The following is a 115,343-nucleotide window of genomic DNA, read 5'->3' as shown; positions in this document are numbered from 1 at the left end:
AGTTTCATAATACATGGTTGCCAACCCAAAATATTCTTCGTCTCTTTTTTCTTTTCCTCTAGTAGTTGCAACTCTATAATAAAATTGAGCGCCTGTATATTTTTTCTCTTTCATAGCAATATGACCTAAATAAGTGTAAGCTTTATAGTTTTTGCGATCTAAAATAGATAATTTTTTAAAATATTTTTTAGCTTTTTCTAAACTATCTAAATTATAATAAGTTCTACCTAACATAGAAATACTGTACGTATCTTTTTTATCGATTGTATCTAAATTTAAAAGCAGTGGAATGCTTTCTTTGTATTTCTCTTCTCGATATAATTGGTTTATTTTCAATTTATTTAAATTGATGTGATTCTTATCCAATTCTAATCCTTTTTCGACAAATAACTTTGTAGAATCTAAATCTTTCAATTTTTGAAAACTCGATGCTAAATGAGCAATTGCTTTTAAATGAGTTGTGTCTTTTTCGAAAGTATCTATAAAACTATTTATCATTCGATCTCTATCGTTTCTTTTTGCATACGCTAAAGCTAACTGATAAGAATAATGTGCATTTGAAGGATCTTTTTTTATTAAGTTTTTAAATAATGAAACCGCTTTTGTGGCATTGTTTGTAATTAAATACAATTTTCCTAATTGGTATTTTAATACCAAGTTTAACGAATCTTTTATCGTAATTTTTTCGTAAATTTTAATAGATTTACTAGGCTTATTAAGTCTTTGATATGCTTTAGCCAATTTTAATTTGGCTCGCTTATCGTCTTGAAACTCCAAGGCTTTTTCTAAAAATTCGGCAGTTTTCTTGTAATTATCTATCGATTTGTAAATTATTGCCCTTTTATAATTAGATGTAAATGAGGCATCTATTTTTGTTAATTCTTTTAAAGCCAATTGATATCTTCCTTTCTCGAACAAACTATCTACCACAGAAAAAGTTGAAGACTGAGCTTCAACTTTTAAAATGGTAAAAAACAATAATACTAGTATAACTTTCTTGTTCATTTAATTTTTAATTGTTTATTCTACTTCTATGGCAAAAGGTATCGAATATTTAACAGCCACTGGCTTTCCATCTTGCGCTCCTGGAACCATTTGTGGTAAAGACTCCATAACTCTTAGTACTTCTTCTTTAATTTTTGGGTGTGGTGCTCTTGCCTTAACATCTACTACATTACCCTTTTTATCTATTTTAAACATAATAGAAATTCTTTTTCTTCCTGAGCTTAAATTTAGTTTACTAAGCAATTTTGAATCGAAATTCTTCAAAAAGTGTTTTTGCACCATTTTAGAAAAACAATCTTTATCTCCAGAATCGCATCCAGGAAAAGTAGGCGTTTTCTCTATTGTCATAAAAGAAACTTCTTCTGTTTCAACTTTTTCTTCGAAACGTTCTTTTACTAAATTTTTCATCTGTGAAAGGTCAAAAATCAATGCAGTCATATTTCTATCTTTTTCACCTTTAAACAATTTAAGATTAATATATTTAGCCCTTTCTGGCCTCTTTAAAGCTCTTTCGTTAAATTTTCTCTTAATTACATCAAATTCTGCTCTTTCTTCATCAGATAAATCTGCATAAGATATTTCTTCCTTATTTATTGGATTTTCTATACCAATATAAGAATCTAAATAGGTTTTATTTTTACCTTCTTCGCTCGTAAGAACTCCCTGCTTATTTCTATACCTTTTCTCAATTTCTTTTTTAGAAACTTTTATATTATTCGCTTCATTCTCCGAACACGAAATATAAAACAGCATGCTCACTAATGCAGGAATCAATAATAAATATTTAAGTTGATTCATTTTTTTGGATTGTTTTTTGGTCATCATAATAATTCTTTTTTTAATGAATGTTTGTTTGTAAAATTGGTTGATAAATGCAATGTTTTCAACTTGAAAAAAATTTGATAATAAATGGTTGATATAATTTTCTTTTGGATTCTTTTTTGTGGCAACTTGATCTGAAATATATTCATGTAATAGCGTTATTCTTTTTTGATATAAAAAAATAATTGGGTTGAACCACATTACAATTTTTAAAAATTCGAAAAACAATAAATCTAAAGAGTGTTTTTGTTTACTGTGTACCAATTCGTGCTCTATAATTTGTGCTCTCTGTGTACCTGAAATTTCTTTTCCTAAAAATATATAGTTAAAAAACGAAAATGCTTTGGTTTGGTTCGGTATTAAAACCAAGGTAAAACCGTCTTTTTTAATGAGTTTATGCGACCTTATTAAATTGATAATCTGTAGTAATTTAGCGACAAAAAGAATGCTAAAAATAAGAACTCCAATACCAAACAAAACATCGATATAATTAATGTTTTGGTACCAAGAAGTTTCCTGAATTACTTTCTGTGGAGATAAAACAATTTCTGGCAAATAGATAATATATTCTTGTGGAACCGCTTTTTGAAACGTGGGTATTTTTATAAAGGGTAATAAAAATGATAAAATAGGTGTGCTTAACAAATACCACCTATTTTTGGTAAAGAAGGTTTCTTTACTTAAAATAAAATCATACAAAGCCAAGAATAGTACTTGGAATAAAATAACTTGAATTATATAATTTATCATTGTTTTTGTTTTTAAATTTTTCTCGTAAAGCTTTTATTTTTTTTTACTTCTATTACTGTTTCTGCCACTGAATACTGAGACTGAAAATTTTTATAATTACCAAATAGAAACATAGAAAACATAGAAATGTGTGGACTAAGACTGAAATCTGCGACTGCCAACTAAACACTGCCAACTGAACACTACTTCCCTTTATTCACTTCTTTTAAGATAGATTCTAGTTCTGTAACATCCATTTTGTTTTCTTTTACAAAAAAGGATACCATACTTTTAAACGATCCATTAAAATAACCGTTCATTAATTTGTGTAAACTTTGGTTGCTGTAGGTTTCTTTATCGATTATTGGATAATAGATAAAACCTCTACCCACTGCTTTATGAGCCACAAATTCTTTATTTTCTAAAATTCTAATAATTGTAGAAACAGTATTGTATGCAGGTTTTGGTTTGGGTAATTTATCAATTACTTCTTTTACAGAAGCTTCTTCTAAATCCCATAAAACGTGCATTATCTGCTCCTCTGCTTTTGTTAATTGTTTGTTCATAATTTTAACTAAACTTTTAGTTCAACACGACAAATATAACTAAAAAATTAGTTTAAACTAATTTTTTAGTTATAAAATATTGTAACAAAGGTTTTGTATTTTCGTCTTATTATTAAAATAACCTTCTTGGTTGAGCGCAGTCGAAACCTAATTATTATGGATATACTTCTTCTTTTTATTGGATTTCTATTGGTCTTATTAGGAATTATTGGTTCTTTTCTACCTATTTTACCTGGACCTTTAACAGGTTGGATTGGCTTATTAGTTTTGCATCTTACCTCTGTAATTCCAATGAATTGTAACTTTTTGGGAATTACTTTAGGTATTGCAGTTCTTATTTGGGTGCTCGATTATATAATTCCTGCAATTGGAACCAAACGTTTTGGCGGTAGTAAATATGGGGTTTATGGAACTACAATTGGTTTAATTGTTGGCTTGTTTACTCCTATTCCTTTTGGAATTTTAATTGGTGCTTTTTTCGGAGCTTTAATTGGCGAACTTTTTTATAACAGTAAAGACACCAACAGAGCCATAAAAGCTTCTTTTGGTTCTTTTATAGGTTTGTTAGCATCTGCAACGATTAAATTTTCTGTTGCTGTAGTTTTTGTCGTTTTATTTTTAATAAAATTTTGGGAGTATAAAGGAGAGTTCTTTTAACTGAGATTGTCTTTTAATTTCAAAGAAATATACAAAACATAGACTTGCTGTTATCTAAAAACTGAAGAATGAAGACTGAAAAAAAAGTTAGCAAACAAATCTAGCCTAGGTTAAATCTCTCAACCGAGCTCAAGACAGGCTAATTGTTTGAGCTTTTTTTATGCTGAACTCGATTCAATATCTGTTACTTTAATTCACTTACTTTTTAAAAATGAAAGATGTTGAAATAAATTCAGCATAAAAAAAGCGAGTAGTAAAAGCTAGAAATAGCTCCAAAAAAAAAAGAAATAAAAACGCTTATAAACAAAAAAAGCGTCCCATTTAAGGGAAGCTTTCCATTGGTTAACAAAACCAAGACACTTTTTCGAAAGTGCCAAACAACACAACTAAATACTACTTCAACAAAAAGTAGCGTGCAAATATACAACGATTTCGTATTTCCGCAAATAATAAACCACATTTTATTAATTCTGCTAATTGTCTAATTCTTTTATAGATTGTATCTTTGCTGTCTTTATAAAAATAGAACCTAACACAATACAGAATGCAATTATCAGAACAAGAAGTTGTACGTAGAGAAAAACTTGCAAAATTAAGAGATTTGGGCATAAACCCATATCCTGCAGATTTGTTTCCAGTAAATTCTAACTCAAAAGAAATTAAACAGAATTACGAGGAAGGTAAAGAGGTAATTATTGCTGGACGTTTAATGGTAATTAACATTCAAGGAAAAGCTTCTTTTGGGCAATTACAAGATGGTGAAGGTAGAATACAATTGTATTTTAATCGTGATGAAATTTGTACTGGAGAAGATAAATCTTTATACAACAATATCTTTAAAAAATTATTAGATTTAGGAGATTTTGTGGGTATTGAAGGAACGTTATTTACCACAAAAGTAGGTGAAAAAACAGTAATGGTTAAGAATTTTAAAATACTTTCTAAAGCCTTAAAACCTTTACCAATTCCTAAAGTAAAAGATGGCGTAACTTACGATGCTTTTACGGATCCAGAAATGCGTTACAGACAGCGTTATGCAGATTTGGTGGTAAACCCAAATGTAAAAGAGGTTTTTATAAAACGTACAAAATTGTTTAATGCCATGCGTTCTTTCTTTAACGACGCTGGTTATTTTGAAGTAGAAACTCCAGTTTTACAACCAATTCCTGGTGGTGCAGCTGCAAGGCCTTTTATAACACATCATAACTCGTTAGACATTCCATTATATATGAGAATTGCCAACGAATTGTATTTAAAACGTTTAATTGTTGGTGGTTTTGATGGTGTATATGAATTCTCGAAAAACTTTAGAAATGAAGGAATGGACAGAACGCACAATCCTGAATTTACTGCCATGGAAATTTACGTTTCGTACAAAGATTACAATTGGATGATGGATTTTTGTGAGCAATTATTAGAACATTGTGCAATTGCAGTAAATGGAACTTCGAAAGCCACTTTTGGAGAACACAAAATTGATTTTAAAGCACCTTATGCCAGAGTAACAATGGCAGATTCTATAAAGCATTTTACGGGTTTCGACATCAATGGAAAAACAGAAGACGAAATTAGAACTGCCGCAAAATCTTTAGGGATTGATGTGGATGAAACCATGGGAAAAGGAAAATTAATTGATGAGATTTTTGGTGAGAAATGTGAAGGAAACTACATTCAGCCTACTTTTATTACAGATTACCCAAAAGAAATGTCGCCACTTTGTAAAGAACACAGAGACAATCCAGAGCTAACAGAACGTTTCGAATTAATGGTTTGTGGTAAAGAAATTGCCAATGCATATTCCGAATTAAACGACCCAATTGACCAACGTGAACGCTTTGAACATCAACTTAAATTAGCGGCTAAAGGAGATGATGAAGCAACAGAATTTATAGACCACGATTTTTTACGTGCCTTAGAGTATGGAATGCCTCCAACATCTGGAATGGGAATTGGAATGGACAGATTAATTATGTTTTTAACCAATAATCAATCAATTCAAGAAGTGCTATTTTTCCCTCAAATGCGACCAGAGCAGCGAATCGCTGCAGATGTAGAACTCACTGTTGAGGAGAAAGATTTACTTGCTATTATTACAAAATCAGAAAAAATAGAATTAGTCGATTTAAAAACACAATCTGGTTTGTCGAACAAAAAATGGGACAAAACCATAAAAGGTTTAACTAAAAAAGAAGTTGCCAAAGTTTCTAAAACAGACGAAGGTTTGTTTGTGGAAGCTTTGTAGAATTAAAAATAACATTCTTAACCAATTAGGAATTGACCAAATAATATATAAATTCCTGTTTTATTAAGAACGATATCAAAAAGGAATTACAGAAATGTAGTTCCTTTTTTTAGTTATATTTGATTTATGAATTGTAAAAACTGCCAAGATCCATTAGAGGAAAATGCTCTATTTTGCGACAATTGTGGCGCAAAAGTAGTTACTAGTAGAATTACCTTTAAACATCTAGTTACAGAATTAGCTATAGATGTTTTTGGCATTGATAGTAAGTTTTTCTTAACCTTAAGGAAAATGGTTACTAATCCTGAAGAGGTTATTGGAGAATATCTTTCTGGTGTTCGTAAAAAGTATGTAAATCCTTTTGCGTTTTTAGCAGTTGGTGCAGCTTTATCTGTTATTATTTTTAACTATTTTTCTGATGATTTTATAAATATTCAAAATGCTATGAATTCAGAAAATCTTACAGAAATTAGAGAAAAAGCAACTGTAGATATTTCTGCTTTTCCTAACCTTAATGAAAAAGAACTTGAGAAATTAAAAATTGAAAAGAAAGTAGCTGAATTTCAATTAAGTACCATGGATAAAATTTGGTACTTTATGCTTCGTTATTTTAACTTACTAGCTTTTCTTTTTTTAGTAATTTATGCTGTTTTAAGCAAATGGACGTATCGAAAACCTCACAATTTTGGTGAACACATCGTTATAAACGCATACATCTATGGTTTTGCTACCTATTTTACTCTAATTGCTTTCTTGGCAGCAATCGTAATTCATCCATCTATATACCTTTATAGCACGCTTACATATATCTTATACTATTTATATGCATTTGGTAAATTATATAAGCTTTCTTTTGGTAAAAATATTCTAAAATTACTTCGCTTTCTAATTGGATTAATTTTATTGTTTGTTATCTCACTTATTTTAGCTGGTTTAATTGGCTATGTATTAGGCAAACTTGGCTTTTTTAATCTTTAAATAGTAAATAATTAAAGTAATTTGTATTTCTTTTACCACTTTCAATAAAATTGAAGAACTTTCTACATTGCATTATAAAAACAAAACATAATTACAGGTAATATGTAGTTAAATACTGTTGCTTTATCAAATCCAATTAGTGATATATAGTGTTAATTTGGAAGAAAATATTTAGCGTAAAAAATTAACATTCATTAACACTTATTAACCATCGTTCTTCAAGAAAATATTTTTCTTTGTAAAAAAACTTTTAATAATGAAAACAATATCTTTTATGGCTATTTTCTTAATAGTCTTTTGCTCTTGTGAAACACAAAAAAATAGTGGCGAAATAGTATATTCTTTAATTAATGATAATCATACATTAATAAAAAATCAGTTACAAGGCGTACCTGAAAACAAAAAAGATTCACTTTACTCTCATTATACATCGTTATTTCCAAAATATGACACTCTTAAAGTAAAAGTTTTTTTCGATATTAAAAAAAGAATAACAAAAGAAATAATACTCTCATCAACAAGTAAAAAAATGTCTGATTATTATGAGAAAGCTAAAGTAGTAAAATACCGAAAAAATAACACCAGTTTAATATGGATGGAGACTTTTAACGGGCACAGGTATAAGATAAAAGAAACTTTAGACCCAAAAAACCATATGATTCCATATTACGATGGTTTACCTAAAAATTTAAAAGAATCGAATCCCATTCATAAAATTTCAACTCAAAATGGCAAAATAACCTTTGCTGGAAACTATCCACAACAAACTTCTGGAGAGTTTGATGTTTGGTTTGCTGAAGGGCAAAAATTATCTGTTGGACCTCAAGAACTTTTTATTAAAGATCTCTTTGTTCTTAAAGCCATATCTAAAGATAAATCTTTAATAATTAATGCTGATAGTATTAAATTTAAAAAGTTAGAAAAAAATTTATTTGATATTCCGAACGATTTTTACAAAGAAGTAAGCATGGAGGAATATCACAAAATTATGGGCATATAATATAATTGTTATATGCCAAATCTAAAAAAAGAAGTACTTATTGCTATTTAAAGTTACATAAAGATGAACAATTAGTCCCAAAAATTCGGGACGAGAATTATTCTTAACCAGTTTTCTACTATATTTGAAGACAGGATTAAACTATAAAAAATTTAATCCTGTAATTTTTAACTTACATACTTTGTAGAAAAATGTCTTTATTTTTCTAATTATATGAAGAAAAAAATGGCTTATTTATTTAACGTTCCCTGCAAAATCAGCCCTTAAACTTCATCCCTAAATGCACCACTTTTTTAGTTTCAAAAAACGATTCATCAAAATAATTGGGTAAATCGTAAATTGTGGCAGAAGTATATAGTTTTAATTCTTCAGTTAAATCGCCACCTTTTAAATACAAAATTCCGTTTTTTAAATCGTGGTTTTGTTTCTTGTTTATTTTTCCTCTTGTCCACCCCACAAAAGTTTCCATTTGTGCTACTGCTCTACTTACAATAAAATCGTAAGTATCTTTTACTTGCTCTACTCTTCCATTGGTGGTTTTTACGTTTTCTAAACCCAAGCCAGCTACAACTTCATCAACAACTTTAATTTTTTTTCCGATAGAATCTACCAAATGAAATTGCGTTTCTGGAAATAAAATTGCCAAAGGAATTCCAGGAAAACCTCCTCCTGTACCAACATCCATTACTTTAGAACCCGCTTTAAAACTTACAATTTTAGCGATTCCTAAAGAATGTAAAACATGACGTAGGTATAATTCGTCGATATCTTTTCTCGAAACCACATTTATTTTCAAATTCCAATCTTGGTACAACTCTTGTAACTTGCTAAATTGTTGAATTTGCGTTTCTGATAAATTTTTAAAATATTTGTGAATAATATCCATCTATATAAGGTTTGAAGTGCAAAAATAGTTATACTTAACAAACAATTAGCAACAAAAGCTGACGTTTATCATATAAAGCAAATTCAAAAAGATTATTTTTGTAACTTATTTATTAAAACAATTAATGAAAACAATAAATTTTTCCAGAGTAGATAAAGCAAAATTCTTTAGAACTCTAAATAAAAGAGTAAACACTTATTTTAAAGACAACAATCTAAAGAGAACAGGAAACTGGAAATTGTACAGTAAAGCAATTATTATGTTTTCACTTTTCTTAATTCCATTTATCCTAATCTTAACAGTTTCAATGCCTCAATGGGTTATGATTTTGTTAATGGTTGTTACAGGAATTGGTATGGCTGGTGTTGGTATGAATGTAATGCACGATGCAAACCACGAATCTTTTTCTAAAAGAAAATGGGTAAATAAATTAATGGGAAGTAGTATTTACATCCTTGCAGGAAACGTGTATAATTGGAAAGTACAACACAATGTTTTACACCACACATTTACCAATGTAGAAGGCCATGATGAAGATATAGATGCAGGAAGAGTTATTCGTTTTTCTGAACACTCTAAATGGTTCCCTATTCATAAAATTCAAAAATATTATTCGATATTTTTATATGGATTGTTAACTATAAACTGGGCAATTACTACAGATATCAAGCAAATGCACAGATATTTAAAACGTAAATTATCTTATGGTAAATTTCCAAACCCAAAAGTAGAATGGACAAAATTGGTCATTTCTAAAGTGGTGTATTATGCACTTTGGATTGTGTTACCTTTATTGGTTTTAGACATTGCTTGGTGGAAAGTTTTATTAGGTTTCTTTGTAATGCATTACACAGCTGGTATGATTTTAAGTTTAGTTTTTCAATTGGCACACATTGTACCCAATACAGAAATGCCACTTCCAGACAAAGATGGCAATTTAGAACACACTTGGGCAGTCCACCAATTATATACAACATCTAACTTTGCACCTACGAATTGGTTGGTAAACTTCTATACAGGAGGTTTAAATCATCAAGTTGAACATCATATTTTTCCACATATTTCTCATGTACATTACAATAAATTGGCTAAAATTGTAAAAGAAACAGCGCAAGAATTTAATTTGCCTTACAACGAATACAAAACAATGCGTAAAGCAATTATAGAGCACTTTAGGCACTTGGGCGTTTTAGGTAAAAAGCCAGAATTGGCATAACTTTTACAACTATATAGTTAAACAATTACACGATTACACAATGAAACATCCATTATCGGACAGAATTAACAGTTTACCAGTTTCTCAAACTTTAGCAATGGCTGCAAAAGCAAGAGAATTAAGAGCAGAAGGAAAAGATATTATTGGCTTAAGTTTGGGAGAACCCGATTTTAATACGCCAGATTTTATTAAAGACGCTGCTATTGAAGCCATCAATCAAAATTACAATTCGTACTCTCCAGTAGATGGATATGTAGAGTTGAAAGAAGCGATTTGCGTAAAGTTTAAACGCGATAATAATTTAGACTATAAACCAAATCAGGTTGTGGTTTCTACAGGTGCAAAACAATCTATTGCAAACGTAGCACAGGTTTTATTAAACCCAGGAGACGAAGTTTTATTGCCTGCTCCTTATTGGGTAAGTTATTCTGCGATTGCAATTTTATGTGAAGCAAAATATGTAGAAATTCCTTCTTCCATCGAGAACGATTTTAAAATTACACCAGCACAATTAGAAGCTGCAATTACACCAAAAACAAAAATGGTGTTTTTCAATTCGCCAAATAACCCAAGTGGAACTATTTATTCTGAAGCAGAATATAGAGCTTTAGCAGCTGTTTTAGAAAAGCATCCACAGATATATGTTTTGTCGGACGAGATTTACGAGCACGTAAATTACGATTCAAAACCATTTAGTTTTGCTGCAATCGAAAGTATGTATAACAGAACAATTACTGTAAATGGTTTGGCAAAAGGTTTTGCGATGACTGGTTGGAGAATTGGTTTTATTGGAGCACCAGAATGGATTGCAAAAGCATGTACAAAAATGCAAGGGCAAATTACATCTGGTACAAACTGTATCGCTCAAAGAGCTGCAATTACTGCTGTTTTAGCACCGGTTGAAAAAATTCAATATATGGTAGACGAGTTTAAAACTCGTAGAGATATTGTAATTGGTTTGCTTAGAGAAATCGAGGGTTTTAAAGTAAATGTTCCTGAAGGAGCTTTTTACGTTTTCCCAGACATTTCTGCTTTCTTTGGTAAAACCATCAATGGAACAAAAATTAATAACGCAAGCGATTTTTCTTTGTTTATCTTAGAAAATGCCAATGTTGCCACAGTAACAGGAGATGCTTTTGGTACACCAAACTGTATCAGAATTTCTTATGCAGCATCCGAATTACAAATTCGTGAAGCCATTAAAAGAATTAAAAAAGCGTTGAGTTAAAATCTCAAACTTTATTATATAAAAATCCATCTTTTTAAAGGTGGATTTTTTTTGTTTTGGGCGTGTCCTTTCAGGTCAGGCTTTTCGCACTCGCTTTTTTTCTGAAAAAGAAAAAAGAGCTCAAACAATTGCTACAATCCTTCACGCAAGCTTGTTTGCTAACGAATTATTTAATCGAGATATTTTATTTCTTATTGAAAAGCCATCATAGGAAAAAGACCTGACAGGTTTTAAAAACCTGTCAGGTCTAACATTCTATTTATTTTTTAACCCCTAAAGGGTTTGAAACCCTTTAGAGGTTGTAGTTGTAAATTTTTAAAAAACAGTACCTATTTAATAATTCTAAAATAAAAACCCTCACAGGTTTTAAAAACTGTGAGGTTTAAATTACAATTTATTTAGTCCAGAAAGAGAACAAACTCAAACTGACTTATGAAATGTTTTTTTTAAGTTGATTACATACTACTTAGAAAAAAATCATAATAATAGCAATTGTAAAAAGAGAAACTCTTAAAACAACACCTATTTGACTTTCAATACATTCTTGGTTGAAAATAGCATATTTTACATTCGATAAAGATTCTGTTTTTGCTGTTGCAAATCCGCTCTTAATATCTTGTTTATAAACGGATGTTAAAATTCCTCTTTCTAATTGTGCTGGTGTAGTTGATGCTTTCATAATAGTATATATTAAAATATTTTTGTTTTGTTAATTACACTTAGAAGACGACAGAAAAAACAAAACGTTACACTTTTAATTTCTTAATAAAATGCCAAAATTTAATTTTTGTAGCATTCATGGTTTACGACAATCGGAAAAAATAGTGAAAATAATTTTATAAAAACAACAAAACCACATCGTTTTAAAGATGTGGTTTTGCTTTTTGAAAGATTTTATAAAGAATCTAATCTACATTATCATGTAAAAAAGAATTGTTAGATTTAAAATCTATTTGGTCTTCTTCTTTTTTAATTGCTGTTTTAGATTGACTAATTGGAGCATCTACATTTAAATCTACACCTTGTCTTTTATAGGCTGGCTGACGCTCAATTTCGTCTATATTCTTATTTAACTGATCGTTAAATTTATAGTTGAAACCTTTCATTTTTCTACGCCTTTCCTCGGCTCTTTGTTGTAATTCCGAAATTGTTAAATCTAAAGGAGAAACTTCTTCACTTTTCGTTTCAATTTGGTTTATTTCCGATTGTGGAGTTGCTGTTTTTAATTCAAAACGAATCTCCTCTTCTTCTGCAACTGCCTTCTTCTCTATAATATGGGAGCTTTTTCCAATGGTTGGTTTTGCATCAAAATCTTCTAAAACGTATCTTTTTTCGACTTTTACTTCTTCTGGTTGCGAAACTTCAATTTCGTTTACCACCTTTTCTTCATTTAAATCGAACTTAATTTCGTCGTCTTCTTTTACTTCAGTATAAGAATTTAAAGGCAAATCGAATAATAAATCTGCTTGCAGTTGTTGTGGCTCTTCCTCCACTTCTTCTTCAACTACTGGAGTAACATCTGTAATGATAAAATCGTCATCAGAAACGCTTTCTAAAGAAATTTCATCATAAGAAACAGGCATATTTGCAATAATTTCTGAAGTTGGTACTAATTCCATTTCTGGAGAATTTGGCTTTGTAACTGTATCTACATCCTCTTCTAAAGTGTGTATAATTTTTTGTTCTGAAGTATTAGAAATCGGCTGGTCTAATGTTGGCGATTTTGTGATTGTTTTCTCACCAAAATCGTACGTTGCTCGTTGCTCGTCTTCTAGCGTGTGTACAATTTTCTTAACTTCTGTATTTGTAATAGTACTTTGTTGATCGGCTGCAAAACCAGTTGCAACAATTGTTACAGAAATTGCATCTCCTAATTCTTCATCTTCTCCAATACCCATAATAATGTTGGCATCGTAACCGGCTTCGTCTTGAATAAAGTCATTTATTTCTCCTATTTCATCTAAAGTAACTTCATTAGAACCAGAAACAATTAATAGCAATACGTTTTTAGCGCCAGTAATTTTATTGTCATTTAATAAAGGAGAATCCAATGCTTTTACAATTGCAGTTTTTGCTCTTTCTTGCCCTTCTTCTTTTGCAGAACCCATAATTGCAGTTCCGCTGTTAGAAAGAACGGTTTTTGCATCATGCAAGTCGATATTTTGCTTGTAATGATGTGTAATAACTTCTGCAATTCCACGAGAAGCTGTCGATAAAACCTCATCTGCTTTCGAGAAACCAGCTTTAAAACCAAGGTTTCCGTAAACTTCACGTAATTTATTATTGTTAATTACAATTAAAGAATCTACATTTTGTCGCAGTTGGTCGATTCCTAATTGCGCTTGTTTTAAACGTCTTCTACCTTCGAAAGCAAATGGCATTGTTACGATACCAACCGTAAGAATGTCCATATCTTTTGCAATTTTTGCAATTATTGGAGCTGCTCCTGTTCCTGTTCCACCACCCATTCCTGCAGTAATAAATACCATTTTTGTTTGGGTATTTAACATTTGCTGAATTTCTTGTAAACTTTCTTTGGCTGCTTGTGCTCCAATTTCTGGATTTGCTCCTGCTCCTAAACCAGAAGTTAAGTTGGCTCCTAACTGAATTTTGTTAGGAACTGGACTATTTTCCAAAGCCTGTGCATCTGTATTGCAAATTACAAAGTCTACACCTCTAATTTGTTGTGTGTACATGTGATTTACTGCATTGCTTCCTCCACCACCAACACCAATTACTTTAATGGTGTTCGATTGCGTTTTAGGCATGTCAAATGAAATGTTATCGAATTCTGCGCTCATAATAACGTATTTTTTATATTTTTTCTTTTTACTCTTTTCTTATAAAATTTGTTTCAGATTTCAAACTTCCAACTGAAAACTGCTACTGAATACTGTCTACTTTTCTTACTCTGCGTTATCCAAAAAATCTTTTAATCCTTCTGTAAATTTTTCGAAAAACGATTTTTTCTTTTTCTTTTTTGGTTTTGGTACTTCTTCAACAATTGGCGGTGTTTCTTCTTCTAAATCTTTTGTACTCTCAACCTCCATAATTTGCTCAATGGTTTCTTCTACTTCGTCTTCCTCTTTGGTGTGCCTATTTAGTCCTTCCATTAATAAGCCAACTGCTGTTGCGTACGCTGGACTTGATAAAACATCGTCTGAATCTCCTGCCAAATGCTCGTTTGGAAAACCAATTCTTGCATCCATTCCAGTAATATATTCTACTAACTGTCGTAAGTGTTTTACTTGAGAACCTCCACCTGTTAACACAATTCCTGCAATTAATTTTCCTTTTTGGGTTTCGTGTCCGTAATTTTTTATTTCTAAATACACATGTTCGATAATTTCTTGAACTCTGGCGTGTATAATTTTTGATAAATTCTTTAATGTAATTTCTTTTGGTTCTCTTCCTCTTAACCCTGGAATAGAAACGATTTCCGTTTCTTTATTTTCTCCTGGCCAAGCAGAACCAAACTTAATTTTCAATAATTCAGCTTGTTTTTCGATTATTGAACAACCTTCTTTAATATCGTCTGTTATTACATTTCCTCCAAAAGGAATTACTGCTGTATGACGAATAATTCCGTCTTTAAAAATCGCTAAATCTGTGGTTCCACCTCCAATATCTATCAATGCAACTCCTGCTTCTTTTTCTTCCTGACTTAAAACTGCATCTGCAGAAGCCAAAGGTTCTAAAGTAATATCACTTAAACCCAAACCAGAGCTTTTTACACAGCGTCCAATATTTCTAATGGAAGAAACCTGACCAACAACTACATGGAAATTCGCTTCTAAACGACCTCCATACATTCCTATTGGTTCTTTAATATCTGCCTGAGAATCTACCTTAAATTCTTGTGGCAATACATGAATAATTTCTTCTCCAGGCAACATGACTAATTTATGAACCTGATTGACCAAATTCTCGATATCTGTCTCGTCTATAACCTCGTCTGCATTGTTTCTTGTAATATAATCCGAATGATGTAAACTTCTAATATGTTGCCCAGCAATACCAACCACAACATCTTCTATTTTAACTCCAGACACACTTTCTGCTTCGTCTACTGCTTGCTGAATCGATTGAATCGTTTGCGTAATATTACTTACAACTCCGCGTTTTACACCTAAACTTTTCGCTTTACCAATACCAACAACTTCAATTTTGTTGTATTCGTTTTTACGACCAATCATGGCAACAATTTTGGTTGTACCAATGTCTAAACCAACAGCTATTTTATTGTTTTCCATTTTGATTTATTTTGTGCACACAACTTGGTTGTGATATTTTACATTAATGGTTTTATATTCTTGAATCGTTTTGTCTTTAAATGTGGTGTTGTAAAATGCTTTTAACTTCTTAAACTTCACCTCAACATCTCTTAATTTTCCAAAATCGATTTTATAATCGCCGCTTCTTACGGAAAATTCAAACTCATTCGTGTCAGATTTTTGAATTCCAACCACTTCTTTCTGCAGAAAATTATCTGCTAAAATATAGCGAACCAAAGGCAAAATTTCTTTTACATCTTCTTCGCTTTTTACACCAGAAACAAGCAAAACTCTTGCAGAGTGATTACTCGATAATGGTACTTTTACCCCTTGTTTATCAACATAATAAGAATCGTTTTCTGCAACAATTCTTACAATTGGCGTACGTTGTTTTATGGTAGACTTTAACACTCCATTTATGCTTAAAAACACTGCTGCTTTTTCCACATAAGGATTTTTGGATACGTTCTTCTCTAATTTGTATAAATCTATCACAGATTTTGCTTGGTTTTTCACTGTCGTGTTATTTTGTATTAACAATTTATTAACCATAGCATGTGTTAGAAAATTATTGTCTCCAGCCTCAAATTCAACTTCAATTTTAGTTACTTTTTTTCGTTTATTTCTCTTTGAAGAAAAACTATACAAAAACGTTAAACATATTATTAACACTACAAACAACAGATATTTTAGCAATCTTTTAAACTTCATTTTTTGGAAGATTTAAAAGTTCGTTTGTTACCTCATTTACCAACACTCCAATATCGCCTGCACCCAACATAACCACTATTTTTGCGGACGAATTTTTAATATCTTTTACTAAATTATTTTTTTGAGTCATTTTTTTATGCGCGCCATCAATTTTTTCCAACAACCAATTGGAAGTAACTCCCAAAATTGGTTCTTCTCTTGCTGGATAAATATCTAACAATAAAACTGCATCAAATTTTGATAAAGCAGTTACGAAATCGTCGACAAAATCTCTCGTTCTTGAAAATAAATGTGGTTGAAAAACCACCAAAATTTCTTCTTTCGGATACATTTCTCTCACAGCATTTTCTACTGCATTTATCTCTGTTGGATGATGTGCGTAATCATCTATCAACACAAAATCTGCTGATTTAATTTTATATGAAAACCTACGTTTTACACCTTTAAAACTCCCTAATCGTTGTTTTATTACTGTTGATGAAACACCATAAACATCTGCCATTGCTAATGCCGCTAAAGCATTCATAACATTATGATTTCCTGGTAAATGGAATTCAATATTTTTTATAATTTCTGATGGTGTTTGCACATCAAAAACATATTTTCCTTCTTCAATTTTTAAATTGAAGGCTTTATAATCTGCATTTTCTTCAATTGCATAAGTCAAACCGCTTAAAGGCAGTCCTTTTGCAACAATTAAAGTGTCTGAAACTTTATTTGCAAATTCTACAAACGATTCTGTTAACGTTTCTGGCTTTTCGTAAATATCTAAATGATCTGCATCCATAGAAGTTACGCAAGCAATATTGGGACTCAACTTCAAGAAAGACCTATCAAATTCATCTGCCTCTACAACGCTTATTTTATCTTCTCCTAAGATTAAGTTCGAATTGTAATTTTCTGAGATTCCGCCTAAAAAAGAAGTGGCTTTTACTTCTTCCATAATATGTCCTAAAATACTAGATGTGGTTGTTTTTCCATGTGTACCAGCAATAGCCAAGCAAAATGTAGTTTTAGTAATTAAACCTAACACTTCTGCTCTTTTTAAAATCGTGAAATTATTATTTTGAAAATAATTCAATTCAGCATGATTTTTTGAAACTGCTGGTGTGTAAACCACCAATGTTTTCTTTTGATCTAAAAACGAAATCGGAATATTTTTTACAGCATCTTCAAAATGAATTTCCACACCCAAATCTCCCAAATCTTTTGTGATTTGCGAAGGTGTTTTATCGTAACCAGCAACTTGCTTTCCATTCATAGCAAAGAAACGTGCAATTGCACTCATTCCTATACCACCAATTCCGATGAAGAAAATAAAATCCCATCCTAAATCCTTTCCTAAAGGAAGGACCTTTTGGCTATTGATTGTATTTAAACTATTTTCTTTCATTAAAGATTTTTACCTTTTTTTTCTTTCTCAATTTCCCACAATCGTGTTTCTTCCCTTTGGGAAGACTAAAGATGGGATACTAATTTTTCTACCTCGTCTACAATATCTTTTGTGGCACTGGGTAATGCCAATTCATTTATATTTTCTGATAAACTTTGTTGTTTACCAATGTCTTTTAACAAGCTTTCGAAAACCACAGAAAATGTATTTAATTCACTTTCTTTTACCATTAAAGCTGCATGCCTATCTACAATAAACTTTGCATTTTTTGTTTGATGATCTTCTGCCACATTTGGCGATGGCACAAAAATTACTGGCTTGCCAACAATACATAATTCTGAAACCGAACTTGCACCTGCTCTGGAAACTATAAAATCTGCAGTTGCATAAGCTAAATCCATCTTGTTTAAAAACGAATGCACTTGCACATTTTTATGGTCGTTGTATTTTTTATATTCATCGAAATACAGTTTTCCACATTGCCAAATGACTTCAATATTTTGCTTTTCAAAAAAAACTAAATTATTTTCTACTAATTGATTTATTTTACGCGCCCCCAAACTTCCTCCTAAAACCAATAATGTTTTTTTACTTTTATCCAATTGATAAAAATCGGTTGCTACTTGTAATTTAGAATGAATCGTTAATAAATCTTGCCTTACTGGATTTCCTGTTTTTATAATTTTATTTCCTGGAAAAAAGCGCTCTAAATTATCATACGCAACACATATTTTCTGCACTCTTTTTCCTAATAATCGGTTTGTAATTCCTGGAAAAGAATTTTGTTCTTGTATTAACGTTGGTATTTTTCTTCTGTTTGCCATAATTAAAGTTGGTCCACTTGCAAAACCACCAGTTCCTATTGCAACATCTGGTTTAAATCTTCTAATAATTCTTCTTGCTTTCCATAAACTATTAACGAGTTTAAAAGGAAAACTTGCATTTTTTCTGGTGATTTTTCGCTGAATTCCAGAAATCCATAAGCCTTCTATTTTATATCCTGCTTGCGGAACTTTTTCCATTTCCATTTTATCTTTTGCGCCTACAAACAAAATATTTGCATTTGGATAACGCAATTTTATCTCATTTGCAATCGCAATTGCAGGATAAATATGCCCTCCTGTACCACCTCCAGAAATTAATATATTAATCGATTGTTTCATGCAAAATATCTAAAGGGTTATCGTCTAAAATATCTTCTTCTGTTTCTTCTTTGGAAGCGCTTACACTTAAAATCATTCCTAAGGCAAAACACGTCATCCAAATAGAAGTTCCTCCACTACTAATTAGTGGCAATGTTTGTCCTGTAACTGGAAATAAATTCGTGGCAACTGCCATATTAATTGCTGCTTGAAAAACAATAGGGCAGCCAACACCAATAACTAATAATGTTCCAAAAATTGTTGTCGTCTTTTTTAAAACTACAAAAATCCTAAAGAGTAATAAAAAATAAACTGCGACCAACAAAATGGCTCCAACCAAACCATATTCTTCTACAATAATTGCATAAATAAAATCGGATGAAGATTGTGGTAAAAAGTTTTTCTGAACACTTTTACCTGGTCCAACACCTATTGCACCTCCAGTTGCTATTGCTATTTTAGCTTTTTCGACTTGATAAGCATCTTTACCTCCTTGTTCTGAAAAATTTTCGATTCTATTTTGCCAAGTTTGCACTCTATTTGGCATTGCATCTGGAAATGCTTTCGCTATTAAAACAAAAAATGCCAATGCTAAAATTCCTGCTCCAACAATAATTCCTATATATTTTAGTGGATAACCTCCAATAAATGCAACTACCAGTATCATAAAAAAGATAATTGCTGTTGTAGAAAAGTTGGCTGGCAATATTAAAATTAGCAATAGACTTACTGGCAACCATAATTGCAATAAGCTTTCTTTAAGTTTTATTTTTTTTTCTTTGTTTTTAGCCAAATACCTTGCTACATATACCATTAAAACCAACCCTGCTAAAGTGGATGTTTGGAAACCAATACCTCCAATACGAATCCACCTACTGGCATTTGCACCTTCAATTGTGGTTCCTTGAGATAACGTAAAAATTAGCAATACAAATACAACTGGCAACATTAACACAGAACCTCCAGAAAAATATCGATAAGGAATTTTATGAACTCCATAAATAATTAAAAAACCGAAAATTAATAAAGCCGCATGTTTTGCTAAATGGCCCAAAGTAGACCCATTACCAACTACATATACCAAGTTTGTACTTGCGCTATACACAGGCATAAATGAGAATATTGCCAAAGCAGCAACAATTGCCCAAATGGTTTTATCTCCTTTTATATGTTGAAAAATGGTTTTCATAATCCTCTCTTAATCTCTCCAAAGGAGAGAAACACTCTTGTGTTTATCTGTATGTTTTATTTTTATCTTTTTTTTAATTTACCTCAAACTCACTAACCTCTTCCCTTTGGGAATCCCGAAATTTTGGGAGGAATGAGTTTCTTTTTACAAACTCCTAACAGCCTTTTTAAATTGGCGACCTCTATCTTCATAATTCTCAAACAAATCGAAACTTGCACAAGCTGGAGATAATAAAACTGCATCTCCTTTTTCTGACAATTTATAAGCCACCTTAACTGCTTCTTCTGCACCAGCTGTTTCCACAACAATATCAACCACATTGCCAAACGTCGCTAATATTTTTTCATTATCTAAGCCTAAACACACTATTGCCTTTACTTTTTCTCTTACCAATGGTAATAAATCGCTATAATCGTTTCCTTTATCTACACCTCCAACAATCCAAACTGTTTGCTTATCCATACATTCTAGAGCATAAAAAGTTGCATTGATATTTGTTGCTTTAGAATCGTTTATATATTCTACTCCATAGACTTTTGCAACGTTTTCTAAACGATGTTCTGCCCCCTCAAAGTCCTCTAAGCTTTCCTTAATAGTTTGCTTTCTTACTTTTAATAATTGTGCAGCCATAGCTGCAGCCATAGCGTTTTTTGTATTGTGTTTTCCTTTTAGTATTAAAGCTGATGTTGGCATATTAATTTTATCTTTGTTAAGGTTGATAATTATATTCTTATTTTTTATAAATGCTCCATATTCTAACTCTTTTTCGAGTGAAAACGGAACTAATTTTGCTTCTGTTTTATTTTTTGACAACCAACTATTTATTACTTCGTCATCTGCATCGTAAATTAAATAATCGGTTGCTTTTTGATTTTTTGTTATTCTAAATTTTGACTCGATATATTTATTAAAATCATACTCATACCTATCTAAATGATCTGGTGTAATGTTTGTAATTATGGCAATATGTGGACGAAATTTCTCAATTCCATCTAACTGAAAACTACTTAATTCTAACACATAATTTTCATACGATTTTTCTGCCACTTGTTGCGCAAAACTATCTCCAATATTTCCTGCTACTCCAACATTTAAACCTCCATTTTTTAATATATGATGTGTTAACAATGTTGTTGTTGTTTTTCCATTTGAGCCTGTAATTCCAACGATTGTAGCATCTGTAAATTCAGCTACAAATTCAATTTCTGAAATTACTGGAATTGATTTTTCTTTCAACTTTAAAATCAACTCCACTTTGTCTGGAATTCCAGGACTCTTCATAACCACATCTGCATTTAAAATTTTACTTTCTGTATGATTTTTTTCTTCAAAATCTATTTTATGACGTAAAAGAACTTCTTTATATTTTTTTGATATTTCACCTTTATCAGATACAAAAACATCAAATCCTTTTTGCTTCCCTAAGATTGCGGTTCCAACGCCACTTTCTCCTCCACCAAGAATTACTAAAACCCCTCTTTCTCCCAAAGGATAGAACTTTTTTGGTTTATGTGGTTCTTTACTTTTCAATTCTTTCTTTGTAATTTTTTTTTCTTTCTACTTTTTAATCTTATTCTTTTTACTTGTCCAGCATATTCTCCTTGCTCAACCCAGAAAGGGTTTCAAACCCTTTCTGGGTTACTACTTCACCCAATCCACTTCCACAATTAAATTAACACAACAATATCTCTTCCCTTTGGGAAGATTAAGAGGGAATTTTACCTCAATTTTAAAGTAACTATTGTTAGTGCTGCCAACATAATTCCTACAATCCAAAATCGTACTACAATTTTACTTTCGTGATAACTTAATTTTTGATAATGATGATGTAATGGCGACATTCTAAAAATTCTTCTTCCTTCTCCAAATTTCTTTCGAGTGTATTTAAACCACGAAACTTGTAGGATTACTGATAAGTTTTCAACCACAAAAATTCCTGCTAAAATTGGAAGCAATAATTCTTTTCGAATAGAAATTGCAATTACAGCTATAATTCCTCCAATGGTTAAACTTCCTGTATCTCCCATAAAAACTTGTGCTGGATAGGTATTATACCACAGAAAACCAATTAATGCTCCTGCAAAAGCAAGGATAAAAACCGTCATTTCTCCAGAATTCGGAATGTACATAACATCTAAATAATCCGCGAAAACAATGTTTCCAGAAACCCAAGCAAAAACCGCCAATGTAACGACCATAATTGCGGATGAACCTGCTGCCAAACCATCAATTCCGTCTGTTAGATTTGCTCCATTTGAAATTCCTGTTACAATAAAAACGACGATAAATATGAAAACAATCCACCCATATTTTTCGTAATCTTCTCCTAAAAAACTCAATGCTTTTGAATATTCTAATTCGTTATTTTTGAAAAAAGGAACGGTTGTTTTTGTGGATTTATGTGCTTCTCCAAATACTTTTTTCTTTCCATTTTCTTGGACAGTTTGCTGTTTTACTGGTAATTGCTCTTTAATAACAACATCATCATTAAAATAAAGCATCGAACCCACTATAACTCCTAAACCAACCTGTCCTAAAATCTTGAACTTACCACTTAAACCTCCTTTGTCTTTTTTGAATACTTTAATATAATCATCTAAAAAACCGATTAAACCCATCCAAACTGTAGTAATTAGCAGAATTATTACATAGACATTATCTAATTTCGCCAATAAAAGCGCTGGAATTAAAGTGGCAAAAATAATAATTAACCCACCCATTGTTGGTGTTCCTGCTTTTTGAACCTGCCCTTCTAAACCCAAGTCTCTAATCGATTCTCCAACTTGTTGTTTGCTTAAATAGTTGATAATTCTTTTTCCATAAATTGCACTAATTAATAGTGACAATAGGAAAGCTGCTGTTGCCCTAAATGTGATAAACTGAAACAAACTTGCTCCAGGAAAATTAAATTGACTTTCTAAATATTCGAATAAATTATACAGCATTCTATTTCCTTTTTAGTTGATTGAAACATTTTTCTATTTCCTCTAAATCATCAAAATGAGTTCGAATACCATTTATTTCTTGATAATTTTCATGTCCTTTTCCTGCAATCAAAATAATATCTCCTGTTTCAGAAAATTTACAAGCTGTTTTTATTGCTTGTTTTCTATCTAAAACCGTAATTGTTTTTTTGTAGTTTTCTGGAGAAACTCCAGCTTCCATTTCATCTAAAATCGTTTGTGGGTTTTCCGTTCTTGGATTATCCGAAGTAAAAATTACCTGATTACTTAACTGCGAAGCAATGTGAGCCATTTTAGGTCTTTTCGTTTTATCTCTATCTCCTCCACAACCCACAACTGTATACAGTTTTTCGTTTCCTGTTCTAATATCGTTAATGGTTTCTAACACATTTTTTAAAGCATCTGGAGTATGTGCATAATCTACAATTGCAGTAATTCCGTCTTCTGAAACAATGTATTGGAAACGTCCGCTTACGCTTTCTAACTTACTAATAATGGTTAAAACTTCTAATTTTTCTAATCCTAATAATGCTGCAGTTGCAATAATTGCTGTTAAATTGTAAATATTAAAAACACCTATTAACTTTGTCCAGACTTCTGTATTATCCACAGAAATTAAAGTTCCAGAAAGTTGCTTTTCTAAAACCTTTGTTTTAAAATCTGCCAACGTTTTTAAAGCATAGGTTACTTTTTTTGCGTTGGTGTTTTGTAACATAAAATCACCATTTTTATCATCGATATTTGTTATTGCAAATGCCGATTTTGGTAAAGCATCGAAAAATGACTTTTTTACGTCTCTATACTCTGCAAAAGTTTCGTGATAATCTAAATGATCGTGAGAGAGGTTTGTGAAAATTCCTCCTGAAAAAGTTAAGCCAGCTGTTCTTTTTTGATGAATTCCATGAGAACTCACTTCCATAAAACAGAATTCTACTCCAGCATCAATCATTTGATCTAAATAACTGTTTATGGTCACAGAATCTGGTGTGGTGTGTGTTGCCTTAAATTCAGCTTCATCTACCAAAATTTTCACTGTAGAAAGTAAACCAGCTTTGTAACCTGCTTTTTTAAATAATTGATATAAAAGTGAAGCTACAGTTGTTTTTCCGTTTGTTCCTGTAATTCCAATTAATTGGATGTTTTCTGAAGGATTATTATAAAAGTTAGAAGCCATAATTGCCAAAGCTTCATTTGCATCTGCAACTTGAATGTAGGTGATGCCTTCTTTTTTATCAGCAGGAAAATCTTCACAAATAATTGCAATTGCACCTAAAGAAATCGCTTTTTCAATAAACAAATGTCCATCTACAGAAACTCCTTTTTGCGCTATAAAAACGTCATTTACTTCAACTTTTCTTGAATCGAAAATAAGACTTTTTATCGCAATATTTGTATCACCAAATACTTGATTTATAGAAACTTTATATAATATGTCTTTTAAATTTTTCAGACTATGATAATTTTAAACGGATTGTTTTTCCTTTTTCTAATTTCTCTCCTTTTCTTAAAGATTGAGATTCTACTTTTCCAACGCCAGATATCTTCACTTTTAATCCCATATTTTCTAAAAGTGAAACTGCATCCATTCCAGGCATTCCTTTTACATTAGGAACTTCTGTATAATTTTTATTTAATTTTGTATTGTATGTTGCAAATTCTTTGTCAATTTCTACAAACTGAACTTTATCATTTACAGATTGATTGTCGATTGGTGTGGTTGTAAAAATTTTCTGTGCAATTTCTTTGAATACAGGACCAGCAACTGTTGCACCATAATATCCTTTTTTCTTTTTTGGATCGTGTATTACCACAATACAAGAATATTTAGGTTTATCTGCTGGAAAAAAGCCCGCAAAAGAAGCTACATAATGCTTGTTTGAATAGCCTGCATTTATTGTTTTTCCATTTTTATCTATATGCTTTGGCAAAAACTTTTTAGCAGTTCCTGTTTTTCCTGCCATTGAAAAATTTGGAGAGTAAATATTTTTTGCAGTTCCTTTAATAACTACATTTTCCATTACTTTTCTAATTTTTTTTAATGTTTCTTTTGATGCTATTTGAGGATTTACAATTTCTGTTTTAAAAACTTTTTCTGTTTTTTCTTGTCTTCTTAATTCTTTAACAAAACGTGGTTTTACCATTACTCCGTTATTCGCAACAGCATTGTAAAACATTAATATTTGCATTGGTGTTACCGAAATTCCATAGCCCCAAGACATCCACTCTAAAGAAATTTTATTCCATCTTTTGTCTGATGGTTTTGGGACCACAGGCATTCCTTCTCCTTTAATTTGAAAACCAATGGGTTTTGTAAAACCATAAGAAGCTATTTTCTTAATAAATTTTTCTGGCTGGCGATCGTAATATTTTTGAATTAATTTTACAATACCAACATTCGATGAAACTTCGAAAACTCTCGCTGCAGAAATTTTTCCATACCCACCTCTGTGAGAATCTTCTACTTTAGAACCATGAATAAAAATCTTCCCTTTTTCTGTATCTACAACTGTAGAGGTATCTATTTTTTTATCGTCTAAAGCCGCCATTAAACTTGCCAACTTAAACGTGGAACCTGGCTCGTGACTTTCCCAAACTGCATAGTTTCTTTTTTCGAAATATTTTCCTTTGGAAGTTCTTCCCAGATTAGAAATCGCTTTAATTTCGCCAGTTGCAGTTTCCATAACTACTGCACAACCATGGTCTGCTTCGTAATTTTCTAACTGAGCCAACAAAGCATGGTGTGTAATATCTTGAATGTTCACATCTAATGTTGTAATTACATCTTGGCCGTCAGTTGGCTCTTTTTCGTTGTAATCGCTAATTGGCTTCCATTGATTTTTCGCAATTTTCTGCACCCATCTTAGTCCATTTTCTCCTTGCATATAATCTGCAAAAGCTCCTTCTATACCTGCTTCTCCTCTAAAATCGTGATATCCAATTGTTCTTTCTGCAATTTTACCAATTGGATGTGCACGCTCTGTTCTTTGCTTTGCTATAAAACCTCCTTTATACACTCCCAATTTAAAAATTGGGAATTGTTTCATTTTTAAATAATCTGTGTAACCAATGTCTCTTGCAATTAAAAAGTAGCGTTTTTTTCTATTTTTAGCACTTCGCAACCTCGATTGATGGTAATTTACAGAATGACCTAACATCTTAGAAAGTTCTTTAGATAAGTCTGCAATATTTTCTTCAAAAACCTTACTATCTACAGTTACCAAATCCATATAAATATTAAATTTAGACATCGAAGTCGCTAGAAGATTTCCATCTGCAGCATACACATTTCCTCTATTTGCATAAATAGTATCTGCTCTACTTGTAAGTTCGGATGCCAGCTTCCTATACTTATCTCCATGCACATATTGTAGATTTACAACACGAAATATAATCGCCAACAATAAAAGCGTCATAAAACTAGCTACCAAGTAGAATTTTGTAAGTATGCTTTTTTTATGAGTTGCCAATTTGTTTATTTTTTATAGATTACTTTTATTTTTTTTGGTGGGGTTTGTGAAGGTTTTAAACCTCTAACTTTCGCTTTTTCTCTGATATTCGATTCCATTTTCATTCTCATTAAAATGGTTCCAACATCTACATGCTCTGCCCTCAACTCTCTTTTTAACTTATTTAGTTTAGAAATTTTGTATACTTTTTTTTCTGCACTATGCCCCATAGAAATCATAATTAACAAGAGCGTAACAACAAAAATGATGATTCGCCAATTTTTAAAAGCAGATTCATCCGTAAGAAAACTGCCTCGTAAAAAATCGTAAATTCCTTTTCTAACTTTAGACATTTTTCTTTAAAATTACTTTTCAACTCTTAAAGTTGCAATTCTTAATTTAGCGCTTCGAGCCCTGTTGTTTGTTTTAATTTCCTGTGAGGTAGGCACTATTAACTTTCCAACTTTCTGTAATGGTTCACTCGTGTTTCCAAAAACATCTTTTTCGAGCTCGCCACTAAACATTCCTGTTCTTATAAATCTTTTTACCAAACGATCTTCTAAAGAATGGTAAGAAATTACACTCAACCTACCATCTTCTTTTAATAAATTTGGTATTTGCTCTAAAAATTCTTTTAAAACATCTAATTCTTCATTTACCTCTATTCTAATCGCCTGAAAAATTTGAGCCAATATTTTATGCTCTTTTGCGTTTGGTAAATAGCGTTTTAAAATTTGCTTTAACTGAAAACTCGTTTCAATTTTTTCTTTCTCTCTTTCCTCTACAATGGTTTTTGCCAAGTTTCTCGAATTTCTCAATTCGCCATACATAAACAGAATATTTGCCAATTTCTCTTCCGAATATGTATTGATAATTTCTTGTGCAGAAACTTTTGATTTCTGATTCATTCTCATATCCAAATCACCATTAAAACGAGTTGAAAACCCTCTTTCTGCTTCATTAAATTGATGAGAAGAAACCCCTAAATCTGCTAAAACTCCATCTACTTTACGAACTCTATGAAACCTTAAAAATCTTGATATGTACCTAAAATTCTCTGGAATTAAAGTAAAACGCGCATCATCAATTACATTTTCTAAAGCATCTGAATCTTGATCGAAACCAAACAACCTTCCTTGCTCTCCTAATCTTTTTAAAATTTCTTTAGAATGACCTCCACCACCAAATGTAACATCTACATACACACCATCTTCTTTGATAGCCAATGCATCTACGCTTTCTTGTAATAAAACTGGATTATGATAATTCATCGAAATCTGTATTTCCCATTACTTCCTCTGCTAAATCTGCGAAATCTACTGCTGCATCGTCAATCGCTTTTTCGTAGTTGTCTTTGTCCCAAATCTCAATAATATTTACTGCAGAAGACAAAACCACTTGTTTTTTTATCGAAGCGAACTCACACAAATCTTTCGGAATTAAAATTCTTCCAGTCGCATCGAATTCCACCATTTTTACGCCAGCTGTAAATCTTCTAATAAAATCGTTGTTCTTTTTTATGAAACGGTTTAGTTTGTTTATTTTTTCCATCATCAAGTTCCATTCTTTTATCGAATACAACTCTAAACATGGTTGAAAAACAGCTCTTTTAATTACAAAACCCTCATTTAAAACTGGTTGCAACTGCTTCTTTAGAGCCGATGAAAACATCACCCTACCTTTTGCATCTGCCTTACATTCATATGTACCAATTAAATGAATCACTTAAAAACTTAGGTTTTAATTAAGAATCAAAAATATACAAAATTTACCACTTTTTACCACTTTTTACCACATTGTTAATAAATATTTTCTTTTTTGAAGAAAAGACGCTATTTTCAGCTTTAAAAAATGAGTTTCAGCGTTTTATAAAAAAGGAAATTATCTAATAAAAAAGAATTACATTTGCGTTTAAGTGAAATGAAAAAAAAATCAATGACGGACCAGTTAAAAACCGAAGGAAAATATACGTATGCAGAAGCTGGAGAGGGACCTGCAATCATTGTTTTACACGGATTAATGGGTGCTTTAAGCAATTTTGGTGCTACTTTTAATCACTTTTCCAACAATGGATATCATGTTTTAATTCCAGAATTACCTTTATATTCTTTACCACTCTTAAAAACAAACGTAAAGAACATGGCTAAATTTTTATACGAATTTATTGAGTACAAAAACCTGAAGAATGTTATTCTCTTAGGAAATTCTTTAGGAGGACATATTGGGTTATACTTTACAAAACATTACCCAGAAAAAGTGGGTGCACTGGTATTAACAGGAAGTTCTGGCTTGTATGAAAAAGCAATGGGAGACAGCTTTCCAAAGAGAGGAAACTACGAATATATCGAAAAAAAAGCCAAAGGTGTTTTTTACGACCCAAAAATTGCAACCAAAGAATTGGTAGACGATGTTTTTAAAATTGTAAACGATAGAAGTGCTGTAATTAGAACTTTGTCGATTGCAAAAAGTGCAATTAGACACAATATGGCTAACGATTTACCAGATATGAAACAACCAACCTGCCTTATTTGGGGAAAACAAGACACAGTTACGCCTCCAGAAGTTGCTACAGATTTCGATAAATTATTACCAAATTCCGATTTATTTTGGATTGATAAATGTGGACACGCAGCAATGATGGAAAGACCAGAAGAATTTAATAAAATTCTAATGGACTGGCTTACTGCAAGAAAATTATAATTCTCCTCAAGAAAAGTTTTCAAAAAAAAAAAAAAAAAAAAAAAAATGAATTTAGTAGGATGAAAATTAAATCTGCAGATTTTGTAATGAGTAACAGCAATGTTACAAAAGCTCCAAAAGACAGAAAACCAGAATACGCTTTTATTGGGCGCTCTAATGTTGGTAAATCTTCTCTTATTAATATGTTAATGGAGCGTAAAGACTTAGCAAAAATCTCTGGAAAACCTGGTAAAACACAATTGATTAATCATTTTTTAATAAATGATGAATGGTTTTTAGTAGATTTACCTGGTTATGGTTACGCACAAGTTTCTAAAAAGAAAAGAGTAATTTTTCAATATTTTATAGAAAACTATTTTAAAGAGCGAGAACAATTGGTTTGCACGTTTGTTTTAATTGATTCTAGACACGACCCGCAAAAAATCGATTTAGAGTTTATGCAGTTTTTGGGAGAAAACCAAATTCCGTTTTGTATCGTTTTTACAAAAGCAGATAAGTTAGGAAGCTCTAAATTAAATAAGCAAATTACTTCCTACAAGAAAAAATTACTTCAATATTGGGAAACATTACCAATGACATTTTTAACCTCATCTTCAACTGCGCTAGGTAGAAAAGAATTCTTAGATTTTATAGATGACGTAAATAAAGATGTTAAAGACAATTTTAAATAATTTCTCGGCGGCTCTTGAAGCAAAAAAATGCAATCAACAAAAAACAATTTACAGGTTCTATTTGAAGACAACCATCTTATAATTGTAAATAAGAAAGCTGGCGATATTACGCAAGGCGACAAAACTGGCGACAAACCTTTAAGTGACGTTGTTAAAGAATATATTAAAGACAAATACAACAAACCTGGCAATGTGTTTTTAGGAACTGTTCATAGGTTAGACAGACCCACTTCTGGAATTATTATTTTCGCAAGAACTTCTAAAGCGCTCGAACGTTTAAATAAAATGTTGCGTGAGAAAACCATTAAAAAAACATATTGGGCTATTGTAAAAAATACACCAAAAAAGGAAAGTGATACGCTAATTAACTTCTTAAAAAAGAATTCTAAAAACAATAAATCGTTTGTTCATAAAAAAGAAACAGAAGGCTGTAAAAAAGCCATTTTACATTACAAAATTATTAAAACATTAGAAAATTATTCTTTGTTGGAAATTGATTTAGAAACAGGAAGACATCACCAAATAAGAACGCAATTGGCACATATTGGCAGCCCTATAAAAGGCGATTTAAAATATGGTTTTGATAGGAGCAACAAAGATGGAAGCATTTCTTTACACGCCAGAAAAATTAATTTTATACACCCAGTAACCAAAGAAGAAATTAATGTTTTAGCACCTACTCCAAATGATGTTATTTGGGTTGCTTGTTCGAGATAGTTCTCTAATTTTTTAAGAAATTTATTTTGTTAAAAAAAAATTATATTTCTAAAAAAAATTAATACTTTTGTGGTAGAATTTTTTTATGAAAAAAACTCCTAATCCATCTTTTTTTACTATTTAGTATTACCTTATTTTCCCAAAACTACACCATTCATGGTGTTGTAACAGATACTAATAATGGGGAAAGATTAATAGGTGCTACCATATTTATTCCAAATACTAATTTATATGCCATATCAAATTCTTATGGATTCTATTCTTTAGAAGTACCTAAGGGTAAAAATGGGTTGAAAGTATCTTATTTAGGATATAAAACCTATACAAAAAATCTCGACATTGCTGGGAATACTCTACTAAATATAAGTTTAATCGAAGATTCGAATATACTAAATGAAGTTTTGATTAAAGCTAAAGGTAAAAATGATATTACAAATTCAGAACCAGGAAGTCATATTTTAAATTTAGATAGAATAAAAAAAATGCCGGCTGTAGCAGGTGAAGTTGATATTTTGAAGGGACTTCAATTATTACCAGGAATTCAAACCTCTCAGGAAGGTACTACTAATTTATCTATAAGAGGTGGGTCTCATGACCAAAACTTATTCTTGTTAGATGATGCACCTATATATAATCCTTCTCATGCTTTAGGTTTTTTCTCTGTTTTTAATCCTGATGCTATAAAAAATGTAAAAGTATATAAATCATTTATCCCTTCTCAATTTGGAGGGAGATTATCTTCTGTTGTTGATGTAAGAATGAAAGAAGGAAATAATAACGAGCAAAAAATAAGTGGAGGCATAGGGCTTATTGCTAGTAGGTTTACCATTGAATCTCCCATTGTAAAAGAAAAATCATCTTTTATCATTTCAAGTAGATATAGTTATGCAGGATTTGTTGTAAATACTCTTGGAAGTGGACTTTCAGAGCTTGGTGTAAAAAGTTTTAGAGATTTTAACCCAAATAAAGAGATTAACTTTTTTGATATTAATGCCAAGGTAAATGTAGAACTAAATGAAAATAATCATCTTTATTTTTCTACCTATGTAGGTAGAGATCATTTCTTCTACAGTGAAATCGATGATAGTAGCAGTATGGATTGGGGCAATATAACAGGTAATTTACGTTGGAATTATATTGTTAATACTCGACTATTTGTTAATACGATGTTGGTTTATAGCAAATATGATTATTCTTATATTTTAAGAGATGATATTCGAGAATTCAAATGGCTTGCTGAAATGCAAGAATTTGATTTAAAATCCGATTTTGATTTTTATTTGAATCCATCAAATCATCTAAAATTTGGGTTTTCTATTGAAAACCACTTTTATGAACCAGGAAAATTAATTCCCAGAAATACAGAATCGATTACAAAAAGATTTGAATTAGAGGGTAAAAAAACTATTGAAGGAAATATTTATATCAACAATACCCAAAAAATAGGCAATCATTTAAAAGTAAATTATGGATTTAGATACTCTAGCTTTTTCTTATTAGGTAATGCTTCTGTGAATCAATATGATGAAGATTTTAATATCATAGCTACAAAGAAATATAAAAATGGAGAGTTAGTAAAATTTTACCAAGGTCTAGAACCGCGTATTTCAGCAAATTACATCTTAAATAATGGACATGCAATTAAAGCAGCTTTCACCAGAACTAAGCAATATCAGCATTTAATTAGTAACTCAACTTTAGGATTACCTACAGATGTTTGGTTACCCTCAGATACATATATAAAACCACAAACTGCTAACCAATATTCTTTAGGCTATTATGGGAGTACTAAAGACAAAAATTTTGATTTTTTTACAGAAATCTATTATAAAAGCATGAATAATGTAATAGACTATATAGACAATGCTGATTTATTTTTAAACCCTAATATTGAAACCCAAGTACTTTCAGGTACTGGAGAAGCTTATGGAATAGAGTTTTTACTTGAAAAAAAGAAAGGGAAGTTTAATGGATGGTTAAGTTATACTTGGTCAAATACAGAAAGGAGTATTGAGGGTATTAATAACAATCTAACTTATCCCACTACTTATAATAAGCAGCATAATTTTTCAACAACATTATCTTACAAATTCTCCGAAAGATTTAATATATCATCTATTTTTAAATATACAAGTGGCGGGTTTATAACAGTTCCAGTGGGTACATTTAATCATTATGGTGCTTCTTTTAGCTATTATTCAAGTAGAAATGGCTACAAATTACCCTCATATCATAGAATGGATATTTCAGCTAACTTAAAATCAAAGAAAAACACCAATAGAAGATGGCAAGGAGAATGGTCTTTTGGAGTTTATAATTTATATAATAGGAAGAATATATTTTCTTTATTTGTAAAGCAAAACCCAGAATATTTAGCTCAAAGTAAAGCATATAAAATGTATTTATATGGGGCTACTCCATATATCAGTTACTATTTTAAATTTTAATCAAAAATGAGAAAAGTTTTCTATTTTATATTAATTATTACCTTATACGGATGTGTTGAAGAATTTGATTTAAAGATTGATGATGCTAAGTCAAAAATTGTAATAGAAGGACTGATAGAAAACACTTCTGGACCACATTATATTAGGTTGACAAAAAGCAATGCAGGAGTTTTTTCTACTCCTTCAGAAATATATCCAAACTTAGTAACATTGAAGCCTATTTCAAACGCTTTAGTCATAATTTCTGACAATACTGGACAAATAGACACACTAAAACCTATAAAATCTGATAGAGATCAATATATTTTTGATGAATCTTTAAATGCTACAGTAAAGTACATTAAAGACGATAATGGAAACATTATAGATACAATTTACTTGAATGACGTTCTTAATTATCATATTGGAGGGTTTTACAAAACCTCTCACTTAATAGGAGTTCCCGAAAGGACATATACATTAAAAGTTGTTACTAAAGAGAAAGAAACTTTTATAGCAACTGATTATATGTATCCTACAGCAAAAATAGACTCTATAGGTTTTGAAAAAAAAGTTTCTGAGAAAGATGGACAAGAAGGACTCGTACCATTACTTTATTTTAAAGACCCTCAAAAAGATGTTTTAAACCAATATTTATTTCAATTACAAAATGAGGAATATTTTAAAACTGGCTCTAGCGATATATGGGAGATTTCAATTTTTTCTGATAAAAATACTGAACCAACAGTAAGTGGATTGAATTTAGATGATGGGGCTGAATTAAAAGGCTTTAATTTTTTTATTTATAGTTATAGAGATGAACTATATTTTAAAATGAATAGTCTTTCACCAAAAGCCTATAAATATTATGATGCTCTTTTAAACCAATTTGACCAAGATGGTGGTGTTTATCATCCTTCACCTTCATCTCCTCCTACAAATATTAGTAATGGAGGGCTGGGTTTCTTTAGAGCATCTGCAATTACAGAAATAACAGTTCCAATTAATAGAAGAGCAAACTAAAAAATATGCCTATGTAATGATTTTTTTAATCTAAATTTAATTGGTTACTTTAAAATAATTCTGCTAAGTAACTTTTACGATTATCTTATCAAAGGAATTAAATAATATATTTAAAACAAATATTATGAAAAAAATAATTTTAAAAATTACTTCTATACTAACTTTAGTAATTTTATTTAACAGCTGTAATACAGAAGAAAGAATAATGAAATTGATTTAACCACAGAATTAGAAAAAATTGAAACATTTTTTAATAAAGGTGATGTTAAAATCGAAAATGATTTTAGTACTGAAAAAATTGAAACAGATGCTTCACTTCATATTAGACAAAAGGTTGAAGCTGAACTTTTGAAGAGCTATACAAAGCAAAAAATATATTCTAAATCAAGTGGAATTAATTTTGTTGGTGTTTTTAAAGACCTTACTTGTGCTGGCAATGAAGAGTTAAAAATTTTTATGGACTGTGAGGATAGTAGACCGACAACCAAAACCGAAGATTGGACTGGTGATAGTTATGCTGATAGAAATAAAAACCTTACACTTAAATTTTGTATTGTGCCAAATAATTTTGTAAAAACTAATTACGATTACGCGATTTTAAATTTAACTTCAAATGTACCGAACTCCACCATAAGAATCGATAGGTATTTTGATAATCAAGACAGAAAAAATGCAAATAATTCCACTATTAATGGTAGTTTGACACAAGGTTGGAAAGGATACACTTTATTATCTGGTGGAAATTACCAACTATCTTGGATAATGTATCAAAAAACTAATTCTTCACAAGCTTTACCTTCTTTTAATATGAGCTATGGCGTTTTAGGTAGATTTGGAACAAATAAGTACAATAAAGGTTATATTTTATCTGATGATGAAGATAGTAGAAATGCAAATAGATGTGATGTATATAACTATAGTAGCTCTGGTATAAAAACCTTACTACCTATTGGTTCTCAAAGATCTTCAATATTGAGAAATATGATGACTGAAGGTAGAAATACTAAACTGTATTTAAGTAAAGTAAATTGAATAATATAATAAGGGCATTCTAAAAATTTTCCCTTTTATTTTTAAATAATCATGACTAAACTTGCTATCATATTATTTTTATTTATGACATTGACATCGTGTTTGTCAGAAAAAAAAAGAACTAAAAATCTATCCTCAGCAAAAAATGCGATTGAAATAGACTCTATCAAAATTAGCTACAGCGAATTAGATTTTAAAATTAGACAAGAATTATTTGATGAATTGAACCGAATTTATACTATTCGAAAAGTTGCTTCTGAAGAAATTGTAGAAGATAAAATATTAGAACTTGAAGCAAAGAAAAAAAAAATTAAAGTTTCTAAATTAATTCAAAACCTCTATCTATCAAAAATAAATAAAACTTCATTAAATTTATTTATAAAAAGAAACCAGTATGGCACTAAAATAAACGTATTGGAAAGAGGTCTCACAACTTACGATTCAAAATCAAAAAAAGGGAAAGAGCTAATTTTACAACGCTTTAAATATTATATATTAAAGCAATACGTAGATTCTTTGAAAACAAAATATAATGTAAAAATACTATTAAAACCTCCAAATCCCCCTGCAATTAAAATTAATGATTTAATGACCTATTATAAAGGTAATTTAGATTCTAAAGTGACATTTTTACAAATTTCAGATTTAGAATGTGAAATGTGCAGAGAGTATGCTCCAATATTTAATGAACTTTACCAGAAGTATAAAAATAGTGTCAGGTTTGGATTTACCCAATTTGGGTCATACACTTCTCTTTCTGCAATAGCTTTGGAAAGTGCAGGGAAACAAGGTAAATTTTGGGAAATGTATGATTCAATCGCTTTTACTAAATATCTACCTGAGAAAATAGATCTTTTAAAAATTGCAAAAAATATAGATCTTAATTTGGAACAGTTTAAGTCTGATTTAGAAAGTGAAAACATTAAAACAGCTTTAAAAGATAATTTTTCTAAACTTAATGCTGCTGGAATTTATGGTACACCTACAATAATGATTAATAATAAATTAATTTATAATTCTTCTTCTATAGCCGATATTGAAAAAATGCTAATTGAAGAGATTAATATGAAAAAATAGTATTTGAACCATTTTCAAAAAACCAAAATACAAGTACAATGAATACATTTTTGGAATCAAAAATTCCAAAAATCATTTTGATATTCATGGACATCAATTCAATAATTTAATAATTACTGTTGTATTTGTTGCAATAATCGTAACTATTCTTTCTTAGGCTTTAAAATTAAAACATTCTTACTTTCTCTAATTTCTGAAAGATTCAACTTCATCTTCACAAATTCTCCATTTAAGTATTTTATAGCTTGGTCTTTATAATGTTTGCTAAAAACGCGCCCTGATTGTCCTGTGGGAATAATCGCCAAACTATTATCTACATCAGAAAAATCGACAATTCTTCTTGTGGAAGGTCCAGCAACCACTTTATAAACTCCTGTAGAATCGATATTATAAATTTGATTGTTAATTACTTGATCTCCTCCAGCAGTTACAAAAGGCCCAACATTAAAAAAACTTCTTAAAGCAGCAACTTCTCCAACTGCATGTTTGTATTCTACAGAAATTACTCTTTCCCATTTCCAACGCTCTACATTCGTTCCTAATTGGTTTTTTAAAAATAAGAAAGCATTTTTAAAGGAATTTGTAACAATTTCTTGCTTGGTTTCTACTTTATCTTTTGTGGAAACATTATCCCACCAAACCGAATTTTCTCTTTTCGCCTGAACTGGTAAAACCTTTTCTACAAAAGGCGTATTTACAAATTGACTGTATCCCTCTCCCATTTCATCTGCAAATGTGTTTTTTTGAAATTCGTAAATAAAACGATTGTAAATTACAGGTGCAACTTCATTTTTATCGAAATTTCCTTTCCAGTTTTTTAGAATTTCTATCGCAGTTTTTTCGCTTGCAGATAAATTACTTTTATCTAAAGATTCCAATAAATTTTTTGCAACATTTGGAGCTGTTAGAGAAGTGTTGTCCAACAACATTTTGGCAACGTCGTTTTTAGTCCAATCGTTTTTTGGAGCCAATAAATCTACAATTCTTTTTGCTCTGTCTTCCGATAAATAATAACCAGGGTACAACATGTTTGCAATAGAATCTGGTTGGTTATTCGCAGAGTACACATAATTATTACTTGGGTTTATCGCTTGCGGGTTTTCTTCAAAATCTAAATATTCTAAAATTTCATCTTTCCCAGAAGCGCCATTTAAAAACGTTTTTGTGTATAAAGAATCTCTATATTTATATAATTTCCCAGAAGCAAACCACGCAATATTATTTTTAGAATCTCCATACATCATATTTAAACCTGGCGCATGCAATTTACTAGCTCCGTTTTTAAAATCTGTTAAGTTTTTCGCATGAGAAATCTCGTAAGCCACATCTAAAATTTTATTCTCTAATTTCGTGTAAATCCACTGCATTGCAATTGGTCGCTTATCTTTTAATTGATCTATAATTCCATTCATTAAAGAACCATGTTTGCTTATTTTAATTGTATAAATCGAGTCTTTTTTATCTTTTATTTTTAAGCGCTTTTCAACTACATTGTACTTTAAAAAAGAATCTTTAAATTTATATTGATTGTTGTTTTCAGGATTATTCTCTTCAACATAAAAATCAACATCGTCATTTTCGAACATGGTTAAACCATAAGCATAGTTTTTATTATGACCCAACAGTGGAAAAGGAACTAACGCCAAATGAAAACCATACATTTCGTAATCTGGTGTTTTTACATGTGCTTGATACCAAACTGAAGGTTGTGAAAACCCAATATGAGGATCGTTTACAAAAATTACTTTTCCGTTTTTGGTTTTATTTGCACCAATAACCCAAGAATTACTTCCAATAAATGGCGAAATTGGTAAAACTTCCATTAAACTATTTATTGCTTGGGAAAAAGTACCTGTAATTTCTGGATTTTTCTCGTTTTTTATCAACGTTAAATTCTCTTTTTCAACCCCAATTAATTCATTAAAATAAGCATCGCCTAATTTTTCTTTTACTTCATTTAACATTGGATCGGTTTTATGAGCAACTGCAAAACTAAAAGCCATATAACCAAAAACATTGTACATATCTTTTAATGTATATTTCTCTTTTTCTACGCCAACCAAAGTAAATTCAATAGGAGTTTTTCCTTGTTCTATATAATTATTTACGCCTTCTAAATAAGCCATTGCCAATTTATAAGGTGCCGAGTTTTTGTCTAAATTTTCGATGGTTTTTGCAGAAGCTTCTTCGATTCCTAAACCAGAAAAAAGCTTATCTGTTCTTATTAATTTTTCTCCAAAAATTTCAGATAATCTTCCTGCAGCAATTCTTCTTATTAACTCCATTTGCCACAATCGATCTTGCGCATGTACATACCCTAAAGCTATATAAGCATCTTGTTGATTGTTTGCATTTATATGAGGAACACCAATTTCATCAAAATAAATAGTTACTGCTTCTTTTAAACTTTTAATTTTTAATTCTCCAGTATATTTTGGCTCTAAAGTGGTTTTATAATACCATCCAAAAGCAACGATTCCTAAAATTAGAACTGCAAGTATTTTTAATATATTCCTTAAAATCTTCATAAATATTGATTTTCACCAAAGATAAATCATTTATTATTTTCTTATTCATACAAAAACAATGAAAGTTTGTTCGTATTTTTGAAGCTCAAAATTCTTTTTATGAAAAAAATTCAAATGGTTGACTTGCAAAGTCAATATGAACAAATAAAAGAAACCGTAAATACTTCCATTCAAGAAGTTTTAAACACATCTTCCTATATAAATGGCCCTCTAGTTCACGAATTTCAAGCAGATTTAGAGAACTATTTAGACGTAAAACATGTAATTCCTTGTGCCAATGGAACAGATGCTTTGCAAATTGCAATGATGGGTTTAGGTTTAGAACAAGGAGATGAAGTTATTACTGCCGATTTTACTTTTGCTGCAACTGTAGAAGTGATTGCCCTTTTAAAATTAACGCCAGTTTTAGTAGATGTAGAAAAGGACACTTTTAATATAGATATTGAAGCCTTAAAAAAAGCAATTACACCAAAAACAAAAGCAATTGTACCTGTGCATTTATTTGGACAAGTGGCAAATATGGATGCTGTTTTAGAAATTGCTAAAGAACATAACCTTTTTGTAATTGAAGACAATGCACAAGCAATTGGCGCAAATTACACGTTTAAAAATGGTAAAAAACAAAAAGCTGGAACGATTGGAAACGTAGGCACAACCTCTTTTTTTCCTTCGAAAAACTTAGGATGTTATGGAGATGGAGGTGCCATTTTTACTAATAATGATGAATTGGCTCACACATTAAGAGGTATTGTAAATCATGGAATGTACACGCGTTATTACCACGATGTTGTAGGAGTAAATTCTAGATTAGATTCTATACAAGCTGGAGTTCTAAAAGCGAAATTACCACTTTTAGATTCTTATTGTAACGCTCGTAGAAATGCAGCTCGTTTTTATAACAATGCATTTAAAAACAATCCAAACATCATTACACCAACTGCAAAATCGCACGCAACAAATAATTCAGGCGAAATTTGTGATACTTGCGATTGCCACGTTTTTCATCAATATACATTGCAAATTACCAATGGAAAAAGAGACGAATTGCACAAACATTTATTAGACAAAGGAATTCCGAATGCAATTTATTATCCAGTTGCATTGCATGCTCAAAAAGCTTATAAAGATACTCGTTACAAGGAAAGTGATTTCCCAGTAACCAACGAATTGATAAAAACAGTAATTTCTTTACCTATGCATACAGAATTAGATAAAGAACAATTAGAATTTATTACAGATACAATTAATCAATTTATAAAATAGTATGAAAAGAATATTAGTAACAGGAGGTTTAGGTTTCATTGGCTCTCATACTGTTGTAGAATTACAAAACGCAGGTTTTAATGTTGTAATTATTGATGATTTATCCAACACAACACTAAAAGTTTTAGATAGTATTACAGAAATTACTGGTAAAAAGCCAGATTTTTATAAAATTGATTTACGTGTTAAAGATGATGTAAAAAACTTCTTTGAAAACAATAAAGTGGATGGAATTATACATTTCGCAGCCTTTAAAGCCGTTGGAGAAAGCATGCAAAAACCTTTAGATTATTATGAAAATAATTTAAGTGCCTTGGTATATCTTTTACAAGAAATGAGGGATCGAAATATAGATAATTTTATTTTCTCTTCTTCCTGTACAGTTTATGGACAAGCAGATGAATTACCAATTACAGAAAAAGCGCCTGTTAAAAAAGCAGAATCTGTTTATGGAAACACCAAACAAATTGGCGAAGAAATTATTGAAGATGCAAGTAAAGCACATGGAATTAATGCAATTGCTTTGCGTTACTTTAACCCAATTGGAGCACATGAAAGTATAAAAATTGGAGAATTACCTTTGGGAGTTCCTCAAAATTTAATTCCTTTTGTAACACAAACTGCAGCTGGAATTCGTAAAGAATTATCTGTTTTTGGTGATGATTACCCAACTTCCGATGGAACAGCAGTAAGAGATTATATTCACGTTGTAGATTTAGCAAAAGCACATATTGCTGCATTACAGCGTTTAATTAATAAAAATAATAAAGAAAGTTTCGAGTTTTTTAATGTGGGTACAGGAACAGGAAGCTCTGTTTTACAAGTTATAAAAGCATTCGAAAAAGCATCTGGAAAACCTTTAAATTATAAAATTGTTGGCAGACGTAAAGGAGATATTACAGCTGCATATGCAGATACAACAATCGCAAATAAAGAACTAAACTGGAAAACAGAAAAAAGTTTAGATGAAGCTTTAGCCTCTGCTTGGCAATGGCAATTGAAACAGTAAGTCAGTTGGCAGTGCTTCGTATTTAGTTAGCAGTCGTTGTTTTCGATTTTATTTAAATTGAACTCCATTTAGTCATAAGTCATTTCAGTCTTACGTCTTACGTCAATTTTCAATCTCACATCATAAAACATCTTTATAGAATTTTATTAATTTTACGCAGAAATCACTCAATTTTGACTCGTTTTTAGTTAATTTTGAGTAGTTTTTTGTGTTTTTTGTCAAAAAAAGAGGTTTTTTTATTTTTGATATGACAATTATTGTCCAATTGAATTATCATATCCTTAAACATATCCCAACATAATTTTCAGTATTGTATTTCTAAGCTCATTATTAGGGTTTTAACAATTATAAATTGACTTCAACATATATCATCCTTAACTTTGTAGCTAATATTATTAATGATAAAAGATAACCAATGAAACTGATTAACATTAAAAGAAAAACACAATTAGAACAACGTCACACAAGAGAAATGGGCGTTCTAACAACCAATGTAACCTACATAAAAAAAATGCTCTTCAATCTTATTCCGTTAGCAACATTGCACAAATACAGAGAAACGTATTATGGAGAAATTAAAGATTGCGAAGAATGCGTTTTAGCAAAATAATTTAACAAAAATCCTAAACTTTAAAGTTTGGGATTTTTTTTTTCGACTTTATTTAACAATATATCAATCTATTATCCGTTTCATTTTAGTAATTTTATTTATTTAATCAATCATTAAGAATGAAAAAAATAACTTTCCTATTTGCAAGTATTTTATTATTTATTGCTTGTAACAATTCAACCAAAGAAACTTCTTCTGAAGAAAAAGAACTAAGTATTAACTATGAAAAAATTGAGCTGGATAATGGACTTGATGTTATTTTTCATGTAGATAAATCAGATCCAGTGGTCGCTGTAGAACTAATGGTTCATGTAGGTTCTGCTAGAGAAATTGAGGGCAGAACTGGTTTTGCACATTTATTTGAACATTTACTGTTTTTAGAATCGGAAAATTTAGGAAAAGGAGGTTTAGATAAAATGAGTGCAAGAATTGGTGGTTCTGGCGCAAATGGCTCTACTTCCAGAGACAGAACAAATTATTTACAAACGGTGCCAAAAGACGCCTTAGAAAAAATGATATGGGCAGAAGCAGACAAATTAGGCTGGTTTATAAATACAGTTACAGATCCTGTTTTAGCAAAAGAAAAGCAAGTGGTTAAAAATGAGAAAAGACAAAGAGTAGATAACACACCTTATGGGCATAACCAATATGTAATTTGCAAAAACTTGTACCCAAAAGACCATCCTTATAACTGGCAAGTAATTGGCTCTTTAGAAGATTTACAAAATGCGACTTTAGAGGATGTAAAAACGTTTTTTAAAAAATGGTATGTACCAAATAATGCAACTTTGGTCTTGTCTGGAGACATAGATGCTGCACAGGCAAAAAAATGGGTTCACAAATATTTTGATGAAATTCCAAGAGGTGAAGATATTCCTGCTTTAAATAAAAGACCAGGTGTTGTAAAAGAAACGAAACTTTTATATTATGAAGATAATTTTGCAAGAGTACCACAATTAACAATGGTTTGGCCAAGTGTAGAATCTTATCATCCAGATTCTTATGCTTTAGAAGTATTAACGCAATATTTATCGGGTGGTAAATCTGCTCCTTTAAATCAAGTTTTGGTAGACGATTTAAAACTAACTTCCTACACTTCTATGTATAATTACACTTCAGAATTAGCAGGTTCTACGCAACTTTCTATTCGTGCTTTTAATGATGTAAATTTAGATGATGTAAAAGCTGGAGTCGAAAAAGCATTTGCAAAATTTGAAGAAGAGGGAATTTCGGAAAAAGATTTAAAAAGGATAAAAGCAGGTCAAGAAACACAATTTTACGGAAGTTTATCTAGTGTTTTAGGCAAAGGAACCAATTTAGCATCTTACAACACATATACAGGAAACCCAGGTTTTGTAACAGAAGACATAAAAAGAATTCTAGCAGTTACTACTGATGATGTAATGAGAGTTTATAACAAATACATTAAAAACAAAAATTACATTGCAACTAGTTTTGTGCCAAAAAACAGTGCTGAATTAGCTTTAAAAGGTTCTAAATTAGCTGAAGTTGTCGAGGAAAAAATTATACAAGGTGCAGAAGAAAAATTCGACCCAAAAATTGCTGCAACTTACGAAAAAACACCTTCTTCTTTCGATAGAAGTATTGAGCCACCTTATGGAAAAACACCTTCTTTAGCGGTTCCAGAAGTATATGAAAGTAGTTTAGATAATGGTTTAAAAATTTACGGGATAGAAAACAACGAAGTTCCTTTAGTAAGATTCAGTATTTCTATAGATGGTGGACAGTTATTAGAGTCCATGGATAAATTAGGAGTTGCCAATTTAACTGCGAATTTATTAAATAAAGGAACAAAAAATAAAACTGTAAAAGAATTGGAAGAGGCAATTCAAGAATTGGGAGCTTCCATTTATGTGTATTCTGGAAAAGAAGAAATAACAATCAGTGGAACAACACTGTCTAAAAACTACAACAAAACTTTAGCATTAGTAGAAGAAATGTTATTAGAACCAAGGTTCGATACAGAAGAATTTGAGTTATTAAGGAAAGCTACGATTGCAAGTTTAAATCAGCAAGAAGCAAACCCAAATTCTGTGGCAAGAAATACTTATAACGAATTAATTTACGGGAAAGACAACATCCGTTCTAAAAACACCTTAGGAACTGTTTCTTCTGTAGAATCTATTACTTTAGAAGATATTAAGTCTTTTTACAACAATTATATTTCGCCTTCTGTTGCTAAAATGTTAGTTGTTGGAGATATTTCAGAAAAAGAAATGATTGCCTCTTTAGATAATTTAAATTCGAAATGGAAAAGCAAAGAAGTAACAATTCCTGAATATAAAACGCCAGATGCTCCAACAAAACCTGCAGTTTACTTTTATGACATTCCAAATGCAAAACAATCTGTTTTACAATTTGGTACACCAGCATTGGCAGCTACTGATAAAGATTTTTACCCAGCAACTGTAATGAACTATATTCTTGGAGGAGGAGGATTTGCCTCTCGTTTAACACAAGAATTACGTGAAGGAAAAGGCTATACTTATGGAATTGGTTCTGGATTTTCTGGTACAAAAGCAAAAGGTGCTTTTACAATTTCAAGCGGTGTAAGATCTAATGTAACCTTAGAATCTGCACAATTGGTAAAGAAAATTTTAAAAGAGTATCCAGATACATTTTCAAACAAAGATTTAGAAACCACAAAAAGTTTCTTAATTAAAAGTAACGCAAGAGCTTTTGAAACTGCTGGCGCAAAATTACAAATGTTATCTAATATTAGTAATTATGGCTGGAAAGCAGATTATGTAAAAGACAGAGAAGCAATTGTAAATAACATGACTAAAGAACAAATTAAAGAGTTGGCAAACAAATATGTGAACCCAGATAAAATGATTTGGTTGGTGGTTGGTGATGCAGAAACACAATTAAAAAGAATGAAACAATTAGGGTATGGAAAACCTATTCTATTGAATAGAACACAGAAACCGATTAAGAATTAAGAATTAAGAATTAAGAATTAAGAATTAAGAATTAAGAAAAAATCTTAAAAAAATCCCATTTTCTAAAGTAGAAAATGGGATTTTTTTTTACTGAAGACTGCCAACTAAAACAAAGCTCCATTTGCAGCCACACTTCTATCAATTTTACGCATTAAACCTTGTAGTACTTTCCCTGGTCCAACTTCTATAAATTCAGTTCCACCATCAGCAACCATGGCTTGGATCGATTGTGTCCATTTTACAGGCGCAGTTAACTGAATCATTAAATTTTTCTTAATCTCATCTGCACTCGTAACAGCGCCTGCAGTAACATTCTGGTAAACTGGGCAAGTTGGTTCGCTAAATTCAGTCGTCTCAATTGCTGCTGCTAATTCTTCTCTTGCAGGCTCCATCATTGGTGAGTGAAATGCACCACCAACAGGTAATAATATCGCTCTTTTTGCTCCTTTTTCTGTTAAAACTGCACATGCTTTTTCAACTGCTTCAATTTCTCCTGAAATTACCAATTGTCCAGGGCAATTGTAATTTGCAGCAACTACTACTCCATCAATTTCTGCACAAGTTTCTTCAACAATCTGATCTTCTAAACCTAAAACTGCAGCCATTGTAGAAGGTGCAGCTTCACACGCTTTTTGCATTGCCAAAGCACGTTTAGAGACCAAAGTTAACCCGTCTTCAAAAGATAAAACTCCATTTGCAACCAAAGCAGATAATTCTCCCAAAGAATGTCCTGCCACCATTTCTGGTTGAAAAGAATCTCCTAAAACTTTCGCTAAAATTACAGAATGTAAGAAAATTGCAGGCTGGGTAACTTTTGTTTGTTTCAATTGCTCTGCAGTTCCTTCGAACATAATATCTGTGATAGAGAATCCTAAAATATCGTTCGCTTTCTCGAAATATTCTTGCGCTAAAGGCGATTTTTCGTACAAATCTAATCCCATTCCAGTAAATTGCGCTCCTTGACCCGGAAATATATATGCTTTCATTTTTATGTATATGTATTTGGTTGTTTAACTATATAATTGTCGGCAAAAATAATCATTTTTATTTGAAGCTATTTCCAACTTTCACTACTCGCTTTTTTTATCCTAAATTTATTTCAGCATCTCATCAGTTTAAAAGTAATTTCATGATTATAACAGATACTGAATCTAGTTCAGCATAAAAATAGATCTCGAATAATTGGACTGTTTTGAACGAAGTCGAAAAATTCAATCCGAATCAAATTTTCTAAAAAATAAATAGAAAATCTTAAAAAAACGATATTTTTAAAAACTTTGGAACTATTATTGTAATCAATATAAAAAACCTTCGTCTAAAAAATCAAGTAACAAATAAAACATACCATGAAAAAAATAATTTTAGCACTTATAACAATTCTTACTTTTAGTCAAGTAAACGCACAAACATCTATATTTAACGATTTACTTCAAAAACATGTTACAAAAGACGGAGTTGTAGATTACAAAGCTTTTAAAGAAGACAAAACAAAATTAGACAGTTATATTTCTTATTTAGAAAAAACTTCTCCAGACAAATCTTGGTCTAAAAATAAGCAGAAAGCTTTTTGGATAAATGCTTACAATGCATATACCATAAAAATAATTTTAGAAAATTATCCATTAAAAAGTATTACAGATATTAAAGAAAAAGGCAAAACTGCTTGGAAAATTCCTTTTGCGAAAGTTGGTGGAAAAACCTATACTTTAGATCATATAGAACACGAAATATTACGTAAAAATTTGTTCGACCCAAGAATTCACGTTGGTGTGAATTGTGCTTCTGGTTCTTGTCCTAAATTATTAAACATGGCTTTTACAGAAGAAAATATAGATGCTTCGTTAGAAAAATTAATGAAAGAATTCGTAAACGATTCATCAAGAAATAAAATATCAAATAAGAGAGTTCAAATTTCTTCAATTTTCGATTGGTTTAAAAAAGATTTTACTAAAAATGGTTCTGTAATCGATTATTTAAACAAATATTCTGATACAGAAATCAAAAAAAACGCAAGAATCTCTTATTTAAAATACGATTGGAGTTTAAACGGAAAATAAATTATTATCTTTCACTTTTTAATTTTCAAAAAAAAGATAAATGTCTAAAACATATTACGATTCCGCAGATTTAAGAAAATTCGGAAAAATAACAGAATGGAGCGAAGAACTTGGAAACAAGTTCTTCGATTATTATGGGAAAGTTTTCGAGGAAGGAGCTTTAACGGCTCGTGAAAAATCTTTAATTGCCTTGGCAGTTGCACATACAGAACAATGCCCATATTGTATAGATGCCTACACAAAAGACACGTTACAAAGAGGTGTTACCAAAGAAGAAATGATGGAAGCAATTCATGTAGGTGCTGCTATTAAAAGTGGCGCAACTTTGGTGCATGGAGTTCAAATGATGAATAAAGTGAATAAGTTAGAAATGTAAGCAGAGAACCATTTTTTGCTTTTCGCAAAAAATGTGTGAATCGCTTATCCTGAGTTTTTACGAAGGATCTTTAATTAAAAATTGACAAAACTAATCGGATATTAAAGAGATTAATTGAAAAATCGTAAGATTGTGAAGTTGATAAAAAAACACTTCGACAAGCTCAGTGTGACATTCGTTTTCAAAATTGAATTCCAGAAAAAAACAACATAGGTCAAAAATAAATCGAAACCCATCAAAAACCAAAACACAATTTTCTTCGTAAATACCATAAACACTTTTTATTTTTAATAAAAAGAATAATTATTTTAAAAAAAAGCAAACAGTTTACATACCCAGTTTCCACAAACCAACGAACTGAAAACTGAGATGGAATACTGCTTTACTGAAATACTGAATACTGATAAAAAATGGCTACAAAATCATTAAAAGCAAGAAATAACGATATTGCAAATACTTCTCGTCAAATGGAAATTCTTTCTAATGGCATTTTCGCAAACGGAGAATTGCCAACATTTGCAGCAAAAATTAAAGAAACTGGTCATTTTCCACTTCGCCCTAAAAAATTAGAAATTCTACAAATAAACTTAGGGTATATGTGTAACCAAGTTTGCGAACATTGTCATGTAGATGCTGGTCCAGACAGGAAAGAAATTATGACTGTAGAGACTATGAAACAGTGTTTAGAAGTCATTCAAAAAACAGATGCACACACGTTAGATTTAACTGGTGGTGCTCCAGAGATGAATCCTAATTTTAGATGGTTTGTAGAAGAAGCAAGTAAAGCAGGGATTAAAGATTTTATTGTACGTTCTAACCTAACAATTATTAGAGCCAATAAAAAATATTACGACTTACCCCAATTTTTCAAAAAGCATAATGTACATGTAGTTTCGTCAATGCCACATTGGACTCGTGGAAAAACCGATAAACAGCGTGGAAAAGGTGTTTTCGATTTATCGATCAAAGCATTGCAAGAATTAAACGCAGTTGGTTATGGAATGCCAGGCTCTGATTTAAAATTAGATTTGGTGTATAACCCCTCAGGAGCATTTTTACCTGGAGACCAAATGGCTTTAGAAAATGATTTCAAAAAAGCGCTAAAAGAAGATTTTGACATCGATTTCCACAGTCTTTTTGCCATTACCAATTTACCAATTAGTCGTTTTTTAGATTATTTAATTGCTTCAGATAATTACGAAGATTATATGCATTCTTTATTAGATGCATACAATCCTGCAGCTGTAGAAAACGTAATGTGTACAAACACACTTTCTATTAGTTGGGATGGTTGGTTATTCGATTGCGATTTTAACCAAATGCTGAATTTAAAAGTAGCAAGTAAGGTAAAACACATTAAAGATTACAACGAAGATTTATTACAAGATAGAAATATAATTATCAATCAACATTGTTATGGTTGCACTGCTGGTGCAGGAAGTAGCTGCCAAGGTGTTGTTGCATAAATCCCCTTTGTCCTTTGGACATTTCCCCAAAGGGGAAAGTTGAGTTATTTTGAAAACAAAAATTTTAATAGATACAAAGGATTAATCACTTGCATAAATAAATGATTAAAAAAACTGCCATATTAATTTTTGCAAATTCTGCTGAAAAAGAAGCGGAAAGAAAATCGTTTCTTTCTTCTGAAGTTTTTTCTGCGTTGAATAATCAAACTTTAAAAACGGTAGAAAAATCTGGAATTGAACATTTTCTTTTTTCTGAAAAAGAACAAATAGGAAACAATTTTGGTGAACGTTTTTCAAATGCCATAGAAACCCTGTTTAATAGAGGATTCGATACTATAATTACTATTGGTAATGACACACCTCACCTAAAAGTACGTCATTTATTAGAAACTGAAACCAATTTATCTTCTAAAGATTTGGTTTTAGGTCCTTCTAAAGATGGTGGTTTTTATTTAATGGGAATTAAAAAAGAACATTTTAATAAAAAAACGTTTTTAAAATTACCTTGGCAAACCAGTCGATTACAGAAATGTATTGCCACAATTTCAAAATCTAAAAATTTAGAAATTACTTTTTTAGAAATCTTAAATGATATTGATCAATTAGAAGATATTCAATTGATTATCAATAGTTTTAAAAAGCTTTCAGCTTCAATTTTACATCTTTTAAAAAGATGCATCAATCCTCTAAAATCATTTGTTTTTGCTCCTTTTTTCAACATAAAAAAGGTTTTTTATTCCCCAAACTTCAACAAAGGTTCGCCTGTTATTTTTGCATAAATAGCCATTCACCTTTTTATTTTAAATATATTGTGTCTCCTTGAGCGCAGTCGAAAGGCTATAGATATTAAAAATAGTACTCGACTTGAGTTTATCTTGGGCGGAGTCGAAAGGCTCTAACAGACAATCTCTTAAAAATTAAATTTTACACAAAAATTACTAAATGAAACATATTTTTATGTGGATTTTTATGCTATTCGTGAGCATAAATTTTGCACAAACTAAAATTACAGGAACAGTTACCGATAAAAATTCTGGAGAAAAACTACCAGTCGTAAGTGTTTCCAATGAACAAGGAAATGGAACAACTACAGACGAAAATGGAAATTATTCTATAAATGTAGCTTCAACTTCAGATATTTTAACTTTTTCTTACTTAGGTTATAAAACTCAAAAAATTACGGTTGGTAATCGAATTAACATCAATATTTCTTTAGAGGAAGACGAAACCGATTTGAATGAAATCGTAGTGACAGCTTTGGGTTTAAACAGAAAAACCAAAGAATTAGGATATGTAGTTCAAGAATTAAAATCAGCAGAATTAGCAGAAGTTAAAACAGCCAATTTTTTAGATAATTTATCCGGAAAATTAGCAGGTGTAACGATTTCACAAGGTGCAACTGGCGTTGGTTCTTCATCTAAAATTACCATTCGTGGAGAAGCTTCTTTTTCGAATAATAATCCACTTTTTATTGTAGATGGAACACCAATTAACAATAATACAGTTTTTAACTTTACAGATGAATCTGCTACAGGTTTTCAAGAAATAGATTTTGGAAACGGCGCTATGGAAGTAAATCCAGATGATATAGCATCTGTAACTGTTTTAAAAGGGCCAAGTGCTGCTGCTTTGTATGGAACAAGAGCTTCTAACGGCGTTATTGTAATTAATACAAAAGATGGAAGCAAGAAAAAAGGCTTGGGAATTAGCATTAATTCTTCTGTAACTTTAGATTCAGCATTTCGTTTACCAGAATTTCAAAATGAATATGGACAGGGAAATGGTGGTAAATTCGCTTATGGAAATGGACTTGGAGGAGGAATTAACGATGTAATTTCGTATTCTTGGGGACCAAAATTAGATGCTGGAATTTTAGTTCCTCAATTCGATTCTCCTGTAACTTTACCCAATGGAACTATAGTTCGAGGTGGAGATACTTCTTTATATAGTGGCAATGCAATTACGCCAACTTTATTCAAATCGAACCCAGATAATTTAAAAGATTTTTATAGAACTGGAGTTACAACCATTAATAATATTTCTATAAATGATAATTTCGAGAGAGGTTCTTACAGGTTGTCTTTTACAGATTTAGATAGCGAATCTATTATTCCTGGAGTTAATTTAAAACGTAAAACTGTGGCTTTAAAAGCGAATTTTAATCCGACAGAAAAAACACGAATTACATCTACCATAAATTATGTAAATTCAAGTAGCGATAATAGACCTTCAAATGGTTATGGAAGTGAAAATGTAAATTATTCTTTAGTAGCTTGGGGACCAAGATCTTTAAACATCGATAGTTTAAGAGATTATTGGCAACCTGGTTTGGAAGGAGTGCAGCAATATAATTTCAACTATAGGTATTTCGACAATCCTTTTTTCATTTTAAATGAAAACACCAACTCTTTTAATAGAGATCGTGTTTTTGGAAATATTGCTGTACATCATAAATTTACCGATAAATTAAGTGTTTCTTTTCGCTCTGGAATGGATTATTCCTCCGAAAAAAGACAATTTAATCGTAATTTTAGCTCAAACCGTTTCGCAAACGGAGCCTATGCAGAACACGATGTTTTTTACAGAGAAATAAACACAGATTTTTTACTAAATTATACAGATAATTTTGGCGATTTTTCTTTTGATGTTTCTTTTGGAGGAAATAGATTAGACCAAACTGCATCCACAAAACAAGCACAAACGACTAATTTAGCACAACCTGGTATTTTTAGTTTAAACAATGCTGCTTCACCTGTTGAGTTTTTTCAATTTAATTCTAAAAAACGAATCAACTCTTTATACGGAATTGCAAAATTTGGGTACAAAGATTATTTATATGTAGATATTACTGGAAGAAACGATTGGTCGAGTGCCTTGGCGACTCCTTTTTCTGTGGATGGTGTTTCTTTCTTTTATCCATCTGTTTCTACAAGTTTTATTTTATCGAACGCAACAGAATTGCCTAAATATATTTCTTTTGCGAAATTAAGAGCAAGTGTTGCACAGGTTGGTAATGATACAAATCCATATCAAACCTCTGGAGCTTTTGTATCGAAAACTGCATTTAATGGACAACCAACATTTAGTAATCAAGATTTTATTCCGAATGCCAATTTAAAACCAGAAACTACCACTTCTTATGAAGTTGGAGCAGATTTACGCTTCTTTAAAGATCGTTTGAATGTAGATTTTACGTATTATAATTCCACAACTAAAGATCAAATTATTTCTTTGCCAATTGCCATTTCATCAGGATTTAATCAGCAAGTTGTAAATGGTGGAGAAGTAAATACAACTGGTTTCGAAGTTATTTTAGGAGGAACTCCAATTAGAAATGAAAATTTTAGATGGAACACTACTTTCAATTTTGCAACAAACAGGTCTGTTATTAGAAATTTACCACAAAAAGATGGTCGTTTAACTTTGGCATATAGTAGAATTTACGACAGCGCAAACCAAACTGTATATTTTCAAGTAGAAGAAGGTGGCAGAATTGGTGATATGTATGGAACTGGCTATCGAAAAAACGAAAATGGTGATTTTTTAATAAATGATGATGGAACTTATATTGCTGATAACACTTTAAAGAAAATTGGAAATTACAATCCAGATTTTACGTTGGGATGGAACAATAATTTCCGATATAAAAATTGGAATGCAAGTTTTTTATTCGATTGGAGACAAGGTGGAGAAATTGTATCTAGAACGCGTGCTTTAGGAAATGTTGGTGGCCAATTAGCAGAAACCGCTTTTAGACCAGATGCAGGAATTGTAGCCCAAGGTGTGAATGTAAATACTGGGCAACCCAATACAGTAGCTATTGGAGCAGAAAGTTATTACAGACAATTTTACGACAGAAATCATGAAGAAAACAATGTATATGACGCTTCTTATTTAAAATTACGTCAGTTTTCAATTGGTTATAAATTAGACTTAAAAGAAGGCTTTTTAGGCTTGAAAGAAGCTTCCTCTTTAAACCTTTCAATTATTGGAAATAATTTATTTGTAATTACAGAAAACCCTCATTTCGACCCAGAACAATTGGCGGTTCAAGGAAATGGTTTTGTAAGTGGTGTAGAAGATATGAGTTACGCTACCAGTAGAAGTTTAGGATTTAAATTAGGTTTTAATTTTTAACCTGCAAGGTATTTTCGATTCCCCTTGTACGTTTGAAAGATAAAACAGATACCTACAAGGTTTAAAAACCTTGCAGGAGAAGAAAGACAGTAACAACTACAAGTTTTTTAATACTGAACTAAATTCAGCACGAAAACCTTGCAGGAAAACATAAAAAAATGAAAAAAATTATATATACCATCGCAATTTTTGCAAGTATGTTTGCAAGTTGCACCAAAGGTTTTGAGGAAATTAATACAAACCAAGACTCACCAGTTTCTGTACAACCAAGTCTTCTTTTAAGACAGGTTATCTACGATTATGGCGAACAAATGAGTTACGAAGGATTTGCTGCAGGAAACTTACTTTCGCAACATTATGCACTTTTAGATTTCAACTTATTTGACAGACACGATTTAAAAAGTCCGCAATTGGGTGGAAATCCTTGGCCGATATTTTTTACGAATTTACGTGATAATGAAATTCTATTAAAAAAATCTCGAGAAACACCTGCTTTCGCTGTTTATGAAGGCCCAGCTTTAATTTTAAAAGCATATATGGCTGCAGCATTGACAGATATTTTTGGCGATGTTCCTTATTTTGAAGCTTTTAATGGTGTGGATGGAACTGTAACTCCTAAATACGATTTACAGTCGGCCATTTATCAAAAAGAAAAAGGAATTTTAGATAATTTAGATAAAGGAATCGCTGCTGTAAATGCATATACTGCTACAATTCCTTTGGAAGGAGATATTTTATTTAATGGAGATTTAGAGGCTTGGATACGTTTTGCAAATTCTTTAAAAATTAAATATTTAATGCGTATTTCTGGTAAAGTTGATGTTTCCAATCAGTTACAAACTATTTTTACAGCAGGAAATTACATCAAAAATAATAGCGAAAACGCGACTTTCGATTTTACAAATACGGCTCCAAATAGTTTTAGGTTTGCACAATTAAGAAATGGAGACTTTACCAATTTTGTCATGTCTAAAACTGCTGAAGAAATTTTTACTGATTTAGATGACAATAGAGTTGGTGCTTTTTATCAACCATTTAAAAACTCTAATTCTAACGAATTTAACGGTTTAATTAACGGAATTAACGCCTCTACCACTACTCCATCTCCAAATGACTATTCCTTAGTTGGTAAAATATTTAGAGAAGACACCTCTACTTTAGACGCAAATTTTATGACAGCTTGGGAAACGAGTTTCTTATTAGCAGAAGCTGCGCAAAAAGGATTGATTACCACAAATGTGGAAACTTTATATAATAATGGAGTTACTTTGGCTTTTGAATATTGGAACACAGATTTACCTGCCACTTATTTGGCTGAAAATGCCAATTTAAACGCTGTAGGAAAAACTCCTTTAGAGCAAATTATCACGCAAAAATGGATTGCAAATACAATTAACGGTTACGAAAGTTGGATTGAATATAGAAGAACAGGATTTCCTGCTTTAAAAAATGTTGCTGCAAGTTTAAATAATGGATTAATTCCTGTAAGAATGCCTTATCCTGCAGATGCAAGCGCATTAAATGCTGAAAATTACAAAGTTGCAGAAGCTGCAACAAATGGAAATAGTTTGGATGTAAAAGTTTGGTGGAACGATTAGAGAAACAGACCCTTCAAGGTTTAAAAACTTGAAAGGTCTTTCATAAAAAATATGGAAGTAATAAATTATCAGTGGATTTTAGTTATAACATCAAGTTTGATACTATTTTTTCTATCTCCACTTGCAAAAACAACGGATCAGTTTTTTAAAGCTGTAAACCAAAAAAAAGCACCCAATACTTTGGTATTAACTGGGAGTTTAATCATTTCTTGGATTTTTGCAAAAAGCATTACAAACGCTGCCAATTTAGGGTTGTCTTTTGGTATTGTTGGTGGAGTTGCTTACGCTGGTTATTACCTTTCATTTGCGGTTGCTGGTATTATTATTTATCAATTAAGAGTTAAAGGTGGTTTTACGAGTATTCATCAATTTTTAACTTCCAGATTTGGAAAAAAAGCAATGGCTGTTTTCTCTATTTTAATTGCTTTTCGGCTTTTTAATGAAGTTTGGAGCAACACCATGGTTATTGGAAGTTATTTTGGTGAACAAGAAAGTGCTTCCTATTACTGGTCTATTCTTGTGTTTACAATTTTAACTTTAGGCTATGCTTTAAAGGGTGGTTTAAGTAGTTCTATTTTTACAGATGTAATTCAAATGGTTTTATTTTCTGTTTTGTTAATTATTATTTTATCGACTATTTTTTCTGCGGAAGAATTTACGACAAAAGAAATAATTACCTCTGGAACTTGGAGTTTTGAGCTGGGTTTAAACCTCTTTTTTGCTGCCATTATTCAATCCTTTAGTTACCCTTTTCACGATCCTGTTTTAACAGACAGAGGTTTTATAAGTTCTCCAAAAGTAACGCGTAAAAGTTTTTTATGGGCAAGTATTTTGGGGGCAATTTGTATTATTTTATTCAGTATAATTGGTGTGTATGCACAATCTCAAGGAATGGAAGGACAGGCAGCTGTAGAAGTTGGTAAAGCCTTGGGAGTTGTAATTTTATTAGTAATTAATTTTATTATGATTACCTCTGCAGCATCCACATTAGATTCTACATTCTCTTCATTTTCGAAATTATTATCTGTGGATTTAGGTTTAGGAAAAACAGTTTCCTTTGGAAGAATTTCGATGATAATCGTAGCTGTTATAGGAACTTTACCCGTGTTTTTCGGCGCAGAAATTTTATCGGCAACCACCATTTCTGGAACAATGGTTATTGGATTAACTCCCGTTTTTATCTTTTGGAATGTAAAAGTACCTAAAATTAGTTTTTATGCAAGTGTAGTTTGTGGTTTGGTTTTTGGAATGGTATTAGTTTTTAACGTATTTCCAGAATCGTTAATTTTCACAAAAGGAAAATATGCAGATTTACTTTGGGTAAATCTTTGGGGAATTTTAAGTTGTATCATTTTATATTTTATTCCAAAATGGATCAAGAAATAAAACATTTAGGCAAACTCTCTGGTAAAACACTTGTTTTCGGTGGAGTTTACAGTAATTTACAAGCGCTAGAAGCTTTAAAACAAGTTGCTGAAAAGGAACATATTCCGCCAGAAAACTGCATTTGTACTGGCGATATTGTAGGTTATTGTGCACAACCAGAAGAAACTGTACAATTATTAAAATTATGGGGTGTACATAGCATTGTTGGAAATGTAGAAATTCAGTTACGAGAAAATGCAGCAGACTGTGGTTGCGATTTTAGAGAAGGCTCTAGATGTGATGGTTTTTCTCAACTTTGGTATCCTTATGCGCAAAGTAAATTATCTGAAAATTCGTTGGATTTTTTAAAAACAATTCCCAATCATATTACATTTGAATATGCAAAAAAACGAGTAACTGTTGTGCATGGTTCTTATTTTAATGTATCCGAATTTATTTTTAAATCTACAGATTGGGCAATAAAAGAACCCAATTTTAAAGCAACAAAAAGTAATGTTATTATTGGCGGACATTGTGGTTTGCCTTTCAATCATCAAGAAAAAAAGAAACTTTGGTTGAATGCTGGAGTTATTGGAATGCCAGCAAATGATGGAAACCCAACTGTTTGGTATGTAATTTTAGACGATTCCAATAATAGTTTTAACTTTACACATAAAACATTAGCATACAATTACAAATTAGCCAGTAAATTAATGCAAAATGGTTTGCTTCCTGAAGAATATTCGAGAACAATTGTTACAGGAATTTGGGATAATACAGAAATTTTACCACCTATAGAAACTGGTTTGCAAGGTTTTGGTATTCAGTTGTAAGAATAATAATTATATTAAAATGTCTGGTCGAGCGCAGTCGAGACCTTTATAAACAAATCAAAATGAAAAAAATACTCATTCTTTTTTTAGTAGTTACCTCCACTGTTTCTGCACAAAAAAAATTAGATAAATTATTGAATAAATGGAACAAAAGAAATGTTCCTTATATGTCTGTAGAAACGTTGGCTTTACCAAAAACAAAAGCTATTTTATTAGATGCAAGAGAAGAAAAAGAGTTTAACGTTAGTCATTTAAAAGACGCAATTCGTGTTGGTTATAACGATTTTAGTCTAAAAGAAACCTTACCCAAATTACCAAAAGACAAAGATGCTAAAATAGTAGTGTATTGTTCTTTAGGAATTCGCTCGGAAACTGTTGCGCATAAATTAATTAAAGAAGGTTATACCAACGTTTACAATTTATATGGTGGAATTTTTGAATGGAAAAACGCCAATTTTCAAGTCGTAGATACTTTAGGAAAGCCCACTGAAAAAGTACATGCTTTTAGTAAGAATTGGAGTAAATGGCTTAAAAAAGGCGAGAAGGTTTATGAATAAGTCTTCAGTTGGCAGTATTCAGTCTTCAGTTGGCAGTCGCAGTTTTCAGTGCTTACTTTTACGAATAATAAGTCCCAAAGAAAAACTCTTAAACTCTGAAACTCTGAAACTTTGATACTTTGCAACTTTGATACTTTGATACTTTGATACTTTGATACTTTGATACTTTGATACTTTGATACTTTAAAAAAAACATGAATAAAAACCTACTATTAATCTTTACAAGAAACCCAGAATTAGGGAAAGCAAAAACACGTTTGGCAAAAAAAGTTGGAGACGAAACTGCTTTAGAAATTTATAAATTTTTATTAGAAAGAACCAGAAATATTTCTTCGGAAGTAAAAACTGCAGATAAAGCTGTTTACTATTCTGTAAAAATTCGAGAAAATGATATTTGGAATCCTGATATTTATCAAAAACACCAACAATTTGGGGAAGATTTAGGTGTTCGAATGAAAAACGCTTTTAAAAACGGATTTGATGCTGGTTACAAAAAAGTGCTAATTATTGGGAGTGATTTATACGATTTATCATCAAAAAATATAGAAATAGCTTTTAATGAATTAGATACTAACGATGTGGTTATTGGCCCTGCAGAAGATGGTGGTTACTATTTATTGGGTATGAATTCTTTGGAAGAAAACGTCTTCAAAAATAAAAAATGGGGCACAGAAACTGTTAGAAAAGATACTTTAACAGATTTAAAAGATAAAAAAGTGAAATTATTGGAGTTTAAAAACGACATAGATGTATATGAGGATATTGAAAACATCCCAGAAATTATGAATACGTTTATCAACTCTAAATAATTTTACATGAAAACAACACTACTTTCACTATTTTTTTCACTTATTTTTTCGCAAGTAAATGGGCAGTGTTCCAAAAACGCAACTAACTTTGGTAATAACACCTCAACAAATTCTTACAACATTTCTGGAGATGTTTCTGTTACTTTAAATTCAAATAATACAGTTGCTATTAACTTTGGCAGTAATTTTAGCACAGCTTCTGGCCCAGATGTAAGGTTATATTTAATAAAATCTGAAGGCAAATCTATTTCTGAATTAAAAAGTATCAATCCAGAAAATGTACAAAATATTTCTTTTGGTTTAATCGGTTTTTCTGGAGCTCAAAGTTTTACAAAAATAATTCCTAACGGAGTTGATATTTCTGAATATGATACTGTTTTCTTTTTCTGTCTTCAGTTTACTGCTTTTTGGGATTTAGGAAAAATAACTCCATTTAGCAGTGCAAATTGTTCTGTATTGTCTGCGGAAAGTACTATTTTAAATAAAGTAAAAATCTATCCAAATCCTGCAAAAAAAGAAATTCAGATTGGAAATATAGAGGCAAATTCTGCAGAAATTCGTATTTTTAATGTTTTAGGAAAAAAAGTTTTCTATCAACAAAAAAACACAGGAAAAACTTTAGATATTTCTTTCTTACAATCAGGAATTTATATGGTTAAAGTTTCTGTTGAAAATGCATCTAAAACTCAAAAATTAGTGATTCAGTAATTGAATTATCTTGTTATTTTGAGTTAAATTTAATGAAGTCGAAAAATCTATTCTTCAAAATAGAATAAAAGATTTCTCCACAAGGTTGAAATGACATTATTATATAAAACAAAATGAACAAACAACAACAATTACAAGAAACAATCGATTTTTTAAAATCAAATGGAATTACAAAACCAGAAATAGGTATTGTTTTAGGAACCGGTTTGGGAAAATTGGTTGATGAGATTTCCGTTGAACTAGAAATTACGTATGCAGATATTCCACATTTTCCACAAGCAACTGTAGAGTTTCATTCGGGAAAATTAATTTATGGAGAATTATCGGGCAAAAAAGTACTGGTAATGTCTGGTCGTTTTCATTTATATGAAGGGTATAATGCGTGGGAAGTTACTTACGGAATACGAACCATGCATGGTTTAGGAATTAAAAACTTATTAATTTCGAATGCAGCTGGTGCCATAAATCTCGATTATAAAAAAGGCGATTTAATGTTGATTAATGACCATATTAATTTGCAAGGAACTTCTCCATTGGCATTTAACGGAGCAAACAATTTTGGAAATATTTTCGCAGACATGCTAGAACCTTATGCTAAAGAAATAAACACAAAATTAAACTTAATTGCTACTGAGCAAAAAATTCAATTACATGAAGGTGTCTATGCAAGTGTTTTAGGGCCACAATTAGAAACCAGAGCAGAATACAGAATGCTACAAATCTTAGAAGCAGATGCTGTTGGAATGAGCACTGTACCCGAAGTTATTGTTGCCAAACAATTAAACTTGCCTTGTGCTGCGATTTCTGTTTTAACAGACGAATGTGATCCTAAAAATTTACAGCCTGTAGATATTGCTGAAATTATTGCAGTTGCTGGGGAAGCAGAACCAAAAATGATTGCACTTTTTAAGGAAGTAATTAAGGTATTATAAAATACTGAAAAGCCCCTTCAGATTTTAGAAATGTGAAGAAGCTTTAGAACACAGTAACTAAATGAACAAATACATAGACCTCATAAAAAACTCGTATTCCGATTATTGGAATTATCTTAGAAATTCTGTTTTAATGGAATTGAACTGGGAGAATTATTTTTATGGTTTATTAATTATTTCTTTAGTTGTTTGGGGCTTAGAAGCTATTTTTCCTTGGCGTAAAAACCAATCTTTGTTCCGAAAAGATTTTTGGTTAGACACATTTTATATGTTTTTTAATTTCTTTTTATTGAACTTAATTGTATTGATTGCCTTATCTAATTCTGCTGCCGAAATTTTTAATGATGTTTTAGCATTTGTTGGTTTATCTGTTACCGATTTTCAATTGTTAGAAATTAATAAACTCCCTTTTTTCGCAAGGATTTTTATCTTTTTTATTGTGGTAGATTTTGTACAATGGTGGACACACAGATTATTGCACAGGTCTGAATTTCTTTGGAATTTCCACAAAGTGCATCATTCTGTAAAAGAAATGGGGTTTGCTGCACATTTGCGTTATCATTGGATGGAACCTGTAGTTTACAATTCTTTACGATACATTCCTTTGGCGATTATTGGAGGTTTTTCTGCACAAGACGTGGCTTTTGTCCATTTTTTTAACATAACCATTGGGCATTTAAATCACGCAAATATTAATTGGGATTATGGTTGGCTAAAATACATTCTAAACAACCCGAAAATGCACATTTGGCATCATTCTAAAGAATTGCCAGAAGAAAGAAAATATGGCGTAAACTTTGGGCTTACATTAAGTCTTTGGGATTATATTTTTAAAACGGATTATATTCCACATTCTGGAAAAGATATCGAATTGGGTTTTAATGGTGATGAGGATTTTCCAAAAGGTTTTTTAAAGCAAGAATTGTATCCTTTGAGCAAAAAGTAAACCTGTGATTTCAAGCGAAACGCAGTGGAGCCGAGAAAAATTTAAATGTAATTTAGATCCTATATTAAAGATTTCTGTACAAGGTCGAAAAGATATTCCAGTAAAAACTTTACTTATTCCTCCCTTTTTCATTAGGATACAAATCTGGTAAATTATCGCTTTGTACAAATTCTTTGGTATCGATATTCATTGCAGTAATTTTCCCTTTAAAAGCGGCACCAGTATCGATATTCCAAATATTTAATGCATTTATGGGTTTGGTTTTACCAAAATTTGTGGTTGGTGTGTGTCCAATAAATATTTCTTTATAATGTTGAATTCTTTTTGGATAAAATGGAGAATCTTCATCTATTTTATGGTTCGCAACTAGAGCCATTTCCCATAAAGTTCTATCGAAATAAAAATTCTCCTTAAAAATTTCTTTTTCAACTCCATACATAGATGTATAACCTGCATGCAGAAACAATCGGTTTTGTTCATCTAAATGATACAAAGGCATATTCTCGAAAAAGAGTAAATGTTGCTTTTTTTCTTCCATAGAAAAACCATCGTAACTATCAATCGTTTCTTTTCCTCCATGCATATACCAAGTGGGGTTTACATCTTCTTCTCTGAGCCAATTCTCACACCAAACATCGTGATTTCCTTTGATAAAAATACAGTTTATTTTTTCTGATAAGCTCAATAAAAACTCAATAACTTGCGCAGATTCGCTCCAACCATCTACATAATCACCCACAAAAATTAAGGTATCTTTATCTGTTACTTCAATTTTATTTAAAACTTGAAGCAAGGCTCTTAAACCCCCATGAATATCGCCAATTGCAAATGTTCTCATGTCTAAATTCTTTAATCAAAATCTAACTTATTGATAATTCTCGAATAAAACTCAAAAGTTTCTAAATTCTTTTTAAATTTCTTTTTACTATATCGATTTCGTAACTTATCTTTAGAGAAAATTAATTCAAACCAAAATATTTTATAGATGAAAATTAAAAAAGTACTTGTAGCAAATAGAGGTGAGATTGCCATAAGAATTTTTAGAGCTTGTACAGAAATTAGCTTAAAAACTGTAGGTATTTATACTTTTGAAGACAGGTATTCTTTGCACAGATATAAGGCAGACGAATCGTACCAAATTGGAGAAGATAACGAACCCTTAAAACCTTATTTAAATAGTGATGAAATTATTAGAGTCGCTTTAGAATGTGGTGCAGATGCAATTCACCCTGGTTATGGTTTTCTTTCAGAAAATGCAGAATTTGCCAGAAAATGTAATGAAAATAACATCATTTTTGTGGGACCAAAAGTATCTGTTTTAAAATCTCTGGGAGACAAAATTACTGCTAAAAAAGTTGCTTTAGATAACAACATTCCTATTATTAACAGCAATAAAAAAGTGTTAGATTCTATTGAAACAGCTTTAAGTGAAGCTAAAGTAATTGGCTACCCTGTTATGCTGAAAGCGGCTTCTGGAGGTGGTGGAAGAGGAATGAGAGTTATTAGAGGCCCAGAAGAATTACAAAGCGCTTTTAACGAAAGTAAAAGAGAAGCGTTAAATGCTTTTGGTGATGATACTGTCTTTTTAGAAAAATTTGTAGAAAATCCAAAACATATAGAAATTCAGATTGTTGCAGATAATTTTGGCAATATTGTACATTTATTTGAACGTGATTGTTCTGTACAAAGACGTTATCAAAAAGTAATAGAATTTGCGCCTTCTTTTGGATTAAAGCAAAAAACAAAAAATGCACTTTACAACTACGCTATTAAAATTTGTAAAGCTGTAAATTATAATAATATTGGTACTGTAGAGTTTTTGGTTGATGATGATGATAGCATTTATTTTATTGAAGTAAATCCAAGAATTCAAGTAGAACATACAGTTACAGAGGTTATTACAAATATAGATTTAGTAAAAACACAATTATTTATTGCCGGTGGTTATAAATTAGAAGACCAGCAAATAAAAATTGCGAATCAAGAAAGTGTAAAAATTAATGGATATGCTTTGCAATGTAGAGTTACTACAGAAGATCCACAGAACGATTTTAAACCAGATTATGGCACCATTACAACCTACAGAAGTGCTTCTGGTTTTGGAATTCGTTTAGACGCAGGAAGTGTATATCAAGGTGTTACTATTTCTCCATTTTTCGATTCTATGTTGGTAAAAGTTACTGCAAATAGTAGGACTTTAGATGGTGCTTGTAGAAAAATCAGAAGAGCTTTAGCTGAATTTAGAATCAGAGGAGTAAAGACAAATATGTTGTTTTTAGACAATATCCTAAAACATAAAACTTTTAGACAAGGAGAAGTAACTGTTAACTTCATTAAAAATAATCCTGATTTATTCATTTTTAAAGCACCAAGAAATAGAGCTACAAAATTGGTTACGTATTTGGGGGATATTATTGTAAATGGAAATAGTGATGTTAAAAAAATTGATGCTACTAAAACATTTATCAAGCCAAAAGTTCCGAAAATAATTACCAATCGTAACCACCCTGAAGGTACAAAAGATGTACTAACAAAACTAGGTCCAGATAAATTTTCTAAATGGTTAAAAGCAGAAAAAAAAGTTCATTTTACGGATACAACAATGCGTGATGCACACCAAAGTTTATTGGCAACAAGAATGCGAACTTACGATATGTTGAAGGTTGCTGAAGGTTACACAAAAAACAATCCTGAAATTTTTAGTATGGAAGTTTGGGGTGGTGCAACTTTTGATGTTTGTATGCGTTTTTTACAAGAAAACCCTTGGGAGCGTTTACGTTTATTACGAAAAGCAATGCCAAATGTTTTGTTACAAATGTTAATTAGAGGTTCTAATGGAGTTGGCTACACAGCATATCCAGATAATTTAATTGAGAAATTTGTAGTTTCTTCTTGGGAAAACGGAGTGGATATTTTTAGAATTTTCGATTCTTTAAATTGGATAAAATCTTTGGCACCTTGTATAGAATATGTAAGAACAAAAACCCAAGGTTTAGCAGAAGGTTCTATTTGTTATACAGGCGATTTGTTAGATCCAAAAAACACAAAATATAATCTAAAATATTACACAACTTTAGCTAAAGATATCGAAAATGCAGGTGCTCATATTTTGGCAATTAAAGACATGGCTGGTTTGTTAAAACCTTATGCCGCTTTCGAATTAATTAGCGCATTAAAACAAGAAATTAATATTCCTATTCATTTACACACGCACGACACCTCATCAATTCAATCTGCAACTTATTTAAAAGCAATTGAAGCTGGGGTAGATGTTTTAGATGTTGCTTTAGGTGGTTTATCTGGTTTAACATCGCAACCAAACTTTAATTCTATGGTAGAAATGTTGAAGTTCCACGAAAGAGAAAACCCAATGAACACAGATTCTCTGAATGAATATTCTAATTATTGGGAAAGTGTAAGAGAATATTATTATCCGTTTGAATCTGGTTTAAAAGCGGGTTCTGGAGAAGTTTTTAAACATGAAATTCCTGGCGGACAATATTCAAACTTAAAACCACAAGCACAAGCTTTAGGTTTAGAAGATCGTTTTTATGAAATCACGAAAATGTACAGAGATGTAAATTTACTTTTTGGAAATATCGTAAAAGTAACACCAAGTTCTAAAGTTGTTGGAGATATGGCGCAATATTTAGTAAGTAATAATTTAACAGTGCAAGATGTTTTAGAAAAAGGAGATACCATTTCTTTTCCACAATCTGTAGTTAGTTTTTTTAGGGGAGATTTAGGGCAACCTGTTGGTGGTTTTCCAAAAGATCTTCAAAAACTAATTTTAAAAGATGAAAAGCCTTATTCAAACAGACCAAATGCACATTTAGAACCAATCGATTTTGATAAAGAATATAAAGAATTCAGAAAAATCTTTGAAAATGATTTAGGAAGAGCCATCGATTTTACAGATTTCCTGTCTTATAAATTATATCCAAAAGTATTTACAGATGCTTTTAATAAGCACACGAAATATGATAATTTAATGAACTTGCCTACTAAAAATTTCTTCTACGGAATGGAAAGAGGCGAAGAAATTATTGTAGAATTAGACAAAGGAAAAACACTTTTAATTACTTTAGAATCGGTATCTAAAGCAAATAAAGACGGTCTTGTTAATGTTTATTTTAGAGTAAATGGACAAAGCAGGTCTGTAAAAATAAAAGATAAGTCTATTAAAGTAGAAAAAGTAGAAAATTTAAAAGCAGATAAAACAAATTCTAAAGAAATTGGTGCGCCATTGCAAGGTTTATTATCTACAATTTTGGTAAAAAAAGGAGAAGAAATCAAGAAAAACCAACCTTTGTTTATTATTGAAGCGATGAAAATGGAAACCACAATTACTGCTACAGAAAATACAACTATTAATAAAATTGTTTTAAAAGCTGGAGTAATGGTAAATTCTGAAGATTTGGTTTTAATTACTGAATAAAATCAGCCCTAAAAATACTGCCCAATTCCAAAAACCAAACCACCTTTAGAATTGCTTTTACCATCATAAACTTTAAAACCATAATCAATTCTAAAGGTGGCATTATAAATTTTTTTGCTGATAAATCGAAGTCCAAATCCACTGTAAACTCTTATATTCTCTTCTTTTATAAAGTCATCTAATTCTCCTGCAGGATTTCTCCACGAACCAGCATCTACAAAAATATTGGTTTGAACTGCCAACCAACCTTTGTCGTAAATTGTATGTCTATATTCCGAATTTAAGGTAGCAACCCCTGTTCCTCTATCCACTAAAAAACCAACACCTCTAATGTTTACATTATTATCTAAAGCAAATGGCGCAAATGGCGAATTTTCGTTCGTAGAAAGCCCAAAACGTATTCTGTTCGCCCAATTTCCTTTTGTCCATATTCTTCTAAAATAAAAGAAATCGTTCCAAAAAATTAAAAATTTATTTTGAAAATCGTTTTCTGTTATCACATATTGTGCATTTAAAACATTTTTAAATCCTTTTACATATTGGTACGAATAATTCAATCCATCAAAAATATAGGTAAATTTAAACAATGTCTTATTCAATTTTAATTGTTGAGGCACTGAAGGAGCTGTTGCTCCAGTTAAGTAGGTGTATTCTTCTTTGAAAAAATTGATTCCAAAATCAATACGATTTTTTAAGTTAAATTGATGCAATCCTAAAACTTCAAAAGAAACATTATTATATAGATAATTTGCGAAAGAATTATTAAAATATAAAGGCTCTTCACTTTTCCAATTTTGATGATTTACAGATAAACCCCAGTTTTTCGAAAATAAATTCGGTGCTCTAAAAAGAATTCCATAAGAATTAAATCGATTATTTTGATAAAATCCGCCAAATGTGATGTTTTTTCCTAAAAAATTATAGTCGTATAAACCTACTTTAAAAGCAAACTGTTTGTTGGTTGTAGTCCAAAAATTAACATCAGGAATTATGGTAAAATTTTCTTCCACAAGAAATAAAACTTTATAAGTATGCTTTTTAATTTTATTTACTTTGTAAGAAACATTGCTAATTGCAGGCAATCTTTTTAGAAAAATAATATCTTCTTCAATTTTTAAAGAATCTAAGGGTTTATTTTTTTTTGTTGAAAGAACACTTAAAATATAAGAAGTTTTTAATTTTTTATTTCCTTCAATTTTAATTTTTGTTATGTTATTTTCTTGTGAGTTTATATAGCTTGCTAAAAGCAAAAAAGTAATCAAAAAAAAATATTTCTTAGGCTTCATTATTGCACAATAAAAGTTTTCTGAATTACTAAATTCACCCAATTGTCATCACTAAGTCCAAACAAAGTAAAAGAGTTTTCATCATCTAAAACGAATGCTGGTGGTGTATTTTTATTCAAGTTTTCTACCACATTAGAAGTGTCGTAATACTTAAACGTTTTCTCTTTTGTATAGGTTCCTGATAAAAAAGTTTTGTCTTTTTTCGTGAAAATTTGTAGGTATTTTACATTTTCTGCAAAAGTGCCATCTGTCCAAGTAAAACGTGGTTTTAAAGTTTCGGAATCGTCGATGGTAACTTCGCTTTTCCACTCTGTAGTTTTGGTTTTATTTTTCGTTCTAATAGGCTTGGAAACATACAGTTTATCTCCAGCAATAAAGGTAACTAAGCACCAAACTTCCTTGGAACTATTATTCGAAAACCTCCTGAATTTGTTCCCTAAAGCTGGTGTAGATGTTAGGTTTTTTCTTCTATATTTCGAAAAATCTGTTTTATCTACAGTGGCATCTTCAGTTTCGTAATATCTAAAATCGAAAGCATCTGCAACAGGGTAATAATAAATATATGTAGTTTCTTTATTTCCGTTTGCGTTTCCTGCGAAAGCTCTTGCTGTTTCTATTGTTTTATCGGTATTTACAGCAATATATTCTTCTAAACTTCTTGGTATAAATTGCCTTTCGATAATTAAGTTCACCCAATTATCTTTGCTAACACCCATTAATGTAAAATTATAAACCTCGTCTTCTACCAAATCTTTTGGTTTCGTGGTATTTATATTTAAATCCACATTGGAAGTATCGTAAAATTTAAACGTTTTTTCTTCTGTATAAGTTCCAGATATAAAATTGTTTTCTTCATCTGAAATTACTTGAAAATAAATTACGTTTTCGTCGATAGTTCCATCTTTCCAAGTAAACTTAGGTTCTAAGGTTGTTGCGTAATCGATATCTACTTCCGAACTATATTCTGTGGATTTAGTGGCGTTTTTTAAACGTATAGGATTTGAAATATGCAATTTCCCTTCTCTTACATAGGTTACCAAACACCAAGTTTCTGTTTTACTTGATCTCGAAAACCGTGCTAATTTTCCACCAAAAACATCTTCTTGAGGAAGCGTTTCTCTACGATAATTACTATAATCTTTCTCGTTTGCATTTACATCTGCAGTTTCGTAATAACGAATATCTGTTGCACCAGATTCAGGATAATAAAAAATGTAATTTAAATTGGTGTTTCCTTTTGCATTTGCGGCACAAGCTATTAAATCGTCTATTTCTAAATTCGAATTTCCATCTACATATTGTTGTAAATTTCTTGGAACAACCACATCACTATCGTCTGAACACGAGAAAAATGTTGCGATAAAAATTATAAAAAATAAAAAACGTTTACAGTTCATTAAAAATCTAAATTTTAAAAGTCATAATTGGTAAGGTAGCATGGTTGGTTAAATCTTCGGAAATACTTCCAGAAAAAATATGCGACAATCCTTTTCTACCATGTGTTGCTGTTGCTATTAAATCTGCACCAACTGCATTCGAAAAATTTAAAATTCCATCTTCTATAGACCTTGCGCACACAAAATTTGTGTTTATTAATCGATCTACATTTCCTTCTGCTTCCATTAAAAAATGATACGCCAAGGCATCCATTTCTGGAGTTGTTTTAAAATTTTCGTTTGGTAAATTTACGTACAAAATATGCTTTTTTGCATTAAATAATTCTAAAGTTTTAAGCATTTTTTTAAATGCAGGGATTGATTTTTCAGAAAAATCTGTCGCAAACACAACATCTTTAAAGCTTACATCATGTAGTTCTTTTTTAATTACCAAAACAGGAACTTCGGAATAACGAACTACTTTTTCTGTATTCGAGCCCATAAAAAACTCTTTTAAACCGCTAACTCCATGAGATCCCATAATAATTAAATCGGCATTTACTTCTTTGGCAACTACATTTACTTCACTAAAAACTTTGTAATGTTTTATAATTGGCACTACATTTACCTCTTCTAAATAGTCTTTTTCTAAAAACTCTTTAAATCTTTTTTCTGCTAATTTTAAAAAGAAAACTGCTTTTTCTTGCTGATAACTTGGGCTTTCCGCCAAATTAACTTCTTGTAAATCTAACATATGCAATGCAATTATAGATGCATTTGTTTTTTTTGCCAATTGCGTTGCGGTTTTTAACGCGTGTTCTGAGTGATTTGAAAAATCTACAGGTACAACTATTTTTTTCATAATTTTTGCTTTTAAATTACTCAAATTTACAATCAATTCTTTAGAAAGAAAACGATAATTATCATATTTTATTGGGAATATAATTTTCTCAACAATTCTTCTGCTGGTTTATTTTGTGGTGTAAAACGATTATTTTTTTCTCCTCCAACTCGATCGTGACTATGAAACCATTTCCAAACAAAACCACCTGCAAACCAATCTTCTTGCCAAAATTGGTTGTGTATTGCTTGCAATCCATTTACTTGTGCCTGCAAATTTATACTTTCCACTACTCTATTGGAATTCCAAGGTTCTTTTCCAGAAAAATCGACACTTCTATACCCAAATTCAGTAAATAAAACTGGTTTATTAAATTGTTTCTGTACTTGTTTAATTTCCTCTTTATGTGGTTTCCAACCTTTCTCGAAATCTGCAACTGTTGGCGATTTTTTATCTGTTAATGGAAAATAAGCATCTACTCCAATAAAATCTAATTCACTCCAAAAAGGCACTCTTTTAAATTCATCCCAATTTGCTGCATACGTTAGTTTTCCTTTGTAAACTTTTCTAATTTCTTTGATTATTTTTTGCCAGTAATCGGGTCTATTTATTACAAATTGCTCTAATTCAGTTCCTATACATAAAATAGAAGCTTCTAACTTTTCTGCAACTTTTGCGTAGGTTAAAATAAATTCTAAATACGAGTTTTCTAAAATCGCCCAATTTTCTTCGGAAGTCATTTTTATATCTCCAGTAAACTCTCCATGATATACCCAAATATGTGGTTTTATCATTATTTTTATGCCTTGCTTTTTAAATTCTTTAGCATATTGTAACAAACCATTTTTGGTTTCTCCAAACCATTGCCTTTTTGTATTATGCATAATTTTAGGTATAGACAACTCTCTAATAAAACCAAAAGGCATCAAAGCAACGTAATTGCTTTGTACCTTTAGTACAGGGTTTATATGTGCTTGTTGTATAGTATCTCTTGATGCTACAAAACTTACTCCGTTAATTTTTTTAGTTTGGCTTCTACTACAGGAAAAACAGAATGGTATTAAAAGAAGTAAAAGGAAGTTTTTTGTTTTCATATTTCTCCCTAAAAATAGTTCTTTTTGTTAAAACAACGCTCTTAAACCAATGTTAAAACTTTGTCCTAAGCCAGTATCTTCTCCTCTTACAAATTTACTGTACAAAACTTCTAAATTTAAAGTTTGGTTCAATTGGTATTTTCCACCAAAACCCAATGCTGTAAAATCTTGTGTAAAATCTCCAAAACGTTGGTAATGTTGTACAAAACCTAAAACTGTAGATTTATCTGAGGGGAAATAACTCATAAAAACACCAGGAGCCAAAACAAATGTATTGTTGGCAAAACTTGTTTCTGCACCAAAATTATATTCTGTATTTAACTCTGTAAATAATTGCCAGTCTCCACTTGGTAAGGTATAATCGTAGAAAAATCTATTTTGAAAAGTGTATGCTGTTTGATCTAAGAAAACACCATCTGCATTTTTTTCATCTTTAAATAAAGGGATATGAAAAGCACTTTGAATAGAGAAATTTCCAACATTTTCTATTGGCTGAATTTTAACTGCAGGTGCAAAAGAAGACAATCCTTTTCTTGAGTTTACATCGCTTCCTAATTCAAAAACGGTTAATGCACTTCTTCCGTTAATCGTATTGGAACGATATTCTAAAATTGCACCAACATTTATCCTATTATTATCGGAAACACCAGTAAAAACCTCTATTGTAGATGTAAAATAATTTTCTCTAACTTTATCTTTTTTTACTCCTTTATTTATACTTTTTGTTTCTGTATATAAATTGTTGAAAAACTTAATATCCCACTGTCCTTTATTTAATAATTTTGAAGGTGTGTAGGTTTGTATGTTACTTTTACTATTGTTATCTTCTTGTGCGAAAGATTGAAAACTTACTACTAAAACTGCCGTAAATACTAATTTAAAAATTGATTTGTTCATTTTGATTGATTTTTATTTAATTGGATATTAAAAATTTGTAAGTAAGTCTTTACTTCTTACAATAACTTACAAAAAAAACAATCCTTTATTTAAATCGATTCTAAACTACATTTAAATTTTAAGTTCTTAACTTTAGCTTCGACATAAAAGCAACAATTAATTAAATATGGAACATATCGTTATTATTGGTAATGGAATTTCTGGTGTAACTGTAGCCAGACACATTAGAAAAAATTCTGATAAAAAAATTACCATTGTCTCTGCTGAGCATAAATACTTTTTTTCTAGAACAGCACTCATGTACATATATATGGGGCACATGAAGTTCGAACATACACAACCTTACGAAAATTGGTTTTGGGAAAAGAATAATATTGAATTAAAGAAAGGTTATGTTGCAAAAGTAGATACTGAAAACAAAAATTTAGAATTCTCGAACGGAACTTCTTTAACGTATTCTAAACTAATTATTGCAACTGGTTCTAAACCAAATAAATTTGGTTGGCCTGGGCAAGATTTAGAAGGAGTTATGGGAATGTATCATAAACAAGATTTAGAAAAGTTAGAAAAACATGCGCCAGATAATAAAACCTGTAAAAGAGCTGTAATTGTTGGAGGTGGATTAATTGGAATAGAATTGGCAGAAATGCTAAGAAGTAGAGATATTCCTGTTACTTTTTTAGTTCGTGAAGATAGTTTTTGGAATGGGGTTTTACCTGCACAAGAATCTAAAATGATTAACAATCATATAAAAGAACATCATATAGATTTACGTTTAAGCACCAATTTAAAAGAAATAAAATCCGATAAATTAGGCAAAGTAAGTTCTGTAATTATCGAAGAAACTGGCGAAGAAATATTTTGTAATGTAGTGGGGTTAACTGCTGGAGTTACACCAAATATCGACTTTTTAAAAGACAGTACTATCGAAACTAAAAAAGGGGTTTTAGTAAACCGTTTTTTAGAAACAAATATTAAAGATATTTATGCCATTGGCGACTGTGCAGAGCAACACGAAGCAATTGGACAAAGAAGAAATATTGAAGCGGTTTGGTACACAGGAAGAATGATGGGAGAAGCACTTGCACAAACCATTTGTGGAAATAAAACAGCATACAAACCCGGGCATTGGTTTAATTCAGCAAAATTCTTAGATATCGAATACCAAACGTATGGTTGGGTTTTTAGTGAAAAAAATAAACAAGAAAACGAAGCATATTTTCAATGGAAACATCCAAAAGAGCATAAATGTATTACCATTTCTTTTGATAAAAATTCTAATAAATTTTTAGGAATAAATACTTTCGGAATTCGAATGCGCCACGAAATTTTCGACAAATGGTTAACCGAAAACAAATCTATAGAATATGTTTTAGAATATTTAAGAGATGCTAATTTCGATCCAGAATTTTACAAACTACATGAAGCTGAAATTCTTAAAAAATTCAACAAAGAAAACAACACTAACATTCAATTGAAAAATAAAAGTTGGAAACGAATTTTTAGTAAAAGTAATTAAGAGAAATTCTATATCAAAAAAAAAGTATTTAATTTTTATAAAAAACTATCATTTTGAAAATCATAAAAAATTTAGGTCTAATTATCTTTTTAACAGGATTGGCCATATTTATAGGAACAATTTTTTCGGGTTCATTTAACTTAAAACAAGCCGAATTAGATTCTTTTTTAAAGGAAAAAAATTACAAAAGCACACTAATTAAAGATGCATTACAGGAAGCTGTTGTTACAGATAAAAAACTAAATATCTTCGAGTTTTCGAGTCGCGTTCGAAAAGCATATCAAAAATCGAATGATTATTACGATAAACAAATTGCAAAATACGAAGCAGAAAAAAATTGGGATAAAAAAGGGGAACAATATCAATATAAAATAAATGGAAAACCACACACCCTAAGCTTTAATTTGGCAAAAAAAGCAGGTAAAGGCTTTGTCACAGAAAACCCTGGTTTGGCTTGGTTTTTAACTTTTGGTTTGGGAATTCTTGGTGCATTGTTATTTATTCTTCCCAACTTAATTTTGTTGGGCAAACCTGGTATTAAAAACGATGGAATTTACCACGAATCTGCAACCAACAGAGGCTTTATTGCGTGGATGGTGCTTATCTTTTTAGTTTCCTTTTATTTGGTGTTATATTTCTTTGCAGATTATGTTGTAAACTGGACGTTTATTTTAGACCCAATAAGTCAGTTTTTGGCTGGCAGACCTGCCAGCCAATGGTTTGTTTATGGTTTTTTATATTGTACAGTTATGCTAACTATGGGTGTACGAATGTTTATAAAATACAGGCATAATAAATATCAAATTGTAAGAACTATTTCTGTCTTATTTTTTCAAATTGTGTTTGCTTTTTTAATTCCAGAAATTATGGCAAGCCTTCAAATGCCAGAATATGATTTTAAAAATGCTTTTCCTTTAGATTATGATTTTTTCTTTGAATGGAACCTTAAAAGTTTAACAGAAACTGGCGGAATTGGAATTTTCATCTTGGTTTGGGGAATCGTTTTAACCTTAGTAATTGTGCCAGTTATGGTGTATTTCTTCGGAAAACGTTGGTATTGTTCTTGGGTTTGTGGTTGTGGTGGTTTGGCTGAAACTTTAGGAGATCCTTATAGACAGCATTCCAACAAAAGTTTAAATGCTTGGAAGCTGGAAAGATGGTTAATTCATTCTGTTTTAGTTTTCTCTTTGGTAATGACTTTAGTAACACTTTATTGTTATTTTACAGGAGCACAATCGTTTTTAGGAATAAATTCTCAATGGATTAAAGACAGTTATAGTTTCTTAATTGGTGCTTGGTTCGCTGGGGTTATTGGAACCGGTTTTTATCCAATTTTCGGTAACAGAGTTTGGTGTCGTTTTGGATGCCCTTTAGCCGCCTATTTGGGTTTGGTACAACGTTTTAAATCGAGATTTAGAATTACCACAAATGGCGGCCAATGTATTTCGTGTGGAAATTGTTCTACATATTGCGAACAAGGAATTGATGTGAGAGCCTATGCACAAAAAGGAGAAAATATTGTAAGAGCCAGTTGTGTGGGTTGTGGAGTTTGTTCTGCAGTTTGTCCAAGAGGGGTTTTAAAATTAGAAAATGGTCCTGAAGATGGAAGAATAAATCCAACAGAAATTTTACTTGGAAATGATGTAGATTTAATGCAATTGGTGAATAAAAAATAATTTGCAGTTTCATAATTAATCATAAACTCAAAAATAAAATCACCTTTAAAAAGTTATTTATTTGTGATAAATTATTTCAATAAAAAATAAATAAAGGACTTTTTTTTAAAGGAGTCCTTTATTTATTAGATGTATTTTCGTTAATTAGAAAAAGTTCTTTGATTTAGAGCAAACTATTATTTTTTTAACAATTTAAGAAGCTCTATTTCAACATAAATACTACTTCAAAAAAAACTCTTGTAAAAAAATAAACCACAGATAAAATCTGTGGCTTATTAAATCAAATCAATCAATCACTCAAAAAAAAAGTTTTTATAAGTTTGGCAATAACACTCTATCGATAACGTGTACAATACCATTGGTTGTTTGCACATCTGGTATTCCCATATTTGCAACGTTACCTCCATTTCCAACACCTGTAACAGTAAGAGTTCCATTTGTAAAAGCCCCTAAAGTTAAATCGTCTCCACTTAAAGTAGTTACTGTACCTGCGTTTAATTCTGATGTAAATTTCCCATCATTTGCAATTACGTGGTTTAAAAGCACTTTTTGCACTGTTTCTTTTGGTAATTGACGAATATCTGCTGGCTTTTCGAATGTTAAACCAAGTGCCACTCCTAATTCTACAAAAGCTTTATCAGTTGGCGCAAACACTGTAAAAGAAGAACTTCCATTTGAAGCTGTAAGTGCATCTACTAACTCTGCATAAATTACTGCTTCTACCAAATAAGTTAATTCTGGATTTGTAAATACTTTCGCTGTTTGTAATGCGATTGCTGTTTGAACAATATCTGCTCCACTTGCAATCATTACTTTATCAATTACATGAACAGTACCATTACTTGCCATAACATCTGTAGCAAGAATTTTCGATCCGTTAATGTAAGTATCGTTTCCACGAGTAATAAAACGTCTGTCTACTGCAAGCGCAGATATAGAAGATCCTCCATTACTAATAGAGCTCCCTTTTAAATTTCCATTAGAAACATGATATAATAATGTATTCTTTAAAAACGATTTTTGAAGCACACCAAGTGTTTCACTATTTAATCCTAACCTTGCAAATGCACCATTCGTAGGTGCAAAAACTGTATAAGCTCCACTTGGATCATCTGGGTTAGAGTTACTTAGATCTCCAACAACGCCTCCTGCAACTGCTGCTGTTTCTAGTGTGCTAAAATCGGCATTAGAAACTGCAATATTTGCAATTGAAGGTAATTCGTCCTCGTAACTAGAGGCTGTTTCGCATGAATATAAAAAGCTAATTGTAATGATAGAAATTAGCGTGTATTTTAAAATATATAAATTTTTCATAATTGTAAGTTTTGTTAAGTTTTTAATTAAAATGAGTATACCAATCCTCCGTAAAATCCAGTAGCTTTCCCTAAGTTTCTACCAGAAATGTAAGCATTTGTTCCTGCTGTAACTCCTATTTCTTTTGTAAATGGATAAAAAGCATTGACACCAATTCTTGTATAATTTACACGCGTTGCAGGAAAAAATCCGGTAAAACCTTCTCCTAAAATATCTACTCCACTATCATCTGATAATTGATTTGCAACAAAAGCATCTACATAAAATTTAGAAGCAGCATAACCAATTTTTAACTCACTTAATAATGCATTTGGCACTTCATTACTTCTTACACTATACCCTAATTGACCTGTTGTAAAAAAACCAGATTGTAATTTAAAAGTAGCAATACCAAAAGCATTATACGTAGTTGCCTGGTTACCAATTGCAATAATAGATTGTAAATCTTCATCTGCATTATAATTTCCTATAGGCGTTTCGATACCAGCAGCACCAATAAAGTCTAAGGTACTTTTCTCAAAATTAATGGTATGAAACCTATATTTTGCATATACTTTTAAATCTTGAACTCCTTTTCTTTCGTTTTCAAAACCATTATTTGCTAAAACTGCATCAGAAGCATTTCCTTCTGCTCTAATATAAGGTACATTTAAAACTACATTAAAGTTATCTGAAACACCAACCTCTCCAAAAAACGATACACTACTAATAATTACATCGTTAAAAGTAGGTACACCATTAATTTCATTGGGTACTAAAAAAACTTTACTATAAGATTCTTTAGAATAGGATAAGACCACAGACCCTTCTCCAGATTTTTTCATAAAACCATTCACTGGACTTTGTGCAATACATACACTCGATAATAATAGGCATAAACCTATAACTGTTTTCATTTTGTTTGTCATAATTTTAGTTTTTTTTTGTTAGTGACACTTTATATACGAGAAAAAGAAGCTTGCGGTTTTATTTTTCTTTAAAAAAACCAAAAAATTAAAAAACTCGTATATAAAATGTGTTGCACATGAAAGTTTGTCTTATTTAAAACGACAACAAAAACAAGAGATTAACCAAAGCTTAAAAAAACATTAAATAAAGGTATCTATCTTATTTAGATAGTTTTTTTTTAAAATGAAAACATTAAAATTTAAAGAATATGTTTCTAAAATATATGACCGTTTTATTTTTCTTAACAACCACAAACCAAAAAGAATTTGTTAAAAATCATGATGAAAAAGGCAATTTAAAATCTGCAGGATGGATACTAAATGAGCAAAAAGTAGATTTTTGGACTTTTTATTACACAAATGGAAATATAGAAAAAAAAGGTCATTTTAATTATGATAAAAAAACAGGTTATTGGTACTTTTACGCAAAAAATAATAAACTACTTAAAGAAGGTAGTTATATAAATAATAAAGCTAGTAATTGGTGGATTTTTTACGATAAAGACACAAAGACAAAAATTCAGTATAAGAATGGTAAAAAAGATGGATATTCTTTAATTTATTATAAAAATCGTCTAAAAAAAACCGAACGTTACAAGTCTAATAAAAAAATTGGAGAATGGACTTCTTATTTTAGTTTTAAGAGAGACAACCCAAACACAAAATTTTAATGAATTTAAAAATTAAAGTAATAATTCCTGCTTATAACGAGCAAGATTCCATTGGAAATGTTATAAAAGATATTCCTAAAAACGTACAAGAAATTATTGTTATTAGTAATAATTCTACAGATAATACAAAAGAAAATGCCTACAATGCTGGTGCAACTGTTTTATCTGAAGATAGAAAAGGCTATGGTTATGCTTGTTTAAAAGGAATAGAATATATTGCAAACCAAGAAATAAAACCAGACATTGTTGTTTTTTTAGATGGCGATTATTCCGATTATCCAGAACAATTAACAGAAATTATATCTCCTATTATTAATAAAAATATCGATTTTGTAATTGGTGCTCGTGCAAAATATCTTCGTGAAAATGGTGCTATGACTCCACAACAAGTTTTTGGAAATTGGTTAGCAACTTTTTTAATGAAAATATTTTTTGGAGCAAAATTTACAGATTTAGGCCCTTTTAGAGCGATTAAATATAATAAATTGCTAGCCTTAAATATGGAAGATAAAACCTATGGCTGGACCGTGGAAATGCAATTAAAAGTATTAAAGCATAAAATGTCTTACGTAGAAATTCCTGTAAAATACAGAAACAGAATTGGCGTTTCTAAGGTTTCTGGAACCATAAAAGGAAGTATTATGGCCGGAATTAAAATTTTAGGTTGGATTTTTAAATATAGTTTCAAGTAATGATATTAGATACTATCGTCGTAATAACAATTGTAATTTATTCAATATCGCTACTGCTTATTTTCATGTATGCTTTGGCACAATTAAACTTGCTCTTCAATTATTTAAAAGCGCAAAAAAAAACAGATACTTCAAAGAAATTCGATTTTACAAATCCCGATAAAATTCCATTCGTAACCATACAATTGCCTGTTTATAACGAATTGTATGTAATGAAACGTTTGCTAAAAAATATCGCAAAATTACAATATCCTTTAGATAAATTGGAAATTCAGGTTTTAGACGATTCTACAGACGAATCTATCGAAACGACTGCAAAACATATCAAAAAAATTCAAGAAAAAGGAATCGATATAAAACATATTAGACGTAGCAACAGACAAGGTTTTAAAGCGGGTGCACTTAAAGAAGGTTTAAAAATAGCAAAAGGAGAGTTTATTGCCATTTTCGATGCCGATTTTCTACCACAAAAAACGTGGTTGCACCAAACTGTTCCTTATTTTAAGGATGATAAAGTTGGGGTGGTTCAAACACGTTGGGGACACATCAATAGAAATTATTCTACGTTAACTAAAATACAGGCTTTTGCTTTAGACGCACATTTTACTTTAGAACAAGTGGGTAGAAATAGCAAAGGACATTTTATAAATTTTAATGGAACTGCTGGTGTTTGGCGTAAAGAATGTATTTACGATGCAGGCAATTGGGAAGGAGACACACTTACAGAAGATTTAGATTTAAGCTACAGAGCACAGTTAAAAAAATGGGAATTTAAGTACTTAGAAAATGTAGAAACACCTGCAGAATTACCAATTGTTATTAGCGCAGCAAGATCGCAACAATTTCGTTGGAACAAAGGTGGTGCAGAGAATTTTCAAAAAATGATGCGTCGTGTAATAAGAAGTAAAAATATTTCTTTTAAAACAAAAATACACAGTATTTTGCATTTACTAAACAGTTCTATGTTTACCTGTATTTTTTTAGTGGCGGTTTTAAGTATTCCAATGTTATACATTAAAAATGAGTTCGAACATTTAAAGATATATTTTTATGTGATGAGCTTTTTTGTAATAAGTTCTTTAATATTTTTTATCTGTTATTGGCACATGTACAAAAATATTTATGGAGGTGGTTTCTTAAATTTTATAAAATATATTGGTGCATTTTTCACTTTCTTTTCTATTGCAATGGGGTTTTCTTTACACAATACAATTGCAGTTTTAGAAGGTCATTTTGGTAAAAAAAGTGAATTTATAAGAACCCCAAAATTCAATATTAAAAATATAAAAGACGCTTGGAAAACCAACAAGTACATCAAACAAAAACCATCTGGGCACGTAATTATCGAAGGTGTTTTAGCCATTTATTTCGCTTATGGAATGTACAGCGCATTTATTGTAGGGAATGAAGATGGCGATTTCGGTCTTTTCCCTTTCCACTTAATGCTTTTTATTGGTTTTAGTTACGTGTTTTTTAAATCTATTTTCTCCAAAGCATAATGCCTTTATCAGAAAAAAATAAAGCCTTATTTTTAATTAGTAGCAGCGTAATTCTGTATTTTTTCTTTGCCTATTTTTTAGAAAGAACCAGTTTTTATCCGCTTTTATTTCTTTGGTTTTCTTTGTTCGCTTGTTTCTATTTTATATTGAAAAATAAAAGCATTCCTTTTTCCACTTATGTAGGCATTATGATGCTTTTCAGGATTGTGTTCTTATTTTCAATTCCAAATTTATCACAAGATTTCTATCGTTTTATTTGGGATGGTCGCATGATTTTTAATGGTTTTAATCCGTATTTATCATTACCAGAAAATTTTATACAACAAAACTTAACACCAGTTTTAGATGCTGTGGAATTGTATCGTGGAATGGGCGAATTAAATGGGAGCCACTATACAAATTACCCACCATTAAATCAGTTGTGTTTTTTAATTGCTGCAATTTTTGCGAGTAAAAGTATTTTCGGTTCTGTAATTGTACTTCGAAGTATTATTATTTTGGCAGATATTGGTATTTTATACTTCGGAAAAAAACTATTGGAACGATTAAATTTACCAATAAAAAATATTCTTTGGTATGTTTTGAATCCGTTTGTTATCATAGAAATGACAGGAAATTTACATTTCGAATCTGTAATGCTATTTTTCTTGGTTTGGGGTTTGTACAAATTACATCAACAAAAATGGATTTGGGCAGCCGTTTTAATCGCTTGTTCTGTTTCCATAAAATTGATTCCATTACTATTTTTACCCTTGTTTTTTCAGTGGTTTGTTTCGTATCGCAAAACCTCAAAGGTTTTTAAAACCTTTGAGGTTTGGAAATTAATCGGTTTTTACACAATAATTTTAGCAACCACCCTCCTATTATTTCTTCCCTTTTATTCTTCAGAATTAATAGCAAATTACTCCAACTCGGTTGGTTTATGGTTTCGAAATTTCGAATTTAATGCAAGTTTCTACTACATTTTTCGAGAAATTGGCTACTTATTTAGAGGATATAATGAAATTGCAATTATTGGAAAAATCACACCTATTTTAACTGTTTTATTTCTAATTTTTATTACTTTTTTTAGAAAAAACAGCAATTTAAAACAATTGATAACTGCCATGTTATTTAGTTTGTGTTTTTACTATTTTACAGCCACTACAGTGCATCCTTGGTATTTAGCAACACCTTTAATTTTATCTGTTTTTACGAAATATAAATTTCCAGTAGTTTGGACTTTCGTAATCGTTTTAACTTACCAAGCGTATGCTAATAATCCATGGAAAGAAAATTTATGGCTTGTTGGTTTAGAATATTTAGCGGTTTTTTCTTTCTTGGTTTATGAGCTTCAGCAAAATTGTAAAATGAAGAAATTGTAAAATCTTTATAGTACTCTCTATTTCTGATGAGATTTTTGTATTTTAGTAGCTTATATTTTATCATATATGAAAAGACTTACCATAAAAGACATTGCTAAAGAATTTGATGTTTCTATTTCAACAGTATCTAAAGCGTTGAATGATAGTTATGAAATTAGTGTAAGTACGAAAGAGAAAATTCAGAAATACGCTAAAGAAAACAACTACAAACCTAATTTTAATGCGTTAAGCTTAAAAAATAGGCAGACGAAAACAATAGGAATTCTAATCCCGAATATGTTAAACTATTTTTTCGCCCAAGTTTTTAACGGCATGGAAAAAGTAGCTAACGAAAAAGGTTATAAAATTATTTCTTGTATTTCCAATGAATCTTTTCAAAAAGAGGTGGAAACCATAGAAATGCTTTCTAATGGAAGTATCGATGGTTTTATTTTATCGCTTGCAGAAGAAACTGTGCTAAAAAACGATTTTAAACACTTGAAAGATTTAATAGATAATGGAACTCCAATTGTAATGTTCGATAGAGTTGCAGAACCTATTAAATGCGACAAAGTAATTACAGACGATTTTGACGGAGCTGCAAAAACGGTTAAATATTTAGCAAAAACGGGATGTAAACACATTGCTTTTATATCTACAATTAGCAATTTAAAAGTAGGTAAAAAAAGACATCAAGGTTATTTAAAAGGTTTAGAAAATGCAAATTTAGCAGTCGACAATCATATAATTATTAATATTATTGATGAAGATTATAAAAATTACGAAAGTATTTTAAAACCAATTTTCGATGCAAATAAAATAGATGCAGTTATTGCAACAGACGAATCTTCTGCAATTGCAGCAATGAAAGTTGCACAAAAAAACGGACATAAAATACCAGAAAACTTCTCTGTAGTTTCTTTTTCTAACGGAATTTTGGCAAGACATTCTAGCCCAAAATTAACGACTGTAAGTCAGCATGGAGAAATCATGGGAGCAACTGCAGCAGAAATGCTAATTAACAGATTGGAAGATAAATCGGACGTTAAAGAAGCACCACAAACCGTTATTATTAAAACCGATTTGGTAGAGCGTAATTCTACAAAAAAAGCCTAATTCCAACCACTTTTTACCGATAAGAATTCCATTTATGAATTTAAAGAAAATAAAGTTAGTTGTTTCTGATATGGATGGAACGTTACTAAACTCTAATAATGAAGTAAGTACATCTTTTTTTGAACTTTTTCAAAAATTAAAAGAAAAAAATATTCATTTTTGTGCCGCAAGCGGAAGACAATACAATAGCATTGTAGATAAATTAGCACCTATTAAAAATGAGATTTATGTAATTGCAGAAAATGGTGCAATTGCTAAAAAAGGAGAGGAAGTTTTACTTTTAAATTCTTTAAATTCAGATAAAATTATTGATATTATTCCTACTCTACGAAAAATTGATGGAGCAAATATGGTCTTGTGTTCACAAGATTCAGCATATATAGAAAGTAAAGATGCTCGTTTTATTAATTTATTTCAAGAATATTATTATAGCTATCAAGTAGTGGACGATTTAGTTGAAATTGCAAAAACAACTCCTATTTTAAAGATTGCTGTGTATCATTTTAATTCTTCGGAAAAATTTATTTATCCTGAAATAGAACATTTAAAAAACGATTATCTTTTAAAAGTTTCTGGACAAAATTGGTTAGACATTTCTACTGATAAAGCTAATAAAGGGAACGCTTTAAAAGCAATTCAAAAAATCTTAAATGTAACCAAAGAAGAAACCATGGTTTTTGGCGATTACCATAATGATATTGAAATGTTACAAGAAGCTGAGTTTAGTTTTGCTATGGAAAATGCTCATGAAGATATTAAAGAAATTGCAAAACATGCTACTAAAAGTAATAATCACCTTGGGGTTGAGAGTGTTTTGGAAAAGTTGGTTGAAAACAAAATCCCATCTTAATCTTCCCAAAGGGAAGAAACTCATACTCTATAGTATGTTTCTTTGTGAACCTTTGTGTGACTTTGCGTTCCTGTTTTTTCAAACAAAATCTTAATCCTCATAAGAAACCGTACTTTGTCTTTCTCTATTTATATGCAACTTTGTTACATCTGGTCTTGAATAGTGTCCAACAACATCAAAATTTTGTCTTTCTTCTAAAACACGATTAAAATCGAGTGTTTCTATAATTAAACCTTCTTTATGCAAAACTGGTGCTACCAACCACTCTCCATCAGGAGAAGCAATACAGGAACCTCCATTTGCTAAAATTTCGGGTGCATCTTTTACTATTTTATTATAGTGTGGAATGTCTTTTGGAAAATCGGTTTTTGCCATTAAACTGGAAACAGAAATTACAAAAGAACGCGATTCTCTTGCGATAAAACGTGTAATATCTTTGGTATTATAATCGCTTCCAGGCCAAACTGCAATGTGTAAATTTTCTCCCAAACCATACAACGCTGTTCTTGGTAAAGGCATCCAATTTTCCCAACAATTTAAACCGCCCAAAGTAAAATCTTTTAATGAATGTACTTGCAAACCATTTCCATCTCCTGGAGCCCAGGTTAGTCGCTCATCAAATGTTGGTTGTAATTTTCTATGGACAGATTTTATTTTACCTTCTTCATTTATATACACTAAAGAAGCGTAAATGCTATGCCCTCCTCTATTTTGTGCGCGTTCCATAATTCCTAAATAAATAGCAATTTTGTTTTCTTTTGCCAATTTACAAATGGAATCTAACTCTCCTTTTTCTATGGTAATAGAATTTCTTACATAATGTGCATGAATTTCTTTCTGAGTTTTAGAATTCCATGTTGCGCCATTTGTTAATGCAATCCAAAATGGATAACCTGGTAATAATGCTTCTCCAAAAACAATTAATTCGCAGTTTTCTTTGGATGCATCTAAAATAGATTTCTCAATTTTTCGGATTGTCTTTTCTTTGTTTAACCAAACTGGAGAAATTTGCGCTAATGCTACTTTTAATAAATTACTATTCATAATTCTTCGATTATTTCATTTGGACTTAGAGGTGGTGTAAGTGGAAAAACTGGTTTCAAAAGATAGTCTAACATAATACCTAATTTGATACTATCTTTATTTTTAATATCAGTTTTATTGTAAACTTCCACTAAATTTAAAAGTATCTTTTTCAATTTTCCCGAACTATCATCTCTTTCTAAAATTAACCTAATATAAGCTCTTTTATAAGAAAAAGCATAATAGTATTCTTTGTCATTATTTTCATAGTGCAATTTTAAATATTTAGATAAATCGCTTATGGGAAACATACCCTTCATCAAATCTAAACTATCATTTCTTATATAAAGCCCATTTCTCTCTCTTATATATCCACCTGTATAAGTAAAAGGTGATATTTTATAGATTTTGTTGGAGTCTTTAATTTCAATAAAGTGTCTTTTCCCTTTAAATATTTGATTTGTTAAAGAATCTACAATTTCTCCATAGCTTAAATTTTCAATAATAATTTCTTTAGGTTTATTTTCATCAAAAAAAGATTTTGATGGATAATAATAAACCTCCTTCTTACAAGAAAAAATCACAATCAAGAAAATAAGAAACTTATTCATTTTTTATATTTCTATAGAAACCACCAAACCTTCATTACTCCTTACATTAAAAACCGTTTCGTCTTCAAAAATTAAATATTGTCCTTTTATTCCGACTAATTTTCCTTTATAAATAGGTGTTTTTATCAAATTTAAACTCTTAGGTTTTAATGGATATTTTTTTACAGGAAAGTTTAAATTCGTTTCAGAATTACTGTTTATAAAATATGCTTTGGCTTCCTCAGGAATGTATTGTTCTAATTTATTTCGCCATTCCACTAAATTTTCATCATCTACATCGTTCTTTAGCATTTTTCGCCAATTGGTTTTATCGGCAACATGCTCTTTTAAGGCAACTTCTGTAATTCCTGCTAAATATCTGTTGGGCACTTCCACAATTTCTATGGCTTCGTGTGCTCCTTGATCTATCCAACGTGTTGGAACTTGTGTTTTTCTGGTAACACCCACTTTTACGTTGCTAGAATTTGCCAAATACACAATATGTGGTTGTAGTTGCACCGATTTTTCGTACACCAAATCACGGTCTTCTTGGTCTAAATGTGCTGTGCTTAATTCGGGTCTCATAATCCAATCTCCAGCAGAAGGAATGTCGAAAAAACACGATTTACAAAATCCTTGTCTATATATTTCTTTTTCTAAATGACAATTTAAACATTCGTATTTCACAAAAGAAATCGTAAATTCCTTATTTAACAGCTGATTCATGTTTAAAAAATCGGAATTCATGTCTAAATAATATTGAATTTCTTCCGCGTTTTCCGTTTTCATTTTTTTTAAAACTCCTTGGTATGTCATCTCACAAATTTTAGTATTTTTAAACTTCGGTTTTAAAGTGCTTTTCGTTTTAAAATCCAACTAAACAAACTTACGAATTTCTATGGCGTTTCAGATTATCAATTCTATTATTTCTTGGTTTTTAAAGAAGCGAAAACATCAAATAGAACTTTTTTTAAAATATCCTATTGATGTTCAAAACGAACTTTTATTAAAACTGATTAGTTCTTCTAAAAACACTGAATTTGGAAAACAGAACGAGTTTTCTTCCATAAAAAACTATAGAGATTTTGCGGAAAGAGTTCCTATTCAAAAATACGAAACTTTTGAGCCCTTAATTGAGCGTTGCAGAAGGGGAGAACAGAATGTTTTTTGGCCTTCGCCGATAAAATGGTTTGCAAAATCGAGCGGAACTACAAATTCGAAAAGTAAATTTATTCCTGTAAGTGACGAGGCTTTGGAATATTGCCACATGAAAGCAGGAAAAGATATGCTTTGCTGGTATATTAACAACAACCCGAAAACACAGTTATTTACTGGAAAAGGATTGCGTTTGGGAGGAAGTTCCGACGTTTACAGAGATAACGATTCTTATTTTGGAGATTTATCTGCAATAATTATAGAAAATATGCCTTTTTGGGCAGATTTTAGTTCTGCTCCAAGCCAAGAAGTTGCGTTAATGGGCGAATGGGAAACCAAAATGGATGCGATTATAGATGAAACAATCAATGAAAATATTACAAGTTTAGCAGGCGTTCCAAGTTGGATGCTTGTTTTATTAAATCGAATTTTAGAACGAACAGGAAAAGATAATATTCTGGAAGTTTGGCCAAATTTAGAAGTCTATTTTCACGGTGGTGTAAACTTTAATCCGTATCGCGAACAGTACAAAAAAATAATTCCGAAAAAGGAATTTAAATATTACGAAATTTACAATGCTTCCGAAGGTTTTTTTGCAATTCAAGATAGAAATGGTTCTAAAGAATTGTTGCTAATGTTAGATTATGGAATTTTTTACGAATTTATTCCTATGGACAAATACCATGGAGAAAATTCTGTTGCGATTCCACTTTCTGAAGTAAAAAAAGGTGTGAATTACGCCATTGTAATTACCACAAATGGAGGTTTATGGCGTTATTTAATTGGCGATACTGTAAAATTTACAAATTTAGATCCATACCGAATTAAAATTACAGGTCGTACAAAACATCATATTAATGTTTTTGGGGAAGAGTTAATTATTGAAAATGCTGAAGAAGCTTTAAGATTGGCTTGTGAGAAAACAGAAGCCACCATTAAAGATTATACAGTGGGTCCAATTTTTATGGAAGGAAAAGAAAAAGGCGGACATGAATGGATTATAGAATTCGAAAAATCGCCAGAAAATATTTCCTTTTTTACAGAAATGTTAGACAATGCTTTAAAGGCAATAAATTCTGATTATGAAGCGAAACGTTATCAAAACATGACGTTGATGGCGCCGAAAGTTCACAAAGCAAAAGAGGGCTTATTTTATAGTTGGTTAAAGAAAAAAGACAAATTAGGTGGCCAACATAAAGTACCTCGTTTGTCTAATTCCAGAGAATTTGTGGAAGAACTTTTAGAATTATAATATGGCTCCTTTCTTCGAAAAAAAAAATGCATCTTCAATATAGAAAAATCCTGAAACAGAGGTTGAAAAAAAAATATTTTAATTAGATGGTGGTTCAATCAATAACTTTAGAATAAAACAATCTCTTTTTTTATTTATCTTAATAATTTCACATTCTATTTCATCTCCATCTTTTAATTCGTAAGTGTATTTTTTTGCAGTTGTTCTAAAATTTGGGTAAAATTCTTTTTTTATCGGAATTATTGCTTTGTATTTTCCAAAAACAAAATATTCAGTTTCTCCATTTTTATTTATTACTACATTTACTTTTTGAACCGTTCCTATTAAACCGCCTAATTGCTTCCTAAAAAAAATTCCCTTTGCAATATTATCTCCAAGAATAAGTTGTTTATCTTCATTATACCCTAAAAATAGGGTAGTTATTTTATCTCCAGCATTCCAATTATCATAGTCGATCACATTCATTAAAGTAGATTTGTGAATCAATCCAATAATTGAACCAAATTTCCAATTAAAATGTACACCCAAATCTACAAAAAGTCCATACTTTGTCTTTTGTAAAATAACACCTTTATATCTATAATATTCCTTAAGTATTACTTTTTCAAATACTTTTTCTTTTGCATCTATTTGAATTAAGATTGGTTTTTCTTTTAATTTATAAATTCTACCTGTAAAATATTTACCAATGAGATGTTCTGAAATATTCTGCCAAAATTCAAAAGAAGGATATGACCAAGAAAAATGATTAAAAGACACAAATGCAAATAAACCGCCAACTTTTACAGAAAACCCTTTTTCTTTGGTTTTCACAATTTTAAAAACAACATTTTCTTGATTTTCAAAAGATTGCTTTACTCTAAATAATAAATCTTGAAGATAATCTTTATCGTTTTTTGGATTTAAATAGTACTCAATATTTTCTGGCGTTTTTCCCAATTTTCTTATTTGTTAGCACAATTCTCACAATAAGTAGCTCTTAAATATTTGTTTTCTAATAACTGGAAAGTAACTCCTTTATCTAAAGAAGAGCTAAATAATTTACAGAAACGTTCTTTATTCATTTCAATCGCATTTAGCATAATTGTTCTGTAATCTTGCGTTTCCACAGCATAAGGATCAATTAAAGTAAGGTTTAAATAATAGTATAACAAATCTTCATCTACAGTAATTGTTCTCACTTTCTCGTCTAAAAGTTCGGTTGCTTCGTCTGTGTTTGCATAATAGGTTAAAAACTGTGCTAAACTCAAATAATCGTAATTAGAAAGGTTAAAATTCTCATAGGTATCCACAATAAAATCTACAGATTCGTCTTTAGCATCGTATTTTCTTGCTCGCATATTTTTTTCTGCCATTACAATATTGTAATTCACCAACATTCTGTCAATTAAATTCTGGGTAATACCGTATTTTTTTAATGCTAAAATTTGATTTTTAAAAGCTTTCTCATCTATTTTCTCCCAATTATTTCTCCACATAATAAACTTTACCACTACAATATTGTATTTAATGCTTTTATTATTTGGATCTATTTTCTCTAAATTTTTTAATTCTCCGTAAGCGATTTTTGCATAACTTACATCTAAAACATATTTAATAATGCTATTTTTATTTAAAATAGGTATAAATTTTAACTGTTTTGGAACGTTTAATTTATTTAATAAATCTGGAGAGTTTTCATCTTTCAACTTATCGAAAATGGAGTTTTGAACCACCAAAGCTTTGTCTACAAAACCTTTTAAAACAAAGTCGTTAAAAATGCCAACCAATTTTTCTTTAGACATGTCTTTATATTGGTCTTTCCTGTCTAAATCTAAAATAATTACGGCTTTTCTATGGTTTTTTAAATACTTTTCTAGGTCTTTAGAAGTTGCTCCAACTACTTTTTGCTTTATTTCTTTCTTCGATAATTTCTTTAAATCTTTATATTTTGTATTGGAAATATCGTTTAAAAATTCTACCCAATTTTCCGAAGAAGAAATCTCTGTAACAATGTTTGGTTTTTGAAAAGATTGTAACGATTTTGCAATACTATTTGCACGTTTTTCCTGTAATTCTAAGTTTCTTTTTAAACTTCCTTCAATGGAAGAATACGCTTTTATGTTAATTTTTTTGATGTTGAAATCGGTTAGTTTTAAACTATCGTACAAAGGTTTTATGTCTTCTTTGGAATATGTTGCTTTGTTTTTCTCAAAAGGAATTACAAATTTTAAGGTTTTGTATTTTGTTTCAAACCTGTCTGAAGTCATAATTTTCTTGTCTTTATAAGTAAGCGAATCTAAATAAACACCCATATCTAACAAATCCCAAGCATACGCTTCCAAATTGTAAATGCGTTGATAACGACACAACGTTTTATCATTCAAAAACAGGATGTTAAATTCCAATTCCTCGTCTTTCAATTTCGCAGGAATTGTTCCAATAAAAGTTTGTACTCGATTAGAACCAACTGTTTTCTTAAAACCTCTCATTAATTTTTGAGCAAAAACTGGTGGTAAAACTGTTCCTTTTATTTGCGATTTGTTTACTTCTTTACCACAATCGTACATCGATTTTGAAACTACATCTATGGCAATTCCATCTCCCGATTTTTTAAAAACTGTAGAAAACCATTTTTTATCGTTTGTACTAAAAAAGAGTTTGTTTCCTTCTCTTACAATGCTAAACTGTACTTCTTTTGGTTTTTGTTTGAAAGCACTCGCAAAATAATTACATTTTTGGGTTCTCTGCGCATTTGAAGTCGGCAGATTAAAACCTAAATTGTTTTGTGAAAAAGCAAAATTTGAAAATATTAAAGCAATAAAAAGTATTGAAAATCGGTTAAATTTCATAGTTTTTTTCTTTTTGTAAGAAATCCAAAAATAGAAAAACTTAAGCAGTAAAAAAACTAAATCTTACGAGCTACCACATATTCAATCATAGTGTTTAAAGATTTTTTGTATTCAGATTCTGGGAAATCCTCTAAAATTGCCAATGCTTTGTTTTTGTAGTCGTTCATTTTGGTGGTTGTATATTCTATCCCTCCATTTTGTTTTACAAAAGCAATGACTTCTTTTACTCGTTTTTTATTTTTATTGTGCTTTTTAATAGAATTGATTAACCATGCTTTTTCCTTTTTAGAACAGTTATTTAACGTATGAATTAAAGGCAAGGTCATTTTTTGTTCTTTGATATCTATTCCTGTTGGTTTTCCTATTTTTTCTTCAGAATAGTCGAACAAATCGTCTTTAATTTGAAAAGCGATACCTATGTATTCTCCAAATTTTCGCATTTGTTGCACACAATCTTGGTTTGCCCCAACAGAAGCAGCTCCAATTCCACAACAAGCCGCAATTAAAGTGGCCGTTTTTTTACGAATAATATCAAAATAAACGGCTTCTGTAATGTCTAGTTTTCTAGCTTTTTCAATTTGAAGTAACTCGCCTTCGCTCATTTCACGAACCGCAATAGAAATTAGTTTTAGCAAGTCAAAATCTTCATTATCAATAGATAACAACAATCCTTTAGACAAGAGAAAATCGCCTACTAAAACCGCAATTTTATTTTTCCATAGTGCATTAATAGAGAAAAAACCTCTTCTTCTGTTAGAATCATCAACCACATCATCATGGACTAAAGTTGCTGTATGAATTAATTCTACTACTGAGGCGCCCCTGTAAGTTCGCTCGTCAAAACCACCATTAGAAACCATTTTTGCTACTAAAAAAACAAACATTGGTCGCATTTGTTTTCCTTTTCTTCTTACAATATAATAGGTAATTCTGTTTAGTAATGGAACTTTAGAAAGCATAGACGCTTTGAACTTTTCTTCAAAGAGTTCCATTTCATTTTTAATGGGAAGTTTTATAAGTTCTACAGGCTTCATTTATACTGAAGTTATTTTCAAGTATCGAACTGCGAAAATACAAAATTTAAACAAGAAGTTATTTGATTTTGATGTTGAAAAAAAGACACAGATTTCACGGATTTGCTCAGATCTGGATGGGTAAATTGTCTGAAAAACTCTTAAATGTAAAGTTGATGGATTTTGATGTTAGAAAAAAAAGACACAGATTTCACAGATTTACTCAGATTTGGATGGATAAAATTGGATAAAAACTTGTAAATATTTATAAATAACGAAAATAAAGACACAGATTTCACGGATTTGCTCGGATCTGGATGGGTAAATTGTGTGAAAAACTCTTAAATGTAAAGTTGATGGATTTTGATGTTAGAAAAAAAACACAGATTTCACGGATTTGGATGGATAAAATTGCGCAAATAATCCGTGAAAATCTGTGAAATCCGTGTTTGAAACCTACGCTTTGTTCGCTAATTGCCCACAAGCGGCATCTATATCTTTTCCTCTGGAACGTCTTACGTTTACTGTAATATCGTTCATTTCTAAATTAGAAATATAATTATTTATTGCAGATGCACTTGCTTGTTGAAACTCGCCATCGTCAATGGGGTTGTATTCGATTAAATTGATTTTACATGGCACATATTTACAAAATTCTACCAATGCTTTAATGTCTTCTTTTCGGTCGTTAATGCCACCCCAAACAATATATTCGTAGGTAATTGCTCTTTTTGTTTTTTCGTACCAATATTCTAAAGATTCTCTTAAATCGGCTAAAGGAAAAGTTGTATTAAAAGGCATAATTGAAGTGCGAACTTCATCTATTGCTGAATGTAATGAAACTGCTAAATTGAATTTTACTTCTTCGTCTGCCATTTTTTTAATCATTTTTGGCACTCCAGAAGTGGAAACCGTAATTCTTTTAGACGACATTCCTAAACCTTCTGGTGAAGTAATCATCTCAATAGATTTTAGCACGTTTTTATAGTTCATTAAGGGTTCTCCCATTCCCATAAAAACAATGTTGGTTAGTTTTTTATTATGGTATAATCTACTTTGTTTGTCGATTACAACTACTTGGTCGTAAATTTCGTCTGGATTTAGATTTCGCATTCTTTTTAAACGTGCAGTTGCACAGAATTTACAATCTAAACTACAACCAACTTGACTGGAAACACAGGCTGTGGTCCTTTTTGGAGTTGGAATTAAAACGGATTCTACCACCAAACCATCGTGTAATTTTATGCCGTTTTTTATGGTACCATCTTTACTTTTTTGCATAGAATCTACTTTGATGTGGTTGATAACAAAGTTTTCTTCTAACATTTCTCTGGTTTCTTTAGAAATGTTTGTCATTGCTTCGAAAGTATGCAAAGACTTGCTCCAAAGCCATTCATAAACCTGATTTCCACGAAATGCTTTGTCGCCATTTTCTACAAAAAAATCTCTTAATTGTTCTTTTGTTAAGGCTCTTATGTCTTTCTTTTTTGTCAAGTTTTCTATGATTTTAGATTCCTATTTTCACAGGAATGACAGTTTAATTTTGCAAAAATACGCATATAATTTGAAGTTATGAATAAAGCTGCAAATACGTCAGGGCAAACTCACACTTTTTTAGAGTATGTGTTTTCTCTGATATAGAATCCTGTCAATTGCGTCCAGCTTTAGCTGGATGAAAACGATAAATTACACAGATGGCTTTAGCCAAAAACACAGAACCTTTGGAAACAGTTTGGCTAAAGCCAACATTATTTTAAACATATTTTCAATGGGTTAAAACCCATTGCAATTGAATTTTATCATCAAAATAATAGTGCATTCGTGGCAAAAATTAGATTTTTCTAGAGCATGAGTTTGCCCTGGCAAATAGGTGCGTTAGCGATTGAAATAGCACCCTTTTTATGCTGGGATATCAATTCAGCATATTTATACTCAATTAATTATAGTTTTGAAATATATTATTTAGATACTGAAACAAGTTCTGCATAAAAAGATATAATGGAAAGCGTGACCTTTTTAGGGAACGCCCAAATAACAAAAAGACTGACAATTATACATCGTCAGTCTTTAAATTTTATATTATTCTTTTATGGAATAAATTAGAGAATCAACATTGCGTCTCCGTAAGTCGAGAATTTATATCCTTCTTTTATAGCTTCTTTGTAGGCTTCCATTAAGAAATCGTATCCTGCAAATGCAGCAGACTGCATCATTAAGGTAGATTTTGGTGGATGAAAATTGGTAATCATCGCGTTTGCAATGCTAAAATCGTGTGGTGGAAAAATAAATTTATTCGTCCAACCTTCGAATGCATTTAATTCTTGTTTCGAAGAAACCGAAGATTCTATAGTTCGCATAACAGTAGTACCTACAGCACAAATTCTTCTTTTTTCTTTCTTCGCTTTGTTAATTTTATCTGCTGTTGCAGCCGGAATTACAATTTGCTCGGAATCCATTTTATGTTTCGATAAATCCTCTACTTCAACTGCACTAAAAGTTCCTAAACCAACATGTAACGTCATTTCTGCAAAATCGACTCCTTTAATTTCTAAACGCTTCATTAAATGTTTCGAAAAATGCAAACCAGCAGTTGGTGCAGCTACAGCTCCTTCGTGTTTTGCGAAAATAGTTTGGTAACGCTCTTCGTCCATGGCTTCTACCTCTCTATTTATTTCTTTTGGTAAAGGTGTTTGCCCTAATTCCAATAATTTGGCTCTAAATTCTTCGTAAGAACCATCGAATAAGAAGCGTAATGTTCTACCTCTAGAAGTAGTATTGTCTATAACTTCTGCTACTAAACTATCGTCTTCGCCAAAAAATAATTTGTTTCCAATTCTAATTTTTCTTGCTGGATCTACTAAAACATCCCACAATCTATTTTCTGCATTTAGTTCTCTTAAAAGAAAAACCTCTATTCTTGCACCTGTTTTTTCTTTGTTTCCAAACATTCTTGCTGGGAAAACTTTGGTATTGTTCAACATTAATACATCACCTTCATCAAAGTAATTTATAACGTCTTTAAATTGTTTGTGTTCTATAGTTTGAGTTTTTCTATCCAAAACCATTAAACGAGATTCATCTCTGTGTTCTGCTGGATAAACTGCTAATAACTCTTCTGGTAACTCAAATTCAAAATGTGATAATTTCATATATTTATTTTGCTATAAGGATGGCAAATATACGATATGGAAATAGGCGTTGTCAAGTGTTTCGCCTATTAATTTATAGTTTATCTATTTTAACACCAATTTGTTGCATGTCTTCCCAGAATTTCTGGAACGATTTTGTAACTACTTCCGCATTTAATATTTTAATAGGAACTTTTAATGCCAAAGGCGCAAATGCCATTGCCATTCGATGATCGTTATAGGTTTTTATAGAAATATTTTCGTTAATTTCTAATGATTTTTCTAAATGCAAACTCTTGTTAGTTACTGAAATAGAAGCTCCTAATTTGGTTAATTCTTCTTTTAAAGCTTCTAACCTGTCTGTTTCTTTAATTTTTAACGTGTGTAAACCTGTTAAATTGCAAGAAATTCCTTCAGAAAAACAAGTAACTGCAATGGTTTGTGCAATATCTGGTGCATCTCTTAAATCGATCTCCAAAACATTTTTATCGGTTGCTTTTTCTTTTTTTAAGATGATAAAATTGGCACCAAAAGTTGTTGAAACTCCAAAATGTTGGTAGATCTCTGCCAAGCAAGAATCGCCTTGTAAACTTTCTTTTTTATAGGCTGATAATTTTATAGTAGAACCAATTTCTGCAGATGCAACTATTGAATAAAAATAACTTGCAGAAGACCAATCGCTTTCTACTACAACTGTTTGTTTTACAATTTCTTTCTTCGGAAGTACTTTTATGATATTTCCTTCGAAATTGGCATCAATATTTAATTGGTGCAACAAACTCAATGTCATATTTATATAAGGAACTGAGGTAATTTCTCCTACCAATTCTATGGTTAATCCGTTTTCTAATTTTGAAGCGATTAATAGTAAAGAAGAAATATATTGGCTACTTACGTTTCCGTTAATTTGTACTTTATCTGTTGTTAATTTTCTTCCTTTTATTCTAATTGGTGGATACCCAACTTTATCTTCGTAAGAAATTTCTGCGCCTAAATCTTTTAGGGCGTTTACCAAAATTTCAATCGGTCTATTTTGCATTCTTTCGGAACCTGTAAGCACAGTTTCTCTACCTTCTTTTACTGCAAAATAGGAAGTTAAAAAACGCATTGCTGTTCCTGCATGCCCAATATCTACAGTTTCTTTATCAGTAGATAAAGCGTGTTGCATGTGAATAGAATCGTCTGAGTCTGATACATTTTCAATCGCAATTTCAGGGAACAAGTTTTGTAAAATAAGTAATCTATTAGATTCACTTTTAGAACCAGAAATTGTTATTTCTTCCTTTATTTTTTTATCCTCTAAAACATTTAACAATATGTCCATTCTAAAACTTGATTTTAATTCTTATTTTTAAACCTCAAAACCACAACTTACCAAACATGAAAAAATATCTTTTTCTGGTAATTTGCATGATTTTCTCTGCGAATGCCAAAGTTAATGCACAAAAAAATGCTAACAAAGTTTCTAACGAATATTTTAGCGCAGTAAAATGGCGAAATATTGGCCCTTTTAGAGGTGGAAGAAGTGCTGCTGTTACTGGCGTTTCTGGAAAAGCAAATCTTTTTTACATGGGAGCAACTGGTGGTGGTGTTTGGAAAACTACAGATGCTGGTAATACTTGGCAAAATATTTCCGACGGATTTTTCGGTGGTTCTGTGGGGTCTGTAGCTGTTTCTGAATCGGATAATAATGTAATGTATGTTGGAATGGGAGAAAAAACCGTTCGTGGAAATGTTTCTTCTGGAGATGGAATTTGGAAATCGGTAAACGCAGGAAAAACTTGGAAACACATAGGTTTAAAAAACTCACGCCATATTCCAAGAATGAGAATTCATCCTAAAAACCCAGATATCGTTTTTGCAGGAGTTATGGGCGATTTATACAAACCAACCCAAGAAAGAGGTGTTTACAAATCTATTGATGGTGGAGAAAACTGGAAAAAAGTATTGTTTTCTGATGAGAATTCTGGAGTAATCGATTTAATTATCGACCCAAACAACCCAAGAATTTTATACGCAACCACTTGGGATGTTCGAAGAACTCCTTACAGCTTATCTTCTGGCGGAAAAGGTTCTGCCATGTTTAAAAGTACAGACGAGGGAGAAACTTGGACCAACATTTCTGCAAATAAAGGATTGCCAAAAGGTATTTGGGGAATTTCTGGTGTTACAGTTTCTCCAGTAAATTCTGATATTGTTTGGGCATTAATTGAAAATGAAAAAGGTGGTGTATACAAATCTACAGATGCTGGGAAAACTTGGCGTTTGATAAATTCTGAGAGAAAATTACGTCAAAGAGCCTGGTATTATACACGTTTGTATGCAGATACACAAGATGAAGATATATTATATGTGTTGAATGTTCGTTACCACAAATCTACAGATGGAGGAAAAACATATTCGACTTACAATGCACCTCATGGAGATCATCACGATTTATGGATTGCTCCAGAAAACAACCAAAGAATGATTATTGGAGATGATGGAGGAGCGCAAATTTCTTTTGATGCTGGTGAAAATTGGAGCACGTATATGAATCAGCCAACTGCACAATTTTACAGAGTTACTACAGATAACCATTTTCCATATAGAATTTTAGCGGCGCAACAAGACAATTCAACCGTAAGAATTTCTCATAGAACTGCTGGCGGTTTTATTACAGAATCGGATTGGGAAGCTACTGCTGGTGGAGAAAGTGCGCATATTGCTGTAGATCCTTTAAATGATGATATTGTTTATGGTGGAAGTTATGGAGGTTTGTTAACCAGAAAAAATCATAAAACAGGAGAAACAAGAGCCATAAATGTTTGGCCAGACGATCCTATGGGTCATGGAGCTGAAGATTTTAAATATCGTTTTCAATGGAATTTCCCGATTTTCTTTTCGCCAAATAACAAAAAACGTTTGTATGCAGCTTCTAATCATTTGCACGTTACAGAAAATGAAGGACAATCTTGGAAATTAATTAGTCCAGATTTAACAAGAAACGACCCAAAAACTTTAAAATCTTCTGGCGGACCAATTACACAAGACAATACTGGTGTAGAATATTATGGAACTATTTTCGCTGCCACAGAATCGTCTTACGAAGCTGGTTTAATTTGGACGGGTTCAGACGATGGTTTGGTGCATGTTTCTAAAAATAATGGAGATTCTTGGGACAATGTAACTCCAAAGAAAATGCCAGAATGGATGATGATAAATTGCATTGAAGTAGATCCGTTTACAAAAGGTGGTGCTTATATTGTGGGCACAAAATACAAATCTGGAGATTACAAACCTTACATCTACAAGACAGAAAATTACGGAAAATCTTGGAAATTAATTGTAAATGGAATTGGAAACGAAGATTTTACAAGAGCTCTAAGAGCAGACCCAAAACGTAAAGGCTTGTTGTATGCTGGAACAGAAAGAGGTATGTATATTTCTTTTAATGATGGAAAAGATTGGGAATCTTTTCAGCGAAACTTACCAATTGTACCTATTACAGATTTAACCATTAAAAACGATAATTTAATTGCGGCAACACAAGGTCGTTCTCTTTGGATTATTGATGATTTAACACCAATTCATCAGCTAACGAAAGCAACAGAGAAAGATGTTTTCTTATACGAACCAAAAGATGCTTATAATATGAGTGGTGGTCTTGGAAGAACTTCGAGAACTGCTGGAACAAATCATCCAGGAGGTGTTGCTGTAAATTACTTTATTAAAAATAATGAGGAAAAAGACACTATTTCTTTATCTTTTTACGATGCAAATGACAACCTTATCAAAAAGTATGCTACAAAACCCAATAAAGAAAAGAAGGAAGAAACTTTAAAAGTAAAAGACGGAAATAATATTTTCTACTGGAACATGATGTATCCTGGAGCTGAGTCTATAAAAGGAATGATTCTTTGGTGGGCTTCTTTAAGTGGACCAATGGCTTTACCTGGAAACTATAAAGTTGAATTGACTGTAAATGATAAAAAAATGACTCAAAATTTTAATATTTTGAGAAACCCAACTTCTGAGGCTACCCAAAGTGATATGAAAGCACAGTTTGATTTCATAAATGATATCAACACAAAAATGACGGAAATACACAAGGCTTTAAAAAATGTAAAGAAAGTTCGAAGTCAAGTTGGGGTGTTACAAAAATCTATTAAGGACAAAGAAAAGCACAAAGCGTTGTTAGATTATGCAGATACTTTGGTAAAAGACATGACCAAAATTGAAGAAACTTTGTATCAAACAAAATCTAAAAGCGGACAAGATCCTTTGAATTATCCAATTCGTTTAAATAATAAATTGGCGCATTTAAACTCTTTAACCAGAATTGGAAACTATGCTCCAACACAACAAGCCATAGATTTTAAGAATGAAATTACCAAAGAGATTGATGCAGAATTGGCAAAACTAAACACTTTGTTTGTAAATGGAGTAAGAGAATTAAACCAAAAAGTAAAAGAAAGCGATATCGATTTGATTCAGTTAGATTAGAATTTCTGTTCAATTCTTGAAGTGTCTGTTCGAGCGCAGTCGAGAACTTAATAACCTTTCGACTGCGCTCAAGGAGACAATATTAATACTTATTTCATCTTCTTACTCGTAACCCAAATACCATAAAAAGTACTAATTACAACCTTTAAGCCCCAGAAGGTTTTCCATTTACCATTAGCAAAATTCACTTCGTTTACTTTTGTAAAATCGCCAGCAAAAATTTCTCGCCAGCTATTTAAAAATAACGAAATTAAAGTTACTAAAATAAAAAAAGGAATGGCAACTTTTGCAAAATTAGACCAGAAGAGTGGTTGTTTTATTTTTTCTAAAAAAGTCATTTTATTTTAATTTTTGATTGTTATGATGGCGATTGTGATCGCGTTTTGTTTTAATATCTAATTTCTTCTCAAAAGCATCTTGCAAATCGATTCCTGTTTGATTTGCTAAACATAAAACCACAAATAATACATCTGCCAATTCTTCGCCTAAATCTTTATTTTTATCCGACTCTTTTTCACTTTGCTCTCCATAACGTCTTGCAATAATTCTAGCAACTTCACCAACTTCTTCCGTTAATTGCGCCATGTTTGTTAATTCATTAAAATAACGAACTCCGTGATTTTTTATCCAATCGTCTACTTGTTTTTGTGCGTTTTCTATGTTCATTTTTCCTTTATTGAAATATTGAAGAATTTAAAAAATCAAATATAAAGTTTTTGAAATTGTTAGGTTTGGTTGAGGTATATTTAACTTCGCTAAAAACAATAATAAATCATTTAAACGATATCATAATCGTTTTAAGTTAGCAAACCTCCCCCTTACTTCCACTTAATACCACAACCAACACTTGGTTTTTGGTTTTCTAAAACAGGTTTATTTTCTAATAAATTATCTAAAGCATTTCTTATATCTTTTCCTGTTAATGGCACTCCATTATTGGGTCTCGAACTGTCTAATTGTCCATGATAAACAGTTAATAAATTTTCATCAAACACATAAAAATCTGGTGTACAAGCAGCATCGTAATTCTTTGCTACTTCTTGAGTTTCATCAAACAAATACGGAAAAGGATAGTTTAAATTTTGGGCAACTTGTTTCATATATTTTGGTGCATCTTGAGGGTAATTTTCAATCTCATTAGAACTTATGGCTATAAAACCAATTCCCTTTTGTTGGTATTCATTCGCCATTTTCACCAACTCAGTATTTACATGAACTACAAACGGACAATGATTACAGATAAACATAATTACGGTTCCTTTTTTACCTTTTGCTTCGGTTAAAGAAACCATTTTATCGTTTACTGTATTTCGTAAAGTAAAATCGGGTGCTTTTGTTCCTGTAGGAAATTTATTGGATTCTGTTAGTGCCATAAAACTGGTTTTTAGTTTTTAATTGTTGGTTTTTAGTCTGTCATTTCGACTTTATGGAGAAATCTTATTTAACTATAAGTTGATTTTTTTCTCAATTTCATTTGATTTCATTCTAAATAACAATTTTTATTACATAATAATATTCATTTTTTACTACGAATGCAAGAATTTACAATTTTTGATTATAAACTTAAAATTTCACTTATTTAATTCTTGCAGAGTTTTTAAAATTGTTTCGATTCATTTTCTAAAAAACAATTCGAGAATTCGTGGCAATAATTTTTAATCTTCTGTCAAAGCTTTTGCACAAATAAAACCACCTGTCCACGCATTTTGGAAGTTGAAACCGCCAGTTACAGCATCAATATTTAAAACTTCGCCAACGAAAAACAGATTTTTGTATTTTCTACTTTCAAAACGTTTAAAGTTTATTTCCTTTAAATCGATTCCTCCAGCAGTTACAAATTCATCTTTAAACGTAGTTCTACCATTTGCGTTGTAAACGCCTTTTGTAAGCTGATTTGCCAAATTTTCTAATTGACGAGAATTCAAATCTGCCCAATTTTGATTTGCATCGATATCTGAAAACTTTACAAAACGTTCCCACAATCTTTTTGAAATTTCGGTAAATGGCGATTTTAAAATCACCGTTTTTCGAGGTTCTTTCTTTTTTAAATTCAGTAAAACATTTAATATTTTATCTGTGGGTCTTGAGAGCCAATTTACTTTAATATTATATTGATAATTTTTATCTGCCAAAATTCTTGCACCAAAAGCAGACAGTTTTAAAACGGCTGGACCACTCATTCCCCAATGTGTAATTAACAAAGGGCCAGAAGCTTGTAATTTTGTACCTAAAATATTTACAGTTGCATTTGGAACAGCGATTCCTAATAAATCTACAATTCTTTTATCGTTGATATTAAAGGTAAACAAAGACGGAACAGGTTCTATTACAGAGTGGTTTAAGGTTTCGCACAATGCCCAAACTTTTTTAGAACTTCCTGCTGCAATTACTAATTTATCAGCTTTAAACACCTGCTCTTTTGTGTTAATAACCCACTGATTGTCTTGTTGATAAACAGAGTTTACACCATGATTTGTTAACACTTTAATTCCTAACTTATCAACAGATTTTTGGAAGCAATCTATAATTGCCTGACTCGTATTTGCCTCTGGAAAAACACGATTATCATCTTCAATCTTTAATGGAACTCCTCTATCATCAAACCATTCGAAAGTATCACCCGTCATAAATTGATGAAAAGGCCCGAGTAATTCTTTTTCTCCTCTTGGATAAAATTTAACCAATTCTTTTGGCTCGAAACAAGCATGTGTTACATTACATCTTCCACCTCCAGAAATTTTCACTTTCTGTAAAACATCTTTTCCTTTTTCGAGAATTGTAATGTCTAAGTCTGGATTATTTTCTTTCGCATTTATCGCTGTAAAATAGCCTGCTGCTCCTCCACCAATAATTATTATTTTATTCATTTTCTGCATAAAACCTCTCGACTGCACTCGAGGAGACATTTAGTAAGTTAATTGTCAGGTCGAGCGCAGTCGAGACCTAAAAAATCCTTTATAAAATCATTTGTTTGAAAGTTAAAACTGTTTCAAACCCTTTATTTTTAAAATAAGTTGGTGTTTCTTTATTTCCAGTAACTAGTACAAAATCGCCACCCCAAGCCCCTAAACTTTTTATTTCGCCAAAATAATCTGGAAATAATTTTTCTTTTACTGGTTTTAATTTGATAATTGAACTGATAATTTGCTCGTGTTCAACAATTAATTTATTAAATTCTGATATAGATTTTACTTCTAAAAACTCATCAGAAATTTCAGAAATTCTTTTTATTTCTTTATCAAAATTATTGCCACTTTCTCTAAATTTTGCAATTCCCTCTTTCGAATCTTGTTTCTGATTTAAGTAGACAAAAAACAAATTTTCTTTAAAAATGGGGTTAAAATTAACTTGATTTACAACAGGTTTTTTATCTTTAATTTGATAAAATATTGGCGTATTATTTTGCGCACAAGCAATATCGTAACCACTTCCTTTAAAGGAATTCCATAACAGTTGAAAAGCATCTACATTTGCCCAACTTGCAATAGAATTTATTAAGGTTGATGAACTTCCTAAACCCCAATCTCTTGGAAAAGTGAGTGCTGTTTTTACAAGAAAGCCATTTTCTGTTTCCAAAAATTTTGGATTCATTCTTTTGGCTTCCTTTAAAATATCTAACAACGTTTCTGCAATAATATCTGCACTGCCTTCTTTATTTGAATTAAATGTTGCTGATGTTAGTCGTAGTTTTTTTAAATCGAAAATTGCTTCAAACCAACATTCGCCTTCATTTGTAAAACTTCCCCAAATAATTTGGGGTTCTTTAATTTTTTCAACAATTAGGTTTTGTCCGAATTTAGTGGGTAGAGCCAAAGATTTGGCGCCATCTAAAACGAGGTATTCGCCTGTTAGTAAAAGTTTTCCGTTTGAATAATAGTTTTTCAAAATTGTTGTTTTTGGTTGAATTTGGCTAAAGCCATTATTGCCAATTTTATTATTCAATGGTTTAAAGTCCATTGTAATTGATATGTTTTATTTTTTACCCACTCGAATCCTGTAAATTGCATCCAGCTTTAGCTGGATGATACAAATATATTACATAAATGGCTTTAGCCAAACCCATTCTATTTGAAACCTGTTTAGCTAAAGCCAAATTTACAACTCCATTGTTATCAAAGAGCTAAAGCCCATTGCAATTGAATTATCATTTATCATTATTTTTCTTAAAACCATATTTCAAAATAAATTCCTCATATTCTTCCTGAAAAGATTTTTTATGATGATGTATTTCTTGTTTTTTAATATAATTTCTAACTTTTTCGACCATAGATTCTGAAACTGAAACTGCAAAATATTCACTTTGCCATTGAAACTTTTCTTTGGTTAATTTTTCTTTATTAATCCAAAAAGCAGATTCTCCCTTTATCAATTGCATCACTTTTTCTATATTTTGATCTGAACCCAGAGAAATCAAGCAATGACAATGTTCTGAATATCCATTTATACAATCAATAAAAATTCCTTTTTCTGTTGCATTTGCTTTTATATGATTCCAAACTTTTTGTCTTAACTCTTTCGTTTCTAAAAAGGGGATTCTATTTTTTGTACTCCAAACAAAATGAATGTAAACTTTTATAAAAGGCATAATTTGTTATTTTTTATAAATTATTCTGAGTTGAATTCTTTTTAAAATAAATTTTGTCAGTTTTATACTGGGTTCGAACCCTGTCAATTACATTCAGCCTTAGCATCGATAAAATTCACACAAATGGCTTTGGCCAAAAACAATAGTTCTCTTTGAAAACAGTTTGGCTAAAGCCAAAATAATTTAAACTTATATTTTACAATGGGTTAAAACCCATTGCAATTGATTCAGTAAAGATTGAAATCTCTTGTGAATTGAATTAGTATCTGAATTGTATTTTAAATTAAATCTTGTGAGTTGAATGTTTTCATTTTAATCCTGTCAATCGCATCCAGCTTTAGCTGGATGACACAAAAATATCTCACACGAATGGCTTTAGCCAAAACATCTATTATTCTTGAAAAAAAAATCTATTTTTATTTTAAAATTAAACCAATCCAAATTGTTTAAAATGATGTGTAAAATGCTTTACATGAAATTTTTGCCAATATTTATAATCTAACTCTCCAAAAAAAGGATGATTCTCTAATTTTGCCGTTTTAAAATGTTTTTGAAAATCTTCAATTTGTAAAATTAAATCGTTTATCGATTCCTCTAAACTATTAAACTTTGCTGGAATTGGTTCTTCTGATAACATGGATGCTTTAAAACCAACTTGTAGCTCACCATCTGTATTTAAAAAAGCTTTTCTTCTTGCCGATTTTTCATCTTCTACAAAATAATCTGCTTTTATTTTTCCGTTAGAAATCTTCATCAAAAAAGCCAAATGCTCTACCATTTGCTGTCCGTTCATTTTTCCAAAAAGAGGTTTTGCATTTGTTTTTAAAGTTGAAAGTGTATTTTTTATATCCTCAAAATTTAAAAAATTTACCCAATTAACTTTTGATGCTCTTATTTCTTCAAACTTTTTTACAACTGCACTATGAGATACTGTTTTGGTATCGAAATATTTTTCAATAATTGCTTTTTCACTATTATTCGCATCTAACTGATTTAAGATATTTTGTAAATGCATTTTCATATGCCCATGCTGAATTCCCTTTGTTGTTAAAGCTCTTAACGCAGCAAAATTCTGAGCCAAACCAGCAGCAGCCATAATTTGCATTAATTCTCTTGCGGATGGTTTTTGCAGCACTTCTAAAGACAATTTTGCCATTGGATGCAATCCTGTAAGTCCACCAACAGTACCTAAAGCCAAAGGGAGTTCTATCCAAAATTTAAAAATTCCGTTTTCAATGGAGCAATGAGACAGACTTGTATATTGGCCAGATCTTGCAGCGTATGCATGAACACCAGCTTCTACTGCTCTAAAATCGTTTCCAGTTGCAAGAACTAACGCATCTATTCCGTTCATAATTCCCTTATTGTGCGTGACTGCTCTGTAAGGTTCTACCTCTGCAATTCTTACTGCTTGGTAAAATTTCTCTGCAAATTTTTGTGGATTTTCTCCACCCAAATCTTCTATTTTACAACTTACTTCTGCTCTTACCAAACATGCTGGAACGTAGTTGGAAAGAATACTCATTACTACTTCTATTTCTTCGTTTTTAAAAGCATTTGCCATAGCTTCTAAACAGGAATTTATAAAGTTCGCACCCATAGAATCTTTGGTTTCAAACGTTATATGTAATTGATAATAGTTGGCTATTTTATCGGTTTTGTCTTTTAATTCAATATTTAAAATTCCTCCACCACGTTTTTCCATGTTTTTAGTGATGGAAGCTGTTGCTGCGAATAATTCTGTTTTATTTTTGTTGAAATAAGTTTCTAGATCGGCTTTTTTGCCAGCATACATAAAATGTATTTGTCCGATTTTAGTTGTTGAAATTACTTCCGTTTTAAAACCACCTCTTGTACTCCAAAACTTACCTACTAAAGAAGCTGCTGCAACTACAGAACTTTCTTCAATTACCATTGGCAAAGCATAGGTTTTATCGTTAATAACAAAATTTGGCGCGACTCCAAATGGCAAATAAAAATTTGTGATGGTGTTTTCTATAAAATCGTCATGAAGCTGTTGTAAGTTCTCATCGTCATTCCAATATTGTTCTAAAATGGATTTCGCATTGGAATTCTCGTATAAATAACTCTCTGTTAACCAATTAATTTTCTCGGCTTTTGTAAACTTGGAAAAACCTGATATTGTTTTACTCATTTATCTTTCTCTAATCTATATTGAACAAATATAAATGAATCCTCTAAAACATCGTACTATATTCAACTTTTCTCATTTTTTAACCATTATTTTGCCGATTTTTCCGTAAACTTGGCAAACTTTTATTAAATATTAAGGTCTGTGATGAAAAAACTATTCATTTTAGCAACTATTTTATTTTTATCTAATTGTAAAGATAAAGACACAACAGCTTCAAACGAAAATATAGGCTCCAAAGAAATAACTTTAGAAGAGATTTGGAATGGCACGTTTTCTCCTGATGGAATGAATGCTTTAAACTCCATGAATGGCGATTTTTATTCCCTTTTAAATTACGATAAAGATACCAAAGAAACCACAGTAGATAAATATAGCTACCAAACTTTAGAAAAAGTAGAAACCATTGTAAATAGTAAAAATTTACAAGATTTAGACGGATTTTCTTCTTACAGTTTTAATGCAGATGAAACCAAATTAATTTTAGGAACAAATTTCAAAAAGATATTTAGACGTTCTTTTAAAGGTACTTTTTATGCGTATGATATCGCTTCCAAAAAACTGAGTTTAATTGGCGAAGACATTCAAGAGCCAATTTTTTCTCCAGACAATAAAAAGATTGCTTATGCAAAAAACAACGATCTTTTTATTAAAGATTTTGCAAATAATTCTTTGATTCAAGTTACAAAAGATGGTAAGAAAAACAGTATTATTAACGGAGTTACAGATTGGGTTTACGAAGAGGAATTTGGTTTCGTAAGAGCTTTTGAATGGAGTAAAGACAGTAAAAGTTTAGCTTTTTTACGTTTCGATGAAAGCGAAGTCCCAACTTTTTCTATGGATATTGTTGGTACTGGAAATTACCCAACGCAACAAGTTCTTAAATACCCAAAAGCGGGCGAAAAAAATGCAGATGTAGCTTTGCATATGTTTACCATTTCCAATAAAAGAACAAAGAAAATTGCTTTGGGCAATTACGAATATATTCCAAGAATTAAATGGTCTAATGATGCGAATATTTTAGTTGCAACGACTTTGAATCGTCATCAAAATGATTTAAAACTACACAAAGTAAATGCTACAAATGGCAGTACTACTTTGCTTTTAAATGAAACCGATAAAGCTTATGTAGATATTCATGATAATTTAACTTTTTTAGCAGACAATAGTTTTATTTGGACGAGCGAAAAAGACGGATTCAATCATATTTATCACTATGATTTCTATGGAAAACTAATCAACCAAGTTACCAAAGGAAAGTGGGAAGTAACGAATTACTATGGCTTTAATAAAGACAAGAAAACAATTTATTATCAATCTGTAGAAAATGGTTCTATCAATAGAGGTATCTATTCTATTGATTTAGATGGGAATAATAAGAAACTTCTAAGTAAGAAAGAAGGCACAAATTATGCTGCTTTTAGTACGAATTTAAATTATTTTATAAACACGTATTCATCAGCAAAAACACCTCCAATTTATTCTTTATACACTGCTGAAGGGGAAATGTTAAAAGTAATCAAAGAAAACCATAAACTACAAAAAGATTTATTGGATTATAAAATGAGTCCGAAAGAATTTTCTACCATAGAAATCAATGGAAACGAATTAAATATGTGGATGATTAAACCTGTGGATTTTGATGAGAATAAAAAATATCCATTATTAATGTTTCAATATTCTGGACCTGGTTCGCAACAAGTGGCAAATAAATGGAATGCTAGTAACGATTATTGGCATAATATGTTGGCACAAAAAGGAATGATTGTAGCTTGTGTAGATGGACGTGGAACAGGTTTTAAAGGAAGTGATTTTAAAAAATCTACCTACTTAAATTTAGTGAAATACGAAACTGAAGACCAAATTGCTGCTGCAAAAAAGTTGGCAGAACGTTCTTATATCGATAAAAATAATATCGGGATTTGGGGTTGGTCTTTTGGTGGGCACATGAGTACAAATTCTTTATTAAAAGGAAACGATATTTTTACCACTGCAATTGCTGTTGCTCCAGTAACTTCTTGGCGTTTTTACGACACTGTGTATACAGAACGTTTTTTAAGAACTCCACAAGAAAATCCTGCTGGTTATGATGAGAATTCTCCAATTAATTATGCAGATAAGTTAGAAGGAAACTATTTATTAGTCCACGGAACTGGAGACGATAATGTGCATGTGCAAAATTCTTATCGAATGATAAACGCATTAATTAAAGCCAATAAACAGTTTGATATGTTTATTGTACCTTATAGAACACACGGAATTTATAAAGGAAAAAATATGCGTTTGAATTTATACACAAAAATGACCAACTTTTTAGAAGCGCATTTACTAAATAATAAATAAAAAGGGTAAATATTAATTAATAACTAAATTAAATTATGGAATTTAAGTATGGAGGTTCAGCAACGAACCAAAAAACTGTTTTAGGACACCCATCAGGTTTGTTCGTATTATTTTTCACGGAAATGTGGGAACGATTTTCTTATTACGGAATGCGAGCTTTATTGGTATTGTTTCTCGTATCAACAATAATAGATGGTGGCTGGGAATGGACTAGAGCAGATGCATTATTATTATATGGATGGTATACAGGTTTAGTATATTTAACGCCTATTATTGGAGGTTATATTGCAGATAAATTTATGGGCTACAGAAAAGCTGTTGTTTTAGGTGCGTTTATTATGACTCTTGGACATGCTTCTATGGCATTAGAAGGTATGACCTCAGTTTTCTTTTATGCAGGACTTTCTTTTCTAATTATTGGTAATGGTTTTTTTAAACCAAATATCTCTTCTATGGTTGGTCAGTTATATAAATCGCAAGGTCGAGAAAAAGATGCAGGCTATACCATATTTTATATGGGAATTAATTCTGGAGCTTTTTTAGGAATTCTTTTATGTGGTTACATTGGCGAGAATGTTGGTTGGCATTATGGTTTTGGTTTGGCTGGAATTTTTATGTTTTTAGGAATGTTACAGTTTCATTTTTCTCAAAAAATATTTGGAAAAATAGGATTATCTCCAAAACAAACAATAGATTTTGAAAATGTAATTGAAAATAGCCTTGAAGAAACTGAAGAGGATATAGAAGAGGTAATTAAAGAAGTTGAAAACTCGAAAGTAGTTAGAGATAGAATGTTTGTTATCGGTGTATTTTCATTATTTGTAATCTTTTTTTGGTGGGCATTTGAACAAGCAGGAGGCTCTATGACAGTTTTTGCAGCAGATTATACAGACAGAACCTTAGTTGGAGGTGCTGCATTAACTTTTAAAATAGCAAACACTATAATTACTGTAGTTCCAATGATAGTAATTACTTGGGTGTTAATAATGTTGTTTAAACAGACTTATAGTAAATATCTTATTGCAAATTTGTTACTAGGTTTAAGTTTTGTAATTATTTGGGGTATTGTAATTTGGATGTTAAATAGAGAGTTTCAATCAGATACAACAGAAGTGCCTGCCTCTTGGTTTTCCGTATTAAATTCTTTATTTATTATTTTATTTGCACCCGTTTTTTCTAAAATTTGGGAAAGTAAATACAATCCTTCTGGTCCTGTTAAATTTGCCATAGGCTTACTTTTAGTTGGTTTAGGTTTTGGCGTACTCGCTTATGGTGCTTCAGCAATTCCTGAAGGGGCAAAAACAGCTTCTGTTAGTTTACTATTTTTAGTAATTGCATATTTACTTCATACTTTAGGGGAGCTTTGTGTTTCTCCTGTTGGGTTGTCTTATGTGAGTAAATTAGCTCCTGTAAAATTCGTTAGTTTAATGTTTGGTCTTTGGTTTACAGCCAATTTCTTTGCAAATCTTTTAGGTGGGTTCACAGGGAGTTTTATAGACCCTATTTCAGAACAATATGGCTTGTCTACTTTCTTTTTAATCTTTACAATTATACCAATTGCAGCAGCTTTAATCATGTTGCTATTAAACCCAATTTTAAAACGAAAAATGCATGGAATCGAATAGAATTCGTTAAATAATAGATTTTTACATAAAAGTAAGAGAATATTTAAAAAACATTCTCTTACTTTTTTTATAAATTAGATTTTGTAAATTTGGCATACCATTTGCGAACTACTTCATATGAAAAAAATAATAATACTTTTAGCAATTACTGCCTTTGTTTTTCAAACGAATGCTCAAAAAATAAATTGGATTAGCCTAGAAAAAGCTGTGGAGCTTCAAAAAACAAATCCTAAAAAAATTATGATGGATATGTATGCTGTTTGGTGTGGTCCTTGTAAAATGTTAGATAAAAATACTTTTCAGAATAAAAGTGTTGCTGCATATGTAAATAAAAACTACTATGCTGTAAAGTTTAATGCGGAAGGAAATGAAGAAATTTCTTTTAAAGATAAGATTTTTACAAACCCAAATTACAATCCAAAGAAAGCAAGAGGTAGAAATTCTGGGCACGAATTATCTGCTTATTTTGGAGTAAGAGCATACCCAACAATTGTCTTTTTAGATGAAAAAGCCGATTTTATTGCTCCAATTCCTGGTTACAAAACTCCAAAACAGTTAGAGTTGTTTTTAAAATTATTTGAAAGCGATGCTTATAAAGAGATAAAAAATAAAGAAGATTTTGTAAAATATCAAGAAAGTTTTCAATTTAAATTTACAGAGTAATTATCCAACAAACAGTTACTTAATATAAAATATAAGCTCCATTTTTGCCTGTGTAATAAAATGGAGTTTTTTGTTTTTTAGACGTTTCTTCCCATCGAAATACATAGCTTTTATAATTAGAACCATCTGCTACTATTTTACTTGGTTTTATGGCTTTAATTAGTCTTTCTAAATTTATTTTTGGAGAATATTGCAGTAGAATAATTGGGTTCTTTAAATTATCTAATTGATAGATTCCTAAACTATCTACTAACAAAATATTCTTGTCTTTAAATTGAATAAAATTATTGAAGTTTACAGAATTTGTTTCCGAAATTCCTTCTGAAACTCTGTAAGATTTTACACTAAAATTATCTTTAAAATTTAAGGTGTCTAAATCGTGTTGCAATAGCAGGTTTTCTCCTAATCTTTTACCAATTATGGAAGATCTACTTTTATGAAAAACAATTATCTCCTCTTTATTTTCTTTGGTTTTTGTTTCATAAAAATAAATACTTTGTACTCCTAAAATTGCAATTAAAACATACATTAATTTTTTAGGTTTTTTATACATTAAAAAATCAATCCCTAAAATAATAAATGCATACCAAGCCAGCATCCACAAAAAAGAAATAGATATTTCTTTGAATAAAAAGACTTCTTGATGCGAAATCCAACTTACAAAATTATTCATCCACGAAATTACAATTCCATATAAATCTGCTACAAATTGCGGTAAAATATTTAATAATGAAGTAATAATTATTACAATTCCACCAATTAAAATATACATCAAGAAAGGAATAATTACTAAGTTAGAAGCTAAAAATAACCCTGGAATTTGTTCAAAATAATAGATACTTAAAGGTAAAATTCCTACTTGAGCAGCTATTGAAACTGTGAATAATTGCCATATTTTATCTAAAATTTTTACTTTTGGTTGCATGAGTTGATATAATTTTGGTTGTACCCAAATAATCCCAAAAACTGCCAAATAACTTAGCTGGAAACCAACATCAAACAGAAACATTGGTTTTATTATTAGTAGTAGAAATAAGGAAGATACTAAAGAGAAAAAAACAACATTTTTCTTTTTAAAACCCAAGCCAACTGCCAAAAATGTAAACATAGTTACTGCTCTTAATACAGATGCAGAAAGACCTGCAATAAAAGCAAACATCCATAATAGAAAAATTATAAGTATCGTTTTTAAGTATTTTCCATTTTGTATTCTTTCTAAAGGTTTTAATAGAAAAGAAAGCATTAACAATATTACACCAACATGTAAACCCGAAACTGCTAGAATATGAATTGCGCCTGCTCTGGAATAATCTGCAATTAATTCTTTCGAAACATCTTGTCTTTGCCCTAAAAGCAACGCATTTATTACAGATAATTCGTCTTCTTTAAAATGATATTTCTTTAGTGATTCTTGTACTAAATCTCTAAATTTTGCAGACAAACCAATAATCGTGGAACTTTGAGACTCCAAATTTAAAAACTGATTATTTTCTGTAAATATTTGTTGATAAATTCCTTGTCTAGCCAAATAAGATTTATAGTTAAATTGATATGGGTTCAAAGGCGGATATATCGCTAAAAAATCAGCTTTTAATTTTACTAAATCATCTACTTTTAAAGAATTAGAAAAACTATCTTTTTGAACATTTAATAAAATGGTTCCTCTCGTTTTTTGTTGTTGAATTTGAATTACTTCAGCTTCATATTTATCTGAATAATTTCCAGATTTTAAAACTTTAGTTATTTTAAGAACAGCGTTTGTTTCGTTTTTTAAATGATGTTGATAATAATTATCGTAGTTAGAGCAATCTGTAATAAAAACTGCAAAAACACCAATAGTAAAGAAAATAATTGCAGTTAAAATAGTTGTAAAAAAGCGATTTCTAATCAGTAATAAAAATGCAAATACTAAAAATATTAAAAAAGATTCTTGAAAATTAAACTGCCAAAAATTTGTATAAAATTGAACGAGGATTCCAATTATTAAAAACACTGTAAAGTGCATTGGTAAATAACTCTTTAACTTTCTCATGGCTCGTTAAAGATACTATTTATTTTACAAATATCTAAAAAACAATAAATTACAAAATAGCAATCGCTTTTACAAATGCTTTTTTCCAATATTTTTCTGATAATGAAGAAATAATAACTCCTCTAGAAGTTGTAGAATGTATAAATCGAATAACTCCTTTTTTAACGGAAACGATTAAGCCTACATGATTGATTCTTCTTCTTGTTTTAGACGTTTTAAAGAATAATAAATCGCCTTTTTTAACCTTTTTAAGTGAGACTTTCTTTCCAGCTTTCGCCATATCTCTAGAGATTCTTGGCAACTGTACATTTTCTTCTCCAAAAGCAACATATACAATTCCAGAACAATCCATTCCTCTAGTTGTTGTGCCTCCAAATTTATATCTAACACCTTGGTATTTTAGGGCATTTGTAACAATCTTATCGGCTTTCGAAATTGGTTTATTAGACGTTTTAACAACTTTTTTTGAAGAAGAGCAACTCATCAACATAGAGAATAAAACAACAAGGAAAACACCTTTTTTCATCTAATTAAACTGGTTTACAATTTCTGTTGCTACTTTTTTAGAGGCTCCTTTTCCTCCTAATTTTTTTTCTAAATCGAAATATTGTAAAAATAATTCTTCTCTATGTTTTGGTTCTAAAATCTTAGTAAGTTCTTTTCGAAGGTTTTTTGTTGTGAAATCGTTCTGAATTAATTCTTTTACTACTTCTTTATCCATTATTAAATTTACCAAAGAAATAAATTTAAGTGTAATAATTCTTTTTGCAATCTGATAAGAAATCGCGCTTCCTTTATAACAAACTACTTGTGGCACTTTAAACAAAGCAGTTTCTAAAGTGGCAGTTCCAGAAGCCACCAAAGCCGCGTAAGAAACACTTAATAAATCGTGTGTTTTATTATTGATAAATTTTACTTCTTTTCCTTTAATTATTTTTTTATAAAAACGTAAATCTTGACTTGGAGCTCCTGCAATTACGAATTCGTAGTCTTTAAAATCTTTTGTTAACGACAACATTACCGCCAACATTTTAGAAATTTCTTGCTTTCTACTTCCTGGTAATAATGCTATAATTGGCTTATTACTTAAATTATGTGTTTTTCGGAACTCTTTTTCTCTCACTTGTTTTCTACCAGCAATTGCATCAATTAATGGGTGCCCAACAAAAGAAACTTCGTAATTGTGTTTTTTGTAAAACTCTTTTTCGAAAGGAAGAATTACAAACATCTTATCGATATCTCTTTTAATATCTTCTACTCTACCTGCTCTGCTTGCCCAAACTTGTGGAGAAATATAATAATTGGTTTTAAAACCTGCTTCTTTTGCCCATTTTGCAACTCGTAAATTAAAACCAGAATTGTCTATAAAAACTAGTACATCTGGTTTAAAATCTGCAATATCTTTTTTGCAAAATTTAATAAAACCTAAAACTTTACCCAGGTTCATTAAAACCTCTACAAAGCCCATAAAGGCACGTTCCTTGTAGTGTGTTACCAATGTTCCGCCAACAGCTTTCATTAAATCTCCTCCCCAAAAACGAATATTTGCATTTGTATCTGCTTTATACAATTCTTTCATTAAATTAGAACCGTGCAAATCTCCAGAAGCTTCGCCTGCAATTATGTAGTATTTCATTTTAGAAAAATTTTAATAAGAGCGTTGTTAAAGCAATTAAAATCGTCGCAATTAAAACCCCTTTTGCTTTATAATCTTGTTTCTTTTTAATAAAAATAAAAAACACAAACAAATTCGGAATTGCAGCTAAAGAAAGCACCTTTCCATATAAATTTCCTTCACGAATCATTTGTAGAGTTTCGTTAAATTCATATCTAGAAAAGTATTCTAAATATAAAAAAATGCCTCCAAAAGTGGCAAATAGCGAAACTAAAATTCCTATTAAAATATCTTTTTTTACAGTTCCCAAGAGTTTAATTTTTGAATCATGTGATGTGCAGTCATATCAAATTGAACAGGAACTACAGAAATATATCCATTTTCCAACGCATAAATATCTGTATCTTGTCCTTTATCTTTATTTACAAATTCGCCAGAAAGCCAATAATACTCTTTTCCAAACGGACTTTTACGCTTGTCGAAAATTTCTTTCCAATACCCATTTGCTTGTCTGCAAATTTTAACTCCATTAATTTCTTCCTTTTTTAAATTTGGGATGTTTACGTTTAAAACTACACCTTCTGGAATTCCGTTTAAAAGTGCATTTAATGTAATGTTTTTTACAAATTCTTCTGATGGTTTAAAATCTGCATGCCATTTAAAATCTAATAAAGAAAAACCAATCGCAGGAACCCCTTCTATGCCAGCTTCAATTGCGGCACTCATGGTTCCAGAATATATTACATTTATAGAAGAGTTAGCTCCATGGTTTATCCCAGAAACACACAAATCTGGTCTTCTATTTAAAATTTGATTGACTGCCATTTTTACGCAATCTGCAGGAGTTCCAGAACAGGTATATTCTAATTGTGGGCCTTCGTCTATTGTAATCGGGTTGCAAGTAAGCACGTTATCTACAGTAATTGCATGACCCATTCCACTCTGTGGACTGTCTGGAGCAACCACTACAACATCGCCAATTTTGTTCATTATTTTTATCAGAGCTCTTAATCCTGGAGCTGTAATTCCATCGTCGTTGGTTACTAAAATTAATGGTTTTTCTTGCATAATTGGTTATTTCTAAAACAAATGTAGTTCATTTATGGGAGTTTCTTTTTAACAATTTGTAAAGAATATTCGAGTCTTTTTTTGCGTAATATTGTACTAATTAGTTTTAAGCTCTAAAAACCTCCAAATAAAAATAAGAAGAATATTCGTTTTTAAAAAAAATTGGCATTATTTTAGTAACCAATAAACCAACAAGAGTAATTATACAATACAAATCACGACATATTATTTATGAACAAGAGAAAAAAGATTAGCATTTCGATATTGGCAATTTTTATACTACTATTTAGCATAAGTTTTCAAGCGAATAACGACACTGACATTAAAGACCCTAACAAAGACAAAATTCTTATTTATGTTCTAAAAAACATACTTACAAGAGGCCATTTTGTTGTAAAAGACATGAATGACGATTTCTCTGAAAAAGTTTACAAAAGTTTTATAGATGGTTTAGATCCTAGCAAACGTTATTTCACCCAAGAAGATTTAAAAGAATTTTCTAAATATAAATACGAAATCGACAATCAGCTTTTAAAAGACGATGTTTCCTTTTACAATTTGGTATATAATCGTTTTTCTAAAAAAATAAAAGAAGCAAAGTTGTATTATGCAGCTATTTTAGCAAAACCTTTTAATTTTAACAAAAAAGAGGTTATAGATGTCGATTACGAGAAAGTTCCTTTTGCAAAAAACGAAAGTGAATTGATTGATTATTGGAGAAAACAATTAAAATTAAGTACACTTAGTAGAATACAAAACAAACTTGAAAAACAAGAAAATAAATTAAAAAAAGATAAGAATTATAAAACAAAATCGTTTAAAGAATTCGAAAAAGAAGCGAGAGCAGACGTTCTAAAAAATATGGACGAATTGTATTTAAGAATCGAAGAATTAGAACACGAAGATTGGTTTTCTACTTTTTTAAACAGTATAGTTGGCGCTTTTGACCCACATACAACATATATGGCTCCAAGAATAAAAGAGCGTTTCGACCAAGACATGTCTGGTAAATTAGAAGGAATTGGTGCACGTCTATCTCCTAAAGGAATCTATACAGAAATCTTCGAATTGGTTTCTGGTGGTCCTGCCTGGAAACAAGGTGATTTAGAAAAAGGCGATATTATCTTAGAAGTTGCGCAAGGAGATAAAGAACCTGTAGATATTGTAGGTATGCGTTTAGATGATGCCATTAAATTTATTAAAGGTAAAAAAGGTACTGAAGTAAGATTAACTGTTAAGAAAAAATTAGATGGTTCTACAAAAATAATTTCAATTATTAGAGATGTTGTAGAATTAGAAGAAACGTTTGTAAAATCTACCATTGTACAAAAAAATGGTAAAAAATATGGTTTAATAGATTTACCAAGGTTTTATATCGATTTTTCTGATAGCAATGCAAGAAATTCTGCAAAAGATATGGAGAAAGAAATTGAACGTTTAAAAAGCGAAGGTGTTTCTGGTCTATTGATCGACCTAAGAAACAATGGAGGAGGTTCTTTAAAGACTGCCATTGAAATTGCTGGTTTATTTATTACTGAAGGCCCAGTTGTTCAGGTAAAATATCGTGGACAAGACCCAATTGTAAAGAATGATGTAGATCCAAAAATGCAATGGGATGGTTCTGTTGTGGTTTTGGTAAACGAATTATCTGCTTCTGCTTCCGAAATTTTTGCGGCTGCAATGCAAGATTATGGTCGTGCAGTAATTATTGGAGGAAACCAAACCTATGGAAAAGGAACTGTACAAAGTCTAATTCCTATTAATAATTTTTATCCGAAGTTTAAAGATGATTTAGGTGCCATAAAAATGACCATCCAAAAATTCTACAGAGTAAATGGAGGTTCTACACAAATTGAAGGTGTATATTCGGATATTGCAATGCCAGACAGATATAGCTATATGAAGTATGGAGAGCGCGATTTAGAAGGTGCTTTGGCTTGGGATAAAGTTCCTCAAGCAAAATATACCCAAACA

94 protein-coding genes and 1 pseudogene (2 of these 95 cut by a window edge) are annotated in these 115,343 nt (G+C 30.8%); 45 read left to right on the top strand and 50 right to left on the bottom strand.

Going from position 1 to position 115,343, the window contains the following annotated elements; all coding sequences use genetic code 11:
- The 3 genes from J3359_RS15300 to J3359_RS15290 all read right to left on the bottom strand — a co-directional run.
- Positions 1-1,005, bottom strand: partial view of a tetratricopeptide repeat protein gene (locus J3359_RS15300; protein ID WP_208077844.1) — the 5' portion only. The gene continues 252 nt to the left of window position 1, outside the view; the window shows 1,005 of its 1,257 coding nt (coding positions 1-1,005); its start codon is at positions 1,003-1,005; its stop codon lies beyond the left edge, outside the window.
- Between the two features lie 15 nt (positions 1,006-1,020).
- Positions 1,021-2,577: a M56 family metallopeptidase gene (locus J3359_RS15295; protein WP_208077843.1), complete on the bottom strand. Its 1,557-nt coding sequence runs from the start codon at positions 2,575-2,577 to the stop codon at positions 1,021-1,023.
- 182 nt (positions 2,578-2,759) lie between these two features.
- Positions 2,760-3,122, bottom strand: a complete 363-nt coding sequence (locus J3359_RS15290) for a BlaI/MecI/CopY family transcriptional regulator (RefSeq protein WP_208077842.1) — start codon at positions 3,120-3,122, stop codon at positions 2,760-2,762.
- A 156-nt stretch (positions 3,123-3,278) separates the two neighbouring features.
- Between J3359_RS15290 and J3359_RS15285 the strand changes: the two genes are divergently transcribed.
- From J3359_RS15285 to J3359_RS15270, 4 genes are all read left to right on the top strand, one after another.
- Complete coding sequence (locus J3359_RS15285; protein ID WP_208077841.1) at positions 3,279-3,779, top strand: DUF456 domain-containing protein; 501 nt, start codon at positions 3,279-3,281, stop codon at positions 3,777-3,779.
- A 544-nt stretch (positions 3,780-4,323) separates the two neighbouring features.
- Positions 4,324-6,021, top strand: a complete 1,698-nt coding sequence (lysS, locus tag J3359_RS15280; protein ID WP_208077840.1) for a lysine--tRNA ligase — start codon at positions 4,324-4,326, stop codon at positions 6,019-6,021.
- Between the two features lie 126 nt (positions 6,022-6,147).
- Positions 6,148-6,999: a DUF3667 domain-containing protein gene (locus J3359_RS15275; protein ID WP_208077839.1), complete on the top strand. Its 852-nt coding sequence runs from the start codon at positions 6,148-6,150 to the stop codon at positions 6,997-6,999.
- Positions 7,000-7,255: 256 nt separating this feature from the next.
- Positions 7,256-7,999 carry a hypothetical protein gene (locus J3359_RS15270; RefSeq protein WP_208077838.1) on the top strand — a complete coding sequence of 248 codons (744 nt, stop codon included), beginning with the start codon at positions 7,256-7,258 and terminating at the stop codon, positions 7,997-7,999.
- 256 nt (positions 8,000-8,255) lie between these two features.
- Here the strand turns inward: J3359_RS15270 and rsmG are convergent, their stop codons facing one another.
- A complete protein-coding gene (rsmG, locus tag J3359_RS15265) occupies positions 8,256-8,885 on the bottom strand; it encodes a 16S rRNA (guanine(527)-N(7))-methyltransferase RsmG (RefSeq protein ID WP_208077837.1) in 630 nt (209 codons plus the stop codon).
- A gap of 124 nt (positions 8,886-9,009) precedes the next feature.
- Between rsmG and J3359_RS15260 the strand changes: the two genes are divergently transcribed.
- Both J3359_RS15260 and J3359_RS15255 read left to right on the top strand, forming a co-directional pair.
- The gene (locus J3359_RS15260; protein WP_208077836.1) at positions 9,010-10,101 is read left to right on the top strand and encodes a fatty acid desaturase family protein; all 1,092 of its coding nucleotides are present in this window, start codon (positions 9,010-9,012) and stop codon (positions 10,099-10,101) included.
- A 40-nt stretch (positions 10,102-10,141) separates the two neighbouring features.
- A complete protein-coding gene (locus J3359_RS15255; RefSeq protein WP_208077834.1) occupies positions 10,142-11,329 on the top strand; it encodes a pyridoxal phosphate-dependent aminotransferase in 1,188 nt (395 codons plus the stop codon).
- A gap of 466 nt (positions 11,330-11,795) precedes the next feature.
- Here the strand turns inward: J3359_RS15255 and J3359_RS15250 are convergent, their stop codons facing one another.
- The 14 genes from J3359_RS15250 to J3359_RS15185 all read right to left on the bottom strand — a co-directional run bounded on the left by J3359_RS15250 (position 11,796) and on the right by J3359_RS15185 (position 28,172).
- Positions 11,796-12,008, bottom strand: coding sequence for a hypothetical protein (locus J3359_RS15250; protein ID WP_208077833.1), 213 nt, complete (start codon positions 12,006-12,008; stop codon positions 11,796-11,798).
- Between the two features lie 226 nt (positions 12,009-12,234).
- On the bottom strand, positions 12,235-14,130 hold the full coding sequence (gene ftsZ / locus J3359_RS15245) for a cell division protein FtsZ (RefSeq protein ID WP_208077832.1): 1,896 nt from the start codon (positions 14,128-14,130) through the stop codon (positions 12,235-12,237).
- Positions 14,131-14,235: 105 nt separating this feature from the next.
- On the bottom strand, positions 14,236-15,582 hold the full coding sequence (gene ftsA / locus J3359_RS15240; RefSeq protein ID WP_208077831.1) for a cell division protein FtsA: 1,347 nt from the start codon (positions 15,580-15,582) through the stop codon (positions 14,236-14,238).
- 6 nt (positions 15,583-15,588) lie between these two features.
- The gene (locus tag J3359_RS15235) at positions 15,589-16,314 is read right to left on the bottom strand and encodes a cell division protein FtsQ/DivIB (protein ID WP_208077830.1); all 726 of its coding nucleotides are present in this window, start codon (positions 16,312-16,314) and stop codon (positions 15,589-15,591) included.
- Positions 16,304-17,707 carry a UDP-N-acetylmuramate--L-alanine ligase gene (murC, locus tag J3359_RS15230; protein WP_208077829.1) on the bottom strand — a complete coding sequence of 468 codons (1,404 nt, stop codon included), beginning with the start codon at positions 17,705-17,707 and terminating at the stop codon, positions 16,304-16,306. Before murC ends, J3359_RS15235 begins: the two co-directional genes overlap by 11 nt.
- Before the next feature lie 65 nt (positions 17,708-17,772).
- Positions 17,773-18,870, bottom strand: a complete 1,098-nt coding sequence (murG, locus tag J3359_RS15225; RefSeq protein ID WP_208077828.1) for an undecaprenyldiphospho-muramoylpentapeptide beta-N-acetylglucosaminyltransferase — start codon at positions 18,868-18,870, stop codon at positions 17,773-17,775.
- Positions 18,854-20,038, bottom strand: a complete 1,185-nt coding sequence (locus J3359_RS15220) for an FtsW/RodA/SpoVE family cell cycle protein (RefSeq protein WP_208077827.1) — start codon at positions 20,036-20,038, stop codon at positions 18,854-18,856. The genes murG and J3359_RS15220 overlap by 17 nt, the downstream gene beginning before the upstream one ends.
- 144 nt (positions 20,039-20,182) lie before the next feature.
- Positions 20,183-21,568: a UDP-N-acetylmuramoyl-L-alanine--D-glutamate ligase gene (murD, locus tag J3359_RS15215; RefSeq protein WP_243765935.1), complete on the bottom strand. Its 1,386-nt coding sequence runs from the start codon at positions 21,566-21,568 to the stop codon at positions 20,183-20,185.
- Between the two features lie 188 nt (positions 21,569-21,756).
- Positions 21,757-22,983 (bottom strand): phospho-N-acetylmuramoyl-pentapeptide-transferase, encoded by a 1,227-nt coding sequence (mraY, locus tag J3359_RS15210; RefSeq protein ID WP_208077825.1) that lies wholly within the window; start codon positions 22,981-22,983, stop codon positions 21,757-21,759.
- 1 nt (position 22,984) lies between these two features.
- Positions 22,985-24,451: a UDP-N-acetylmuramoyl-L-alanyl-D-glutamate--2,6-diaminopimelate ligase gene (locus tag J3359_RS15205; protein WP_208080500.1), complete on the bottom strand. Its 1,467-nt coding sequence runs from the start codon at positions 24,449-24,451 to the stop codon at positions 22,985-22,987.
- 1 nt (position 24,452) lies between these two features.
- On the bottom strand, positions 24,453-26,414 hold the full coding sequence (locus J3359_RS15200; protein WP_208080499.1) for a penicillin-binding protein: 1,962 nt from the start codon (positions 26,412-26,414) through the stop codon (positions 24,453-24,455).
- Between the two features lie 59 nt (positions 26,415-26,473).
- Positions 26,474-26,800: an FtsL-like putative cell division protein gene (locus J3359_RS15195; RefSeq protein WP_208077824.1), complete on the bottom strand. Its 327-nt coding sequence runs from the start codon at positions 26,798-26,800 to the stop codon at positions 26,474-26,476.
- 12 nt (positions 26,801-26,812) lie between these two features.
- Complete coding sequence (gene rsmH / locus J3359_RS15190) at positions 26,813-27,718, bottom strand: 16S rRNA (cytosine(1402)-N(4))-methyltransferase RsmH (RefSeq protein WP_208077822.1); 906 nt, start codon at positions 27,716-27,718, stop codon at positions 26,813-26,815.
- A complete protein-coding gene (locus J3359_RS15185) occupies positions 27,705-28,172 on the bottom strand; it encodes a division/cell wall cluster transcriptional repressor MraZ (RefSeq protein WP_208077821.1) in 468 nt (155 codons plus the stop codon). Before J3359_RS15185 ends, rsmH begins: the two co-directional genes overlap by 14 nt.
- Positions 28,173-28,382: 210 nt before the next feature.
- Between J3359_RS15185 and J3359_RS15180 the strand changes: the two genes are divergently transcribed.
- From J3359_RS15180 to J3359_RS15150, 7 genes are all read left to right on the top strand, one after another.
- Positions 28,383-29,147 (top strand): alpha/beta fold hydrolase, encoded by a 765-nt coding sequence (locus tag J3359_RS15180; RefSeq protein WP_208080498.1) that lies wholly within the window; start codon positions 28,383-28,385, stop codon positions 29,145-29,147.
- A gap of 59 nt (positions 29,148-29,206) precedes the next feature.
- Positions 29,207-29,818 (top strand): ribosome biogenesis GTP-binding protein YihA/YsxC, encoded by a 612-nt coding sequence (gene yihA / locus J3359_RS15175; RefSeq protein ID WP_208077819.1) that lies wholly within the window; start codon positions 29,207-29,209, stop codon positions 29,816-29,818.
- 27 nt (positions 29,819-29,845) lie between these two features.
- The gene (locus J3359_RS15170) at positions 29,846-30,535 is read left to right on the top strand and encodes an RluA family pseudouridine synthase (RefSeq protein WP_208077818.1); all 690 of its coding nucleotides are present in this window, start codon (positions 29,846-29,848) and stop codon (positions 30,533-30,535) included.
- 101 nt (positions 30,536-30,636) lie between these two features.
- A complete protein-coding gene (locus tag J3359_RS15165; protein ID WP_367890402.1) occupies positions 30,637-32,982 on the top strand; it encodes a TonB-dependent receptor in 2,346 nt (781 codons plus the stop codon).
- Positions 32,983-32,988: 6 nt separating this feature from the next.
- Complete coding sequence (locus J3359_RS15160) at positions 32,989-33,984, top strand: DUF4249 family protein (RefSeq protein WP_208077816.1); 996 nt, start codon at positions 32,989-32,991, stop codon at positions 33,982-33,984.
- 210 nt (positions 33,985-34,194) lie between these two features.
- Positions 34,195-35,016 (top strand): hypothetical protein, encoded by an 822-nt coding sequence (locus J3359_RS15155; RefSeq protein WP_496559664.1) that lies wholly within the window; start codon positions 34,195-34,197, stop codon positions 35,014-35,016.
- A gap of 102 nt (positions 35,017-35,118) precedes the next feature.
- Positions 35,119-36,093 carry a DsbA family protein gene (locus J3359_RS15150; RefSeq protein ID WP_208077814.1) on the top strand — a complete coding sequence of 325 codons (975 nt, stop codon included), beginning with the start codon at positions 35,119-35,121 and terminating at the stop codon, positions 36,091-36,093.
- 143 nt (positions 36,094-36,236) lie between these two features.
- Here the strand turns inward: J3359_RS15150 and J3359_RS15145 are convergent, their stop codons facing one another.
- On the bottom strand, positions 36,237-38,621 hold the full coding sequence (locus tag J3359_RS15145) for a penicillin acylase family protein (RefSeq protein ID WP_208077813.1): 2,385 nt from the start codon (positions 38,619-38,621) through the stop codon (positions 36,237-36,239).
- A gap of 99 nt (positions 38,622-38,720) precedes the next feature.
- Between J3359_RS15145 and J3359_RS15140 the strand changes: the two genes are divergently transcribed.
- The 4 genes from J3359_RS15140 (at position 38,721) to J3359_RS15125 (ending at position 44,466) form a co-directional block, all read left to right on the top strand.
- Entirely contained in the window at positions 38,721-39,884 is a 1,164-nt protein-coding gene (locus tag J3359_RS15140; RefSeq protein ID WP_208077812.1) for a DegT/DnrJ/EryC1/StrS family aminotransferase, read from the top strand.
- Between the two features lies 1 nt (position 39,885).
- On the top strand, positions 39,886-40,893 hold the full coding sequence (gene galE, locus J3359_RS15135; protein ID WP_208077811.1) for a UDP-glucose 4-epimerase GalE: 1,008 nt from the start codon (positions 39,886-39,888) through the stop codon (positions 40,891-40,893).
- Positions 40,894-41,308: 415 nt separating this feature from the next.
- On the top strand, positions 41,309-41,503 hold the full coding sequence (locus J3359_RS15130) for a hypothetical protein (RefSeq protein ID WP_207973404.1): 195 nt from the start codon (positions 41,309-41,311) through the stop codon (positions 41,501-41,503).
- Positions 41,504-41,622: 119 nt separating this feature from the next.
- Complete coding sequence (locus J3359_RS15125) at positions 41,623-44,466, top strand: M16 family metallopeptidase (protein WP_208077810.1); 2,844 nt, start codon at positions 41,623-41,625, stop codon at positions 44,464-44,466.
- Between the two features lie 104 nt (positions 44,467-44,570).
- Here J3359_RS15125 and fabD read toward each other — a convergent pair whose 3' ends face one another.
- On the bottom strand, positions 44,571-45,452 hold the full coding sequence (fabD, locus tag J3359_RS15120; protein WP_208077808.1) for an ACP S-malonyltransferase: 882 nt from the start codon (positions 45,450-45,452) through the stop codon (positions 44,571-44,573).
- A 360-nt stretch (positions 45,453-45,812) separates the two neighbouring features.
- Here fabD and J3359_RS15115 point away from each other — a divergent pair, with 360 nt between their 5' ends.
- From J3359_RS15115 to J3359_RS15055, 13 genes are all read left to right on the top strand, one after another.
- A complete protein-coding gene (locus J3359_RS15115) occupies positions 45,813-46,523 on the top strand; it encodes a DUF547 domain-containing protein (RefSeq protein ID WP_208077806.1) in 711 nt (236 codons plus the stop codon).
- 40 nt (positions 46,524-46,563) lie between these two features.
- Positions 46,564-46,899, top strand: a complete 336-nt coding sequence (locus J3359_RS15110) for an arsenosugar biosynthesis-associated peroxidase-like protein (protein ID WP_138534437.1) — start codon at positions 46,564-46,566, stop codon at positions 46,897-46,899.
- Positions 46,900-47,309: 410 nt separating this feature from the next.
- The gene (gene arsS, locus J3359_RS15105; RefSeq protein WP_208077804.1) at positions 47,310-48,365 is read left to right on the top strand and encodes an arsenosugar biosynthesis radical SAM (seleno)protein ArsS; all 1,056 of its coding nucleotides are present in this window, start codon (positions 47,310-47,312) and stop codon (positions 48,363-48,365) included.
- A 101-nt stretch (positions 48,366-48,466) separates the two neighbouring features.
- On the top strand, positions 48,467-49,144 hold the full coding sequence (locus J3359_RS15100; protein ID WP_208077802.1) for a TIGR04282 family arsenosugar biosynthesis glycosyltransferase: 678 nt from the start codon (positions 48,467-48,469) through the stop codon (positions 49,142-49,144).
- Between the two features lie 163 nt (positions 49,145-49,307).
- Positions 49,308-52,502 carry a SusC/RagA family TonB-linked outer membrane protein gene (locus J3359_RS15095; RefSeq protein ID WP_208077800.1) on the top strand — a complete coding sequence of 1,065 codons (3,195 nt, stop codon included), beginning with the start codon at positions 49,308-49,310 and terminating at the stop codon, positions 52,500-52,502.
- 158 nt (positions 52,503-52,660) lie between these two features.
- A complete protein-coding gene (locus J3359_RS15090) occupies positions 52,661-54,100 on the top strand; it encodes a SusD/RagB family nutrient-binding outer membrane lipoprotein (protein WP_208077798.1) in 1,440 nt (479 codons plus the stop codon).
- A gap of 51 nt (positions 54,101-54,151) precedes the next feature.
- A complete protein-coding gene (locus J3359_RS15085) occupies positions 54,152-55,486 on the top strand; it encodes a sodium:solute symporter family transporter (protein ID WP_208077796.1) in 1,335 nt (444 codons plus the stop codon).
- Positions 55,471-56,298: a metallophosphoesterase family protein gene (locus J3359_RS15080; RefSeq protein WP_208077794.1), complete on the top strand. Its 828-nt coding sequence runs from the start codon at positions 55,471-55,473 to the stop codon at positions 56,296-56,298. The genes J3359_RS15085 and J3359_RS15080 overlap by 16 nt, the downstream gene beginning before the upstream one ends.
- Before the next feature lie 62 nt (positions 56,299-56,360).
- On the top strand, positions 56,361-56,855 hold the full coding sequence (locus J3359_RS15075; RefSeq protein ID WP_208077792.1) for a rhodanese-like domain-containing protein: 495 nt from the start codon (positions 56,361-56,363) through the stop codon (positions 56,853-56,855).
- A 194-nt stretch (positions 56,856-57,049) separates the two neighbouring features.
- Positions 57,050-57,664 (top strand): TIGR04282 family arsenosugar biosynthesis glycosyltransferase, encoded by a 615-nt coding sequence (locus tag J3359_RS15070; RefSeq protein WP_208077790.1) that lies wholly within the window; start codon positions 57,050-57,052, stop codon positions 57,662-57,664.
- 6 nt (positions 57,665-57,670) lie between these two features.
- Positions 57,671-58,372, top strand: a complete 702-nt coding sequence (locus tag J3359_RS15065) for a DM13 domain-containing protein (protein ID WP_208077788.1) — start codon at positions 57,671-57,673, stop codon at positions 58,370-58,372.
- A 113-nt stretch (positions 58,373-58,485) separates the two neighbouring features.
- Positions 58,486-59,304, top strand: a complete 819-nt coding sequence (locus J3359_RS15060; protein WP_208077787.1) for a purine-nucleoside phosphorylase — start codon at positions 58,486-58,488, stop codon at positions 59,302-59,304.
- A gap of 61 nt (positions 59,305-59,365) precedes the next feature.
- Entirely contained in the window at positions 59,366-60,250 is an 885-nt protein-coding gene (locus J3359_RS15055) for a sterol desaturase family protein (RefSeq protein ID WP_208077785.1), read from the top strand.
- Positions 60,251-60,359: 109 nt separating this feature from the next.
- Here the strand turns inward: J3359_RS15055 and J3359_RS15050 are convergent, their stop codons facing one another.
- Positions 60,360-61,088 carry a metallophosphoesterase family protein gene (locus J3359_RS15050; protein WP_208077783.1) on the bottom strand — a complete coding sequence of 243 codons (729 nt, stop codon included), beginning with the start codon at positions 61,086-61,088 and terminating at the stop codon, positions 60,360-60,362.
- Positions 61,089-61,235: 147 nt separating this feature from the next.
- Between J3359_RS15050 and J3359_RS15045 the strand changes: the two genes are divergently transcribed.
- Positions 61,236-64,688 carry a pyruvate carboxylase gene (locus J3359_RS15045; protein WP_208077781.1) on the top strand — a complete coding sequence of 1,151 codons (3,453 nt, stop codon included), beginning with the start codon at positions 61,236-61,238 and terminating at the stop codon, positions 64,686-64,688.
- A gap of 8 nt (positions 64,689-64,696) precedes the next feature.
- On the opposite strand, the gene J3359_RS15040 is transcribed toward J3359_RS15045, so the two are convergent.
- The 5 genes from J3359_RS15040 to J3359_RS15020 all read right to left on the bottom strand — a co-directional run bounded on the left by J3359_RS15040 (position 64,697) and on the right by J3359_RS15020 (position 70,182).
- Positions 64,697-65,950 carry a POTRA domain-containing protein gene (locus tag J3359_RS15040; protein ID WP_243765934.1) on the bottom strand — a complete coding sequence of 418 codons (1,254 nt, stop codon included), beginning with the start codon at positions 65,948-65,950 and terminating at the stop codon, positions 64,697-64,699.
- A gap of 23 nt (positions 65,951-65,973) precedes the next feature.
- Complete coding sequence (locus tag J3359_RS15035) at positions 65,974-67,371, bottom strand: hypothetical protein (protein ID WP_208077778.1); 1,398 nt, start codon at positions 67,369-67,371, stop codon at positions 65,974-65,976.
- 7 nt (positions 67,372-67,378) lie between these two features.
- A complete protein-coding gene (locus J3359_RS15030) occupies positions 67,379-68,212 on the bottom strand; it encodes a universal stress protein (RefSeq protein ID WP_208077777.1) in 834 nt (277 codons plus the stop codon).
- 68 nt (positions 68,213-68,280) lie between these two features.
- Complete coding sequence (locus J3359_RS15025) at positions 68,281-69,285, bottom strand: glycoside hydrolase family 113 (RefSeq protein ID WP_208077776.1); 1,005 nt, start codon at positions 69,283-69,285, stop codon at positions 68,281-68,283.
- A gap of 27 nt (positions 69,286-69,312) precedes the next feature.
- Positions 69,313-70,182 (bottom strand): transporter family protein, encoded by an 870-nt coding sequence (locus J3359_RS15020; protein WP_208077775.1) that lies wholly within the window; start codon positions 70,180-70,182, stop codon positions 69,313-69,315.
- Positions 70,183-70,348: 166 nt separating this feature from the next.
- Here J3359_RS15020 and J3359_RS15015 point away from each other — a divergent pair, with 166 nt between their 5' ends.
- Positions 70,349-71,701, top strand: coding sequence for an NAD(P)/FAD-dependent oxidoreductase (locus J3359_RS15015; protein ID WP_208077774.1), 1,353 nt, complete (start codon positions 70,349-70,351; stop codon positions 71,699-71,701).
- Positions 71,702-71,754: 53 nt separating this feature from the next.
- The gene (locus J3359_RS15010; RefSeq protein WP_208077773.1) at positions 71,755-73,377 is read left to right on the top strand and encodes a 4Fe-4S binding protein; all 1,623 of its coding nucleotides are present in this window, start codon (positions 71,755-71,757) and stop codon (positions 73,375-73,377) included.
- Between the two features lie 312 nt (positions 73,378-73,689).
- Here the strand turns inward: J3359_RS15010 and J3359_RS15005 are convergent, their stop codons facing one another.
- Both J3359_RS15005 and J3359_RS15000 read right to left on the bottom strand, forming a co-directional pair.
- Positions 73,690-74,691 (bottom strand): fasciclin domain-containing protein, encoded by a 1,002-nt coding sequence (locus tag J3359_RS15005; protein WP_208077772.1) that lies wholly within the window; start codon positions 74,689-74,691, stop codon positions 73,690-73,692.
- Between the two features lie 26 nt (positions 74,692-74,717).
- Positions 74,718-75,587 carry a hypothetical protein gene (locus J3359_RS15000; RefSeq protein WP_243765933.1) on the bottom strand — a complete coding sequence of 290 codons (870 nt, stop codon included), beginning with the start codon at positions 75,585-75,587 and terminating at the stop codon, positions 74,718-74,720.
- Positions 75,588-75,847: 260 nt separating this feature from the next.
- On the opposite strand from J3359_RS15000, the gene J3359_RS14995 reads away from it, so the two are divergent.
- The 6 genes from J3359_RS14995 (at position 75,848) to J3359_RS14970 (ending at position 81,809) form a co-directional block, all read left to right on the top strand.
- Positions 75,848-76,309, top strand: coding sequence for a toxin-antitoxin system YwqK family antitoxin (locus J3359_RS14995; RefSeq protein ID WP_208077769.1), 462 nt, complete (start codon positions 75,848-75,850; stop codon positions 76,307-76,309).
- Positions 76,309-77,001, top strand: coding sequence for a glycosyltransferase family 2 protein (locus J3359_RS14990; RefSeq protein WP_208077767.1), 693 nt, complete (start codon positions 76,309-76,311; stop codon positions 76,999-77,001). The genes J3359_RS14995 and J3359_RS14990 overlap by 1 nt, the downstream gene beginning before the upstream one ends.
- On the top strand, positions 77,001-78,500 hold the full coding sequence (locus J3359_RS14985; protein WP_208077765.1) for a cellulose synthase family protein: 1,500 nt from the start codon (positions 77,001-77,003) through the stop codon (positions 78,498-78,500). The genes J3359_RS14990 and J3359_RS14985 overlap by 1 nt, the downstream gene beginning before the upstream one ends.
- Positions 78,500-79,864 (top strand): MptA/MptB family glycosyltransferase, encoded by a 1,365-nt coding sequence (locus J3359_RS14980; protein WP_208077763.1) that lies wholly within the window; start codon positions 78,500-78,502, stop codon positions 79,862-79,864. The genes J3359_RS14985 and J3359_RS14980 overlap by 1 nt, the downstream gene beginning before the upstream one ends.
- Before the next feature lie 66 nt (positions 79,865-79,930).
- A complete protein-coding gene (locus J3359_RS14975) occupies positions 79,931-80,959 on the top strand; it encodes a LacI family DNA-binding transcriptional regulator (RefSeq protein ID WP_208077761.1) in 1,029 nt (342 codons plus the stop codon).
- 34 nt (positions 80,960-80,993) lie between these two features.
- On the top strand, positions 80,994-81,809 hold the full coding sequence (locus J3359_RS14970) for an HAD family hydrolase (protein ID WP_208077759.1): 816 nt from the start codon (positions 80,994-80,996) through the stop codon (positions 81,807-81,809).
- Positions 81,810-81,899: 90 nt separating this feature from the next.
- On the opposite strand, the gene J3359_RS14965 is transcribed toward J3359_RS14970, so the two are convergent.
- The 3 genes from J3359_RS14965 to J3359_RS14955 are packed head-to-tail and all read right to left on the bottom strand — an operon-like array spanning position 81,900 to position 84,238.
- Positions 81,900-82,853, bottom strand: a complete 954-nt coding sequence (locus tag J3359_RS14965) for a carbon-nitrogen hydrolase family protein (RefSeq protein WP_208077757.1) — start codon at positions 82,851-82,853, stop codon at positions 81,900-81,902.
- On the bottom strand, positions 82,850-83,443 hold the full coding sequence (locus J3359_RS14960; RefSeq protein ID WP_208077755.1) for a hypothetical protein: 594 nt from the start codon (positions 83,441-83,443) through the stop codon (positions 82,850-82,852). The genes J3359_RS14965 and J3359_RS14960 overlap by 4 nt, the downstream gene beginning before the upstream one ends.
- 3 nt (positions 83,444-83,446) lie before the next feature.
- Positions 83,447-84,238, bottom strand: a complete 792-nt coding sequence (locus tag J3359_RS14955; RefSeq protein ID WP_208077753.1) for a DUF2797 domain-containing protein — start codon at positions 84,236-84,238, stop codon at positions 83,447-83,449.
- An 82-nt stretch (positions 84,239-84,320) separates the two neighbouring features.
- Between J3359_RS14955 and J3359_RS14950 the strand changes: the two genes are divergently transcribed.
- Positions 84,321-85,829, top strand: coding sequence for a GH3 auxin-responsive promoter family protein (locus J3359_RS14950; protein ID WP_208077751.1), 1,509 nt, complete (start codon positions 84,321-84,323; stop codon positions 85,827-85,829).
- A gap of 78 nt (positions 85,830-85,907) precedes the next feature.
- Here the strand turns inward: J3359_RS14950 and J3359_RS14945 are convergent, their stop codons facing one another.
- The 6 genes from J3359_RS14945 to J3359_RS14920 all read right to left on the bottom strand — a co-directional run bounded on the left by J3359_RS14945 (position 85,908) and on the right by J3359_RS14920 (position 94,125).
- A complete protein-coding gene (locus J3359_RS14945) occupies positions 85,908-86,768 on the bottom strand; it encodes a hypothetical protein (protein ID WP_208077750.1) in 861 nt (286 codons plus the stop codon).
- A gap of 5 nt (positions 86,769-86,773) precedes the next feature.
- On the bottom strand, positions 86,774-88,660 hold the full coding sequence (locus J3359_RS14940) for a hypothetical protein (protein WP_208077749.1): 1,887 nt from the start codon (positions 88,658-88,660) through the stop codon (positions 86,774-86,776).
- A 56-nt stretch (positions 88,661-88,716) separates the two neighbouring features.
- A complete protein-coding gene (locus tag J3359_RS14935) occupies positions 88,717-89,694 on the bottom strand; it encodes a polyprenyl synthetase family protein (RefSeq protein WP_208077748.1) in 978 nt (325 codons plus the stop codon).
- 435 nt (positions 89,695-90,129) lie between these two features.
- Positions 90,130-91,167: a dual-specificity RNA methyltransferase RlmN gene (gene rlmN / locus J3359_RS14930; RefSeq protein ID WP_208077747.1), complete on the bottom strand. Its 1,038-nt coding sequence runs from the start codon at positions 91,165-91,167 to the stop codon at positions 90,130-90,132.
- A gap of 605 nt (positions 91,168-91,772) precedes the next feature.
- Complete coding sequence (gene queA, locus J3359_RS14925; RefSeq protein WP_208077746.1) at positions 91,773-92,822, bottom strand: tRNA preQ1(34) S-adenosylmethionine ribosyltransferase-isomerase QueA; 1,050 nt, start codon at positions 92,820-92,822, stop codon at positions 91,773-91,775.
- A gap of 73 nt (positions 92,823-92,895) precedes the next feature.
- Positions 92,896-94,125, bottom strand: coding sequence for a 3-phosphoshikimate 1-carboxyvinyltransferase (locus J3359_RS14920; protein WP_208077745.1), 1,230 nt, complete (start codon positions 94,123-94,125; stop codon positions 92,896-92,898).
- Between the two features lie 56 nt (positions 94,126-94,181).
- On the opposite strand from J3359_RS14920, the gene J3359_RS14915 reads away from it, so the two are divergent.
- Positions 94,182-97,286 (top strand): VPS10 domain-containing protein, encoded by a 3,105-nt coding sequence (locus tag J3359_RS14915; RefSeq protein ID WP_208077744.1) that lies wholly within the window; start codon positions 94,182-94,184, stop codon positions 97,284-97,286.
- Between the two features lie 89 nt (positions 97,287-97,375).
- On the opposite strand, the gene J3359_RS14910 is transcribed toward J3359_RS14915, so the two are convergent.
- The 8 genes and pseudogenes from J3359_RS14910 to J3359_RS14880 all read right to left on the bottom strand — a co-directional run.
- Positions 97,376-97,624: a hypothetical protein gene (locus tag J3359_RS14910; protein ID WP_208077742.1), complete on the bottom strand. Its 249-nt coding sequence runs from the start codon at positions 97,622-97,624 to the stop codon at positions 97,376-97,378.
- A 1-nt stretch (position 97,625) separates the two neighbouring features.
- A complete protein-coding gene (locus J3359_RS14905) occupies positions 97,626-97,952 on the bottom strand; it encodes a nucleotide pyrophosphohydrolase (RefSeq protein WP_208077741.1) in 327 nt (108 codons plus the stop codon).
- 152 nt (positions 97,953-98,104) lie between these two features.
- On the bottom strand, positions 98,105-98,659 hold the full coding sequence (locus J3359_RS14900) for a thioredoxin family protein (protein WP_208077739.1): 555 nt from the start codon (positions 98,657-98,659) through the stop codon (positions 98,105-98,107).
- Between the two features lie 282 nt (positions 98,660-98,941).
- Complete coding sequence (locus tag J3359_RS14895; RefSeq protein ID WP_208077737.1) at positions 98,942-100,153, bottom strand: BaiN/RdsA family NAD(P)/FAD-dependent oxidoreductase; 1,212 nt, start codon at positions 100,151-100,153, stop codon at positions 98,942-98,944.
- Positions 100,154-100,241: 88 nt separating this feature from the next.
- A complete protein-coding gene (locus tag J3359_RS14890) occupies positions 100,242-101,171 on the bottom strand; it encodes a GYDIA family GHMP kinase (RefSeq protein WP_208080497.1) in 930 nt (309 codons plus the stop codon).
- A gap of 259 nt (positions 101,172-101,430) precedes the next feature.
- The gene (gene tnpA / locus J3359_RS14885; protein WP_208077735.1) at positions 101,431-101,871 is read right to left on the bottom strand and encodes an IS200/IS605 family transposase; all 441 of its coding nucleotides are present in this window, start codon (positions 101,869-101,871) and stop codon (positions 101,431-101,433) included.
- Positions 101,872-102,298: 427 nt separating this feature from the next.
- The gene (locus J3359_RS18555) at positions 102,299-102,766 is read right to left on the bottom strand and encodes a DUF1569 domain-containing protein (RefSeq protein ID WP_367890401.1); all 468 of its coding nucleotides are present in this window, start codon (positions 102,764-102,766) and stop codon (positions 102,299-102,301) included.
- Positions 102,761-104,026: pseudogene (locus J3359_RS14880) on the bottom strand (hydroxymethylglutaryl-CoA reductase, degradative); the annotation flags it as partial. The pseudogene J3359_RS14880 and the gene J3359_RS18555, both read right to left, overlap by 6 nt.
- 144 nt (positions 104,027-104,170) lie before the next feature.
- Between J3359_RS14880 and J3359_RS14875 the strand changes: the two are divergent.
- The 3 genes from J3359_RS14875 to J3359_RS14865 all read left to right on the top strand — a co-directional run bounded on the left by J3359_RS14875 (position 104,171) and on the right by J3359_RS14865 (position 108,654).
- Entirely contained in the window at positions 104,171-106,366 is a 2,196-nt protein-coding gene (locus J3359_RS14875) for a S9 family peptidase (RefSeq protein WP_208077731.1), read from the top strand.
- A gap of 35 nt (positions 106,367-106,401) precedes the next feature.
- Positions 106,402-107,991 carry a peptide MFS transporter gene (locus tag J3359_RS14870; RefSeq protein WP_208077729.1) on the top strand — a complete coding sequence of 530 codons (1,590 nt, stop codon included), beginning with the start codon at positions 106,402-106,404 and terminating at the stop codon, positions 107,989-107,991.
- Positions 107,992-108,108: 117 nt separating this feature from the next.
- On the top strand, positions 108,109-108,654 hold the full coding sequence (locus J3359_RS14865) for a thioredoxin family protein (RefSeq protein WP_208077728.1): 546 nt from the start codon (positions 108,109-108,111) through the stop codon (positions 108,652-108,654).
- A gap of 19 nt (positions 108,655-108,673) precedes the next feature.
- Here J3359_RS14865 and J3359_RS14860 read toward each other — a convergent pair whose 3' ends face one another.
- The 5 genes from J3359_RS14860 to surE all read right to left on the bottom strand — a co-directional run bounded on the left by J3359_RS14860 (position 108,674) and on the right by surE (position 113,369).
- On the bottom strand, positions 108,674-110,659 hold the full coding sequence (locus J3359_RS14860; protein WP_243765932.1) for a ComEC/Rec2 family competence protein: 1,986 nt from the start codon (positions 110,657-110,659) through the stop codon (positions 108,674-108,676).
- Positions 110,660-110,735: 76 nt separating this feature from the next.
- Positions 110,736-111,212, bottom strand: a complete 477-nt coding sequence (locus tag J3359_RS14855) for a C40 family peptidase (RefSeq protein WP_208077726.1) — start codon at positions 111,210-111,212, stop codon at positions 110,736-110,738.
- Positions 111,213-112,322 carry a lipid-A-disaccharide synthase gene (lpxB, locus tag J3359_RS14850; RefSeq protein WP_208077725.1) on the bottom strand — a complete coding sequence of 370 codons (1,110 nt, stop codon included), beginning with the start codon at positions 112,320-112,322 and terminating at the stop codon, positions 111,213-111,215. It abuts the gene before it with no gap.
- Between the two features lies 1 nt (position 112,323).
- On the bottom strand, positions 112,324-112,611 hold the full coding sequence (locus tag J3359_RS14845; RefSeq protein WP_208077724.1) for a hypothetical protein: 288 nt from the start codon (positions 112,609-112,611) through the stop codon (positions 112,324-112,326).
- On the bottom strand, positions 112,599-113,369 hold the full coding sequence (gene surE, locus J3359_RS14840) for a 5'/3'-nucleotidase SurE (RefSeq protein ID WP_208077723.1): 771 nt from the start codon (positions 113,367-113,369) through the stop codon (positions 112,599-112,601). Before surE ends, J3359_RS14845 begins: the two co-directional genes overlap by 13 nt.
- A gap of 231 nt (positions 113,370-113,600) precedes the next feature.
- Between surE and J3359_RS14835 the strand changes: the two genes are divergently transcribed.
- Positions 113,601-115,343, top strand: the 5' portion of a protein-coding gene (locus tag J3359_RS14835; protein ID WP_208077722.1) for a carboxy terminal-processing peptidase. It continues 390 nt past the right edge of the window; only the first 1,743 of its 2,133 coding nucleotides appear in the window; it begins with the start codon at positions 113,601-113,603; its stop codon lies beyond the right edge, outside the window.

This window comes from Polaribacter cellanae (assembly GCF_017569185.1).
In the GTDB taxonomy this organism is placed as follows: Bacteria; Bacteroidota; Bacteroidia; order Flavobacteriales; family Flavobacteriaceae; genus Polaribacter; species Polaribacter cellanae.
This window is presented reverse-complemented; position numbering and strand designations above follow the sequence as displayed.

Excerpts from the sequence above, each read along its gene's own strand:
- surE (WP_208077723.1), bottom strand. The coding sequence starts at position 113,369 with ATGCAAGAAAAACCATTAATTTTAGTAACCAACGACGATGGAATTACA.
- J3359_RS15295 (WP_208077843.1), bottom strand. The coding sequence starts at position 2,577 with ATGATAAATTATATAATTCAAGTTATTTTATTCCAAGTACTATTCTTG.
- J3359_RS15145 (WP_208077813.1), bottom strand. The coding sequence starts at position 38,621 with ATGAAGATTTTAAGGAATATATTAAAAATACTTGCAGTTCTAATTTTA.
- mraY (WP_208077825.1), bottom strand. The coding sequence starts at position 22,983 with ATGCTGTATAATTTATTCGAATATTTAGAAAGTCAATTTAATTTTCCT.
- J3359_RS15035 (WP_208077778.1), bottom strand. The coding sequence starts at position 67,371 with ATGAACTGTAAACGTTTTTTATTTTTTATAATTTTTATCGCAACATTT.
- J3359_RS14935 (WP_208077748.1), bottom strand. The coding sequence starts at position 89,694 with ATGAAGCCTGTAGAACTTATAAAACTTCCCATTAAAAATGAAATGGAA.
- J3359_RS14865 (WP_208077728.1), top strand. The coding sequence starts at position 108,109 with ATGAAAAAAATAATAATACTTTTAGCAATTACTGCCTTTGTTTTTCAA.
- J3359_RS15060 (WP_208077787.1), top strand. The coding sequence starts at position 58,486 with ATGAACAAACAACAACAATTACAAGAAACAATCGATTTTTTAAAATCA.
- fabD (WP_208077808.1), bottom strand. The coding sequence starts at position 45,452 with ATGAAAGCATATATATTTCCGGGTCAAGGAGCGCAATTTACTGGAATG.
- yihA (WP_208077819.1), top strand. The coding sequence starts at position 29,207 with ATGAAAATTAAATCTGCAGATTTTGTAATGAGTAACAGCAATGTTACA.
- J3359_RS15270 (WP_208077838.1), top strand. The coding sequence starts at position 7,256 with ATGAAAACAATATCTTTTATGGCTATTTTCTTAATAGTCTTTTGCTCT.
- J3359_RS14940 (WP_208077749.1), bottom strand. The coding sequence starts at position 88,660 with ATGAAATTTAACCGATTTTCAATACTTTTTATTGCTTTAATATTTTCA.
- J3359_RS15275 (WP_208077839.1), top strand. The coding sequence starts at position 6,148 with ATGAATTGTAAAAACTGCCAAGATCCATTAGAGGAAAATGCTCTATTT.
- J3359_RS15070 (WP_208077790.1), top strand. The coding sequence starts at position 57,050 with ATGAATAAAAACCTACTATTAATCTTTACAAGAAACCCAGAATTAGGG.
- J3359_RS14855 (WP_208077726.1), bottom strand. The coding sequence starts at position 111,212 with ATGAAAAAAGGTGTTTTCCTTGTTGTTTTATTCTCTATGTTGATGAGT.
- J3359_RS14895 (WP_208077737.1), bottom strand. The coding sequence starts at position 100,153 with ATGAATAAAATAATAATTATTGGTGGAGGAGCAGCAGGCTATTTTACA.
- J3359_RS15250 (WP_208077833.1), bottom strand. The coding sequence starts at position 12,008 with ATGAAAGCATCAACTACACCAGCACAATTAGAAAGAGGAATTTTAACA.
- rsmH (WP_208077822.1), bottom strand. The coding sequence starts at position 27,718 with ATGAATTATCATAATCCAGTTTTATTACAAGAAAGCGTAGATGCATTG.
- J3359_RS15130 (WP_207973404.1), top strand. The coding sequence starts at position 41,309 with ATGAAACTGATTAACATTAAAAGAAAAACACAATTAGAACAACGTCAC.
- J3359_RS15285 (WP_208077841.1), top strand. The coding sequence starts at position 3,279 with ATGGATATACTTCTTCTTTTTATTGGATTTCTATTGGTCTTATTAGGA.
- J3359_RS15050 (WP_208077783.1), bottom strand. The coding sequence starts at position 61,088 with ATGAGAACATTTGCAATTGGCGATATTCATGGGGGTTTAAGAGCCTTG.
- J3359_RS15065 (WP_208077788.1), top strand. The coding sequence starts at position 57,671 with ATGAAAACAACACTACTTTCACTATTTTTTTCACTTATTTTTTCGCAA.
- J3359_RS15100 (WP_208077802.1), top strand. The coding sequence starts at position 48,467 with ATGATTAAAAAAACTGCCATATTAATTTTTGCAAATTCTGCTGAAAAA.
- J3359_RS15030 (WP_208077777.1), bottom strand. The coding sequence starts at position 68,212 with ATGAAAAAAATAGTTGTACCTGTAGATTTTTCAAATCACTCAGAACAC.
- tnpA (WP_208077735.1), bottom strand. The coding sequence starts at position 101,871 with ATGCCTTTTATAAAAGTTTACATTCATTTTGTTTGGAGTACAAAAAAT.
- J3359_RS15260 (WP_208077836.1), top strand. The coding sequence starts at position 9,010 with ATGAAAACAATAAATTTTTCCAGAGTAGATAAAGCAAAATTCTTTAGA.
- queA (WP_208077746.1), bottom strand. The coding sequence starts at position 92,822 with ATGAAATTATCACATTTTGAATTTGAGTTACCAGAAGAGTTATTAGCA.
- J3359_RS15195 (WP_208077824.1), bottom strand. The coding sequence starts at position 26,800 with ATGTCTAAAGTTAGAAAAGGAATTTACGATTTTTTACGAGGCAGTTTT.
- murC (WP_208077829.1), bottom strand. The coding sequence starts at position 17,707 with ATGAAAGAAAATAGTTTAAATACAATCAATAGCCAAAAGGTCCTTCCT.
- J3359_RS14910 (WP_208077742.1), bottom strand. The coding sequence starts at position 97,624 with ATGACTTTTTTAGAAAAAATAAAACAACCACTCTTCTGGTCTAATTTT.
- lysS (WP_208077840.1), top strand. The coding sequence starts at position 4,324 with ATGCAATTATCAGAACAAGAAGTTGTACGTAGAGAAAAACTTGCAAAA.
- J3359_RS15160 (WP_208077816.1), top strand. The coding sequence starts at position 32,989 with ATGAGAAAAGTTTTCTATTTTATATTAATTATTACCTTATACGGATGT.
- ftsA (WP_208077831.1), bottom strand. The coding sequence starts at position 15,582 with ATGGAAAACAATAAAATAGCTGTTGGTTTAGACATTGGTACAACCAAA.
- J3359_RS15095 (WP_208077800.1), top strand. The coding sequence starts at position 49,308 with ATGAAACATATTTTTATGTGGATTTTTATGCTATTCGTGAGCATAAAT.
- J3359_RS15005 (WP_208077772.1), bottom strand. The coding sequence starts at position 74,691 with ATGAAAAATTTATATATTTTAAAATACACGCTAATTTCTATCATTACA.
- ftsZ (WP_208077832.1), bottom strand. The coding sequence starts at position 14,130 with ATGAGCGCAGAATTCGATAACATTTCATTTGACATGCCTAAAACGCAA.
- J3359_RS15180 (WP_208080498.1), top strand. The coding sequence starts at position 28,383 with ATGACGGACCAGTTAAAAACCGAAGGAAAATATACGTATGCAGAAGCT.
- J3359_RS14960 (WP_208077755.1), bottom strand. The coding sequence starts at position 83,443 with ATGAATAAGTTTCTTATTTTCTTGATTGTGATTTTTTCTTGTAAGAAG.
- J3359_RS14900 (WP_208077739.1), bottom strand. The coding sequence starts at position 98,659 with ATGGCACTAACAGAATCCAATAAATTTCCTACAGGAACAAAAGCACCC.
- J3359_RS15220 (WP_208077827.1), bottom strand. The coding sequence starts at position 20,038 with ATGAAAACCATTTTTCAACATATAAAAGGAGATAAAACCATTTGGGCA.
- J3359_RS15290 (WP_208077842.1), bottom strand. The coding sequence starts at position 3,122 with ATGAACAAACAATTAACAAAAGCAGAGGAGCAGATAATGCACGTTTTA.
- arsS (WP_208077804.1), top strand. The coding sequence starts at position 47,310 with ATGGCTACAAAATCATTAAAAGCAAGAAATAACGATATTGCAAATACT.
- J3359_RS15110 (WP_138534437.1), top strand. The coding sequence starts at position 46,564 with ATGTCTAAAACATATTACGATTCCGCAGATTTAAGAAAATTCGGAAAA.
- J3359_RS15090 (WP_208077798.1), top strand. The coding sequence starts at position 52,661 with ATGAAAAAAATTATATATACCATCGCAATTTTTGCAAGTATGTTTGCA.
- J3359_RS14975 (WP_208077761.1), top strand. The coding sequence starts at position 79,931 with ATGAAAAGACTTACCATAAAAGACATTGCTAAAGAATTTGATGTTTCT.
- J3359_RS14915 (WP_208077744.1), top strand. The coding sequence starts at position 94,182 with ATGAAAAAATATCTTTTTCTGGTAATTTGCATGATTTTCTCTGCGAAT.
- J3359_RS15075 (WP_208077792.1), top strand. The coding sequence starts at position 56,361 with ATGAAAAAAATACTCATTCTTTTTTTAGTAGTTACCTCCACTGTTTCT.
- lpxB (WP_208077725.1), bottom strand. The coding sequence starts at position 112,322 with ATGAAATACTACATAATTGCAGGCGAAGCTTCTGGAGATTTGCACGGT.
- J3359_RS15055 (WP_208077785.1), top strand. The coding sequence starts at position 59,366 with ATGAACAAATACATAGACCTCATAAAAAACTCGTATTCCGATTATTGG.
- J3359_RS14995 (WP_208077769.1), top strand. The coding sequence starts at position 75,848 with ATGTTTCTAAAATATATGACCGTTTTATTTTTCTTAACAACCACAAAC.
- J3359_RS15140 (WP_208077812.1), top strand. The coding sequence starts at position 38,721 with ATGAAAAAAATTCAAATGGTTGACTTGCAAAGTCAATATGAACAAATA.
- J3359_RS15020 (WP_208077775.1), bottom strand. The coding sequence starts at position 70,182 with ATGAACAAATCAATTTTTAAATTAGTATTTACGGCAGTTTTAGTAGTA.
- J3359_RS15255 (WP_208077834.1), top strand. The coding sequence starts at position 10,142 with ATGAAACATCCATTATCGGACAGAATTAACAGTTTACCAGTTTCTCAA.
- J3359_RS14970 (WP_208077759.1), top strand. The coding sequence starts at position 80,994 with ATGAATTTAAAGAAAATAAAGTTAGTTGTTTCTGATATGGATGGAACG.
- J3359_RS14905 (WP_208077741.1), bottom strand. The coding sequence starts at position 97,952 with ATGAACATAGAAAACGCACAAAAACAAGTAGACGATTGGATAAAAAAT.
- J3359_RS14950 (WP_208077751.1), top strand. The coding sequence starts at position 84,321 with ATGGCGTTTCAGATTATCAATTCTATTATTTCTTGGTTTTTAAAGAAG.
- J3359_RS15000 (WP_243765933.1), bottom strand. The coding sequence starts at position 75,587 with ATGAAAACAGTTATAGGTTTATGCCTATTATTATCGAGTGTATGTATT.
- J3359_RS14955 (WP_208077753.1), bottom strand. The coding sequence starts at position 84,238 with ATGACATACCAAGGAGTTTTAAAAAAAATGAAAACGGAAAACGCGGAA.
- galE (WP_208077811.1), top strand. The coding sequence starts at position 39,886 with ATGAAAAGAATATTAGTAACAGGAGGTTTAGGTTTCATTGGCTCTCAT.
- J3359_RS15045 (WP_208077781.1), top strand. The coding sequence starts at position 61,236 with ATGAAAATTAAAAAAGTACTTGTAGCAAATAGAGGTGAGATTGCCATA.
- murG (WP_208077828.1), bottom strand. The coding sequence starts at position 18,870 with ATGAAACAATCGATTAATATATTAATTTCTGGAGGTGGTACAGGAGGG.
- J3359_RS14860 (WP_243765932.1), bottom strand. The coding sequence starts at position 110,659 with ATGCACTTTACAGTGTTTTTAATAATTGGAATCCTCGTTCAATTTTAT.
- J3359_RS15085 (WP_208077796.1), top strand. The coding sequence starts at position 54,152 with ATGGAAGTAATAAATTATCAGTGGATTTTAGTTATAACATCAAGTTTG.
- J3359_RS14965 (WP_208077757.1), bottom strand. The coding sequence starts at position 82,853 with ATGAATAGTAATTTATTAAAAGTAGCATTAGCGCAAATTTCTCCAGTT.
- J3359_RS15125 (WP_208077810.1), top strand. The coding sequence starts at position 41,623 with ATGAAAAAAATAACTTTCCTATTTGCAAGTATTTTATTATTTATTGCT.
- J3359_RS15015 (WP_208077774.1), top strand. The coding sequence starts at position 70,349 with ATGGAACATATCGTTATTATTGGTAATGGAATTTCTGGTGTAACTGTA.
- J3359_RS15025 (WP_208077776.1), bottom strand. The coding sequence starts at position 69,285 with ATGAAAACAAAAAACTTCCTTTTACTTCTTTTAATACCATTCTGTTTT.
- J3359_RS15080 (WP_208077794.1), top strand. The coding sequence starts at position 55,471 with ATGGATCAAGAAATAAAACATTTAGGCAAACTCTCTGGTAAAACACTT.
- J3359_RS14990 (WP_208077767.1), top strand. The coding sequence starts at position 76,309 with ATGAATTTAAAAATTAAAGTAATAATTCCTGCTTATAACGAGCAAGAT.
- J3359_RS15200 (WP_208080499.1), bottom strand. The coding sequence starts at position 26,414 with ATGACGCTTTTATTGTTGGCGATTATATTTCGTGTTGTAAATCTACAA.
- J3359_RS14870 (WP_208077729.1), top strand. The coding sequence starts at position 106,402 with ATGGAATTTAAGTATGGAGGTTCAGCAACGAACCAAAAAACTGTTTTA.
- J3359_RS14875 (WP_208077731.1), top strand. The coding sequence starts at position 104,171 with ATGAAAAAACTATTCATTTTAGCAACTATTTTATTTTTATCTAATTGT.
- J3359_RS14985 (WP_208077765.1), top strand. The coding sequence starts at position 77,001 with ATGATATTAGATACTATCGTCGTAATAACAATTGTAATTTATTCAATA.
- J3359_RS15170 (WP_208077818.1), top strand. The coding sequence starts at position 29,846 with ATGCAATCAACAAAAAACAATTTACAGGTTCTATTTGAAGACAACCAT.
- J3359_RS14920 (WP_208077745.1), bottom strand. The coding sequence starts at position 94,125 with ATGGACATATTGTTAAATGTTTTAGAGGATAAAAAAATAAAGGAAGAA.
- J3359_RS15235 (WP_208077830.1), bottom strand. The coding sequence starts at position 16,314 with ATGAAGTTTAAAAGATTGCTAAAATATCTGTTGTTTGTAGTGTTAATA.
- J3359_RS14980 (WP_208077763.1), top strand. The coding sequence starts at position 78,500 with ATGCCTTTATCAGAAAAAAATAAAGCCTTATTTTTAATTAGTAGCAGC.
- rsmG (WP_208077837.1), bottom strand. The coding sequence starts at position 8,885 with ATGGATATTATTCACAAATATTTTAAAAATTTATCAGAAACGCAAATT.
- J3359_RS15115 (WP_208077806.1), top strand. The coding sequence starts at position 45,813 with ATGAAAAAAATAATTTTAGCACTTATAACAATTCTTACTTTTAGTCAA.